The organism is Rhizobium sp. Root483D2, from assembly GCF_001426685.1.
GTDB lineage: Bacteria > Pseudomonadota > Alphaproteobacteria > Rhizobiales > Rhizobiaceae > Pararhizobium > Pararhizobium qamdonense.
This window is the reverse complement of the sequence record NZ_LMFB01000012.1, coordinates 167,829-281,344: the sequence shown is the minus strand read 5'-3', so window position 1 is coordinate 281,344 and position 113,516 is coordinate 167,829. Positions and strand designations below refer to the sequence as shown.

General features: G+C 61.2%; 110 protein-coding genes, 2 tRNA genes and 1 other RNA gene (2 of these 113 cut by a window edge). 57 read left to right on the top strand and 56 right to left on the bottom strand.

Annotation, left to right across the window (positions count from 1 at the left end; all coding sequences use genetic code 11):
- From ASD32_RS10865 to ASD32_RS29535, 7 genes are all read right to left on the bottom strand, one after another.
- Window positions 1–132, bottom strand: the 5' end (the start) of a protein-coding gene (locus tag ASD32_RS10865) for a GFA family protein (protein ID WP_060638030.1). Its footprint begins 273 nt before the window's first position; 132 of the gene's 405 nt are visible here — the first part of the coding sequence; the start codon lies at window positions 130–132; its stop codon lies off the left edge, out of view.
- Window positions 133–168: 36 nt separating this feature from the next.
- Complete coding sequence (gene iolB, locus ASD32_RS10860; RefSeq protein WP_060638029.1) at window positions 169–969, bottom strand: 5-deoxy-glucuronate isomerase; 801 nt, start codon at window positions 967–969, stop codon at window positions 169–171.
- A gap of 266 nt (window positions 970–1,235) precedes the next feature.
- The gene (iolE, locus tag ASD32_RS10855) at window positions 1,236–2,153 is read right to left on the bottom strand and encodes a myo-inosose-2 dehydratase (protein WP_060638028.1); all 918 of its coding nucleotides are present in this window, start codon (window positions 2,151–2,153) and stop codon (window positions 1,236–1,238) included.
- A 129-nt stretch (window positions 2,154–2,282) separates the two neighbouring features.
- Window positions 2,283–4,133 carry a 3D-(3,5/4)-trihydroxycyclohexane-1,2-dione acylhydrolase (decyclizing) gene (gene iolD / locus ASD32_RS10850; protein WP_060638169.1) on the bottom strand — a complete coding sequence of 617 codons (1,851 nt, stop codon included), beginning with the start codon at window positions 4,131–4,133 and terminating at the stop codon, window positions 2,283–2,285.
- Window positions 4,134–4,314: 181 nt separating this feature from the next.
- Window positions 4,315–6,246 carry a 5-dehydro-2-deoxygluconokinase gene (iolC, locus tag ASD32_RS10845; RefSeq protein ID WP_060638027.1) on the bottom strand — a complete coding sequence of 644 codons (1,932 nt, stop codon included), beginning with the start codon at window positions 6,244–6,246 and terminating at the stop codon, window positions 4,315–4,317.
- A 104-nt stretch (window positions 6,247–6,350) separates the two neighbouring features.
- Window positions 6,351–7,214 (bottom strand): MurR/RpiR family transcriptional regulator, encoded by an 864-nt coding sequence (locus tag ASD32_RS10840; protein WP_060638026.1) that lies wholly within the window; start codon window positions 7,212–7,214, stop codon window positions 6,351–6,353.
- A 41-nt stretch (window positions 7,215–7,255) separates the two neighbouring features.
- Window positions 7,256–7,531 carry a hypothetical protein gene (locus ASD32_RS29535; RefSeq protein WP_156383140.1) on the bottom strand — a complete coding sequence of 92 codons (276 nt, stop codon included), beginning with the start codon at window positions 7,529–7,531 and terminating at the stop codon, window positions 7,256–7,258.
- Between the two features lie 23 nt (window positions 7,532–7,554).
- Between ASD32_RS29535 and ASD32_RS10835 the strand changes: the two genes are divergently transcribed.
- Window positions 7,555–8,382 (top strand): class II glutamine amidotransferase, encoded by an 828-nt coding sequence (locus ASD32_RS10835; RefSeq protein ID WP_060638025.1) that lies wholly within the window; start codon window positions 7,555–7,557, stop codon window positions 8,380–8,382.
- Here ASD32_RS10835 and coaBC read toward each other — a convergent pair.
- The 4 genes from coaBC to ASD32_RS10815 all read right to left on the bottom strand — a co-directional run bounded on the left by coaBC (window position 8,368) and on the right by ASD32_RS10815 (window position 13,330).
- Window positions 8,368–9,573: a bifunctional phosphopantothenoylcysteine decarboxylase/phosphopantothenate--cysteine ligase CoaBC gene (coaBC, locus tag ASD32_RS10830; protein WP_060638024.1), complete on the bottom strand. Its 1,206-nt coding sequence runs from the start codon at window positions 9,571–9,573 to the stop codon at window positions 8,368–8,370. The two genes, ASD32_RS10835 and coaBC, sit on opposite strands and share 15 nt — an antisense overlap.
- Before the next feature lie 81 nt (window positions 9,574–9,654).
- The gene (locus ASD32_RS10825) at window positions 9,655–12,213 is read right to left on the bottom strand and encodes an HWE histidine kinase domain-containing protein (protein ID WP_060638023.1); all 2,559 of its coding nucleotides are present in this window, start codon (window positions 12,211–12,213) and stop codon (window positions 9,655–9,657) included.
- Window positions 12,200–12,760, bottom strand: a complete 561-nt coding sequence (locus ASD32_RS10820; protein ID WP_082546734.1) for a biliverdin-producing heme oxygenase — start codon at window positions 12,758–12,760, stop codon at window positions 12,200–12,202. The genes ASD32_RS10825 and ASD32_RS10820 overlap by 14 nt, the downstream gene beginning before the upstream one ends.
- A 147-nt stretch (window positions 12,761–12,907) precedes the next feature.
- Window positions 12,908–13,330, bottom strand: coding sequence for a helix-turn-helix domain-containing protein (locus tag ASD32_RS10815; RefSeq protein ID WP_060638021.1), 423 nt, complete (start codon window positions 13,328–13,330; stop codon window positions 12,908–12,910).
- An 83-nt stretch (window positions 13,331–13,413) separates the two neighbouring features.
- On the opposite strand from ASD32_RS10815, the gene ASD32_RS10810 reads away from it, so the two are divergent.
- A complete protein-coding gene (locus tag ASD32_RS10810; protein WP_060638020.1) occupies window positions 13,414–15,720 on the top strand; it encodes a heavy metal translocating P-type ATPase in 2,307 nt (768 codons plus the stop codon).
- Between the two features lie 36 nt (window positions 15,721–15,756).
- Here ASD32_RS10810 and ASD32_RS10805 read toward each other — a convergent pair whose 3' ends face one another.
- From ASD32_RS10805 to ASD32_RS10790, 4 genes are all read right to left on the bottom strand, one after another.
- A complete protein-coding gene (locus ASD32_RS10805; protein ID WP_060638019.1) occupies window positions 15,757–17,403 on the bottom strand; it encodes an alpha/beta-hydrolase family protein in 1,647 nt (548 codons plus the stop codon).
- A gap of 44 nt (window positions 17,404–17,447) precedes the next feature.
- A complete protein-coding gene (locus ASD32_RS10800) occupies window positions 17,448–17,915 on the bottom strand; it encodes a nucleoside deaminase (RefSeq protein WP_060638018.1) in 468 nt (155 codons plus the stop codon).
- 76 nt (window positions 17,916–17,991) lie between these two features.
- Window positions 17,992–19,938, bottom strand: a complete 1,947-nt coding sequence (locus tag ASD32_RS10795; RefSeq protein ID WP_060638017.1) for a MacB family efflux pump subunit — start codon at window positions 19,936–19,938, stop codon at window positions 17,992–17,994.
- Window positions 19,939–19,950: 12 nt separating this feature from the next.
- Complete coding sequence (locus tag ASD32_RS10790) at window positions 19,951–21,213, bottom strand: efflux RND transporter periplasmic adaptor subunit (RefSeq protein WP_060638016.1); 1,263 nt, start codon at window positions 21,211–21,213, stop codon at window positions 19,951–19,953.
- A 259-nt stretch (window positions 21,214–21,472) separates the two neighbouring features.
- Here ASD32_RS10790 and ASD32_RS10785 point away from each other — a divergent pair, with 259 nt between their 5' ends.
- On the top strand, window positions 21,473–22,027 hold the full coding sequence (locus ASD32_RS10785) for an iron transporter (protein WP_060638015.1): 555 nt from the start codon (window positions 21,473–21,475) through the stop codon (window positions 22,025–22,027).
- A gap of 4 nt (window positions 22,028–22,031) precedes the next feature.
- On the opposite strand, the gene ubiB is transcribed toward ASD32_RS10785, so the two are convergent.
- Window positions 22,032–23,606, bottom strand: a complete 1,575-nt coding sequence (gene ubiB / locus ASD32_RS10780) for a 2-polyprenylphenol 6-hydroxylase (protein WP_060638014.1) — start codon at window positions 23,604–23,606, stop codon at window positions 22,032–22,034.
- A 62-nt stretch (window positions 23,607–23,668) separates the two neighbouring features.
- Complete coding sequence (ubiE, locus tag ASD32_RS10775; protein WP_060638013.1) at window positions 23,669–24,445, bottom strand: bifunctional demethylmenaquinone methyltransferase/2-methoxy-6-polyprenyl-1,4-benzoquinol methylase UbiE; 777 nt, start codon at window positions 24,443–24,445, stop codon at window positions 23,669–23,671.
- Window positions 24,446–24,633: 188 nt separating this feature from the next.
- Here ubiE and mutM point away from each other — a divergent pair, with 188 nt between their 5' ends.
- From mutM to dnaA, 3 genes are all read left to right on the top strand, one after another.
- A complete protein-coding gene (gene mutM, locus ASD32_RS10770) occupies window positions 24,634–25,524 on the top strand; it encodes a bifunctional DNA-formamidopyrimidine glycosylase/DNA-(apurinic or apyrimidinic site) lyase (protein ID WP_060638012.1) in 891 nt (296 codons plus the stop codon).
- 203 nt (window positions 25,525–25,727) lie between these two features.
- The gene (gene rpsT / locus ASD32_RS10765) at window positions 25,728–25,994 is read left to right on the top strand and encodes a 30S ribosomal protein S20 (protein ID WP_060638011.1); all 267 of its coding nucleotides are present in this window, start codon (window positions 25,728–25,730) and stop codon (window positions 25,992–25,994) included.
- A gap of 1,089 nt (window positions 25,995–27,083) precedes the next feature.
- Entirely contained in the window at window positions 27,084–28,535 is a 1,452-nt protein-coding gene (gene dnaA, locus ASD32_RS10760; protein ID WP_060638168.1) for a chromosomal replication initiator protein DnaA, read from the top strand.
- Window positions 28,536–28,614: 79 nt separating this feature from the next.
- Here the strand turns inward: dnaA and ASD32_RS10755 are convergent, their stop codons facing one another.
- Window positions 28,615–30,006 (bottom strand): M17 family metallopeptidase, encoded by a 1,392-nt coding sequence (locus tag ASD32_RS10755; protein ID WP_060638010.1) that lies wholly within the window; start codon window positions 30,004–30,006, stop codon window positions 28,615–28,617.
- 140 nt (window positions 30,007–30,146) lie between these two features.
- Here ASD32_RS10755 and ASD32_RS10750 point away from each other — a divergent pair, with 140 nt between their 5' ends.
- On the top strand, window positions 30,147–30,968 hold the full coding sequence (locus ASD32_RS10750; RefSeq protein ID WP_060638009.1) for a tetratricopeptide repeat protein: 822 nt from the start codon (window positions 30,147–30,149) through the stop codon (window positions 30,966–30,968).
- 188 nt (window positions 30,969–31,156) lie between these two features.
- Here the strand turns inward: ASD32_RS10750 and ASD32_RS10745 are convergent, their stop codons facing one another.
- The 9 genes from ASD32_RS10745 to ASD32_RS10705 all read right to left on the bottom strand — a co-directional run bounded on the left by ASD32_RS10745 (window position 31,157) and on the right by ASD32_RS10705 (window position 40,118).
- The gene (locus ASD32_RS10745) at window positions 31,157–32,131 is read right to left on the bottom strand and encodes a type II secretion system F family protein (protein ID WP_060638008.1); all 975 of its coding nucleotides are present in this window, start codon (window positions 32,129–32,131) and stop codon (window positions 31,157–31,159) included.
- Between the two features lie 12 nt (window positions 32,132–32,143).
- Entirely contained in the window at window positions 32,144–33,154 is a 1,011-nt protein-coding gene (locus ASD32_RS10740; protein ID WP_060638007.1) for a type II secretion system F family protein, read from the bottom strand.
- A gap of 8 nt (window positions 33,155–33,162) precedes the next feature.
- Complete coding sequence (locus ASD32_RS10735) at window positions 33,163–34,638, bottom strand: CpaF family protein (RefSeq protein ID WP_060638006.1); 1,476 nt, start codon at window positions 34,636–34,638, stop codon at window positions 33,163–33,165.
- 31 nt (window positions 34,639–34,669) lie between these two features.
- A complete protein-coding gene (locus tag ASD32_RS10730; RefSeq protein ID WP_060638005.1) occupies window positions 34,670–35,959 on the bottom strand; it encodes a CpaE family protein in 1,290 nt (429 codons plus the stop codon).
- Between the two features lie 29 nt (window positions 35,960–35,988).
- Window positions 35,989–36,693, bottom strand: a complete 705-nt coding sequence (locus tag ASD32_RS10725) for a CpaD family pilus assembly protein (protein ID WP_060638004.1) — start codon at window positions 36,691–36,693, stop codon at window positions 35,989–35,991.
- A 60-nt stretch (window positions 36,694–36,753) separates the two neighbouring features.
- Complete coding sequence (locus ASD32_RS10720; protein WP_156383139.1) at window positions 36,754–38,274, bottom strand: type II and III secretion system protein family protein; 1,521 nt, start codon at window positions 38,272–38,274, stop codon at window positions 36,754–36,756.
- A 20-nt stretch (window positions 38,275–38,294) separates the two neighbouring features.
- Entirely contained in the window at window positions 38,295–39,104 is an 810-nt protein-coding gene (gene cpaB / locus ASD32_RS10715) for a Flp pilus assembly protein CpaB (protein ID WP_060638002.1), read from the bottom strand.
- Window positions 39,105–39,281: 177 nt separating this feature from the next.
- Complete coding sequence (locus ASD32_RS10710) at window positions 39,282–39,794, bottom strand: prepilin peptidase (RefSeq protein ID WP_060638001.1); 513 nt, start codon at window positions 39,792–39,794, stop codon at window positions 39,282–39,284.
- Window positions 39,795–39,941: 147 nt separating this feature from the next.
- Window positions 39,942–40,118, bottom strand: coding sequence for a Flp family type IVb pilin (locus ASD32_RS10705; RefSeq protein WP_060638000.1), 177 nt, complete (start codon window positions 40,116–40,118; stop codon window positions 39,942–39,944).
- Window positions 40,119–40,424: 306 nt separating this feature from the next.
- Between ASD32_RS10705 and ASD32_RS10700 the strand changes: the two genes are divergently transcribed.
- The 7 genes from ASD32_RS10700 (at window position 40,425) to ASD32_RS10670 (ending at window position 46,081) form a co-directional block, all read left to right on the top strand.
- The gene (locus ASD32_RS10700; protein WP_082546731.1) at window positions 40,425–40,850 is read left to right on the top strand and encodes a pilus assembly protein N-terminal domain-containing protein; all 426 of its coding nucleotides are present in this window, start codon (window positions 40,425–40,427) and stop codon (window positions 40,848–40,850) included.
- Between the two features lie 182 nt (window positions 40,851–41,032).
- Entirely contained in the window at window positions 41,033–41,653 is a 621-nt protein-coding gene (locus ASD32_RS10695) for a TadE/TadG family type IV pilus assembly protein (RefSeq protein ID WP_082546730.1), read from the top strand.
- 10 nt (window positions 41,654–41,663) lie between these two features.
- Window positions 41,664–42,272, top strand: a complete 609-nt coding sequence (locus ASD32_RS10690; RefSeq protein ID WP_082546729.1) for a TadE/TadG family type IV pilus assembly protein — start codon at window positions 41,664–41,666, stop codon at window positions 42,270–42,272.
- Between the two features lie 178 nt (window positions 42,273–42,450).
- Entirely contained in the window at window positions 42,451–43,671 is a 1,221-nt protein-coding gene (locus ASD32_RS10685; RefSeq protein ID WP_060637999.1) for a phosphopentomutase, read from the top strand.
- Window positions 43,668–44,636 (top strand): adenosine deaminase, encoded by a 969-nt coding sequence (locus tag ASD32_RS10680; protein WP_060637998.1) that lies wholly within the window; start codon window positions 43,668–43,670, stop codon window positions 44,634–44,636. Before ASD32_RS10685 ends, ASD32_RS10680 begins: the two co-directional genes overlap by 4 nt.
- 131 nt (window positions 44,637–44,767) lie before the next feature.
- On the top strand, window positions 44,768–45,397 hold the full coding sequence (upp, locus tag ASD32_RS10675; RefSeq protein ID WP_060638164.1) for a uracil phosphoribosyltransferase: 630 nt from the start codon (window positions 44,768–44,770) through the stop codon (window positions 45,395–45,397).
- 168 nt (window positions 45,398–45,565) lie between these two features.
- The gene (locus ASD32_RS10670; RefSeq protein WP_060637997.1) at window positions 45,566–46,081 is read left to right on the top strand and encodes a TIGR02281 family clan AA aspartic protease; all 516 of its coding nucleotides are present in this window, start codon (window positions 45,566–45,568) and stop codon (window positions 46,079–46,081) included.
- Here ASD32_RS10670 and deoA read toward each other — a convergent pair.
- From deoA to ASD32_RS10635, 7 genes are all read right to left on the bottom strand, one after another.
- Complete coding sequence (gene deoA, locus ASD32_RS10665) at window positions 46,071–47,390, bottom strand: thymidine phosphorylase (RefSeq protein WP_060637996.1); 1,320 nt, start codon at window positions 47,388–47,390, stop codon at window positions 46,071–46,073. The two genes, ASD32_RS10670 and deoA, sit on opposite strands and share 11 nt — an antisense overlap.
- Window positions 47,387–48,160: a deoxyribose-phosphate aldolase gene (gene deoC, locus ASD32_RS10660; protein ID WP_060638163.1), complete on the bottom strand. Its 774-nt coding sequence runs from the start codon at window positions 48,158–48,160 to the stop codon at window positions 47,387–47,389. Before deoC ends, deoA begins: the two co-directional genes overlap by 4 nt.
- A gap of 165 nt (window positions 48,161–48,325) precedes the next feature.
- On the bottom strand, window positions 48,326–49,117 hold the full coding sequence (locus ASD32_RS10655; protein WP_060637995.1) for a purine-nucleoside phosphorylase: 792 nt from the start codon (window positions 49,115–49,117) through the stop codon (window positions 48,326–48,328).
- Entirely contained in the window at window positions 49,114–49,506 is a 393-nt protein-coding gene (locus tag ASD32_RS10650; protein WP_162252658.1) for a cytidine deaminase, read from the bottom strand. Before ASD32_RS10650 ends, ASD32_RS10655 begins: the two co-directional genes overlap by 4 nt.
- Before the next feature lie 2 nt (window positions 49,507–49,508).
- Complete coding sequence (locus ASD32_RS10645) at window positions 49,509–50,480, bottom strand: ABC transporter permease (RefSeq protein WP_060637994.1); 972 nt, start codon at window positions 50,478–50,480, stop codon at window positions 49,509–49,511.
- Window positions 50,481–50,483: 3 nt separating this feature from the next.
- Window positions 50,484–51,617 (bottom strand): ABC transporter permease, encoded by a 1,134-nt coding sequence (locus tag ASD32_RS10640; protein WP_060637993.1) that lies wholly within the window; start codon window positions 51,615–51,617, stop codon window positions 50,484–50,486.
- The gene (locus tag ASD32_RS10635) at window positions 51,614–53,149 is read right to left on the bottom strand and encodes an ABC transporter ATP-binding protein (protein ID WP_060637992.1); all 1,536 of its coding nucleotides are present in this window, start codon (window positions 53,147–53,149) and stop codon (window positions 51,614–51,616) included. The genes ASD32_RS10640 and ASD32_RS10635 overlap by 4 nt, the downstream gene beginning before the upstream one ends.
- Before the next feature lie 291 nt (window positions 53,150–53,440).
- Between ASD32_RS10635 and ASD32_RS10630 the strand changes: the two genes are divergently transcribed.
- On the top strand, window positions 53,441–53,650 hold the full coding sequence (locus ASD32_RS10630; protein ID WP_060637991.1) for a SlyX family protein: 210 nt from the start codon (window positions 53,441–53,443) through the stop codon (window positions 53,648–53,650).
- A 129-nt stretch (window positions 53,651–53,779) separates the two neighbouring features.
- Here ASD32_RS10630 and ASD32_RS10625 read toward each other — a convergent pair whose 3' ends face one another.
- From ASD32_RS10625 to ASD32_RS10610, 4 genes are all read right to left on the bottom strand, one after another.
- Window positions 53,780–54,772: a BMP family ABC transporter substrate-binding protein gene (locus ASD32_RS10625; RefSeq protein WP_060637990.1), complete on the bottom strand. Its 993-nt coding sequence runs from the start codon at window positions 54,770–54,772 to the stop codon at window positions 53,780–53,782.
- 298 nt (window positions 54,773–55,070) lie between these two features.
- On the bottom strand, window positions 55,071–57,248 hold the full coding sequence (locus tag ASD32_RS10620; protein ID WP_060637989.1) for a TonB-dependent siderophore receptor: 2,178 nt from the start codon (window positions 57,246–57,248) through the stop codon (window positions 55,071–55,073).
- A gap of 181 nt (window positions 57,249–57,429) precedes the next feature.
- Window positions 57,430–58,314: an AraC family transcriptional regulator gene (locus ASD32_RS10615; protein WP_060638161.1), complete on the bottom strand. Its 885-nt coding sequence runs from the start codon at window positions 58,312–58,314 to the stop codon at window positions 57,430–57,432.
- A 204-nt stretch (window positions 58,315–58,518) separates the two neighbouring features.
- Window positions 58,519–58,836, bottom strand: a complete 318-nt coding sequence (locus tag ASD32_RS10610) for a hypothetical protein (protein ID WP_060637988.1) — start codon at window positions 58,834–58,836, stop codon at window positions 58,519–58,521.
- 276 nt (window positions 58,837–59,112) lie between these two features.
- Here ASD32_RS10610 and ASD32_RS10605 point away from each other — a divergent pair.
- The 5 genes from ASD32_RS10605 to ASD32_RS10585 all read left to right on the top strand — a co-directional run bounded on the left by ASD32_RS10605 (window position 59,113) and on the right by ASD32_RS10585 (window position 61,625).
- Window positions 59,113–59,202, top strand: a tRNA-Ser gene (locus ASD32_RS10605).
- Between the two features lie 203 nt (window positions 59,203–59,405).
- Window positions 59,406–59,648, top strand: coding sequence for a hypothetical protein (locus ASD32_RS10600; RefSeq protein ID WP_060637987.1), 243 nt, complete (start codon window positions 59,406–59,408; stop codon window positions 59,646–59,648).
- A gap of 226 nt (window positions 59,649–59,874) precedes the next feature.
- Entirely contained in the window at window positions 59,875–61,149 is a 1,275-nt protein-coding gene (locus ASD32_RS10595; protein ID WP_060637986.1) for an alpha/beta hydrolase, read from the top strand.
- A gap of 91 nt (window positions 61,150–61,240) precedes the next feature.
- Window positions 61,241–61,432, top strand: coding sequence for a hypothetical protein (locus ASD32_RS10590; protein WP_060637985.1), 192 nt, complete (start codon window positions 61,241–61,243; stop codon window positions 61,430–61,432).
- A gap of 10 nt (window positions 61,433–61,442) precedes the next feature.
- Window positions 61,443–61,625, top strand: a complete 183-nt coding sequence (locus tag ASD32_RS10585; RefSeq protein ID WP_060637984.1) for a hypothetical protein — start codon at window positions 61,443–61,445, stop codon at window positions 61,623–61,625.
- Window positions 61,626–61,711: 86 nt separating this feature from the next.
- Here the strand turns inward: ASD32_RS10585 and ASD32_RS10580 are convergent, their stop codons facing one another.
- Complete coding sequence (locus ASD32_RS10580) at window positions 61,712–61,969, bottom strand: BON domain-containing protein (protein ID WP_060637983.1); 258 nt, start codon at window positions 61,967–61,969, stop codon at window positions 61,712–61,714.
- 80 nt (window positions 61,970–62,049) lie between these two features.
- Window positions 62,050–62,334, bottom strand: a complete 285-nt coding sequence (locus tag ASD32_RS10575; protein ID WP_060637982.1) for a DUF982 domain-containing protein — start codon at window positions 62,332–62,334, stop codon at window positions 62,050–62,052.
- Between the two features lie 140 nt (window positions 62,335–62,474).
- Here ASD32_RS10575 and ASD32_RS10570 point away from each other — a divergent pair, with 140 nt between their 5' ends.
- Window positions 62,475–63,419, top strand: a complete 945-nt coding sequence (locus tag ASD32_RS10570; RefSeq protein WP_060637981.1) for an AEC family transporter — start codon at window positions 62,475–62,477, stop codon at window positions 63,417–63,419.
- Window positions 63,420–63,498: 79 nt separating this feature from the next.
- Here the strand turns inward: ASD32_RS10570 and ASD32_RS10565 are convergent, their stop codons facing one another.
- On the bottom strand, window positions 63,499–64,224 hold the full coding sequence (locus ASD32_RS10565; RefSeq protein WP_060637980.1) for a cytochrome c family protein: 726 nt from the start codon (window positions 64,222–64,224) through the stop codon (window positions 63,499–63,501).
- A 156-nt stretch (window positions 64,225–64,380) separates the two neighbouring features.
- Here ASD32_RS10565 and ASD32_RS10560 point away from each other — a divergent pair, with 156 nt between their 5' ends.
- The 3 genes from ASD32_RS10560 (at window position 64,381) to ASD32_RS10550 (ending at window position 67,245) form a co-directional block, all read left to right on the top strand.
- On the top strand, window positions 64,381–65,133 hold the full coding sequence (locus ASD32_RS10560) for a 3-deoxy-manno-octulosonate cytidylyltransferase (RefSeq protein ID WP_060637979.1): 753 nt from the start codon (window positions 64,381–64,383) through the stop codon (window positions 65,131–65,133).
- 12 nt (window positions 65,134–65,145) lie between these two features.
- Window positions 65,146–66,000, top strand: coding sequence for a prephenate dehydratase (locus ASD32_RS10555; RefSeq protein ID WP_060637978.1), 855 nt, complete (start codon window positions 65,146–65,148; stop codon window positions 65,998–66,000).
- Window positions 66,001–66,168: 168 nt separating this feature from the next.
- A complete protein-coding gene (locus tag ASD32_RS10550) occupies window positions 66,169–67,245 on the top strand; it encodes a porin (protein WP_060637977.1) in 1,077 nt (358 codons plus the stop codon).
- Window positions 67,246–67,303: 58 nt separating this feature from the next.
- On the opposite strand, the gene nudC is transcribed toward ASD32_RS10550, so the two are convergent.
- Together nudC and ASD32_RS10540 are read right to left on the bottom strand one after the other, a co-directional pair.
- On the bottom strand, window positions 67,304–68,278 hold the full coding sequence (gene nudC, locus ASD32_RS10545; RefSeq protein ID WP_060637976.1) for an NAD(+) diphosphatase: 975 nt from the start codon (window positions 68,276–68,278) through the stop codon (window positions 67,304–67,306).
- A gap of 2 nt (window positions 68,279–68,280) precedes the next feature.
- The gene (locus ASD32_RS10540; RefSeq protein WP_156383138.1) at window positions 68,281–68,685 is read right to left on the bottom strand and encodes an HIT family protein; all 405 of its coding nucleotides are present in this window, start codon (window positions 68,683–68,685) and stop codon (window positions 68,281–68,283) included.
- A gap of 103 nt (window positions 68,686–68,788) precedes the next feature.
- Between ASD32_RS10540 and ffs the strand changes: the two genes are divergently transcribed.
- The 3 genes from ffs to ASD32_RS10525 all read left to right on the top strand — a co-directional run bounded on the left by ffs (window position 68,789) and on the right by ASD32_RS10525 (window position 71,196).
- An RNA gene (gene ffs / locus ASD32_RS10535) (signal recognition particle sRNA small type) lies at window positions 68,789–68,885 on the top strand.
- 68 nt (window positions 68,886–68,953) lie between these two features.
- Complete coding sequence (locus ASD32_RS10530) at window positions 68,954–70,834, top strand: DNA polymerase III subunit gamma/tau (protein WP_060637974.1); 1,881 nt, start codon at window positions 68,954–68,956, stop codon at window positions 70,832–70,834.
- 38 nt (window positions 70,835–70,872) lie between these two features.
- Window positions 70,873–71,196: a YbaB/EbfC family nucleoid-associated protein gene (locus ASD32_RS10525; protein ID WP_060638160.1), complete on the top strand. Its 324-nt coding sequence runs from the start codon at window positions 70,873–70,875 to the stop codon at window positions 71,194–71,196.
- A 42-nt stretch (window positions 71,197–71,238) separates the two neighbouring features.
- On the opposite strand, the gene ASD32_RS10520 is transcribed toward ASD32_RS10525, so the two are convergent.
- The gene (locus ASD32_RS10520) at window positions 71,239–72,084 is read right to left on the bottom strand and encodes a DUF2865 domain-containing protein (RefSeq protein WP_060637973.1); all 846 of its coding nucleotides are present in this window, start codon (window positions 72,082–72,084) and stop codon (window positions 71,239–71,241) included.
- A 224-nt stretch (window positions 72,085–72,308) separates the two neighbouring features.
- Window positions 72,309–72,920, bottom strand: a complete 612-nt coding sequence (locus tag ASD32_RS10515) for an MOSC domain-containing protein (RefSeq protein WP_060637972.1) — start codon at window positions 72,918–72,920, stop codon at window positions 72,309–72,311.
- 58 nt (window positions 72,921–72,978) lie between these two features.
- On the opposite strand from ASD32_RS10515, the gene recR reads away from it, so the two are divergent.
- Entirely contained in the window at window positions 72,979–73,584 is a 606-nt protein-coding gene (gene recR / locus ASD32_RS10510) for a recombination mediator RecR (protein WP_060501108.1), read from the top strand.
- Window positions 73,585–73,865: 281 nt separating this feature from the next.
- Window positions 73,866–75,059 carry a lytic murein transglycosylase gene (locus ASD32_RS10505; protein ID WP_162252657.1) on the top strand — a complete coding sequence of 398 codons (1,194 nt, stop codon included), beginning with the start codon at window positions 73,866–73,868 and terminating at the stop codon, window positions 75,057–75,059.
- Window positions 75,060–75,121: 62 nt separating this feature from the next.
- On the opposite strand, the gene ASD32_RS10500 is transcribed toward ASD32_RS10505, so the two are convergent.
- The 3 genes from ASD32_RS10500 to ASD32_RS10490 all read right to left on the bottom strand — a co-directional run bounded on the left by ASD32_RS10500 (window position 75,122) and on the right by ASD32_RS10490 (window position 77,693).
- On the bottom strand, window positions 75,122–75,556 hold the full coding sequence (locus ASD32_RS10500; protein WP_060637970.1) for an SRPBCC domain-containing protein: 435 nt from the start codon (window positions 75,554–75,556) through the stop codon (window positions 75,122–75,124).
- Window positions 75,549–75,884, bottom strand: a complete 336-nt coding sequence (locus ASD32_RS10495) for a metalloregulator ArsR/SmtB family transcription factor (RefSeq protein WP_060637969.1) — start codon at window positions 75,882–75,884, stop codon at window positions 75,549–75,551. Before ASD32_RS10495 ends, ASD32_RS10500 begins: the two co-directional genes overlap by 8 nt.
- A 180-nt stretch (window positions 75,885–76,064) precedes the next feature.
- Window positions 76,065–77,693: an MFS transporter gene (locus ASD32_RS10490; RefSeq protein WP_060637968.1), complete on the bottom strand. Its 1,629-nt coding sequence runs from the start codon at window positions 77,691–77,693 to the stop codon at window positions 76,065–76,067.
- A 285-nt stretch (window positions 77,694–77,978) separates the two neighbouring features.
- On the opposite strand from ASD32_RS10490, the gene rimP reads away from it, so the two are divergent.
- From rimP to ASD32_RS10460, 6 genes are all read left to right on the top strand, one after another.
- A complete protein-coding gene (gene rimP, locus ASD32_RS10485) occupies window positions 77,979–78,596 on the top strand; it encodes a ribosome maturation factor RimP (protein ID WP_060637967.1) in 618 nt (205 codons plus the stop codon).
- 58 nt (window positions 78,597–78,654) lie between these two features.
- Window positions 78,655–80,262, top strand: a complete 1,608-nt coding sequence (nusA, locus tag ASD32_RS10480) for a transcription termination factor NusA (RefSeq protein WP_060637966.1) — start codon at window positions 78,655–78,657, stop codon at window positions 80,260–80,262.
- Between the two features lie 48 nt (window positions 80,263–80,310).
- Complete coding sequence (locus tag ASD32_RS10475; RefSeq protein WP_060637965.1) at window positions 80,311–80,997, top strand: RNA-binding protein; 687 nt, start codon at window positions 80,311–80,313, stop codon at window positions 80,995–80,997.
- 104 nt (window positions 80,998–81,101) lie between these two features.
- Window positions 81,102–83,810, top strand: coding sequence for a translation initiation factor IF-2 (gene infB, locus ASD32_RS10470; RefSeq protein WP_060637964.1), 2,709 nt, complete (start codon window positions 81,102–81,104; stop codon window positions 83,808–83,810).
- Window positions 83,811–83,955: 145 nt separating this feature from the next.
- A partial coding sequence (locus ASD32_RS10465) for a hypothetical protein (RefSeq protein ID WP_210171104.1) occupies window positions 83,956–84,162 on the top strand: 207 nt, incomplete at its 5' end.
- A gap of 33 nt (window positions 84,163–84,195) precedes the next feature.
- Window positions 84,196–84,579: a hypothetical protein gene (locus ASD32_RS10460; protein WP_060637962.1), complete on the top strand. Its 384-nt coding sequence runs from the start codon at window positions 84,196–84,198 to the stop codon at window positions 84,577–84,579.
- Window positions 84,580–84,610: 31 nt separating this feature from the next.
- On the opposite strand, the gene ASD32_RS10455 is transcribed toward ASD32_RS10460, so the two are convergent.
- Window positions 84,611–85,060, bottom strand: a complete 450-nt coding sequence (locus ASD32_RS10455; protein WP_082546727.1) for a DoxX family protein — start codon at window positions 85,058–85,060, stop codon at window positions 84,611–84,613.
- A gap of 205 nt (window positions 85,061–85,265) precedes the next feature.
- Here ASD32_RS10455 and ASD32_RS10450 point away from each other — a divergent pair, with 205 nt between their 5' ends.
- Window positions 85,266–85,547, top strand: coding sequence for a SelT/SelW/SelH family protein (locus ASD32_RS10450; RefSeq protein WP_060637960.1), 282 nt, complete (start codon window positions 85,266–85,268; stop codon window positions 85,545–85,547).
- 85 nt (window positions 85,548–85,632) lie between these two features.
- Entirely contained in the window at window positions 85,633–85,989 is a 357-nt protein-coding gene (locus ASD32_RS10445; RefSeq protein WP_244490151.1) for a VTT domain-containing protein, read from the top strand.
- Window positions 85,990–86,051: 62 nt separating this feature from the next.
- On the opposite strand, the gene ASD32_RS10440 is transcribed toward ASD32_RS10445, so the two are convergent.
- The gene (locus tag ASD32_RS10440) at window positions 86,052–86,477 is read right to left on the bottom strand and encodes a BA14K family protein (protein WP_060637959.1); all 426 of its coding nucleotides are present in this window, start codon (window positions 86,475–86,477) and stop codon (window positions 86,052–86,054) included.
- 216 nt (window positions 86,478–86,693) lie between these two features.
- On the opposite strand from ASD32_RS10440, the gene ASD32_RS10435 reads away from it, so the two are divergent.
- The 9 genes from ASD32_RS10435 to ASD32_RS10395 all read left to right on the top strand — a co-directional run bounded on the left by ASD32_RS10435 (window position 86,694) and on the right by ASD32_RS10395 (window position 96,719).
- Window positions 86,694–88,133 carry a phosphomannomutase gene (locus ASD32_RS10435; RefSeq protein WP_060637958.1) on the top strand — a complete coding sequence of 480 codons (1,440 nt, stop codon included), beginning with the start codon at window positions 86,694–86,696 and terminating at the stop codon, window positions 88,131–88,133.
- Between the two features lie 139 nt (window positions 88,134–88,272).
- Window positions 88,273–88,359, top strand: a tRNA-Leu gene (locus tag ASD32_RS10430).
- 302 nt (window positions 88,360–88,661) lie between these two features.
- A complete protein-coding gene (locus ASD32_RS10425) occupies window positions 88,662–89,798 on the top strand; it encodes a transporter substrate-binding protein (RefSeq protein ID WP_060638158.1) in 1,137 nt (378 codons plus the stop codon).
- Complete coding sequence (locus tag ASD32_RS10420) at window positions 89,795–90,376, top strand: ANTAR domain-containing protein (protein ID WP_060637957.1); 582 nt, start codon at window positions 89,795–89,797, stop codon at window positions 90,374–90,376. The genes ASD32_RS10425 and ASD32_RS10420 overlap by 4 nt, the downstream gene beginning before the upstream one ends.
- Window positions 90,376–91,224, top strand: a complete 849-nt coding sequence (locus ASD32_RS10415; RefSeq protein WP_060637956.1) for an ABC transporter permease — start codon at window positions 90,376–90,378, stop codon at window positions 91,222–91,224. Before ASD32_RS10420 ends, ASD32_RS10415 begins: the two co-directional genes overlap by 1 nt.
- Window position 91,225: 1 nt before the next feature.
- On the top strand, window positions 91,226–92,146 hold the full coding sequence (locus tag ASD32_RS10410; RefSeq protein WP_060637955.1) for an ABC transporter permease: 921 nt from the start codon (window positions 91,226–91,228) through the stop codon (window positions 92,144–92,146).
- Window positions 92,147–92,177: 31 nt separating this feature from the next.
- Window positions 92,178–93,797, top strand: a complete 1,620-nt coding sequence (locus tag ASD32_RS10405) for an ABC transporter substrate-binding protein (RefSeq protein ID WP_060637954.1) — start codon at window positions 92,178–92,180, stop codon at window positions 93,795–93,797.
- Between the two features lie 298 nt (window positions 93,798–94,095).
- Window positions 94,096–95,040, top strand: a complete 945-nt coding sequence (locus ASD32_RS10400) for an acetamidase/formamidase family protein (RefSeq protein ID WP_060637953.1) — start codon at window positions 94,096–94,098, stop codon at window positions 95,038–95,040.
- The gene (locus tag ASD32_RS10395) at window positions 95,037–96,719 is read left to right on the top strand and encodes an ABC transporter ATP-binding protein (RefSeq protein WP_060637952.1); all 1,683 of its coding nucleotides are present in this window, start codon (window positions 95,037–95,039) and stop codon (window positions 96,717–96,719) included. The genes ASD32_RS10400 and ASD32_RS10395 overlap by 4 nt, the downstream gene beginning before the upstream one ends.
- A gap of 43 nt (window positions 96,720–96,762) precedes the next feature.
- Here the strand turns inward: ASD32_RS10395 and ASD32_RS10390 are convergent, their stop codons facing one another.
- Entirely contained in the window at window positions 96,763–97,809 is a 1,047-nt protein-coding gene (locus tag ASD32_RS10390; protein WP_348270737.1) for a LacI family DNA-binding transcriptional regulator, read from the bottom strand.
- 108 nt (window positions 97,810–97,917) lie between these two features.
- Between ASD32_RS10390 and ASD32_RS10385 the strand changes: the two genes are divergently transcribed.
- Window positions 97,918–98,748, top strand: a complete 831-nt coding sequence (locus ASD32_RS10385) for a phytanoyl-CoA dioxygenase family protein (RefSeq protein WP_060637951.1) — start codon at window positions 97,918–97,920, stop codon at window positions 98,746–98,748.
- Between the two features lie 21 nt (window positions 98,749–98,769).
- Here ASD32_RS10385 and ASD32_RS10380 read toward each other — a convergent pair whose 3' ends face one another.
- Window positions 98,770–99,387: an NAD(P)H-dependent oxidoreductase gene (locus tag ASD32_RS10380; RefSeq protein WP_060637950.1), complete on the bottom strand. Its 618-nt coding sequence runs from the start codon at window positions 99,385–99,387 to the stop codon at window positions 98,770–98,772.
- 163 nt (window positions 99,388–99,550) lie between these two features.
- Between ASD32_RS10380 and ASD32_RS10375 the strand changes: the two genes are divergently transcribed.
- From ASD32_RS10375 to ASD32_RS10340, 8 genes are all read left to right on the top strand, one after another.
- The gene (locus ASD32_RS10375; RefSeq protein WP_060637949.1) at window positions 99,551–101,083 is read left to right on the top strand and encodes an acyl-CoA carboxylase subunit beta; all 1,533 of its coding nucleotides are present in this window, start codon (window positions 99,551–99,553) and stop codon (window positions 101,081–101,083) included.
- 239 nt (window positions 101,084–101,322) lie between these two features.
- The gene (yghU, locus tag ASD32_RS10370; RefSeq protein ID WP_060637948.1) at window positions 101,323–102,243 is read left to right on the top strand and encodes a glutathione-dependent disulfide-bond oxidoreductase; all 921 of its coding nucleotides are present in this window, start codon (window positions 101,323–101,325) and stop codon (window positions 102,241–102,243) included.
- 10 nt (window positions 102,244–102,253) lie between these two features.
- On the top strand, window positions 102,254–102,631 hold the full coding sequence (locus ASD32_RS10365; protein ID WP_060637947.1) for a hypothetical protein: 378 nt from the start codon (window positions 102,254–102,256) through the stop codon (window positions 102,629–102,631).
- 4 nt (window positions 102,632–102,635) lie between these two features.
- A complete protein-coding gene (locus tag ASD32_RS10360) occupies window positions 102,636–103,046 on the top strand; it encodes a hypothetical protein (RefSeq protein ID WP_060637946.1) in 411 nt (136 codons plus the stop codon).
- A gap of 16 nt (window positions 103,047–103,062) precedes the next feature.
- On the top strand, window positions 103,063–105,066 hold the full coding sequence (locus tag ASD32_RS10355) for an acetyl/propionyl/methylcrotonyl-CoA carboxylase subunit alpha (protein WP_060637945.1): 2,004 nt from the start codon (window positions 103,063–103,065) through the stop codon (window positions 105,064–105,066).
- A gap of 287 nt (window positions 105,067–105,353) precedes the next feature.
- Window positions 105,354–107,495 (top strand): methylmalonyl-CoA mutase, encoded by a 2,142-nt coding sequence (gene scpA / locus ASD32_RS10350; protein ID WP_060638156.1) that lies wholly within the window; start codon window positions 105,354–105,356, stop codon window positions 107,493–107,495.
- Between the two features lie 166 nt (window positions 107,496–107,661).
- Window positions 107,662–107,850, top strand: coding sequence for a hypothetical protein (locus ASD32_RS10345; protein WP_060637944.1), 189 nt, complete (start codon window positions 107,662–107,664; stop codon window positions 107,848–107,850).
- A 173-nt stretch (window positions 107,851–108,023) separates the two neighbouring features.
- Entirely contained in the window at window positions 108,024–108,206 is a 183-nt protein-coding gene (locus tag ASD32_RS10340; protein ID WP_156383136.1) for a hypothetical protein, read from the top strand.
- Window positions 108,207–108,475: 269 nt separating this feature from the next.
- Here ASD32_RS10340 and ASD32_RS10335 read toward each other — a convergent pair whose 3' ends face one another.
- Together ASD32_RS10335 and ASD32_RS10330 are read right to left on the bottom strand one after the other, a co-directional pair.
- Entirely contained in the window at window positions 108,476–109,507 is a 1,032-nt protein-coding gene (locus ASD32_RS10335; RefSeq protein ID WP_060637942.1) for a hydroxyacid dehydrogenase, read from the bottom strand.
- 126 nt (window positions 109,508–109,633) lie between these two features.
- Entirely contained in the window at window positions 109,634–109,948 is a 315-nt protein-coding gene (locus tag ASD32_RS10330; protein WP_060637941.1) for a hypothetical protein, read from the bottom strand.
- 140 nt (window positions 109,949–110,088) lie between these two features.
- On the opposite strand from ASD32_RS10330, the gene ASD32_RS10325 reads away from it, so the two are divergent.
- Together ASD32_RS10325 and ASD32_RS10320 are read left to right on the top strand one after the other, a co-directional pair.
- Window positions 110,089–110,715: a ribonuclease D gene (locus ASD32_RS10325; protein ID WP_060637940.1), complete on the top strand. Its 627-nt coding sequence runs from the start codon at window positions 110,089–110,091 to the stop codon at window positions 110,713–110,715.
- 100 nt (window positions 110,716–110,815) lie between these two features.
- On the top strand, window positions 110,816–112,180 hold the full coding sequence (locus ASD32_RS10320; protein WP_060637939.1) for a hypothetical protein: 1,365 nt from the start codon (window positions 110,816–110,818) through the stop codon (window positions 112,178–112,180).
- Here the strand turns inward: ASD32_RS10320 and ASD32_RS10315 are convergent, their stop codons facing one another.
- Both ASD32_RS10315 and ASD32_RS10310 read right to left on the bottom strand, forming a co-directional pair.
- Window positions 112,181–112,516, bottom strand: a complete 336-nt coding sequence (locus ASD32_RS10315; RefSeq protein ID WP_060637938.1) for a DUF6665 family protein — start codon at window positions 112,514–112,516, stop codon at window positions 112,181–112,183.
- A 72-nt stretch (window positions 112,517–112,588) separates the two neighbouring features.
- On the bottom strand, window positions 112,589–113,516 hold the 3' portion of the coding sequence (locus ASD32_RS10310) for a nicotinate phosphoribosyltransferase (protein WP_060637937.1). The gene runs 455 nt beyond the window's last position; 928 of the gene's 1,383 nt are visible here — the last part of the coding sequence; its start codon lies off the right edge, out of view; its stop codon occupies window positions 112,589–112,591.

Sequence of the window (113,516 nt, the reverse complement as noted above, 5' to 3'; positions counted from 1 at the left end):
GGAGACCGTCACCCGGTAGGGCGAGCCAGTCAGATGCTGGCAATCGGTACAATGGCAGATGCCGACCTTGTCCGGATCGATCTCAGCCTCATACCGGATCGCGCCGCAGTGACAATGTCCATCGATATGCATGATGCTGTCCTCCTCGTTCAGAAGGAAACTAGCGCATCAGACGCCGGTGAACAGCCAGGCATGTTCCTTCGCGTTGTTGAATTTCCAGACGCGGGACGGGCCGGCCATCACATTGAGATAATAGAGGTCGTAGCCATGGATCGCGGCCACCGGATGATATCCCTTCGGCACCAGCGTCACGTCACCATCCTCCACCGCCATCGTCTCGTCCAGCGAGCGGTCGTCGGTGTAGACCCGCTGCATGGCAAAGCCCTGGGATGGGTTCAGCCGGTGATAATAGGTTTCTTCCAGAAAGCTCTCGGCCGGCAGATTGTCCTCGTCATGCTTGTGCGGCGGATAGGACGAGGTATGGCCGCCGGGGGTGATGACCTCGACCACCAGCAGGGAATGGGCGGCATTGTCGTCTTCCGGCATGATGTTGGTGACATAGCGGGTGTTGGTATTCTTGCCGCGTGTCATTTGCGGGTGAGTGCCTGCAGGGATGGGTTTGGTCTTGAAGCCGCCACCACCCGGCGCGGAGCAGACGGCGAGTTCGAGATCGGTAACGGCCGTGACCTGCCATGCTGCGCCCGGCGCGACATAGAACGCATGCGGCGCGCCTTCGAACGGCGTCATGCGCTCGCCCACCACGCCAAAATCCTGACCGTCGACGCTGGTCTCGCCCTTGCCACTGACCCACACCAGGCAGACCTCGCGATCCCCGGTCTCGCCCGAGACCGTCTCGCCTGCCTTCACCCTGTTGAGATCGAAGCCGACATAGGTCCAGCCGGCGTTTTGCGGCGTGACATACGTCACGCGGCCTTTGTCGCCCTTGGGTTTTACGAGCAGGTTCGGCATGATGTTCTCCTCATGTGTTCGAGGAGCGTTTCTACCCCTCACCAAGTGCGCCCATGCGTTCGACTGCGTCTCACGCGGGCTTACTATCCTCTCCCGCAAGGGGAGAGGAAATCCGCTGCACCGTCCTACCACAAGTGCGGGACAGAAATCGTGGCACCCTACCTCTCCCCTTGCGGGAGAGGATACGCAGGCCGGGTGAGCATTTGCGAACCCTTTGGCCGAAGTTGGTGAGGGGTAAACCACCCCACCAAAGATGCCCGAAGAGATCACCCCTTCGGAAACCCTTCCGTTTCCACCGTATAGCCTGCGGCGGTCATGACCCGCATCAGTTCGGCATAGCCGACCTCTGCCATCCTTTGCGGCGGCGACGTGCGGGGGTCCTGTTCGGCTTCGACGACGAACCAGCCTTCATAGCCGTAATCGGCAAAACGCTGAACGATGGCGCCAAAATCGAGCGAGCCGTCGCCGGGCACGGTGAATGCGCCGAGCGCCACCGCGTCCAGGAAGGACTGGCGGCTGCGATCCAGGCCGTCGATGACGGATTGGCGGATGTCCTTCACATGCACGTGGTTGATGCGGGCATGGTGATTGTCGATGGCGCGCAGCACGTCGCCGCCGGCAAAGGCCAGATGGCCGGCATCCAGAAGCAGCGGGATGCCCTCGCCCGAATTCTTCATGAAGGCGTCGAGTTCCGGCTCGGTTTCGACGACAGCCGCCATATGGTGGTGGTAGGAGAGCGGCATGCCCTGGTCTGCGCACCATTCGCCGAATTCGGTAACGCGGCGGGCATAGGCTTTCATCTCGTCATCGCCGAGGCGCGGCTTGGTGGCGAGTGGTTTGGACCGGTCGCCCTGGATCGAACGGCCGACTTCGCCATAGACGATGCAAGGCGCATTGACGGCCTTGAACAGCTCGATCATCGGTGCGATGCGGTCCTTGTTGGCTGAGAGATCCTCATCGACCAGCGTGCCGGAAAACCAGCCGCCGCAGAGCGTCACGTCGGCCGCGCGCAGGATTGGCAGCATCTCGTTGGGATTGTTGGGAAAGCGGCGCCCCTGCTCCATGCCGGTAAAGCCGGCGCTGCGCGACTGGCGCAGGCATTCTTCCAGCGACACGTCGTCGCTCAGTTCCGGAAGGTCGTCGTTCCACCAGGCGATGGGCGACATGCCGAGTTTGGCTTTCATGAACATTCTCCTTGGAAAGAAGGCGGCCGGCCTTCCCCTATCATTTTGTATTGCCGTCATCCCCGGGCTTTCCGATGGCGCCTTGCAGCTGGATCATCGGGGCGAGCCCGAAGATGACGGAGTGTGGGATTAACCGATCCGCTGCGACGCGAGCGCCTTTTCATAGCCCTTGCGGGCCGCATTGACCTCGGAGCGGACGGAGACTTCCGGGACCGCCACATCCCACCAGTTGCCACCCTCGTCGGTGGTGATCAGCGGGTCGGTATCGATGACGATGACGGTGGTGCGGTTTTCGCCGGCGGTTTCCTTCAGCGCGATTTCCAGCTCGCTGATCGAGGCGACCTTGCGGGTGAGCGCTCCCATGGCAGCGGCATGGCCGGCAAAATCGATCGCCGGCAGCGTGACGTGATGGGTGTCGCGAAGCAGGTTGTTGAAGTTGGCACCGCCGGTCGCCATCTGCAGCCGGTTAATGCAGCCGTAACCGGCATTGTCGAGCAGCACGATGGTGATCTTGGCGCCGAGCATGATCGACGAGGCAATTTCCGCATTCAGCATCATGTAGCTGCCGTCGCCGACCATGACGATGACATCACTTTCGGGCTTGGCGAGCTTGACGCCGAGGCCGCCGGCGACTTCATAGCCCATGGTCGAGAAGCCGTATTCCATGTGATAGCTGCCGGGCGCATCCGCCTGCCAGAGCTTGTGCAATTCGCCGGGCAGACCACCGGCAGCGCAGACCAGCGTGGTATTTTCCGTGCGGGCCCGCTGCACGGCACCGATCACCTGCGCGTCGGAGGGCAGCGCTGCGTTGGTCGCTGCAGTCGCCTTGTCTGCGGCCCTCAGCCATTCGGCCTTGCCGTCCGTTGCCTTCTGCGTCCAGCTGGCATCCACCTTGTGCGAGCCCAGACCGGCGCTCAGCGCATCCAAGCCGACGCGGGCGTCGGAGACCAGCGGCAGGGCTTCATGCTTGGCGGCGTCGAAGGCTTGCGTGTTGAGGCCGATGATCTTCAGGCTGTCGTTCTTGAACAGCGACCAGGAGCCGGTGGTGAAATCCTGCAGGCGCGAGCCGACGGCGAGAACGACATCGGCATCCTCGGCCATCTGGTTGGAGGCCGATGTGCCGGTGACGCCGACCGAGCCCATGTTGAGGGGATGGCTGTGCGGCAGCGACGATTTTCCGGCCTGTGTTTCGACGACCGGAATGCCATGCCGTTCCGCAAAGGCCGCAAGCGTCTTGCTGGCCTCGGAATACAGCACGCCGCCGCCGGAGATGATGACCGGCTTTTTCGCCGCTTTGAGAACCGTGATCGCATGGGCCAGTTCGTCCGCATCCGGATGCAGGCGGCGCGAGGTCCAGACTTTTTCGTCAAAGAAGCTTTCGGGGTAATCATAGGCTTCCGCCTGTACATCCTGGCAGAGCGACAGCGTGACCGGGCCGCAATCGGCGGGATCGGTCAGCACCTGCATGGCGCGGCGCAGCGCCGGGATGATCTGTTCGGGGCGGGTGATGCGGTCGAAATAGCGCGAAACCGGGCGGAAGCAGTCGTTGACGGTCATCGTGCCGTCGCCGAAATCCTCGATCTGCTGGAGGACCGGGTCCGGGCGGCGATTGGCAAAGACATCGCCGGGGAGAAGCAGGACCGGCAGGCGGTTGACATGGGCAAGGGCTGCCGATGTCACCATGTTGAGTGCGCCGGGGCCGATGGACGTGGTGCAGGCCATGAAGCGGCGGCGGAAGCTCGCCTTGGCAAAGGCGATTGCCGCATTTGCCATGCCCTGCTCGTTCTGGGCGCGGTAGGTCGGCAGCGTGTCCTTGATGCCATGCAGCGCCTCGCCGATACCGGCGACATTGCCATGGCCGAAAATGGCAAAGACGCCGCCAAAGATCGGGGTCTTCTCACCATCGATCACGGTCATCTGCTTGGTCAGAAACCGCGCGACGGCTTGCGCCATGGTCAGGCGAACGGTCTTGTGGCTCATTGTTTCCTCCTCGAACGAGGACATTGCCTCGATTTTCCACTTCACACCCTCCCCTTGAGGGGGAGGGTCGGACCGCAGGTCCGGGGTGGGGTGACGCCCGCAGTACCCAACGGATCACCCCCACCCGCAGCTCCGCTGCGACCTCCCCCCTCAAGGGGGAGGTAAATTCACCACCATCCCATCAAGCCGCCTTCGTTTCCGCCAGCCCGAGCCAAAGATTGACCAGCGCCTCGAACCTGCCCGCCATATCAGCGATCGCCTGTTCGTCATCGATCTCGCCCGCCAGCCAGGCCTTGCTGGCCTCGGCGAAGATCGTGCGGCCGACGGCGAAACCCTTGACGGTTTTTGACGTGCGGGCGGCGGCAAAGCCGTCCTTCAGCGCCTCATAGGGTGCTTCCAGCCCGAGCAGAACGACGCCCCGGCAAAGGGGATCGCGCGCTTCGATCACGGCATCGACCGCAGCCCAGGCGGCACGGCTTGCCTGCGGCTCCAGTTTCCACCAGTCCGGTTTCAGGCCGGCGTCGTAGAGTTCGGTGAGTGCCCTCGGGATCGTGGTGTCATCGAGCGTACCATGTTTGCCGGCGATGATCTCGATGAGGATTTCGCGGCCGACCTTGCGGGCCGCCTCGAAGGCGGAGCGCAGCTTGGCAATCTGGGTGGCCTTCATCTCCGTAGGATCATCCGGATGGAAGAAGCTCAGGACCTTGATGCAGTGATCGACCGGCCATTCGATCAGCCGGCTGCCGAGATCCTGGCTGAACTCGAACTGCAGCGGACGCGAGCCGGGAAGCTCGATCGGCTTGCCGATCCAGAAGTTCTTGTTGACGGCATAGAGCGCATCGCGGCCATATTTGTCGTCGATCAGCATGCCGAAGCCGGGACGGCCATTGGCGATGCGCTCGGCCGCCTTGACGGCGAGGACCTTGAAGGCCGGGATGCGGGCCAAAAGCGCGGCATTGTCCCCGGCGAGATCTTCCAGCTGGCTGCGGTGATCGATAGCGAGCGCCATCAGCTGCGGAATTTCGCGGCGCCGCGTGGTTGCCCAATGAATGTGGTTGATCGCCTCGTCCTTGCGCAGCGCCTTCTCCTTGCTGCCCTTCTCGAGGAAGAACTGCAGCTCGGTCCAGGTCGGGATTTCCGGCGCGCAGAGCAGACGCGACACGGCAAAGGCGCCGCAGGCATTGGCCCAGGTGGCCGAGGTCGCATGCGGCTCGTCCTTCAGCCAGCCGCGCAGGAAACCGGACATGAACGCGTCGCCGGCGCCAAGCACGTTGTAGACCTCGATCGGAAAACCCTTGCCGACAATGCCGTCTTCCAGATTATCGGAGATGGCGCCATCATAGACGATGCAGCCCATCGGGCCGCGCTTCAAGACGATCGTCGCCTTCGAATTGGCGCGTATGGTCTTTAGCGCTGCCAGAAGGTCGCTGTCGCCGGATGCGATCAGCACTTCCTCTTCGGTGCCGACGATCAGGTCGCAATCGGCAAGCACAGTTTTCAGATGCGCCGACACCTCTTCCGAGGCGATGTAGCGATTGTCACCGGCATCATGGCCGGCAAGGCCCCACAGGTTCGGGCGGTAGTCGATATCGAACACCACCTTGGCGCCGCTTTCCTTGGCGATGCGGATCGCCTTGCGCTGGGCGGCATCGGTATGGGGCTTGGCAAAATGCGTGCCGGTAACGAGGATGGCGCGGGCCGAACGGATGAAGTCCTCGGAAATATCGTCTTCGCAGAGCGCGCTATCGGCGCAATGGTCGCGGTAGAACAGCAACGGGAACGAATGGTCGCTTTCGACAGCCAGGATGGCAAGGGCCGTCAGCCGCTCGGGATCGGTGACGATACCTTTCGTCTCGACACCCTCGCGCTCCAGCTGCTCGCGGATGAAGCGGCCCATCTGCTCCTTGCCGACACGGGTCAGAAGCGCCGATTTCAGGCCGAGACGGGCGGTGCCGACGGAGATATTGGTCGGGCAGCCGCCGACGGATTTGGCGAAGCTGGCGACATCTTCAAGCCGGGTTCCGATCTGCTGGCCGTAAAGATCGACCGAGGCGCGGCCGATGGTGATAAGATCAAGCGGCTTGTCCGCCTGCGTACCGTTGCTCTGGCTCACTGCTTCCTCCCGGCGGGCGCTTGCGTCGCGCCGACATTTTTATTGGCTGGTGGGGTATCGCCGTTATGAAACATAAATTCCGTCGTTTAGTCAATGTGGAATTTTCATTCTATTAAATCATCTTCGCCGATCCGCCGCCTTTTTTCCGCAACGGCAACCGTCAGCGCCATGGCGAAGGCCATGCTGGCGGAGAGTGAGCGAAACCCGGCATGATCGGCCTCGACCAGCTCGAACCAGACTTTCGAGGATTCCGCCAGCGGCGAGAAGGCCGAATCGGTCAGGGACACGACGGGGACCCTGCGATTGGCGAGCAGCTTGGCCTGATTGACACTTTCGGACGCATAGGGCGAGAAACTGACGGCGAAGGCCGCATCCTTCGGGCCGGCCATGGCCAGAATATCGTCATCGATCCCGGCCGCCGTGCCGACCAGCTGATATTTGACCTTCAGCTTTCCAAACGCATAGGCCATGTAACCGGAGATCGGATAGGACCGCCGCTTGGCGACGAGATAGATGGTTTCGGCCGCAGCCAGGATATTGACGGCGCGCTCGAAGGCTTCAGGCTCGACGGAACTGGCGATGTTGTCGAGGGAACGATGGGCGGCGGCCACGAAGCCGTTGAAGATCGAGCCGCTTTCCAGCTTGCTGTGATCATTGCCGCTCAGTGCCTTCAGGCGCTCATCATAGCCGGGCGTGCGCTCGCGCAAGCGTGCCCGGAAAATCTGCTGCAGGCTGGAAAACCCTTCAAAGCCGAAATGCTGGGCAAAGCGCACCAGGGTCGAGGGCTGGACATCGGCTGACGTTGCGATGCTGGCCGCCGTGCCGAAGGCGATCTCGTCGGGATTGTCGAGCGCATAGGCTGCCACCTGGCGCAGCCGCTTCGGCAGCTGCGCCTTGCGCTCCAGGATGATCGTCTTGAGCCCGTCGAAATCCTGCGGAATGGCGATGCTGTTTTCGGTTTCGGCCATGGATCCGGGTCTCTTCCTGCTCTCTGCTGTCGCGTAGGACCTTATGCAAAACATCGCTGCAAGAATAGAACATACATTCCACATCTGCATTTTTTCGGCGGTTTAGAGAGTGTTCCAAGGATGATGCCTACCAGTGGTTGCCGGACTGGATGGGCCGGTTTCTCGTCCGGCATTCCCCCAGCAAACAGGCCGGACGTCCCAAAATGGCCAATTAAACGGGAAGATGCGGAAATGATTGAGTTCGTTAACGCATTTTTACCATGTTCGGCCGGATGATCGGCCAATATCATGGTTAACGAACCATCAAGGCGGGCCATCCCCGCAATCCGGAGTATCCTGCATGTGCCGCTGGGCAGCCTATCGCGGAGAGCCGCTTTATCTGGAAGAACTGGTGTCCTCGCCGGCCCATTCGCTGATCGAGCAATCCCATTGCGCCACCCGCGCCAAGACGGCGACCAACGGTGACGGCTTCGGCATCGCCTGGTACGGCGATCATCCCGAACCCGGCCGCTACCGCGATATCCTGCCTGCCTGGTCGGACTGCAACCTGAAAAGCATTGCCCGGCAGATCCGCTCGCCGCTATTTCTCGCCCATGTGCGGGCTGCGACCGGCGGCGGCACGCGGCGCGACAATTGCCACCCCTTCGTGCATGGCCGCTGGTCCTTCATGCACAATGGCCAGATCGGCGATTTCGAGCATTTGCGCCGGCCGATGGAGGCGATGCTCGACAACGATCTCTACACCGCCCGCACCGGCTCGACCGATAGTGAACTTCTCTTCTTGCTGGCGCTGCAGTTCGGCCTCGATCAGGATCCGCTGGGCGCAATCGCCGAGACGCTCGCCTTTGTCGAACGGCTGGCCGAGCACCTGGAGCGCAAGGTTCTGGTGCGTTTCACGGCGGCACTTTCCGACGGACATGATCTCTATGCCGTGCGCTATGCATCCGACTGGAAGGCGCCGACGCTTTATGCATCGCCGATGGGGCCTAGCGGCGGCTATTGCCTGGTCTCCGAGCCGCTGAACGACGACGACAATACCTGGGTGGAAATTCCGGATGGAACCGCCGTCATCGTCGGCGAAAACGGCGTCGATGTGCGCCTGTTCGGTACGGCGGGTACAGCGCCCGGCACGTCGCGGATAGACCGGATGGTATCAGCGAAAATGTGAGGCGATCAGCGCGCCGAGCCGCTCGGCTACGGCCTGCTTGTCCATTTCCGGCCAGTCCTCGTCACCTGACTTGCCGATCACCTTCACCGTATTGCGATCACCGCCCATGATGCCGGTATGGGGCGAGACGTCATTGGCAAGGATGTAATCGGCACCCTTGCGCTCCAGCTTCGAGCGGCCGTTTTCCGCGACATTCTGCGTCTCTGCGGCAAAGCCGATCACAAGGTCCGGCCGTTTGGCATGATGGCCGATGGTTTTCAGAATATCCGGATTTTCGGTCAGCAGCAGCGGCGGCGGCGCTTCGCCGGGCTGTTTCTTGATCTTGTTGCCGGACGCGCTTGCCACCCGCCAATCGGCGACGGCGGCGACCATGACGGCAATATCGGCCGGCAATGCCGCAAGGACCGCGTCGCGCATTTCTTCGGCCCGCTCCACATGCACGACCGTGACCCCCTTCGGATCGGCGATCGTGACCGGTCCGGAGACCAGCGTCACATCGGCGCCGAGCCGGGCGAGTTCGGCGGCTATGGCATGGCCCTGCTTGCCGGACGAGCGGTTGGCGATATAGCGCACGGGATCGATCGGCTCATGCGTCGGTCCGGATGTGACGATGGCTTTTTTACCGGTGAGAGGTTTGGGGCTTATATCGAGCAGCGCCTCTGCGGCAGCGGCGATATCAAGCGGTTCTGCCATCCGCCCCTCGCCTTTTTCGCCGCTTTCGGCCATTTCGCCGGAGGCTGGACCGATGAAATGGATGCCATCGGCGACAAGCGCTGCATGATTGCGGCGGGTGGCCGGATGCGACCACATTTTCGGGTTCATGGCAGGGGCGGCAAGCACTGGCTTGTCGGTTGCCAGAAGGATGGTGGAGGCGAGATCATCGGCAAGGCCATGCGCCATTTTCGCCATCAGGCCGGCGGTCGCGGGTGCGATCACGATCAGATCGCAATCGCGGGCGAGACGGATATGGCCGACATCCTGTTCGTCCTCGCGGGAAAACAGCTCGGTGAAGACCTTATCGGCAGCCAGTGCGCCGACGGCAAGCGGGGTGACGAAGGCCTGCGCGCCAGCCGTCATCACCGGGCGCACGGACGCTCCGCGCTCGCGCAGGCGCCGGATCAGATCGAGGCTCTTATAGGCTGCGATCCCACCGGAAATGATGAGGAGGATACGTTTTCCCTGAAGCGTCATGACGAATTCCGTTGCCGGGCGGCGGTTGCGCCTGCCCTTCCGGCTGGACCCTACTCGACGCACCGCCGCGAGGCAATCAGATCACCGGGTGCCTCTGTTTTCCAAAAGCCCGGCAATCGTCGTGATCAGCGATGCCGCGTCATACGGTTTGCGAATGACCGGTACCCAGGAGAAATCGGGCGGGATCATTTCGTTGTTGCCGTAGCCGGTGGCAAACAGGAAGGGAATGTTTCGTCCCACCAGTTCGCGCGCCACAGCAAGCGAGGTGCCAGCGCCCAGATTGACATCGAGGATCGCCACATCGGGCGTGTATTGCGCAAGCCTGCTCAAGGCATCGGCAGCGGAGGCCGACGTCATCACATCGAGCACCCCGTGATCGCCGAGCATGCCTTCGACATCGAGCGCGATCAGCATCTGGTCTTCGACCAGCATGACCTTCAGATCTTCTGGCAGAGACGCCTTGCGCGGTTCTTCGCCGGTTATCTGGCCCGAGGGCGAATAAACCGCCTGTTCCGTCAGCGAAATATGTTTTCCAGGCAGCCGGAACCGGGCCGTAACCCCCTCGCTGGCATAGGTCACTTCGCTCTGGCCATCGAGATCATAAGGCACGCTGCGATCGATCAGCGCCGTGCCGAAACCGGTGCGCGACGGCGGCGAGACGAGAGGGCCACCGGATTCACACCAGACGATATCGCAATCGCCATGCGCGGTGAGCGACCAGGATATATCGAGACGGCCGCCCGGCCGCGACAGGGCACCATATTTGGCGGCATTGGTGGAGAGTTCATGCAGGACCAGAGCCATGACCGAGAAGGCACGCGAGTTGAGAAGGACCGGTGGCCCATGAACCGTGATCGATATGGCCGGCTGCCGGTAGGGCGTCAGTTCCGCATTCAAGAGATCGAGCAGCAGCCCGCCGCCATCGCCGCGCACCACCTGATCATGCGCGAAGGACAGCGCCTGGATGCGGCCCTTCAGCGACGTGACATAATCGGTCAGCGTCCGGCCGTCCTGCAGCGGCTGGCCGACCAGCGACTTGATCAGCGCCAGGATATTCTTGACGCGATGGTTCAGTTCTTCATTGAGCATGCGCTGGCGCACTTCGGCGCGGCTGCGCTCTTCCGCCATCAGCTCGCTGTGGCGCAATCCGATTTCGACCAAAGCTGCGCGCGTCACATCGGCAATCTCGCGGTCGGCTTCCGTCCAGGGTTGCGCCTGCTGATGCACCGTCTGTTTCCAGATGGCAAAGCTCTGGCGCGGCGTCAGCCGGTCACCCAGGGGACCTGTCTCATAGGTCTTGTCGGGATTTCCAGCCCAATTCAGGGTCTGGATCAATTCCTTGCGAAAGAACAGCAGGTAATCCCGCTTGGTCTGCGTCAAGGGGATGGCGAGGACACCTGCGGCCTGCGCGCAGAAAGCCTCCGCCTCCGGCATGCGCTGCGACAGGGCGTGCGTTGCCCAGACCCGGCCTTCGGCCAGCGTGCCCACCAGCCGCGCAAGCTCGGGAATGGCGGCGGCAGGCGGAACAGTCCCATAGGCACTCCACACCCCGTTCATCCACAAACCAATCCCGTCGCAGGGCATCAGCGCATCGAAATCCGGCAGGTGTTCCGTCAGCAAATGGGCGATATCGGCGTGATGAGAGGCCAGGCGCAGGAACCGATCAAGCGAGGCGCGGGCGCGGTTGGCGGCTGCCAGCTTGGATTTCTGCCGCAGCGACGTCAGGTGCAGCGAGAAGAATTCGCCGAACATTTCGGCCGCCACCCGTTCCGCCATCGACAAAATCCGCGGCTGGTAATGGTGACAGGCAATCAGGCCCCAGAGAGCGCCATCGACAATGATCGAAATCGACATCGATGCCGCGACACCCATGTTGCGCAGATATTCGCAATGGATGGGCGAAACGCTGCGTAGATGCGCCAGCGACAGGTCCAGCGCCTCGCCCGAGGCGTCGAAAACCGGCACAAGGCCGATCCGCTCGCCGCTGGCATTGCCGATAATGCGAATGGTGTTTTTCAAATAGAGGATGCGGGCCTGCTGCGGAATATCGCTGGCGGGAAAATACTGGCCGAGAAAGCTTTCGAGATCACCGCGCTTGGCCTCGGCGGCCACCTTGCCGGAGCCGTCCTGCTCGAAGCGATAGATCATCACGCGATCATATTCCAGCATGCCACGGATCAGCCGGGCGGACTGGCGCACCAAGCCATCGATATCGCCGATATCGCTGATGCGGCCGATCAGGCTGCGCGCAAGCTGCAGCGGCTGGCCGGCGGACGCAGGCTCGAACTCGATAATGACGGTCGAGCGGAAAATGTGCACCGAGACATCGAAAATACCGGCCGTAACATGCAGCCCCGGCAGCAGCGCCGGACGGCCGCCTTCTGCGAGCGTCGATAGCGCGTTGCGCAACGTATGCGTCGCCTCTGACCCGACAAGCGTTTCGAGCGGCAAGCCGTTGAGATCCGCAGAAACACCCAGCATGGTTCCGGCATTGGCGGAATGCCGCAGAACCGTTGCCGCCCGGGCATCGCAGGCGATCAGGCAACCATGCGGCTGGATGCTGCCGGGAAGATGGATCGGCTCGCGGTCACAATTGGTGAGATCTACCTGCCCGGTAGGATTGATGTCATGCTGGCTCATGGGATGCCTGACGGAATGCCTGTTCGGCAGCCTTGAATGTTGCCCGCGAGGCATCGGCCACCCGGTCCATATCGATATCATCGGCATTTTCAAGCAAGGCCAGAAACGCGGGCCAGCGATCGCTGCGGCGCGACTGAACAGCCAGATGCCGGGCGCCAAAATCCGCATCAAAGCCAAGCGTCTGCGCCCGTTTGTAAAGAACGCGGGCGCCAAGTGCGGAGCCTTCCAGCACATAGAGCATGCCCAGCAAAGCCTCGGGGCTCTGCTCCACGTCCGGCTCCTCCACCATCGGCTGCGGGTTGACGCCCAGGTTTTGAAGGTCCTGCGCGATCAGATCTGAAAACAGCTCGGGGCTCCACCCATCACAATGCGGCGGCCAGCCTGTTGATGTGAGCTTTCGCTCGACAGCCTCGCGGAATGCGCAGATGCCCCGCAGATAGCTTTTGTATGAATCCGCGCTATCAAAGGATCCGACCATCCGGTCGAGCGAGGCGTGGGCTTGCGACGTCGTTTCGCGCAACTGGGCTCGGCGGGACCGATCTGGCATTAAATTTTTCCGGGCATATAAAATTGACGGGTAGGATTATCGACTGGCGATTAACGCAGGAATATTTAAAAGGTTCCAGGCGGCTGTAAATATTTTTCAGCGAAAATTTGCTCTATTCTAGCCGTCAATCACACTTTGCTTCCATCCTCAATGGCCGTGATGCGTGCACTGGGCGTGATCGGCGAGAACCTCGATCACCCGGCACTGATCGACCCGGCCGTGGCCGCACCCCTCCACCATCATTTCCAGCTCGGCCTTCAGCGCCATCAGGCTGCGGATACGTTGCTTCACTTCGATGAGTCTTGCTTTGGCGATGGCATCGGCAGACGCGCAGGATTGCAGGGGATTGTCCTGCAGGCTGAGAAGAGTGCGGATGGCCTCCACCTCGAAACCGAGTTCGCGGGCATGGCGGATGAAGGTCAGGCGATTGAGGTCGGATTGCTCGTAGGAGCGCTGATTGCCCTCGCTGCGGCTTGGCTCACGCAAGAGGCCGATGCCTTCGTAATAGCGGATGGTCGGTACCTTGACGCCGCTTTTTCGCGCCGCCTCGCCAATACTGATATTTTTCATCGTTTTTCCTCTTGCACCTCTAGTCACTAGAGGATGTAGGAAAGGTGCCAGAGTTTGACAAGCACGCATATAGGAAGCGGACGATGGCAGAGGCAACACAGACACGATACCGGGTTGAGGGCATGGATTGCGCTTCCTGCGCATCCAAGATCGATACGGCAGTCCGGCGCATGCCGGGTGTCACCGACGTTTCGGTTTCGGTGACGGCGGGCACGATGACCGTGAAGCATGACGATGCCAGCGACCTTACGGCGATCGCCAAAAAAGTGACCGGCCTCGGCTACTCCGTCTCGCAGATCGCCGGCAAAACTGCGCCGGTTGCGGAGACCAAGCAAGCCTGCTGCGGCCATGATCACGGTGATCACAGCCATGACGGCCACGATCATTCCAAGCACGATCATGCCAAGCACGATCAAGCGGATAACGATCACGGCGGCCACGATCATGCGGGTCACGATCATGCCAAGCCTGCTGCCAAAGACGCCGTCGAAGGCCTGCATGGGCATGACCATGGACCAACGAATGGCCCGTGGTGGGCGAGCAAAAAGGGCAGGCTGACGATCCTTTCGGGTGCGGCGCTGGTCATCGCCTATGGCGTCGGCCATCTCGTGCCATCGATCGCGTCCTATGCCTTCATCGTTGCCATGCTGATCGGGCTTATCCCGATTGCCCGGCGCGCCATCATGGCTGCGATGGCCGGAACACCGTTTTCGATTGAGATGCTGATGACGATTGCGGCTATTGGTGCTGTCATCATCAATGCCGGCGAAGAGGCGGCAGCCGTCGTCTTCCTGTTCCTTGTCGGCGAGCTTCTGGAAGGCGTTGCCGCCGGAAAGGCACGCCAGAGCATTCAGTCGCTGGCGGCCCTGGTGCCGAAGGAGGCGGTGCTGGAGGAAAATGGCCAGACGCGGGCGGTTCCTGCTGAAAGCCTGGCCGTTGGCGCCACCATTCTGATTCGTCCCGGCGACCGTATCTCCGCCGATGGGGTGATCCTGTCGGGCGAAAGCGCCATCGACGAGGCGCCGGTGACCGGCGAAAGCACGCCGGTGCGCAAGGGCGTCGATGAAAAGGTCTTTGCCGGCACAATCAACGGCGATGCAGCCCTGCGCGTCCGGGTGACGGCGACGGCCGCCGACAATACCATTGCCCGCGTCGTCAAGCTGGTCGAGGAAGCGCAGGAATCCAAGGCGCCGACCGAGCGTTTTATCGACCGTTTCTCGCGCTATTACACGCCGGGCGTGGTCATCGTCGCAGCATTGGTTGCGATCATTCCGCCGTTGTTCCTGGGCGCCCAATGGGGTGAATGGGTCTACAAGGGCCTTGCTATCCTGCTTATCGGTTGCCCCTGCGCCCTGGTGATCTCGACGCCGGCCGCCATCGCTGCCTCTTTGTCGGCCGGTGCCCGCCGGGGCCTGTTGCTGAAGGGGGGTGCCGTCCTTGAAACACTGGGTACCATTACCGCCGTTGCACTGGACAAGACCGGTACGCTGACGGAAGGCAAGCCCAAGGTCACGGATATCCTCGCCTTCGGCCATTCCGAAGCCGACGTGCTGATCTTTGCTGCCGCGCTTGAAACCGGCTCCAGCCATCCGCTCGCCAAGGCGATCCTGGACCGGGCCGCAGCGGACAAGGTCGCGGTTCCCGCTGTTTCCGATGCGAAGGCGCTGGGCGGCAAGGGTGTGACGGCGACGGTGGATGGCAAGGCGGTCTTTCTTGGCTCGCCGCAATCTGCCGGCGACCGCATTGCGCTGTCTGCCGAACAAACGGCCGCAATCACCGCGCTCAACGATGAGGGCAAGACCGTCTCGGTGCTGATCATCGGCGAGACCCTGGCCGGTGCGATCGCCATGCGCGACGAGCCGCGTGCCGACGCCAAATCCGGGCTGAAAGCGCTGACGGATGCGGGTGTGAAGATCGTCATGCTGACCGGCGACAACACTCGCACGGCGACCGCCATCGGCAAGCAGCTCGGCATCGAGGTGCGCGCCGAGCTGATGCCGGAAGACAAGCAGCGGATTGTCGGCGAATTGAAGCAGCAGGGATTTACTGTTGCCAAGGTCGGCGACGGGATCAACGACGCGCCGGCGCTGGCGGCAGCCGATATCGGCATTGCCATGGGCGGAGGCACCGATGTGGCGCTCGAAACCGCCGATGCCGCCGTTCTGCACGGCCGGGTCGGCGATGTCGCCGAGATGATCGACCTGTCTAAACGCACGATGTCCAACATCCGTCAGAACATCATCATCGCGTTGGGTCTAAAGGCGGTCTTCCTGGTGACCACCATTGCCGGCATTACCGGGCTGTGGCCGGCGATCCTCGCCGATACCGGCGCCACCGTGCTGGTGACGATCAACGCGCTGAGGCTGCTCGCACCCGTCAGCCGCGCCTGACATCCAAGGTTCCGGCTGCATACCGCCGCCGGAACCTCAATCCCGTTTCGACACCATCGCCTTCAGGCGCTCGACATCGCCGGGCGCCAGGCCTTGCGGATCGGTGACCGCCATCCAGGCATCGATGTAATGTTCGGGCGCATAAACGTGGCCGTAGCCCATCGGCGAGGTCGTCGCCATCGCCATATCCAGCGCCAGCTGCAGCATGGTGACGACCGGATACCAGCGCAGATAGGGCGAGACATCGGGGCCGCGCGGCTGCTTCATCCAGTCCGGCTCCCGGTAGAAGGAATGGGGATCGAAGAAGGTGACGGGGTCGCTGGCATATTGCAGATAGACGATCCGCATCGGCCCCCATGACGAACCCGGAATATCCAGCGCATTCTTCTGGGCGGTGAAGCGGATGACGGAACTGTCGCGGAAGCGCGGCAACCAGGCCGGAGATCCCGGCTCTCGTCCTGCCGTCGCCGATTTCCAGCCGGCGCTTGCAAAGGGCGGGCCGCTCCATAGGGCACCCTGGAAGGGATCGCCGATCACATCGAAGAGATCGGCCGAGCGCTCTGAATTCAGCGCTCCGAGGCTGAGACCGTGCAGATAGAGTTTCGGGCGCCTGTCCTTCGGCAGCGTCGTCCAATAGCCGTAGACCGTCTTGAACAGCGCCTCGCCCGCCTCCGCGCCGTAGCTCGGCTCGACCAGCAGCGACAGCCAGCTGGTGAGATAGGAATATTGCAGGGCGACGCTCGCCACATCACCGTGGTGCAGATATTCGACCGTATCCATCGCTGCCGGATCGACCCAGCCGGTGCCGGTCGGGACCACGACGATCAGCGTGGAGCGCTCGAAGGCGCTGGTGCGCTTCAGTTCGGCAAGCGCCAGCGCCGCCCGGTCCTTAGCGGTTTCGGCCGCATTCAGGCCGACATAGACCCGGATCGGCTCCAGTGCCGGCTGATGAAGGAAAGCGCCGATCTTTTCCGCCGTCGGGCCGGAGGTGACGAATTCGCGGCCGCGAAATCCAAGATCCTGCCAGGGAATGAGCGATCCGGTGCTGCCGGTCTTCAAGGGATTTGCAGGCGGCGCCAGATCGCTGTCGATCAGAGCATCCAGCTCGCGGAAGGAGGAATCCGCCAGCCGCAGGCCGGCTTTCAGAAGCAGGCCGTCGGCCACCGACCAGAACAGCGCGAGCGCCAGAAAGATGCCGAGCAGGCGGGCGACCGGCTTTGGGGTGACATGCTCGAATTTGCGCGACAGAAAGGCGAAGGTGATCCTGAAAAGACGGGCGAGCGTGATCAGAACGATGAAGACCAGAAGGGCGATCAGCGCCAGTTTCAGCGGCTCGGCCGTCTCCACCGGATCAAGCCCCATCAGGCTGCGCACGGAGTTTTGCCAGCGGGCGGCCTGCCAGAGGAAAACGATGGCGACGCCTGCACATCCGGCAACAGCCAGGACCCGGATGACACGCCCGATCCTTGGCGCAAGGGCAGGAAGCTCGAGATAGTGCCAGAGCCAGCGGCCGAACACGCCGAGCCCATATCCGGCCGCCAGCGAACAGCCGGACAACACCCCCTGCAGCATATAGGGGCGCGGAATGAGGCTTGGCGTTAGCGACACGGCAAAGAACAGGACGCCGATCACCAGGCCCGGCAGCGATAGGGATGACCATACGCGCAACAGATAGTTCTGCATCTCACCCCTCTGCCTGCCGCAAAGTGCCGGCCGATCCCAACGGCTTAGCCCTGCTGCATGTCCCGCCAGAAGTCGTAGATATCCATCTCTCCCTCCGGCCGCACCGGACGATAGGCAAACGTCATCTGCTGATCGGCAAAAGGCTTGCTCAGATCGGCATAGAGCGGCGCCGAGGTCAGCCCATAGGGGGCGCCGTCTTCGTTGGAATAGGCATAGGAAATGTCGGTAATGCCGGCCAGCCGCATGGCGGCGAGGCACATCGGGCAAGGATGGCCGCTGGCATAGACTGAAGCCCCCTTGAGCGTCGCCGTGCCGCGCTTGATCGCTGCCGCGCGCACCGCAACGAGTTCGGCATGGGCGGTCGGATCATGTGTCTCGATCACGCCGTTGACGCCGGTTGCCACCACCTCTCCATCGATCACCAGCACGGCGCCGAACGGCCGCCCGCCCTTGCGGACATTGTCGCGGGCGAGCGTTATGGCCTGCGCCAGGAAGCGGTCAGCGTCGGGCATGGTTTCCTCCTTGATCCTTTGCCTCAGTGGAAACGATCAGGCAGGCTGCGTCAACCGGAACGATGTGCCGAACCGGTCAGGTGGAGGCCAGCGCCACGGCCGGCTGCAGGCGCGAGGCGTTGTAGGCCGGCAGATAGCCGAAGATCAGCCCGGTGAGAAAGGCGCTGCCAAAGGCAAGGATGACGGGCCCCGGCGCAAAGCTGACGGCGATGCCGAAGGCCTGCGCCACTGCACCGATGCTGAGGCCGAGCCCGACGCCGATCAGGCCGCCGAGCGCGGACACGACCAGAGCCTCGACGATGAACTGGGTGAGGATATCGCGGCTGCGCGCACCCGTTGCCATGCGGATGCCGATCTCGCGGGTGCGCTCGGTGACGGAAACCAGCATGATGTTCATCACCCCGATGCCCCCGACCAAGAGCGAGATGGCGGCGATCGACCCGAGGAAGACCTTGAGGATATTCGAGGTCTCGGTAAAGGTTTCGCGGATCGCGGCCATGTTGATGATCTGCGTGTCCTGGCGCTTGTGACGTTCATCCAGAAGCGCCTGGATCTGGTCCTGCGTCACGTTGATGGCGTCGCCATCCTTCACCTGCACGGTGATGGAGCGAACGTTTCTCGCCCCGAACAGGCGCAGGTTGCCGGTCGACAGCGGCACCAGAACGGTATCGTCCTGGTCATTACCACCGGCGCTGGCGCCCTTTTTCGACATCACGCCGATGACCTGGAAGGGGATGTTCTTGATCAGAATATATTGGCCGAGCGGATCGGCGCCATCGGGAAACAGCGCATCGGCGACGGTGCGGCCGAGCACGGCGACTGACGCATAGGCGTCCATGTCGGTCTTTTCGAGAAATGCGCCATCCTCGACGGTCCAAGATTTGGCCTGCGGGAATTGCGGCACCGTGCCGTTGACCGTCGTCTGCGTATCGAGATTGCCGGCGCGGACCGTGAGCGTGCTCGACATTTCCGGCACCGCGAAGCTGATATTGGGCAGTTCCAGAATGGCATCGGCATCGGAGGGAATGAGCGAGACGATGCTGCCGCCTTCGCCGCCGCGGAAATTCGACATGTTCGGCCGCACGACCAGAAGGTCGGAACCCATGGCGGCAATGCGGCTGAGCACGGAATCCTGCGCGCCGGTGCCGATGGCGAGCATCGCCACGACCGAGCTGACACCGATGACGATGCCCAGCAATGTCAGGATGGTTCGAAACAGATTGGCCCGAAGCGCGCGGAACGACATGCGCACGGCGGCGGCCACATCGGTGATAATCGCGGCTTTTCCGGGCTTGCGGGCCGCCAGAACCGGCTTGGCGCGGCCGATCCGCCTGACATTGCCAGGTATCCGGTCCGCGACGATAAGGCCGTCGCTGATTTCGATGACGCGATCGGCGGATTCGGCCAGTTCCGGGGCGTGGGTGATGATGATGACGGTATGGCCGTCTTCATTCATCTGCCGCAGCGTCGCCATCACTTCCTTGCCGCTCTGGCTGTCGAGCGCGCCGGTGGGCTCGTCGGCGAGGATGATCTGGCCGCCATTCATCAGCGCGCGTGCGATCGAGACACGCTGCTGCTGACCGCCGGACAGCTGGTTTGGCAGGTGATCGAGCCGGTCGCCGAGCCGCAGCGAGCGCAAAAGCATGCTCGCACGCTCCTCCCGCTCGCGCGCCGGCATGCCGGCATAGATGGCGGGGATCTCGACATTTTCCTGCGCTGTGGCGGTTGGCACGAGATTATAGCTCTGGAAGACGAAGCCGAACAATTGGCGCCGTCTTGCCGCAAGCTCGTCGGCATTCAGACCAGAGACGTCCTCGCCTTCGAGCAGATAGCGGCCGCCGGTCGGCGTATCGAGACAGCCGAGGATGTTCATCAAAGTCGACTTGCCGGAACCGGACGCGCCGACGATGGCGACGAATTCGCCCGGCTGGATATCGAGCGAAACGCCGCGCAGGACCTCGACGGCCACGTCGCCGTTGACGAAGGTCTTGCGGATATCCTTGAGCGAGATGATCGGGGTCATCGAGGTGCGTCCTTAGAACATCGGCGGCATGCCGCGCCGCGAATTACCCCGGCTGGATGTAGCTCTGTCACCGGACCCGCCATCCCCGGAGCCTTGGCTAACGACGATCGTGTCCTTCTCGTCAAGACCTTGCTTGATCTCGACCCGCACCCGGTTGCGGATGCCGGTTTCGACCTTGCGGGTTTCACGGGCGCCGGAGGCGGTGACGACCGTGACCTCCCCGGAGGCGCGGTCGCGGCCGAAATGAACGGCCGCAACCGGCACGGTCAGCACGTCCTTTGCCGAGGATTCGACGAAGAAGACCTGCGCCGTCATGTTCATCATCAGCGTCCCATCGGGATTGGGCACGTCGAACAGGGCGTAATAGAGCACGACATTGTTTTCGGTCGCAGGCGTCGGCTTGATCTGGCGCAAGGTGCCGGGATAGCGCTTGCCCGGCTGGCCGAGCAGGGTGAAATAGGCGTTCATGCCCAGTTTCAGCTTGCCGACATCGGCCTCAGACACTTGCGCTTCGACCGTCATGGTCGAGAGATTGCCGATGGTGACGATGGTCGGCGCCGTCTGGTTGGAATTCAGCGTCTGGCCTTCCTTAGCCGAGGTATTGATGATCGTTCCCGTCAGCGGCGCATAGATCTTGGTATAGCCAAGGCTGATGCGGGCATCCTTGAGCGTTGCCTCCTGCTTGCGGACCTGGGCTTTCAGCGAATCCACATTGGCTTCCGCTGCAGCAAGGGCCGCCACCGCCTCGTCGAGCGCCGACTGGGCGGCGCTGTTGCCTGCCACAAGCGCGCGCTGGCGCGTCAGGTTGGCACTGGCCAGAACCACCTGCGCCGATTTGTCGATCATCTGCGCTTCGAGATTGGCAAGCTCGGCCTCGGCTATTTCGATCTGCGTTTCGATGGAGGCGCTGTCGATCTCGGCGATCAGCTGGCCTTCCTTGACGCTATCGCCGATCTCGACCTTGAGGCTTTTCAGCTGGCCTGAAACCTGGGCGCCGACATCGACATCCTTGATGGGGCTCAAAAGTCCGGATGCGGTGACGCTGTTTTCGATATCGCCGCGCACCGGCATTTCCGTGACGGCGGCGGTGGCTGCTTCCTGCTTGCCATAGACAGACCAGCCATACCAGGCAGCCGCTCCGAGAACCAGAACCGGAAGAATCAGCCAGCGCTTGCGCATCCGGCGGCGCCTGCTGCGGGCAGGCACCGGCTGAGGCGCGGCAGCAGCGGTCTGCTCTTCAACCGCAGGGGCAATTTTCCGGGTGGCATCCGCCATTCACATCTCTTTCGGCTTCAATCGGGGGTCGCGGTCTTCGTATCCGCGACAGGTAGATTGAAACTACGCCATAATGAAGTCCAACATCATGAAATCTCTGTAATCTTTCCCGTTTTTCGTTTCACAATGTTTCCACTTAAACTGAAAACAACGCGGCAGTTGACGTGCACCCCTCACTTGACAGCGATGCCCCTGGTTTTGGAACCTCAGCGGCAAGTTCGACGTTTCCGTGCATCCAACAAACGCCGGAGCCCTATCCATGCGCACGCGAACCCCACCGACCAAACCCAGCGACGAAGCCGACCGCAAGCAACTCGACATGGCGCGCGCCGAGGGCGACGCCTACCAGGCATCCCTGCGCTACATGGCCGAAGAGGTGGCCGACAGCGGCGGCACGCAGCGGGCCGGCGACTATATCGTCGGCTATGCCCAGGAGCGGGCCGAGGGCATGTATATGCTCAAAAGCGAAGGCGAACTCGAATGGACGGAGCCGGACACGGAGAATTGCCATATCGAGATTTCGGTCAGCGATGCCGGCGATCACCGCTTCATCCCCTATTTGAAGATCAAGGCGAGCCTGAAACCTGCAGATGGTGGCCGCAAGATCGGGCCTTTCGAGGTGCCGTTTCTCTGGCACCCGGGGCTTTACCATTATGGCCGCAACATCAAGGTTCCCGGCGACGGCAAATATACGCTGACCGTGACCATCAAGCCGCCCGCCTTCATGCGCCACGACAAGACCAACGGGCTGCGCTACGCCGACACCGTGGAGGTGGAATTCCGCGACATCATGATCAAATCGGGCAAGGAATAGCCGCTTAAAACATCCGCCAGGCAATCACGATCAGCGTCACCGCGATCACCCAAAGCGCTGCACGGCCGGAGCGGCTGTGACGCGCCTCGGCCCGGCCGATGGCTTCGGCAGTCTGGGCATCGAAGCGCATGCCGTTTTCGGCCATGGCGGTGATTTCACGCGAAAACTTCTCGGTCTTGGCGGCAATCTCCGGTGCTGCTTCTGCCAGCCTGACGGCGGCATGAAGGGCCTCCTTGACGTCTCCGAGAATACGTTTGGGACCGAGATTATCGCGGATCCAGGCGCCGACCACTGGCTCGGACGCCTTCCACATGTTGAAGCGCGGATTGAGCGTGCGGGCAACACCTTCGACAACGACCATGGTCTTTTGCAGCATCACCAGTTCGGGCCTTGTCTCCATGTCAAAGAGTTCGGTGACCTCGAACAGCAGCGTCAAAAGCTTGGCCATGGAGATGGTTTCGGCCGGCTGGCCGTGGATCGGCTCGCCGATGGCGCGGATCGCCTGGGCAAAGCTTGCGACATCGTGGTGGGAGGGCACATAGCCCGCCTCGAAATGTACATCGGCGACGCGGCGGTAATCACGGGTGATGAAGCCATAGAGGATTTCGGCAAGGAAGCGGCGCTCCTTCTTGCCGAGACGGCCGACAATGCCGAAATCGACGGCGACGATCATACCGTTTTGATCGACGAACAGATTGCCCTGGTGCATGTCGGCATGGAAGAAGCCGTCGCGAAGGGTGTGGCGCAGGAACGACTGGATCAGCGTATCGGCCAGCGCATCGAGATCGTGGCCGGCGGCGCGCAGGCCCTCGACATCCGACATCTTGGTGCCGTCGATCCACTCCATGGTCACCACATCGCGGCCGGTGCGTTCCCAATCGACCTTCGGCACCCGGAAGCCCGGATCATCTGCGGCGTTCTCGCCGAGCTCGGACAAAGCTGCGGCCTCAAGCCTCAGATCCATCTCGATCTTGGTGGTCTGCTCCAGTGTCTTCGTCACCTCGACCGGCCGCAGGCGGCGGCTATGGGGCAGGAAACGCTCCTGCAGCCTGGCAACGAGGAACATGGCCTCCAGATCATGGGCAAAACGCTGGCGAACGCCGGGGCGGATGACCTTCACGGCAACCTTCTGCTCGACGCCGTCCTTCAGCACCATTGCGGGATGGACCTGCGCAATCGAAGCAGCGGCGATCGGGTCGCCGAAATGGGTGTAGAGTTCGGCAACCGGACGGCCGAGCGAGGCCTCGACGGCGGCGCGTGCTTCGGCAACCGGAAACGTCGCCATGCGATCCTGCAGGAAGGACAGATCCTCGGCAAATTCGGCGCCGACCACATCCGGGCGGGTGGCCAGGAACTGGCCGATCTTTACGTAGGAGGGGCCGAGCCGCTCGATCGCGCGGGCCAGCCGGTCGCTGCGGTCTTCTTGCCTGGCGCGACGGCGCGCAAAAAGACCCGCGACGGATTGCGCGGCTTTGGGAAGCGGCGGCAGGTCTTCCGATGGCAGCGCCGACACGACGCCCTCGCGCACCAGAACCCAGCCGATCCGGATGAGGCGAAGATAGGCTCCAGGCGTGCTCATAGCGGCTTGCCGCCGCACCGATGCAGCCCCTTAGAGCGCTTCACGAAAATGGATATCATGCGTCAGATCTTCCAGCCGGAATGCAGCGCGGCAATGCCGGCGGTGTAATTGGTATAGGTGACGCGCGAAAAGCCGGCCTTGGTGATCATGGCGGCGAAATCGCGCTGGTTGGGGAACTTGCGGATCGATTCCACCAGATACTGGTAGGGCTCGGCATCGCCGGTCACCATCTGGCCGAATTTCGGGATCGCATTGAACGACCAGGCATCATAGACCTTGTCGAGCAGCGGCATTTCGACCTCGGAGAATTCCAGGACAAGCAGGCGGCCGCCGCGCTTTAAAACGCGGTAGGCTTCACCAAGCGCCACGTCGATGCGCGGCACATTGCGGATGCCGAAGGCGATCGTATAGGCGTCGAAGGAATTGGCCTCGAACGGCAGCTCCTCGGCATTGGCCTCGACGAAGGTGAGATTTTGCGACAGGCCCTTCTTTCCGGCGCGCTCGGCACCGACGCCGAGCATCGAACCGTTGATATCGAGCACGGTCGCATGCGCCTTGCGGTCCGATGCCTCGACAATGCGAAAGGCGATATCACCGGTGCCGCCGGCCACGTCGAGAACCTTGTAATCCTCGGATCGGCGCGGATTGAGCGAAGCGATCATCGCATCCTTCCAGGCGCGGTGCAGCCCCATGGACATGACGTCATTCATGATGTCGTAGCGCTTGGCGACCTTGTGGAAGACGTCGTTGACGAGCGCCTGTTTCTCGCCCTGGCCAACCTGGCGAAACCCGTAGGAGGTTTCCATGCCGCCATCGGCAGAAGTGCGCTCACCCGTCATCAAGATCTACTCCGTTCAATCGCTGTTGCGCCGACCATAGCGAATTCGCTTCATCCACGCTATCTCTGCCGCAGGCTGCGGCCTGCGGCATTCGCGCCGGTCCAGGACCGGCTTGCTATAGGATATGTGGGCTGCGAATGGAATTGCCAAATGGCCCCGGCCCTTTGGCTGACGATGAGGAGACAGGAATGCCGGAACTTCCCGAGGTGGAAACGGTCAGGCGCGGCCTTGCGCCCGCCATGGAAGGTGCGCTTCTGGTGAAAGCCGAACTGCGCCGCCCGGACCTGCGCTTCCCTTTCCCCGACGGCTTTGCAGCGCTGGTGTCGGGACAGCGGATCACTTCGCTCGGCCGGCGGGCGAAATATCTCCTGATCGATCTTGAAGGCGGCGACGTGATCATCGCCCATCTCGGCATGTCCGGATCGTTCCGGGTGGAGGACGGCACTGCATCCGCAACACCCGGCGATTTTCACCATCCGCGCGGTAAGAGCGAAAAGCATGATCATGTGGTCTTCCACCTGGAAGGCGCAAACGGCCCTGTCCGCGTCATCTATAACGACCCGCGCCGTTTCGGTTTCATGGACCTTGCCCGGCGTGAAACGCTCTCCGGCAATGTCTTCCTGCGCGGGCTTGGGGAGGAGCCGACCGGCAATGTGCTCGATGCCGCCTATCTGGCCGCCCGTTTTTCAGGCAAGGCGCAGCCTTTGAAATCGGCGCTGCTCGACCAGAAGACCATTGCCGGCCTTGGCAATATCTATGTCTGCGAGGCGCTGTGGCGGTCCGGCCTGTCGCCGCTGCGCGCCGCCGGCACGCTGGTGGATGCCAAGGGTAGGCCAAAACCAATGCTCGTGCTCTTGACCGAGGCGATCCGGGCCGTCATTGCCGATGCCATTGCTGCCGGCGGGTCGTCGCTGCGCGACCATATCCAGACGGATGGCACGCTCGGCTATTTCCAGCATTCGTTCTCCGTCTATGATCGCGAAGGCGAGCCTTGCCGCACGCCTGGCTGCGGCGGGACGGTCGCGCGCGTCGTGCAGGCGGGCCGTTCCACCTTCTATTGCCCGAAATGCCAGAAATAGCCGATACTGCCGGGCATGCCCGCAAGCCGCGTTTTCGAAAATAGCGCGTTGACGGGAGGGTTGTTTAAGGCTATATGCCGCCCACAGTTTGGAAAGCCGCTCCAAGGTTTTCCGATATTGCTCCCTACTTGCTTGGACGACAGGTCGCAGTGACCCGGCACGGCGGTAGAGAGTTTTTGTCAGATTTCGAAGAGAGACACCAAATGGCCAATACAACTTCGGCGAAAAAAGCGACCCGCAAGATCGCCCGCCGCACGGAAGTCAACAAGTCCCGCCGTTCGCGCGTTCGCGGCTTCATCCGCAAGGTCGAGGAAGCCATCGCTTCCGGCGACCAGGTTCTCGCTCAGGCAGCCCTGAAGGCAGCCCAGCCGGAGCTGATGCGCGCAGCCACCAAGGGCGTGCTGCATGCCAACACGGCATCGCGCAAGGTTTCGCGTCTCGCAAGCCGCGTCAACTCGCTTTCGGCTTAAGCCGGCTTATTAAAATATCATCAATGAATTAGCCCGGTCCATGACCGGGCTTTTCAGATTCGGACTTCCGGCAGACTGAAGCCCCTTCCTTTAAAAAAATTAATATGTCTCCGCAATGACAATAATTTTCTAATAAATTCAAATGGTTGCGGGAGGAGGCATAGACTCAACCGCCTCCTGGCAAGGCCCATCCGGGCTCTAAACGAGTCAAGAAATTTTTTATTTTTTTTGTTTTTCGCCAGCTAACATCCGGGTCAAAATTCAAAGCCCTTGATTCAAAAGCGATTCTCTTGCGAAGGGCTCCCGTCCATGCAGGACACGCTATGAGAGTCAACGGCCGGGCCTTCCGGACTGCTAAAATTCGCGATTGATCTTGTGCCACGATCCTGCCTAAATGCCCCTCACAGAAGGCGCAGGACAGACCTGTGAACAAGATGAAAAGGCAGCCCTTCAACAGGCGGCACAAATTTCACCTAAGCCTTTTGTAACGGGGTGGTTCCACAACGTTCCATCAATCAGAACTGGCGGTTTTCAGCTGTGCAATATCTTTGCCCGGAATGACACTCTGCGACTTCTGGTTGTGAACAGTGAGAATTGCCGGGTGCGCTCGACAATGCACATTGCGCCATTGCTCACGCGTTGCGTGGACATGGCGGATATGCGGGCAAGGCCGCACTATCGACAAACTGGCCTGCCCTTCTTGTCACGAGGGTTGGGACGGCCGGTTTGACATGAACGGCTGGAAAGGACGCGAGGCCTGACTGGACGATGGAATGAAATGTGCAAGCGGGACATGCGTTTGGCTTTGCTGAATGGATTTTGCACGAAACCGGACCACGAGAGGAAGATGAGGGTTCCACTTGACGGTCAGGAGAGCGTTTGAATTGGGCGGCATGCCTTTGAAAAAGGGCCGCACGAGACAGACATAAAGGCTGACGCCGGCAGCAATGGCGGCGTCGCGGAATGATATTGGAAGGCGGCAATATGCTTGGTAATTCGGTGACGGCGGCGATCGTATTCGAGAATGGGGAGAATGCACGTCAGATTTCGGTAAAACAGTCTGACGCAACGGCAGGGGAAAAGGGCGACATGATACAGAGCGCCCTTTTCGAGCGGGTCAGTGCGCGTTTGAAGGTTCAGGTCGGTCCTGATGTGTTTGCCAGCTGGTTTGGCCGGCTGAAGCTGCAATCCGTCTCCAAGAGTGTCGTCAGGCTGTCAGTGCCCACGACCTTTTTGAAGTCGTGGATCAACAACCGTTATCTCGACCTGATCACCAGCATCTTTCAGCAGGAAGACGCTGAGATCCTGAAGGTTGAGATCGTGGTGCGCAGCGCAACGCGCAGCACCCGGCCCGGCCTTCATGAAGATACCCCCCAGGCAAGCCAGAGCGATGCGGCTGCACCGGCGTCGTCACGCCGCTCAGCGCCCCAGACGCTCGGCCAGCATGCGGCCGTGACGGTCGGCAATCTGCAGAAGTCGCAGCCGGTCGCAGGGCCTTTGTTCGGTTCGCCGCTGGATTCACGCTATACATTCGAAAGCTTTGTCGAGGGCTCTTCCAACCGCGTCGCCCTTGCCGCAGCCAAGACGATTGCCGAAGCCGGTGCCGGCGCGGTGCGGTTCAACCCGCTTTTCATTCATTCGACGGTCGGTCTCGGCAAGACCCATCTTTTGCAGGCGATTGCCACCGCCGCGATCCAGAGTGCACGCGCACCGCGCGTCGTCTATCTGACGGCGGAATATTTCATGTGGCGTTTCGCAACCGCCATCCGTGACAATGACGCGCTATCCTTGAAGGAAACCCTGCGCAATATCGATCTCCTGGTGATCGACGACATGCAGTTCCTGCAGGGGAAATCGATCCAGCACGAATTCTGCCATCTGCTCAACATGTTGCTCGATAGCGCCAAGCAGGTCGTCGTGGCTGCCGACCGCGCGCCGTGGGAACTGGAATCGCTCGATCCCCGTGTCCGCTCGCGGCTGCAGGGTGGCGTCGCCATCGAGATGGAAGGCCCCGATTACGAGATGCGTCTTGAAATCCTCAAGCGCCGCCTCGAAGTTGCGCGTCTTGACGATGCCTCGCTCGACATTCCCGCCAATATCCTCAGCCATGTCGCCCGCAACATCACGGCCAGCGGCCGCGAGCTCGAAGGCGCCTTCAACCAGCTGCTCTTCCGTCTCTCGTTTGAGCCGACATTGTCGATCGAACGCGTCGATGAGCTGCTCGGCCATCTTGTCAACGCCGGCGAGCCGCGCCGGGTGCGTATCGAAGACATTCAGCGCGTGGTTGCCAAGCACTATAACGTGTCGCGCCAGGAACTGGTGTCGAACCGCCGCACCCGCGTCATCGTCAAGCCGCGCCAGATCGCCATGTATCTGGCGAAGACCCTGACCCCGCGCTCCTTCCCGGAAATCGGCCGCCGTTTTGGCGGGCGCGATCACACCACGGTCTTGCACGCGGTGCGCAAGATCGAGGACCTGATCACCGGCGACACCAAGCTGTCGCATGAAATCGAGCTGTTGAAGCGGCTGATCAACGAGTAGGCTCCACTGTCTTTCGATGATGTTGAAACATGCCCCTGTTCGAACGAACGGGGGCACGTCCACTTCAGGAGCGCCCGGCCTATTTCTTGCCGTTTGCAATCAGATGATAGAGCGCCCGGATGGCCTGCGCTTCGCCACCCAGCGGCGAATGCGGCCGCTCCGTCGGCGCCCAGCCGAAAATGTCGAAATGCGCCCAGCTCTTGGCGTTGGTGACAAAGCGCTTCAGGAACAGAGCCGCCGTGATCGACCCGGCCATACCGCCCGAGGGGGCATTGGTGAGGTCGGCGATCCGTGCTGCGATATCCTTCTCATACCCCTTGTAGAGCGGCATGCGCCACATCGGATCATCGACCGTCAGGCTCGATTCCGTCAGATCATGCGCTAGATCATCGTCGTCGGTATAGAATGGCGGCAGGTCGGGGCCGAGCGCGACGCGGGCAGCCCCGGTCAGCGTCGCCATGTCGATCAGCAGATCCGTCTCTTCCTCATCTGCGAAAGCCAGGGCGTCCGCAAGGATCAGCCTGCCCTCGGCATCGGTGTTGTCGATCTGAACCGTCAGGCCCTTGCGGCTGCGGTAGATATCGCCTGGGCGAAAGGCATTGGCCGAGATCGAGTTTTCGACCACCGGCACCAGCACGCGCAGATCCACTTTCAGTTTGGCGTCCATGATCATCAGGGCCAGCCCCATAACATTGGCAGCGCCGCCCATATCCTTCTTCATCAACAGCATGGACGCAGCAGGCTTGATGTCGAGACCGCCGGTATCGAAGCAGACGCCCTTGCCGACAAGCGTAACCTTGCGGTGACCTTTCTTGCCCCAGCGCAGTTCGAGCAGGCGCGGCGCCTCGGCGCTGGCGCGGCCAACGGTATGGATCAACGGGAAATTCTGCTTGAGCAGATCATCGCCGGAAACGGTGGAAACCTTGGCCTTGTAGTGATCTCCGAAGGCACGGAAGGCTTCCTCCAGCGCGTTTGGCCCCATGTCGTTGGTCGGCATGTTGATCAGGTCACGGGCAAGAAAGACGCCAGCCAGCTGCCGCTTGATATCGGCGGCATCGGCATCGGCCGGGATCATCAATGTCGGCGCTTCCTTACCCGAAGTTTTGTAACGGCCAAAGCTGTAGGAGCCGAGGCCATACCCCAGCGCCAGCCGGTTTGCCGTCAGCGGTGCGGTCTCGATATGCCATTTGCCGGCCGGCAATGTGCGCGCCAGCTTACCCGTCAGGAACGGTGATTCCGAGGGATTGGCGCCAAGCCCGAACAGCGCGCCGCCGAGATGACCATCTGCAGAGGGGATCAGGAGGACGGCGCCCGCCTCCGCCTTGAAGCCTGCCTTGCGGGCCCAGTCGAGTGCGATCGGATCGATGGCACCGATATCGATATGGGCCGGGGTGACCGCAAAGATCGGCAGGGTCTTGCCGCCGCTGGTATTGAAGGGCGACGGACGGTCGATGAATTGATAGGGGGCCATGGAAAACTTTCGCAGGGACTGGTGCAGAATCAGGTGATTAACGCTCTGTTAGGGTTAACAGATTATTGCTGGAATGGAGATTGCGCCGATTTGTTGTGGATTTTGTCCGGTGCTTGGTAAAATGCTGAGGGGCATTGGCGATGAAGTCACACGGACAACGGTCTTTTTCCAGCAACCGGTTCCTGCAGGGGACCGCCATCGTGATCCTTGCGGTGACGCTGTCCAGCTGCGGCACGCAGAAGAAGGAGCTGACGACAGGCTCCATTCCCTCCGCCAGTTTTTCCAAGCCCGTACAGGCGATGAACGCGAACGAACTCTCGGCAGCGGCCGAAAGCATCGGCAAGGCCTATGAGCGCAATCCGAAGGATCGCGCCGCCGGTCTGAACTATGCCAACATGCTGCGCATGACCGGCCGCAACGAACAGGCGCTCGCCGTCATGCAGCAGGTCGCAATCAGTTTCCCGACCGACCGCGAAGTTCTTGCGGCCTATGGAAAATCACAGGCGGCAGCCGGTCAGCTGGAGCAGGCTCTCAACACGATTACCCGCGCCCAGACCCCCGACCGCCCAGACTGGAAACTGAAATCGGCGGAAGGCGCGATCCTCGATCAGCTCGGCCGCGCTGGCGAAGCCCGGCAGCGCTATCGCGAGGCGCTCGATATTCAACCGAACGAACCGACGGTGCTGTCCAATCTCGGCATGTCCTATCTTTTGAACAAGGATTTGAAGACGGCGGAAACCTATCTTCGCTCGGCCGTCGGTCAGCCCGGCGCCGACAGCAGCGTGCGCCAGAACCTGGCGCTTGCCATCGGCCTGCAGGGACGCTTCCCCGAGGCCGAACAGATCGCCCGCCAGGAGCTTTCCCAGGATCAGGCCGAGGCCAATGTCAAATATCTGCGCTCGATCATGTCGCAGCAGAACGCCTGGCAGAAACTTGCCAAGGACGACAAGGGCACGAACTGAGCCCTGCCGGCTGCCAAAAGGCAGAAGACCGGTGTGCGTCACCGCTGTGGCATGACGCAGCCTCTGGTCTCAAATCGCAACCCGGCGTGATGGCGCAACTGTGCGCATCTTTCCCACTCAGCTGAAACAAACAGCACGGACGCTGCGCGTGGCACCTCTCGTTGCCGTGCTTTTCAACGATAACCGGATCAGAACTTGTCGGAGACCTGGATACCGGCCGGGCCGAGGATGACGGCGATCAGCACCGGCAGGAAGAACAGGATCATCGGCACGGTGAGCTTGGGCGGCAGGGCCGCAGCCTTCTTTTCCGCCTCGTTCATGCGCTGGTCGCGGCTTTCTTGGGCAAGCACCCTGAGCGCCTGTGCGACCGGCGTGCCATAGCGGTCGGCCTGGATCAGCGCCTGCATGACCGATTTGACATCGTCGAGCCCGGTGCGGGTGCCGAGATTTTCCAATGCGACGCGCCGGTCGGGCAGAAACGACAGTTCCGCCGTGGTAAGCACCAGCTCTTCCGCAAGCGGCGCCGACTGTTCGGCAATTTCATCGGCCACGCGGCGCATGCCGAGTTCCATCGAAACACCCGATTCCACGCAGATCAGCAGCAAATCCAATGCGTTCGGCCACGCCCTGCGAATCGATTGTTGGCGTTTGGTGACGGCATTGGAAATGAAGATGTTGGGCGCGTAAAAACCGAGATAGGCGCTGCAGATGACCGCCAGAATCCGGACGAAGAATGGTTTGTCACCGAGATAGCCCAGACCGAAAATATAGAATGCGCCAACGGCCAGAAACAGGAAGGGAAGCGAAAAGCGGGCCGCGAGAAACATGTTCAATGCGTTTTGCGACCGGTATCCGGCCGACTTCAGCCGATTGACGGTATTCTCATCGACCAGCGCCTTGCGCAGGTTCAGCTTGTCGACGAGCTGGCGGACCGACGTGTTGTTCTGCGCTCGCAGCGACCCCTTGCCGCCGCTGACCTCGGCGTTGAGACGCACGCGCTCGCGCGCCCGGATCATCTCCCGCTCCGTCGCTACGGATTTCATCCGTTTTTCCAGATTGCCCCGCTCCAAAAAGGGCGCGGCGAGCGAATAGAATGTCGCCAGGACCGCCACTGCCACGAGGAAGGCGACGATAATATTCGGATCTGTCAGGGTATTGATCATGCCGGACCCTTTTTAAATGTCGAAAGTGATCATGTTGCGCATGACCCAGATGCCGATCGACATCCAGACCAACGAACAACCCATGATCAGATGGCCACGCGGATCCGTGAACAGGATCATCATGTAATCCGGCGAGGTCATGTAGACCAGGAACGCGACAATGAACGGCAGCGCCCCGATGATGCAGGCCGAAGCCTTGGCTTCCATGGAGAGCGCTTGAACCTTGGCCTTCATCTTCTTGCGTTCACGCAGCACCTTGGAAAGATTGCCAAGGGCTTCCGAAAGATTGCCGCCGGCCTGCGCCTGGATGGCGATGACGATGGCGAAGAAATTAACCTCCGGCAGCGGCATGGTGTTGATCATGCGCGCACAGGCTTCCGGAATATTCAGGCCAACCTGCTGTGCTTCGATAATGCGCTTGAACTCCGTCTTGACCGGCTCCATGCCATCCCCGGCAATCAGCCGGATCGCGTCGTTCAGCGGCAGGCCCGACTTGATCGAACGGACCATGATGTCGAGCGCATTGGGAAATTCGCTTAGAAACGCTGCAGCGCGCCGCTTGATCATGAAATTGATGAACCAGCGCGGAAATCCGGCACTGCCGATCAGAAAGATCCCGGCAATAACAGGCAAACCCATCCCGGCGATCAGGGCGAGGAAGCTGGCCACTGCGCCGAAAACCACACTGGCGATATAAAACTGCGACATCGAGATCTTGAAGCCGGCCTGGATCAGGCGGATTTTCATGCTCGGCTTCGCCTTGGCCGATTTTTCCTGTTGTTTCTTCTCGAGATCCTTCAGCGAATCCTGCACGGATTTGCGGCGTTTGGACATTTCATTGACGCGGTCGCGGGCGGCCTTGACCTGCACCCTGTCGGTTTCGGCGGATTTGACCTTGCGGACGCGGCTTTCCGCTTTCTTTTCAGTTTCGATGCGCGTGAACAGAATGCCATAGGCAAGGCCCGCCGTCGAAAGCGCGACAAGACCAACGATCGCCAGAATGGTGATATCTATTCCGAACATGATGGCCCTCAGTCCTTTTCCATCGCATCCAGCGTCGCGGCCAGCCGTTTGTCCTCGTTGAAATAGCGGGCGCGATCCCAGAAATGCGGGCGGCCGATCCCCGTTGACTTGTGCCGGCCGATGATCTTGCCGTTGGCGTCTTCACCTTCCATCTCGTAGCGCATCAGGTCCTGCGTGATGATCACGTCGCCTTCCATGCCGATCACCTCGGTAATATGGGTGATGCGGCGCGAGCCATCGCGCAGGCGCGCCGCCTGGATGATCACATCGATGGAGCCGGCAATGATTTCGCGCACTGTCTTGGCCGGAAGCGTGAAACCGCCCATGGCGATCATCGATTCCATACGGCTCAGGCATTCGCGCGGCGTATTGGCATGGATGGTGCCCATGGACCCATCGTGACCGGTGTTCATCGCCTGTAGCAGGTCGAAGACTTCCGGTCCGCGGACTTCGCCGACGATGATGCGTTCAGGCCGCATACGCAGGCAGTTCTTGATGAGATCGCGCATGGTGATCTCGCCCTCGCCTTCGATATTTGGCGGGCGGGTTTCCAGGCGCACCACATGCGGCTGCTGCAGCTGCAGTTCGGCCGTGTCTTCGCAGGTAATGACCCGTTCTTCCAGATCGATATAGCCGGTCAGGCAATTCAACAGGGTCGTCTTGCCGGAGCCGGTACCGCCGGAGATGACGATGTTGCAGCGGACGCGGCCGATGATCTGCAGAAGGACCGCACCTTCCGGCGTGATCGCGCCGAACTTGACCAGCTGGTCAAGCTTCAGCTTGTCCTTCTTGAACTTACGGATGGTAAGTGCGGTGCCGTCGATAGCAAGCGGCGGGGCGATGACGTTGACACGGGAACCATCGGGAAGACGGGCATCGCAGATCGGCGAGGATTCGTCCACACGGCGGCCGACCTGGGAGACGATACGCTGGCAGATCGACAGAAGCTGCGCATTGTCGCGGAACCGCACTTCGGATTCGATGGTCTTGCCGTTGACTTCGATAAAGGTCTGGCCGGCGCCATTGACCATGATATCGGCGATATCGTCGCGTGCCAGGAGCGGTTCCAGCGGCCCATAACCGAGGACGTCGTTGCAAATATCCTCAAGCAGTTCCTCCTGCTCGGAGATCGACATCGCGAAATTCTTGATCGTGATGATGTCGTTGACGATATCGCGGATTTCCTCGCGCGCGCTCTCATTGTCGAGCTTGGCGAGCTGCGACAGGTCGATCGTATCGATCAGTGCCGAGAAGACCTGCGATTTGGTATCGTAATAATCCTCGGTGCGGGCAGCTTTCTTGCGCACCGGCGGCGGAGATGGCTGTGTCCTGGAAACCGTCATCGTTTCGCGCACGGGTTCGGCGAGCACCGGCGCACTGGTGCGCTCGGCAACGGCTACGCCGGCGCCGGATATCGCCGGTTGCAAAACGGGACTGATGGACCCACCCTTCCCGAAGCCGTCATTTCCTCGTTTACCAAACATGCGCTCAATCCGGTTTCCGTTTGACTGTCAGTTACTTGCGTCCGAGCATCCCGAGAACCTTGCCAAGCCCGCCTTTTTTGGCTTTCTTGGCTGTTGCCCGGCCGGTCAGCAGATGGGCAAGCTGCGAAAAGGTTTCGGCGGTTGGGGCTTTCTTGTCGATCTCGGCGATCATCCGGCCGCTATTGGCGGCATTGCCAAACAGCACGCCATCGAACGGAATGATTGCCACCGGCTCGATCTCGAGGGAATCGCAGAAATCGCTGGGCGATATTTCAGGCCGTTTCGGCAAGCCGACCTGGTTGAGCACCAGATGCGGGACCTTGTCGTTCGGCCGGATCTTCTTCAGCGAATCAAACAGGTTCTTGGCGTTGCGCAGATTGGCGAGATCCGGCACCGCGGTGATCACGACCTCATCCGCTTCTGCCAGAACGGTGCGGGTCCAGTCAGACCATTGATGCGGCACATCGAGCACAGAGACCGGGGCATTGCGCAACAGGATTTCCATCAACGGCTGGAAGGCTGTCGCATCGAAGTCGTAGGGACGGTCGAGCATCGACGGTGCTGCGAGCAACGACAGACGCTCGGAACATTTGGTCAAAAGCCGGTCGAGAAACATTTCGTCCAGCCGCTCGGGCGAAAAGACCGCCTCGGAAATGCCCTGCGGCGGATCCTGATCAAAATTGATATTGGCGGTGCCATAGGGCAGGTCGAGATCGGCCAGCACCACTTCGGTGGAAAACAGGTTGGAGATACCCCAGGCGCAATTATGCGCAAGCGTCGATGAACCGACGCCGCCCTTGGCGCCGATGAAGGCAATGCTGCGGCCCAACGGTTCGGCATCGGGATCAACGAAGATCTGCGCGATCGCGCTGAGCACATCGGACATGGCGACCGGCGATACGATATATTCAGAAATGCCATTGCGGATGAGGTCGCGATAGAGCGGGATATCGTTGTAAAGGCCAATGATGATGACCTTGGTTGAGGGGTCACAGACGGCAGCCAGTGGCGACAGTTCCTGCATCAGCAAACGCGGTTCCGTCGATGTTTCGATGATGATCAGGTTGGGCGTCGGTGTCGTGGAGAACATGTTGGCGGCAGCGGCGATCGAGCCGCTGTTGACCCTGAAAGTCACCTTGCTCATCCGGCGGTCCTGACCGCACCGCTCCATAACCCGCTGCAGCGCTTCCGTTTCGCAGAAGGCATGCACGGAAATCCGCGGCAGCGGCCGCAAATGATCGACTTCGCTCGGGCGGCTGGCATCCGCGACGCCATCCGGTTCACGCGATGCGGCCTCAATCTTGTAGTCAATCGTGCTCATGGTGCTATCCCGTCAAAACGCCCGAATGGTCAATTGCCACCAATGATGATCGTGCCGCCGCCGTCATCGATGCCGCGATAATCCTTGATCACCTGACCGCGCTGGACGGCGTCGATCGGCGACATGGCGCGCGGACCAAGCAGATCCATTGGATTGGAAACCTGTGCCGCAAGGTTTGACTGGCTGGCGCAGCCGAAGTTCTGGTAATTCTTGTTCTCGATGGTGTTGGAGACAAGATCCTTCGGCCAGTTCCCGCACGGGGCGGTCTTGGCGGTGATCGCCGTATAGCTCAGCCGGACCGGCGCTGCATCGCCATCGGCATCGGCCTGATAGCTAACCTCGACCAGGCGGTTGGCCGGGATCCCGGCTCCGACCAGAACGCCGCGGATGTCCTTGCGCAATGACGATGCGGCCTGGGAGTTGGCCGAGCCGCGCGGCAAAAGAATCTGAACCGTGCCGGTTGCGGAATTGGTATAGCTTTGCGCAAAGCCGCGGATGACGTCGCGCGCACCCTTTGTCAGGCGTCTGTCGCTGGATGCCACCGGCACATCGATTGCGTGTTCGGATTCAGCGATCACGATCGGGTGGCGCGTCCGGTAGTCGTCTGGCAGAGCGCCCGTGGACATGCCGTCCCGGTTGGCGCAGCCGGCAAGGCTGGTGCCTGCAACCAGCAATGCGCCGATTGTCAGCAGGCGTGCGAGGCGCACCGGGCCTGCAAAAATATGTGGGCGCATGATCGAGTGCCTTTTCCTATCGCGGTTCTGGATGATCGTCGCTGTCATGTCCGTTCCCGCCTATTTGTAAATGAAGCCGACATTGCCGTGATACTGCCCGGTAGGGGCCGCCTGACGGGTGCCGTAGATACGATTGACTTCACCGAGAAACGCGCCCGACAAATCGTCGGTCGGATTGAAATTGTCATCCGGACGCGACAGGTCGCCGCGCGCCACCGGCTGAACCAGATAGGGCGTTGCGATGATGACCAGTTCGGTCTCGTTGCGAACGAAATCCTTGGAACGGAACAAAGTGCCGAAAATCGGGATTTTCGATACGCCGGGAAGACCGGACATGGCCTGGCGGATATCGTCCTGGACAAGACCACCGATCACGATGGATCCCCCGGAGGGAAGCTCGACGCTGGTCGATGCCTTTCTGCGGCGGATCGACATATAGGTCTGGCCGGGAACATCGACCGCGTTGCCATTGACGACCGAGCCCTGGAACGTGGGCTCCGAAACTTCCGTGGCGATTTCCAGGCTGATGCGGCCAGGCCCCAGAACCACCGGCGTGAAATCCAGCCCGATCCCGTATTCAACGGTTTCGACAGTCCGGCTCAAGACGCCCTTTTCGTCGATTTCCTGCTCGGACGGCAGACGATATTCGCCGCCGACGGAAAAGCTCGCCTTCTTACCGGAAATAGCGGTCAAGCTCGGCTCGGCCAGCGTGCGCATCACGCCCGCCTGCTCCATTGCATTGAAATAACTGGCAAAACCCATGGACCCGGAACCGATCGATCCACCGATCTTGGAGGCAAATGCGTTGACCGCATTGCCAAGATTGGCCGGGTTGCGGAAGGTGATGCCGTTGCCGCTGGTCGAACTCTTGATCGACCCGCTGAAGCCCAGCTGCTTGAGGACCTGACGCGACACCTCGGCCACGGTCACCTTGAGCATGACCTGGTCTTCACCGTCGATCTTCAGAAGATTGACGATTTGGGAGACCTGGCGGCGCTCGGCGAAAATATCCGCGTCGCCATTGTTGCCCTGCGCGGTGATATTGCGCGTGGTTGCCTCGCCGCCCTTGATGAAGGCTTGGGCAAGTTCCTCGACGCGGGTCGAATCCAGCGGTGTACGAACCGTGCCGGTCAGCACGATATTGTCTGAGATGATTTCGACCTTGATATCGGAATCCGGCAGGAAGCGTCTGAAATTGGCTTCCAGGCCGGAAATATCGCGTTCGATCTCCAGGTTGAGACTGACGATTTCCTCGCCGCCTGGACCAAAGACGAAAATGTTGGTTTGGCCGACGGTCTTTCCGAACAGATAGATGCGGCGCGAGCTTCGTGTTACGGCGTCTGCCAGCGTTGGGTCGGCGACCAGAATATCATGTGCATCCCGCGGCAGATCGATCACCACCGCCTTGTTCAGACCCAGCTTGATGGTCTTCGTCACGCCGGGTCCACTATCGACGATGCGCACCAGCGACTGCGACGCCGCTTCGGCGACGAAGGTTCCGGCAGGCAGGCCGGAAAAGGCCATGCAAAAGACCAAACCACCTGTGACAGAGTTCCGAAATCTGTTTCCGATCCGCTTCACGTTCCCCACATGCCCCCGCATCACTTCTGCCCCATGGATGAATTGCCATCGCCCTTGACGATCGAGCCCGATTTGATCACCTGGATCGAGGGCCGCCCGTCGCCGCTCAAGAGATGATCGGCGGCGATCGTGTCCGGCTCCTGGGCATCCGCGACGCTGCGCAGCACCAGCGACAGGCGCTCCGCCATCTGCTGGGCAACCGTCATGACCTTGGATTGATCCGGTGTCAGTTCCAGCGTGGCGGTCGTTCCAACCACGGACTTGGTTCCGTCTTCCTTCTCCTCGACCTGCTGGTCGATGGCGAGAACGCGAACATTGCTGAGAACGGTTTCGGTCAGGAAGTTTTCGTCATTCTTGCGGACCATGATCACGTCCACCCGGTCGTTCGGCAAGATGAACCCGCCAGCGCCGGTCGCCACGGTAATTTCGGTCGCAACAGCGCGTTTTCCGGCTGGCAACAGCGACGACATGATCCGGCTGGACGAATCCGCAATCTTTTCCTGGCGCACCGGTTCGCCGTTGAACATCGGCAGGCGGACGACAACGCCCTGAAGATCGGTCACCGCGTTGGGACGAAGCTCTTCGGTGATCAATCCCTCGACAACACCATCCTTGGGCCAGGAAAGCCAGTGTACGGCATCCGGGCTGAGCCTCGACCCCACGGGGAGACCCTTGCTGGCCACGAGAACATTGACGGTCGGCTCGCGCTCGATCACCGGCTCGGCCGTGCTGATCACGGTTTTGCCGCTGGTCAGCTTGAGTGCCAGCAATCCGGCCAGTCCCGCCGATGCGACAGCCACTGCCAGAATAATAACGCGCACCGGTTTCATGATCTGTCCCTGCAGCCCGAGAATATGTCCGCTGCAGATTGATCAGCAATTGGTGTAATTATAGTTAACGAGACGCTTACATTCGTGGTTAACAAATGATTTGCACCAGAAATGGACATCTGTCCCGCCGCTTGTAGCTGACGGCCGGCGACAATGCCTCAAGATGGTGCAGAAAAATTAACGCAGCTGGGAAAGTGCCGTCAACATCAGCGGCGAGGACGGATAGGCGAGGAACCCGCCAACGCAGATTGCGATACCGTAGGGGATTTTCTTGGCTGTGAACAGCAGATGCGGAACCGGAATTCCGGCGGCAAGGATGGTGTCTTCGCGGCTTCGCAACATCAGGATCATAATGGTCAGCAGACCACCCAGGAATGAGACATAGATGAGAAACTCTATCAGGGACGTGTTGAGGCCGAACCACACGGCGGTAGCCGTCAAAAGCTTGGCATCGCCGCCGCCCATGATGTTCATCGCAAACAGCGTAAAACAAACGGCAAAAACGATCAGACCGGCCGCTAGATGCAGTCCGATCATCGTGACGTCAAAGCCCGTGAAAGGTGCCACCAAGATGAACGCGCCCAACAATATCAGGGGTATCCGATTCGGAATGGTCATGGTGAGCAGATCGGAGATAGCCGCGATGGCCAGGCAAAGCGGCAGGATTACAAAGATAATAGCCTGTGTCATCCTGCTCTCCAAATTGCTGATTTCAATCTACGCAACCGCACTTAAAAAATGGTGAAACACGCTGCGGAAGTACATTCAAGCAGTCGCAATGAAAAAGCCGCTTCCACTGGGAGCGGCTTTCTCAAAATCAAACGGCTTCAAGCATTATTACGGCTGGTTGTTATTAAGCTCGCCGGACAGGTTGGTGAACGTCGTGTTCAACGAGGAACCGAGTGCTGTGGCGCCGCCGATGAGGGCGACAGAGATGAGGGCGGCGATCAGGCCGTATTCGATCGCGGTTGCGCCGGACTCATCCTTCATGAAACGTGCAAAAATCTTGGTCATTGTATCTCTCCTACTTCACTTGTTTGTTCAGCACTGCCGCCAACTGTTTCCGTTGATCGGATGAGCACAACCTACAGAGGGTGAATTGCAATTCGCTTAAGGAAAAGAGTTACCGGAAGATTAACGGTTGGCACCCGTTTTCATGGTAAAAAGGCTGATAATGAGACCTATAAAATGCAATCTTTCTGTTTCCTCTTCATTGTTTGAGAGTGTTTCTCACTTTAAAACGAGCCAAAGGCAGTGATTTAACGCTTCATTCACCAAACCATAGGATGCTGGTTCTATCCGCATCATCAGGACATAGCCATGACATTGCACAATACAGCCATCGGCACGCGATTGCTGACAACGGCCTTCGCAATTCTGGCTTTTACCGCTTCGTTTTCGGCTTTCCCGGCCGCCGCTGAAGACGAGATGCTAACCGTTTTCATGAACCAGGCGCGGGTGCTCAAGCTCGACCGGCCGGTCAGCAAGGTCATCGTCGGCAATTCCGACGTTGCCGATGCCACTGTCGCCGATGCCAAGACCATCGTTCTGACGGGCCGCTCTTTCGGAACGACGAACCTTGTCATCCTCGATACGGATGGAAACGCCATCGTCGATGAGCGCATTCTGGTATCGATCGATGAAGGAAACACCGTGCGGGTGTTTCGCCAGACAGTCCGTTCGGTGCTGTCGTGCACGCCAAATTGCGAAGAGCACGCGACACAAAAGACAACCGCTGCAAATTAGACAGCCGTTTTCCGTGCATTCATGCTGGCATATCAGCAGGGGCTCATGCCGCAGCAAGCGAAGCAGCCAATCCTTATGATTGGGTAATGGTTTCCATTCAAATTATCGCCGTTCCTACATACGAAATATCAACAGTCGCTTCCTAATATGCCTCACCATGGGGCGCATTGCGGAATGGCGAAATGTTGAACGACCAAATTGAAAATACCGTGGCCGTTGAAAGTCACGGTCCTAGCAGAGACCGGCGCAGCCGTGGATTGTTGCGGCGCCTGTGCAAGGACAAAGCCGGCGCATCGGCAATCGAATTTGCCCTTCTCGCCTTGCCTTTCATGCTGGTCATCTTTGCCTCGCTTGAAACATTTACCGCGTTCACCGCTGAGCAGCTTTTCGCCAATGCGACGGAGACGATGGCACGCAAGGTGAGGACCGGCGAGATCAACGCCACCAACACGAGCAAGGAACAGTTCAGAAAAGCCTTCTGCAACGAGATTTCCATCATCATGACCTGCTCGGCGACCGAGGCGAAGACACCATCGAAACTTTTCATCGATGTGCGGAGCTTTGCCACCTTTGCGCAAATCCCGAATGCCATACCCCGGAAAGACGGCAATCTTGATACCAGAGCTTTCGATTTCAACCCCGGCGGTCCGACGACGGTGACCATGGTGCGCGCTTACTATCGCTGGGAAGTCGTCACCGACCTCGTGCGCCCGTTTATCACCAACCTGCGCCCGGCCGGCACCAGCATGCCGAGAGACTATCTGATGGTATCGACGTCCGCCTTCCGCGCCGAAAACTATTGAGGAGCATTCCATGAAGACCATGCGCTATCACAGGGCATTGCTCTCCTGGAAACTGGAGGCTTTCAGTGCCTTCTGGCGTGATCGGAAGGGAACGGGGGCCATCGAATTCGCGATTATCGCTCCCCTGTTGATCATGGCCTATATCGGTTGTTTTGAAATCTCGGTCGGCTTTAACGTCGCCCGGAAAGTCTCGCGCGCCTCCAGCACCGTGGCTGACGTGCTGACACAGATGCAGGCCGTCGATACGACAACGCTTAACGGCATGAAGGACGTCGCCAAGGCCGTCATGTCGCCTTTCCAGATGACGGATCAACAATACACGTTGAAGATGACCGGCATCAAAATGACGGCGCCGGGGCGCGGCGAAGTGGCATGGTCCTATGATCAGGCTGGCAATGCAGCCTACCCCGTCGGCACAGTCGTCAATTTACCCAGCGATATTCCCTCGACCAATACGTTCCTCGTCCGGTCGGAACTGGACGTTCCCCACAAAATCCTGCTCTTTGCACCGGGTCTCTCCTCAAGCACGCTGAACAGCGTCAAGATTTCCCGCACCACCTTCATGCGCCAGCGCCTCGGCACCGAGATAAAATGCAGCAATTGCCCGGCCTTCAAGTAGGATTTTCCTGCTGCGCGGATAATATTGCGGATTCAGGAAAGGAACCACCATCCGGCATATTGCGTATTTGCAATATGCACCGCCCCGGCGTATTTCTGCGCGCTTTCACCTGCGCTGTAGCTGCGTCAGTTGAAAATCATATTCGTACTGCCGCTGCGGCAGCATTTCTGGGTGGTTTATGGCGCGTGCCTTTCTCTTTGTTCTTGATTCCTTCGGCATAGGCGGGGCGCCGGATGCGGCCGAATTCGGTGATGATGGCGCCGATACGCTTGGCCATATCGCCGAATTCTGTGCAGCGGGTGCCGGCGACCGGCAAGGGCTACGAGAAGGACCGCTGACGCTGCCCAATATGGCGGCGCTCGGGCTCTTGCATGCCGCCAAACTCGCCAACAAACGCCTCCCCGCCGGCATGCCGCTGCCGGAGCGGGTGTTCGGGCTCTACGGTGCGGCCAGCGAAGTGTCGCGCGGCAAGGACACGCCATCCGGCCATTGGGAGATCGCCGGAACGCCCGTTGCCTTCGAGTGGGGCTATTTCCCGGCGCAAGGCGACGCTTTCCCGGCGGACCTGGTCGAAGCGATCTGCCGCGAGGGCGGCGTGCCGGGCATTCTCGGCAATTGCCATGCCTCGGGCACCGATATCATTGCCCAATACGGCCAGGAGCATATGCGCACAGGCAAGCCGATCTGTTACACGTCCTCGGATTCCGTGTTCCAGATCGCCGCGCACGAGCAGTCCTTCGGGCTTGAGCGGTTGCTTGAATTCTGCCAAACCGTGCGGCGCCTGCTCGACGACTACAATATCGGCCGCGTCATCGCCCGGCCCTTCGTTGGGACCACGCCCAAGGACTTCGTGCGCACCGGCAACCGCCGCGACTATTCGGTTCTGCCGCCGGAACCGACGCTGCTCGACCGGTTGAAAGAGGCTGGCCGTACGGTGCATGCCGTCGGCAAGATCGCCGATATCTTCGCCCATCAGGGTATCACCCGGATGATCAAGGCGAACGGCAATATGGAACTGTTCGAGGCGACGCTGAAAACAATGGACGAAGCCGAAGACGGTGATCTGGTTTTCACCAATTTCGTCGATTTCGACATGCTCTACGGTCATCGCCGCGATGTGCCGGGTTATGCCGCAGCGCTTGAGGCTTTCGACCAGCGGCTTCCGGATCTCGACCGCAAGCTGAAACCCGGCGACATCGTCATCCTGACGGCTGACCATGGTTGCGATCCAACCTGGCGCGGCACTGACCATACGCGCGAGCGCGTGCCGATCCTGGTCTTCGGGCCGGGTATCCGCACCCGCTCGATCGGCGTCCTGCCGAGCTTTGCCGGGATTGGCGAGACGATTGCCAAACATCTGGGCCTTGCGCCAGGCCTTCATGGGAGAAGTTTTCTGTGACCGCATATTTGAAAAAAGCCGAACTGCACTGCCATATCGAGGGCGCCGCCCAACCGGCGCTCGCCCAGATCATGGCGCAAAAATACAATGTCGATATCAGCGGCATCATCAAGGACGGCGCCTATGTCTGGGCAGACTTTACCCAGTTCTTGAAATGTTATGATGCCGTCGCCGAGCTTTTCCGCACGGAGGAAGACTATGCGCTTCTGGCCGAGACCTATCTGAGCGAACTTGCCGCGGCAGGCACGATCTACAGCGAGATCATCGTGTCCCCCGATCACGGCAATACGATCGGCATCGGCAGCGATGCTTATATTCGCGGGCTGGCCGCAGGCATCGAGGCGGCCAAAGAAAAGACCGGCATCGAAGGCCGGATGATCATCACCATCATCCGGCATATGGGGCCAGACGCTGCCGAGCGTACCGCGCTTTATGCGGCCAGGCGCGACCATCCGCTGGTCACCGGTTTCAACCTTGCCGGCGACGAGCGCATGCACACGGTTGCGGATTTTTCCCGCGCCTTCGATATCGCCCGCGATTGCGGGCTGGGCCTTACCATCCACGCCGGCGAGATGGCCGGTGCTTCGAGCGTGCGCGATGCGCTCGATCACGTTCGCCCGGCGCGCATCAGCCACGGCGTGCGGGCGATCGAGGATGCGGATCTCGTCAGGCGCATTGCGAGCGAGGGTATCGTGCTGGAAACATGCCCCGGGTCCAACGTTTCGCTGCAGGTCTTTGCGGACTTCGCCGCGCATCCCTTGCACGCACTTCATGCGGCCGGATGCCGGGTGACGCTGAATTCGGACGATCCGCCGTTCTTCCATACGTCGCTGAAACAGGAATATGAGATCGCCTCGCAGGTGATGGGCTTTTCCGATGACGAGATCAACGGCATGACCCGCACGGCGATCGAGGCGGCCTTCGTCGATGAACCCACGCGTGCACGCCTTCTCGCCTCTCTCTGAGACGAAGCTGCGTGCCTCTCATGAAACCGCTCGGCTGGGGATGACGCCGGAAAGCGCCGCTCAGGCCTTGCGGCGTCTCGCCTTTCCATGAAAAAAGAATTTAAATCCAAATTCCGCAGGAGGGCTTGGCCATGGACGGCGTTACAGTCATCAATCACCCGCTTGTTCAGCACAAGCTGACCATCATGCGCAAGAAGGAGACCTCGACAGCAGGCTTCCGCCGCTTGCTGCGCGAAATCTCCACGCTGCTCTGCTACGAGGTCACCCGCGATCTCGAACTGACAATGGAAACCATCGAAACGCCGATGGAGACCATCCAGGCACCGGTGCTCGAGGGCAAGAAGCTGGTGTTCGCCTCGATCCTGCGCGCCGGAAACGGTCTTCTGGAGGGCATGCTGGAACTGGTGCCTTCCGCGCGCGTCTCGCATGTCGGCGTCTACCGCGATCATGAAACGCTGGAAGCGGTCGAATATTATTTCAAGGCACCGGAAGCCATGTCCGAGCGGCTGGTCATCGTCGTCGATCCGATGCTGGCGACCGGCAATTCCTCGATTGCCGCCATCGACAAACTGAAGGAGCGCGGCGCGAAGAACCTGCGTTTTCTCTGCCTGCTGGCAGCGCCCGAAGGCATCAAAAATTTCCAGGCGGCACATCCGGACGTGCCGATCTTTACCGCGTCAATCGACAGCCACCTCAACGAACAGGGCTATATCGTGCCGGGTCTCGGCGATGCCGGCGACCGGATGTACGGCACCAAGTAAAGTCAAACAGCGGGCCATACTTGGCGGGACACGGACCGGAAATGTCTTGCCGGTTCTTTAACCAGTTTCACAACTCGGCACATGGCCGCCGGAAAATCCGGCGGCTTTTTGCATCCTGTTAGCAGGCGTCATGCTTAGCTCTTGCGAGGTTACGCGTGGAGTTGATCAATGCTGGGTCGCATGGCTGTGTTTGCGGGAGGCATCGTTGCCGCTGCCTTGGTGCTGCCAGGGCTTGCGACCTCCTATCTTGAGCGGCCGCAGGCCGCAACCGTTGCCCAACCGGTAAATGCAAGCCCGGCGGCATATACCGGCGGCCGGAGCGTGGTGCTGCCGCCAGGCCCCGGCGGGCATTTCCTCGCCACCTTCACCATCAACGGCCGCAAGGCGGATGGCATGGTCGATACCGGCGCCAGCATGATCGCCATCAACATATCCACCGCGCGACGGCTGGGAATCTCGACGGGATCCTTGTCCTTCACCGCCAGGGCCAATACGGCAAACGGCATCGTCAAGGGCGCTGCCGTCATGCTCGATCGCGTCGAGATCGGGACGATCGCGGTCAAGGATGTCCAGGCGATGGTGCTGCCCGACAAATCGCTGTCGGGCATGCTGGTCGGCATGAGTTTTCTGAACAAGCTCTCGTCCTATAAGGTCGAGAACGGTGCCTTGCACCTTACACGCTGATCTTTGAAACGATCACTGGCCGCTCCGGCACGGCGTCATCGCCGATCGCGTAGATTTCCTGTAGCCGCGCCCGCGCTTTAAACGCCGCATCGTCGCTGGCGGCATGAATCAGCGCAAACGGCTCGCCCTTTTCGACCTTTGTTCCCAACGGCTTCAGGCCGCTGAAGCCGACACGGTGATCGATCGCCTCGTCCGGCCGTGTGCGGCCGCCCCCGAGTGCAATCACCTCCATCCCGATATCGCGGGCATTGCAGGTGTGCAGATAGCCGTCACACGGCGCCTCGACGGGGAGAAGGACCGGCGCCTTGACCAAATATGCCTGCGGACGCTCGATGAAATCGGCAGGGCCGCCCAGCATATGAACCATGCGGCCAAACCGCTCCAGGGCAGCGCCGCTTCTCAGCGCGCGGCCGGCAAGGTCTGCACCCTCCGTGGGGCTGGCTGCAACGCCGGAGGTCATCAGCATTTCGGCGGCGAAGGTCATGACCACGGCTTCCAGGCGGGTGCCGGATTTTTCGCCCCGCAGGAAGGCAACGCAGTTTTCGATTTCGACGGCGTTGCCGGCCGCATCGGCGAGCGGTTCGTTCATGTCCGTGATCAGCGCCGTCGTCTTGACGCCCGCACCATTGGCGACACCGACCAGCGAGCGCGCCAGCGTTTCGGCCTCCTCAAGCCCTACCATGAAGGCGCCATTGCCGATCTTGACGTCGAGCACCAGCGATTGCAGCCCGGCGGCGAGCTTCTTCGACAGGATCGAGGCGGTGATCAGCGGCACGGAATCGACCGTCGCGGTCACGTCGCGAATGGCGTATAGGCGCCGGTCGGCGGGTGCAAGATCGGCGGTCTGGCCGATGATGGCGCAGCCGGCGTCCTTAACTGTCCGGCGAAACACCGCTTCGGAGGGCTTGATATCGTAGCCGGGGATCGATTCCAGCTTGTCGAGCGTGCCGCCGGTATGGCCAAGGCCACGGCCGGAAATCATCGGCACGGCGAGGCCGCATGCCGCCACGATTGGCGCCAGCATCAGGGAAACGTTATCGCCGACACCGCCAGTCGAATGCTTGTCGGCAACGGGGCGGCCGATATCCGCGAAGGACAGCACATCGCCGCTATCGCGCATGGCAAGCGTCAGCGCCACCGTTTCCTCAAGGCTCATGCCGGAGAACCACACGGCCATGGCGAAGGCCGCCACCTGCCCCTCGGAGATCGATCCGTCCGTGAGACCACGGATGAAAGCGGCAATGTCGGCTCCCTCAAGCGATTCGCCGTTGCGCTTGCGCCGGATGACCTCCTGCGGGATCATGATCAATAGGCCGTCGCGCCGGCCACCGGCTCGCGGCCTTCCAGCACCGAGAGGATGTCGGTGAGCAGGCCGGAAGCGCCGAAGCGGAAGGTCGAGGGCATCGGCCAGTCGGGGCTGTGGATCGTTGCGGCAAGAGTGAGATAGAGGCGGGCGTCGCCGACGGTGCGAACGCCACCGGCCGGCTTGAAGCCAACCTTGCGGCCGCTTTCGCGGATGCAGGTCAGCATGATATCCGCCGCCTCGAGCGTTGCGTTCACAGCGACCTTGCCGGTCGATGTCTTGATGAAATCGGCGCCTTCCTGAATGGCGATATGGGAGGCGTTGCGGATCAGGCCGCGATCCTTCAATTCTCCGGTCTCCAGAATGGTCTTGAGCAGCACTGGCGAAGGGCATTCCTTGCGCACCTCGGAAATCATGGTGCGCACCGCCTGTTCATCGCCGGCCATGAAGGCGCGATAGGGAATGACCAGATCGATTTCATCGGCGCCATCTTCAATCGCCTGCCGCGTTTCGGCCAGCACCGTTTCGACCGGCAGGTCGCCGGAGGGGAAATTGACGACGGTGGCGATCTTGACTGCGCTGCCCGCCCCCAGAATGCTGCGGGCCTGGGCCACGAAACGCGGCCAGATGCAGATCGCCGCCGTATGGCCATGCGACGTGCGGGCCATGGCGCAGAGCTTGTCGATCGCCGCCGGCGTGCAGTCGTCGGAGAGGTCGGTGAGATCGAGCAGTGACAGCGCGAGCGCGGCTATCTGGCGATTGGAGGCTTCGAGCATCATGGTGTCCGTCCATTTCTAGATCGCGATCAATCGTGAGCGGGCCTGCGGCTGATCACGAACGGTTGTTCTAGAGCGCTTCATCTGCAAACGGAAGCACTTCTGTTGGCTTGAGAGGAGCGCGCAACCGGTCCAGCGCGGCCAAAGGTGGAGAACCCCGTCGTGCTACGCCGAGATCATTTCAGTGAGGATGGACGCCAGACGGGCGCCGCCGATGGGGGCCATGTCCTTTGTTTCGTGGTGGCTGAGCTCGCCACCGGTCATGCCTGCGCCGAAATTGGTGATGACCGAGGCGGCAGCGACCTTCAGGCCGAAGAACCGGGCGAGGATGACTTCCGGCACGGTCGACATGCCGACCGCATCGGCGCCGAGAATGCGGGCCATGCGGATTTCCGCCGGCGTTTCGAAATTCGGCCCGGAAAACCACATATAGACGCCGGAACCGAGCGGAATATCCAGCTTGATGGCCGCAGCGCGCATGCGCTCAGCCAGTTCGGTATCATAGGCGGAGGTCAGCCCGACGAAGCGATCGTCGCTATCGACGCCGATCAGCGGGCTGGTGCCGGAAAAATTGATGTGATCGGTGATCTGCATCACCGAGCCCGGCGGCAGGTCTTCGCGCAGCGACCCCGCCGAATTGGTGAGGATCAGCGTTTCGACGCCCAGCGCCTTCAATGTCTCGATCGGCGTGCGCATCGCATTGGCATCACCACGCTCATAGAAATGCACCCGGCCGGACAGGACGATGACGGGGACGCCGCCGATCGTGCCAGCGACCAGTTCGCCGGCATGCCCCGATACCGCACTGACAGGAAAACCAGGAATATCCGCATAGGATATCCGCATGGGATCGGCGACCGCCGCAACCAGCGATCCGAGCCCGGAGCCGAGCACGATGCCGTAACGCGGCGAAAGGCCGGAAAGCCTGGCCTTTAGCAGCTCTGCGGCCGCCGTCATCCGAAGACCTCGGTCTCGAACGAATGCGGCAGGAGATCAGCCATGGAGAGCGTCTTTTTCACACCCGTCTCATCGCAGAGGAAAATGCGGGTGCTGGCACCGGAAAATTCCGCCAGCCGCTGGCGGCAGCCGCCGCAGGGCGGGCAAAGCGCCAGCTTTTCGGCAATCACCGCGACCTCGACGATCTTGCGCTGACCGGCCATGACCATATGGCTGATCGCCGTCGTCTCCGCACACCAGCCCTCGGGAAAGGACAGGTTCTCGATATTGGCGCCAGTATAGATCCGGCCGTCCTCGGCGCGGATCGCGGCGCCGACGGGGAATTTCGAATAGGGCGCATGGGCTTTCGCCATGGCCTCGCGGGCTGCCTCGAAAAGTTCGTTTTCCACGGTCAGCGCTCCTTCACATAGGGTACACCCCCTGCCTTGGGCGGGATCGCCTTGCCGATGAAGCCGGCAAGCAGGATGACCGTGAGGATATAGGGCAGCGCCTGCATCAATTGTACCGGCACCTGGCCGATCAGCGGCAACGGGTTGCCCTGCAGGCGAATAGCGAGCGCATCGAGGAAGCCGAAGAGAAGGCAGGCCAGCATGATGTTGACCGGACGCCATTTGGCAAAGATCAAGGCGGCCAGCGCGATATAACCCTTGCCGGCCGTCATGCCCTTGACGAAGCCGGCACTCATGGCCAGCGACAGATAGGCCCCGGCAAAGCCACAGAGAATGCCGCAGCAGATGACGGCGCGGTACCGCAGCCAGATCACCGAAATGCCGGCCGTATCCACCGCGCTCGGATTTTCGCCGACGGCGCGAAGGCGCAGGCCAAAGCGGGTGCGGTAGAGAATCCACCAGCTGAACGGCACCAGCGCGAAGGCGACATAGGTGAGGATGAAATGGCCCGACAAAAGCTCGGAATAGATCGGCCCGAGAAACGGCACGTCGCGCACCGCATCGGCAAAGGGCAGCGTGACCGTCTGGAAGCGGGCATCGCCCGATAGTGCCGGCGTGCGGCCGCCCTGGCGGAACCAGGCTTCGCCGAGAATGACGGTAGAGCCTGCGACGATGAAATTGATCGCAACGCCGGACACGATCTGGCTGCCGCGCTGGGTGATCGAGGCATAGCCGTGGACCAGAGATAACAGCACGGAAATCAGGATGGCGGCCAGAAGCCCCATCATCACATTGCCGGTTACGGCGGCGACGGCACCGGCGGCAAAGGCGGCGCCGAGCATCTTGCCCTCAAGGCCGATGTCGAACACCCCTGCCCGCTCGGTAAACAGGCCGGCCAGCGCTGCAAAGATCAGCGGAACGGAAACCCGGATGGTCGATTCGAGGATCGCGATGATCGTGTGGAAAAGATCCATGGCTCAGGCTCCCCTTGTCTGCGCGGCAACGGCGGAACGGCGGCCGATGCCGGCAAAGGCGCGGCCGATCGCCGGGCGGAACATGTTTTCCAGCGCTCCGGCAAAGAGAATGACCAGGCCCTGGATGATGACGATCATGTCGCGCGAGATGGCCGGCATTTCGAAGGCGATTTCGGCGCCGCCCTGATAGAGCATGCCGAACAGGACCGCAGCCGGGATGATGCCGGCCGGATGCGAGCGGCCCATCAGCGCCACCGCGATGCCGACGAAACCGGCCCCCTGCACGAAATCCAGCTGCATGCGGTATTGCTCGCCCATGATCGGGTTGAGCGCCATCATGCCTGCGAGACCGCCCGAGATCATCATGACGATGACGATAATGCGCGCCTCCCCGATCCCGGCATAGCGCGCCGCCGATGGACTGTGGCCCATGGTGCGCATTTCGTAGCCGAGCTTGGTGCGCCAGATCAGCACCCAGACGCCGAAGGCGGCGAGAAGAGCCAGCAGAAAGGAGACATTGAACGGCGAATTGCCGAGATTGAGCCCGAAGATCGACATCAGCCAGTCCAGCTTCGGCAACTGCCCGCCCGCCTCGAAGGTGCGGGTCTGCGGCGCCATCTGGCCAAGCGGCTTCAGCACCCGGGTCAGGAGATAGACCATCAGGCTGGAGGCGATGAAATTGAACATGATGGTGGTGATGACCACGTGGCTGCCGCGCTTGGCCTGCAGCCAGCCGGGCAGGAAGGCCCAGAGTGCGCCAAATGCGGCCGACCCGATGATCGCCAGCGGAAACACCACGAACCAGGGCATGGTCTTGTCGAGCCAGAGACAGGCGAGCGCCACGCCGATGCCGCCAATATAGGCCTGCCCCTCACTGCCGATATTGAACAGGCCGGCATGGAAGGCGACAGCGACCGAGAGGCCTGTGAAGATGAAGGTCGTGGCATAATACAGCGTGAAGCCGATATATTCGCCGCGGCCAAAGGCGCCGGTGATCATGTAATAGGCGGCATCCAGCGGATTTTCGCCCACAAGCAGCACGACGAGCCCGGCGACCAGGAAGGCAACGGCCAGATTGAGCACCGGGATCAGGATATATTCGGCCCAGGCCGGCAGTTTTGCATAGGGATTGCTCATTCGGCGGCCTCCTTGCGGCCTTCGACACCGGCCATCAACAGGCCGAGTTCCCCTTCGGTCGCATCCGGATCGCGCTCGCCGACGACACGGCCGGCAAACATGACGATGATACGGTCGGACAGGGCGCGGATTTCATCGAGTTCGACGGAGACGAGCAGGACAGCCTTGCCCTGGTCCCGCATCTCGATGATCCGTTTGTGGATGAATTCGATGGCGCCGACATCGACGCCGCGCGTCGGCTGGCCGATGATCAGGACGTCGGGCCCACGCTCCATCTCGCGCGCCAGAACGATCTTCTGCTGGTTGCCGCCGGAAAAATTGGCGGTCTTTAGCCGGGGATTGGGCGGCCTGATATCGTATTTTTTGATCTTTTCCTCGGCATCCGCCTGGATCGCCTTGGTATTGAGGAAGACGCCGTTGAGGTAACGCTTGTCGTGGTGGTAGCCGAGGATACCGTTTTCGGCCTCCTCGAATTTCAACACGAGCCCGACATGGTGGCGGTCTTCCGGCACATGGGCGAGCCCCCTGTCGCGCAAGTCGCGCGGATCGACATGGGCGGTGACGTCGATCGGCTCGCCGTTGAGCAGAACCCTGCCGCCGACAGCCTTGCGGATGCCCGAGATCGCTTCCAGCAGTTCGGACTGACCATTGCCCGCCACCCCGGCAATGCCGACGATTTCGCCGGCGCGCAGGTTGAACGAGACATTATCGACCATGGTGACGCCGCGGCCATCGCGCACCGTCAGGTTTTCGACCGCAAGCTTGACCTCACCGGGATTGGCCTCGCCCTTTTCGACCCGCAACAGCACGCGGCGTCCAACCATCAGCTCGGCCAGTTCCTCGACTGAGGTTTCCCTGGTTTTGCGCGTCGCCACCATCTCGCCGCGGCGCATGACGGACACCTCGTCGGTGATCGCCATGATCTCGCGCAGCTTGTGGGTGATGAAGATGATGGTCTTGCCCTGATCCTTCAACTGACCAAGAATGCGGAACAGGTGATCGGCCTCGGGCGGCGTCAAAACCCCCGTCGGCTCGTCGAGAATGAGGATATCGGCCCGGCGGTAGAGCGCCTTCAGGATTTCGACGCGCTGCTGCAGCCCGACCGGCAATTCCTCGATCAGGGCGTCCGGATTGACCTCCAGCGCATATTCCTTTTCCAGCCGCTTCAGCTCGACGCGGGCCTTGGAAATGCTGGTATTGAGGATCTGGCTTTCCTCGGCGCCGAGCATGACATTCTCGAGCACGGTGAAATTCTCGACCAGCATGAAATGCTGGTGCACCATGCCGATGCCGCTGGCGATCGCCGCGTTCGGATCCTTGATCGTCACGGTCTTGCCGTCGATGACGATATCGCCCCTGTCGGCCTGGTAGAAGCCGTAGAGGATCGACATCAGGGTCGATTTGCCGGCGCCGTTTTCACCGATAATGCCGTGAATGGTGCCCTTGCGAACGGTCAGGTTGATATTCTTATTGGCATGGACAAGGCCAAAGCTCTTGTCGATGCCACGCAACTCGATGGCAATATCGCTCATATTGACCCATGTTCCCCAAGCCGGCCCGGTTTTCTCCGAATTGACAGCGGAATCCCGGGCATCGATTTTTTTACCAATTGGTTAAGTTTAGCATCGAAATCCGGGCGCGTAAGTCAAAAAATCAAAAGCCCATCCGCTCTTCCCAGATCATTCCAGATCATTGCGGAGAGTCCAGCGCGATTTACGCACTTTCCGGCGAAACGCAATATCCCTGTGCGCGAGACTGTATCGATGATGTGGATATGATAGGGGATGGCATACGCATGTACGGCTGCCGTGAAGGAAAAAACCATGAGCAATGACAGCGAGCGCCTCATCCAGCTCGAGGAAACGATCGCGCATCAGGCAAAGACGATCGAGGAATTGTCCGACCAGTTGACGCAGCAATGGACCGTGGTCGAGCAAGTCCGGGCCAAGCTCGACCGCCTGACCGAGCGCTTCCTCAGCCTTGAGGAACAAAGCATCGAGGCGCCCGCCAATACACGTCCGCCGCATTATTGAGCGGGCATGCGAACCCACCTCAACCCCCTTGTGGGGAGAGGTTGGGGAGCGTCTTTTAAAGACTTCCAAACAATAAAAAAGCCGCCAGTCCCAGAGACCGGCGGCGCCTTCATTCAATCCGTTTGCGGATCAATAGGGGCAGGCTTCATCCGACATGTAGTCGTGAACCGCAACCGTACCGGCAACGATGTCGGCCTTGACCTTATCGACGGCGGTCAGCATTTCAGGCGTGATCAGCGCCTTGTTGTTGTCGTCGAGCGCAAAGCCGACGCCATCTTCCTTGAGGCCGAGGTTGGAGGCGCCGAATTCGAACTTGTCATCCTTTGCGGCCTTGAAGGCTTCGTAGACGGCAACATCGACGCGCTTGAGCATCGAGGTCAGGACCTTGCCAGGCTGGAGCGCGTTCTGGTTTGAGTCAACGCCGATGCCGAGCTTGCCTGCATCCGCAGCCGCCTGGAGCACACCGACACCGGTGCCGCCGGCAGCGTGATAGACGACGTCGGAGCCCTGATCGATCTGCGACTTGGCGATTTCGCCGCCCTTGACCGGGTCGTTCCAGGCATCCGGTGTCGTGCCCGTATAGGCTTCGAGTACCTTGACGTCAGCACCGGTGGACTTTGCGCCACCGATGTAACCACAGGCGAACTTGTGGATCAGCGGGATATCCATGCCGCCGACGAAGCTGACGGTCTTCGACTTGGATGCAAGACCGGCGAGAACGCCGACGAGATACGAGCCTTCCTGTTCCTTGAAGACGATTGACTTGACGTTCGGCTTGTCGACGACCGTGTCGATGATGGCGAATTTCGTGTCGGGATATTCGGCGGCCAGCTTTTCGAGCGGCGGCGCCCAGTTGAAACCGACGATCACGATCGGGTTGTTGCCGTCGCCGGCGAAGCGGCGCAGTGCCTGCTCGCGCTGGGCATCGTTGCTGATTTCGAACTCGCGATATTCAATGCCGGTTTCGGTCTTGAATTTTTCCGCGCCGTTGAAGGCTGCTTCGTTGAAGGATTTGTCGAACTTGCCGCCGAGATCGAAGATCAGCGCCGGCTTGATGTCTGCGGCAAGCGCCGTGGCCGACATCATCGAAAAAGCAAGGAGACCGAGGAGGGTTTTTTTCATTGTGCAGCCCTGTTGTTGCTATTGATCTTGTTGGGTCCTCCCGCAAGCTCCTCTACGGGAGCATGTCTGCGGAACCACCACTCCCGTGAAGGGATGTCTGGCTGGCGCGCATCCTTACATGCCTCAAATCAAAATTCACCCGAAATTTTTCAATTGGTAAAAAAAGGTAAATAGCCCAAAAACCTGGCAAAATTATCGTTTTGCGGTGATTTTTTGTGCACGGGCCATCGGCCCTATCAACGCAAAAGGGCGCGGCATCGATGTGCCGCGCCCTCAAAATCGCTCGATCCGTTACGGCTTACCAGGCCTTGCTGAGCTTCAGCGTCACGGTGCGCTGGTCGCCGTAACCGCAGGTAAACAGGCCCTGGCAACCCTTGACATACTCTTTGTCGAACAGGTTGGTGACGTTGAGGGCAGCGCCCCAGCCGTTCTTCTCGTACCGGATCGCCGCATCCGCGATCACGGCATCGGGAACCTTGGCGGTATTGGCCATATCGGCGAAGGATTCGCCTTGGTAGCGCAGGCCACCGCCCAGGCTGACGCCTTCCAGCGCGCCTTCCGTCACCAGATATTCGACCCAAACGGCCGCCTCATGTTCCGGGATCAGATAGGGGCGGTTGCCGATCACCGAGGGGTCGCCGTCTTCCGTGACTTCCAGGTCGTTATAGGTGTAGCTCGCCAGCATCTTCCAGTTCTGGGTGAGGTTGACCTTGCCTTCCAGCTCGAAGCCGGTGGATGTGACCTCGCCGATCTGCTCCTGGAAGGGTGGCGGACCTGCGATCGTCGTCGTGACGTTCTGCTTGACGATCTGGTAGACCGAGGCGGTCAGCGAGCCGTCGATGAAGGTGGGTTCGTATTTGATGCCGCCTTCGACCTGATGGCCTTCTTCCGGTTCCAGCGCGCCGCCGCTGCCCGAGAGCGTGCCGATCTGCGGATTGAAGAAGGTTGCGACGGAGACATAGGGCGTGATGCCATTGTCGAATTCATAGGCAAGGCCGGCGCGGCCGCTGAGTGCGCTGTCATTGGTGGCATAGGACCCCGTGGCCAGACGCGAGCGGTTTTCGATATCGACATAATCATATCGGCCATTCAGCGTCAGCAGCCAGCCATCGCCGAACCGGATCTGGTCCTGCGCGTAGACACCGGTCTGCTTCAGGCGGGTGACGCCATCGAGATAGGTGAAATAGGCTGGCAGCCCGCCGCCATAGACCGGATCGGTCGGATCCAGGTCCGTCGCCGGGAATGCGGAAGCCTGGGTCTGATCGATCTTGAAATTCTTGTAGTCGAGGCCGAGCAGCAGCGAATGTTCGAGCGGCCCGGTCGAAAATTCCTTTTCCGCCCGGTTATCGACACTGAAACTATCGACGGATGTATCGTGCTTGAAGCCGAGACGGGCGAGATCATAGGTGGGCGTATAGGCATAGGGGTAGACAAGCTCTTCAGCCTTGTCGAGATGGCTGTAGCGCAGGTTCTGCGAGACCTTCCAGCCATTGTCGAATTCGTGCGAGACCTCGTAGCCGAGCATCTGCTGGTCGTAGCGGCCGAAATCATGATCCGGCTCGCCAAAGAAAAGGTCGCGGTCGATCTTGCCGAACGGGGCGTTGGTGACTGTGCCTTCATAAGGAAGGAAGCCGTTGCCGACATGGGTCTGGTCGAAGGCCGAAACGATCGCATAGACGGTCAGCGATGTCGCATCATCCGGCGCATAGGTGATCTGCGGCATGACGAAGCCGCGCAAATCCTCGGAATAATCCGAATAATTGTCGCCGCCGGCGATCTTGCCAGTGACGCGGTAGGTGATCGTGCCATCGTCATTCAGCTTGTCATTGGCATCGAAGCCGAAAAAGGCATTGCCGAAATTGTTGATGCCGATCTCTGTGGAATAGGCGGGCTCTGCCTGCGGGCGCTTGCGCACGAGATCGACGATGCCGCCGGGGCTCGAGCCGCCATAGAGGACGGAAGCCGGGCCCTTCAGCACCTCGATCCGTTCCATCATATAGGCATCGGTCTGGAAACCGCCGAAGCCGAAGGAATAGAGATTGAGGCCGTCCAGGAAGACGCCGGTTTGCGTCGCGTCGAAGCCACGGATGTAGAACCAGTCCGTATCGGGATCACTGCCGAAGGGTTCGGTCGAAACACCGGCGGTATAGCGCAGCGCCTCGTCGATCTTGGTGACGACGCCGCGATCGTCCAGTTCCTTGCGGCCGATCACAGAAACGGATTGCGGTATTTCCGAAACCGGCGTTGCGGTCTTCGAGCCCGTGCCCGTCGCCTTTGCCACATAGCCATCGACCGGACCGGTGGCTTCGCCCTCTGCGGGCTTGCCGCCCTTGCCGCCTTCGACTGTCAGGCGTTCCAACGCCGTGGCGCCGCCTGTTGCGGCGTCCTGCGCATAGGCAGACTGCGCAACAGTGATTGCCGCAACGGCAGCACTCGCCATCAATACCCGGTAGAGACCAGTCCCCTTGATCTGCATGATTTCGTCACCCCAGCTTGAACCGGGCGCCTTCGCCCCCGTCGGCGGTACGCAATCCGGCATTTCATGAATATAAGCGGAGTCTTTAGCTCAACTATGATGGAGCGGGATTGTCTCTGGCTGCGGTTCTTGAACGTTTCTGGTCCATATTCCGCTTTCTGCCCAGACAAAGCGCAAATGCTCAAAAGCGTTGGCTCTTCGCCCAGGTGGCCGGCGTTGCGCCGACAGACTTGCGGAACACACGGGTAAAGTGCGCCTGATCGGCAAAGCCCGTTTCGGCCGCGATAACGCTCATCGGCAATTCGTCCGTGAGCATCAGCTGCTTGGCCCGCTCGATGCGCGCCTTCATCTGCCACTGGTGCGGCGGCAGGCCGGTCGAGGCCTTGAAGGCATGGCTGAAATAGGATTGCGACAGACCGGTGAGCGTTGCCAGTTCTTCAAGACGAATGCCGCGCAGGCAGTTTTCCTCGATATAATCAATCGAGCGGCGCAACTGCCATGCGGCCAGCTCGCTGCGCTTGCGCGCACGCACCGGCGCAAGCTTCATCACATCCACAAACAGCGCTACAGACAGTCCATCGCCATAGAGATCGTGCAATGGCTGCGGATTTTCGCATTCGGCAGCGATCAGTTCGGCGAGCGCCAGGAAGCGCGGCTCGGAAAACAGGAGGCGCGGCATATCCAGCTTGCGCCTGTCGAGATCCTCCATCAGCCTGCGGCTGAGTACATCCGCGTTGAAATGCAGATCGAGATGGCGGACATAATTCACATCGACCATTTCGGCCCACAATTCCATGCCTGCCGGAATATAGGAGATCACCTGGCGGCGGCTGTCCTCCGCCGGCGCCTGATGCGCCGGCCGCAGCCGGATGTTGCGCCGCCCGCCGCCCTTGGCGTCCAGCACGATGAAGAGCCTGGGATCATCCGCCACATAGAACCCGCCAGCGGCTGGCGCGCATTCGACATCCCAGAGATCGGCAACGATGCCGTTCCATTCGCGGCGGTTCAGCCCGCCAATGACGGAAAACCCGGAAATCCTGTTGTTCATGCGCGGTTGAAAGGTCATGACGCCTCGGCGGAACCGGTCCATGCGGACGGAATAAAACCTGCTTTTAATAATCAAGTTTTAATATGGGAAGTCCCGCACTTTGGCAATTGCTGAAATGCCCGCAAAACCCGTGTTTATCGGGCATTGTGTCCTTTTCGCCATGCCTTGCCCGTCAAATCGGCTTGCCGGGGTTCGCACTCATCAGAGTTCGGGCCGGTTGAGTCAGGCCGAAAACCGGCCAGCGGCGGGCGGGCGCTTATAGCCGATCATCCAAAGAATGAGCGCGATCAGCAGGAAGAAGGCGAACGCCGGCTGCTGCAGCAACCAGCGGATCATTGGATCGAGAAAGGCGCCATTGGCATGCGGCCGTTCCAGGCCCTGCACGAAAGACAGGGCCGAAGGGCCGGCGGCGGCAAGCGCTGCTGCAAGCGGCGTCAGCACCGGCTGCGATGCCGAGACCGACTGGATGGCATCGACGGATGCGACGAGCACGCCTGAGACCAGCACCAGAAAACTCGCAAACCGCAGCAAGAACCGCATTCCGCCTCCCCTATCCGGCCCTACCCGCCGGGTCCAGCAAGCAATAAGCACAGGCTCGAAGAAGTGCAATCCCGCCTTTTCACAGGGCCGGATCGCAAGAAGTCAAAAAACTGTCAGAAATCAGTTGATCCCACCGAGTTCCTCGGTATATATCGCGCCGTCCGCAGGTTTTCGTCTGCGGCTTACCCGGTTTGGCGCAGCCGAACGGGTTTTCAGGAGAAAGCAAGCGCTTGTCTCTAATCCACCGGCCCCAACCGCCGGTGCGATTGACAAAACGGACAGGTGGCCGAGTGGTTGAAGGCGCACGCCTGGAAAGTGTGTATACGTGAGAGCGTATCGCGGGTTCGAATCCCGCTCTGTCCGCCATTTTCTCATCCAACGTTTATCCAATTTTCCGAGCGGCCCATCCTCGACTGATCACCCTTTCGAACCCGGCTGCGAACCAAATTTCCGCCCGCTTCAAGTACACCTTTGCGCAAGCGCCTGCCTGCGCTACATCATTCATGCAATCGACAGTCTGCTTTCAGCCAATTTCCAGTCCGGCCCTGTGCCACCAAGGAGACATGAGCATGACGTATATCGCATCCCCCAAACGCCCCATCGGTCATCCGGAACGCGCGCTCGACTGTGAGGAAGTGTTGCAGGTGGCGCTGGCGCATCTGTCGAACGAGACGTCCCTGACGGAGGATGATGTCGAGGCACAGCTTGTTCAGGGCGGCCTCAAGGCCGGATGGGAAGAGGCGGAACTGAGGATTGCGATTGCGGATCTGCGCCGCAATGCGGCCTTGGGATTGCAAGGCCTGCCGGAATAGAAAGGCAGGCAAAAGGCCGTTCGGTGCCGTTTTCGTCACGCGCAGGCTAAGCGGAGATCAGTGCCGCCGCCTGTGTCAAAAATACAATATCAACCTGTGTCATGGATCGACGGGCCCCGCCAAGTTGCCCGGTTGAGGCTTGACGGCGGCAGCTGACTGTGGACTTTGTCCGGCACACAATTCCAGGCTGTCCTGTCAAATCTTGTGTTTTGTTGGAAGCGTATCCATGACCTCAGCATCGATCGGCAAGGCTGCCACGTCATCATCCGGGCGCTTCCTGCGGCAGCTGGTGGTCACTCTGTCGCTCGTGGCAACGCTGAGCGCCTGTGGGGGGCATGCCAAGGGCGTCATGCAGCCGCTCAACATTGCCGCCGAGCCGAAGGGCAATGCCGTCGTCGATATGCTGGTGGCAACCAGCCGGCTGCCCTCGGGCGATCCGGCAACGCTGTTTTCCGGCGAGCGCAGCGTCCAGGCCTCCTTGACCGATGTGGCGGTGTCCATTCCATCCAGCAAGATACGCGCATCGGGCACCGTGCAATGGCCAAAGAAGCTGCCGCCCAATCCGGACACCGATTTTGCGGTTGTCCGCGTCCAGCCGGTGCCGGACGTTCAACAGGCGCGGGAATGGGTGCGCAAGCACTCTTCCGGCGGCCATGCGATGGTCTTCATTCACGGCTTCAACAATACGTATGAGGATTCGATCTTCCGTTTTGCCCAGATCGTTCACGATTCCGGCGCCGACGTGACACCCGTCCTTTTCACCTGGCCGTCTCGCGCCAAGGTGTTCGACTATAATTACGACAAGGAAAGCACCAACTATTCGCGCACCTCGCTGGAGAACACGCTGAAGGCGCTGGTCGAGGACAAGAATATCAAGGATATCACCATCCTTGCCCACTCGATGGGAACGTGGCTGGCGATGGAATCGATCCGCCAGATGGCGATCCGCAATGGCGGACTTCCAAAAAAGATCGAAAACGTCATCCTTGCCTCCCCCGATATCGATGTCGATGTGTTTTCCCGGCAATGGAACGAGCTGGGCAAGCACAAGCCGAATTTCACGATTTTCGTCTCGCAGGACGACCGGGCGCTGGCACTGTCGCGTTATATTTCGGGCGATGTCCAGCGGCTTGGACAGATCAACCCTGCCGAAGAGCCCTATAAGTCCAAGCTCGAGAAAGCCGGCATCACCGTCGTCGATCTGACCAAGGTGAAATCCACCGATCGCCTCAACCATGGCAAATTTGCCGAAAGCCCTGAGATCGTACAGCTGATCGGTCAGCGGCTTGTGACCGGCCAGACCTTGACGGATTCCGACGTCACTCTCGGTGATGGCATCACAGCTCTGGTGGCCGGCACGGTCAATACGGTGGGCCAGGTCACGGCAACCACGGTTGCGACCCCTGTCGATCTTCTTTCCGGAAATCTGAAACTGCCGAAGAAGAAAAAACCGGCAGAGGTCGAAGGCGCCTTCCAGCCGCAGGATGCCCCGTCGCAGTAGGCGGCGGATCGAGACACGCGGCGGTCTATAGTGGACCACTGCGGAACCATCGCCCCGGATGATCGTTTTACTCCCACAAAGGAGAACGATCATGCCGACCACAATCCCGACACCACAGGACGACAGCCCGCGCGGCCCGCAATCCACGCCCGGGATCCCTGATCGTACGCAGGAAAAACCGGCGACGCCGCCTGTGATCGACAAGGGCGACACGAAGAACCCCAACGACCCTATTCTGGAACCGGCTCTGCTTCCGATTGGCGATCCCGCTGGCGCGGCATAAGGAGGACGTTATGGCCACCGACGATACCAACGCCACACCGGAACAGAGAAAGCCACGCGATGTGCATCGGCCACCAGGCGAGCCTTCTCATGCCGACGAGCGATCGAAAGCTTCACCGATGGTTCAGCCGGCAGGCGGCAAGGACGAGAGCGAAAAGCCCATCGTCAACCCTGTGACCGGCGGTTTGATTTGATACAGACATTGAAAGAAAAATACCGGATCGCATTTTGCAAGCCGGTATTTTTATAAGTGACCACAGGAATAGCTGCAGCGTGCCGCTTAGTGTGGCAGCACCTCGACCTTATTCTCAACGAGATGAACACCGATCACCGAGGCGGCAGCCTGCTCAATGCAGCCTATTTCTGTCTCGCAGGACACGTAGCCGCTGAGAATAACGGTACGCCCCACAGCCATGACAGACAGCCTGGATGTATCGATCAGCGCCGAATATTGAATGTAACGCATGACCTTGTTGGCCAGTTCGTCATCGGTGAGGTCCGAGTGATCATCCTGGTGAATATAAATCTGATTGTGCATGGCGATTGTCCTTCCGGAGGGACAACGCAAGTTTTTCCCGAATGTTCCAGACTTCTGAAATGAGTTTGCAGTGCGGGATATCAGACGCCCGGATGCACATTCCCGGGTTGCAGGCTTACCGGCTGCACGTGGATGAAGGCCTCGACGGCTGCGGCAATGAAGTCCTGGCGGGCATAGTCCATCGGCTGTTCGCCGCGCAACACACCGCGGCATGTCCGGATCGCCGCCTGGTAGGCGGTCCCCTCGTGAACCGGCCATTTTTCCAAGAGGCATTGTGCCGCTTCGCGGGTGTTGCGCACCACCCGGTATGTTCCTATTCCGTCGAGTTCGAGGACGACGGGTTCAAGCCACCATTTTTCAATCATCTGGCAACCTCCTGCCGCACCTTGGCATATGAGCCTTGCGTGAAATGTACGCGGCGCGGGTTACTTGCGTAGCATCGGGTTGCGGCCGCCGGGCGAATGGGGCTATGGCGGAGAGACCTTCCGCCAAGAGGCCGTGCCTGATGTCTGATGTCTTCCTGAATGTCGTGCCGATTTTCGTTTTGATCCTCTTGGGCTGGCTGATCGTGCGGATGAACTATCTGAAGGCATCGGTGGGAGAGGCGCTTGGAGATTTCGTTTTCCGTGTCGCCGTGCCGGTTCTCCTGTTCCGCACCATTGCCGAGGCCGATTTCCGGGAGGGCTCGCCCTGGCCGCTCTGGGTCGCCTATTTCTCCGGCGTCTGCGTGACCTGGACGCTGGGGCATCTCGCGGCGACAGTGTTTTTCAAGAAGGATGCGCGCATCGGGGTTTTGGCCGGGGTGTCGTCCGCCTTTGCCAATACGGTCTTCATCGGCCTGCCGCTGGTGTCCAGCAGTGTCGGCCAGGAGGGTGTCGTGGCCCTGTCCATTCTTCTGTCGGTGCATCTGCCGGTGATGATGATCGCCGGAACCGTCCTGATGGAGCGGGCGGAGCGCAAGACCAGCGGCAGGCCAGGCCAAAGCCCGCTTGCGCTCTTGAAGGGTATCCTGCGCAATCTGGTGCGCAATCCACTGGTCATCGGGCTGGCGCTGGGGGCCCTGGTGCATCTCACCGGCATGCCGCTTGGCGGCCCGGTCAAGATCGTCATCGATCAGCTGGCCGGCGTCGCTGCGCCTGCGGCGCTGATCTCGATCGGCATGGCTGTCGAAAAATACGGGCTGACCGGCAATACCGGCCTTGCCTCGATCACCAGCGCGTTGAAATTGATCGTGCTGCCGGCGACGGTCTACGGCGCCTGCCAGTTGCTTGGCCTCAACAGCCACTGGACGGCGGCGCTGGTCTTGACGTCATCGGTTCCCACCGGCGTCAATGCCTGGCTGATCGCCAACCATTTCAACGTCGGCCACGGACTGGCCTCATCGACGATTACCATCACCACCGCGCTCGGCGTCATCTCGGTTTCGGCCTGGGCCTATTTTCTGCTGTAACGGAACCCGGACGTGAAAAAGCCCGGCACATGATGGGCCGGGCTCTGTTCAATCTGCATCTTGGCTTTGGATAAAGCGCTTATTGTGCCGGCGCCGTCTCGGTGGCGGGCTTCGTTGCTTCGCCTTCCGTCGCCGGCTTCGTTGCTTCGCCTTCTGTCGCAGGCTTTGCGGCCTCGCCTTCTGTCGCGGGCGTCGCAGCGCCAGCTTCGGCAGCCGGCTTTGCGGCTTCACCTTCCGCGGCAGGTGCAGCAGCGGCGGTTGCCTCCGGCAGAGCGGCCGGCGTATCGGCCTGTTCGCGCAGCCAGGCAATCAGGTTGGCGCGTTCGTCCGGCTTCTTGACGCCGGCAAAGCCCATGGCGGTGCCGGGAACGTGCTTCTTCGGTGCTTCGACGAAGAAGCTCAGGTGATCGTAGGTCCAGGTCTTGTTGGCTTCGGCGAATGTCTTCATGCCGGCCGAATAGGCAAAACCTTCATGCGAAGCGATCGGACGATCGACAACGCCCCACAGGTTAGGACCAACCTTGTTGGCCCCTCCCTTATCGGCGGTGTGACAGCTCGCGCATTTCTTGAAAACGGTTGCGCCTGCAGCGGCATCGGCCGAAGCCAGGAGCGGCTTGATATCGACTTCGACTTCCGCCGTGGCGCCAGCGCCGGCATCAGACGCGCCCTCTTCGGCGATGATGGCAAAGCCTTCCTTTTCAGGAGCTTCCGAATGGAAGATGCCTTCCGATGCGATCGATACGGACATCAAAACAAAGACCGTACCGAGGAAGGCACCCACGCCCATGTTTACATATGAGTTCATCCGCAAATGCTCCCCTTGCAACCGGCGCGAACAAAACGCCAGCCTATCTTGAAATCGCGCGGAACCTATGTCTTTTGGCTTTGTGTTGCAACAGACATTATAAGCCCGGGTCTGAGACCTTTTGACACTTTTCCGGCGCGTTTTGAAGGCCTAAGCATGAATAGCGACAATTTGGACAAAACCCTCATTCTGATCCCCGCGCGCATGGCCTCGACACGGCTGCCCGGCAAGCCGCTCGCAGACATCTGTGGCCTGCCGATGATTGTCCAGGTTGCCCTGCGGGCACGCGATGCAAACGCCGGCCGGATCGTGGTGGCGGTCGATCATCAGGACGTGTTCGATACCGTCATCGCCGCCGGTTTCGAGGCTGTGATGACGCGCGTGGACCATCAATCCGGCTCGGACCGTATCCATGAAGCGCTTTTAAAGAGCGATCCGCAGGGAAAAGCCGACATCATCATCAATGTTCAGGGCGATCTGCCGACCATCGAGCCGGACACCATCCGCGCCGCGCTGAGACCACTCGAGAACCCTCTGGTCGATATCGGCACCCTGACGGTCGAGATCGAAGACGAAGAGGAAAAGCGCAATCCGAACGTCGTCAAGGTGGTCGGTTCGCCGCTGTCGGACAGCCGGCTGAGGGCGCTCTACTTCACCCGCACCACCGCGCCGCATGGCAACGGGCCGCTCTATCATCACATCGGTCTTTATGCCTACCGGCGGGCAGCCCTCGAAAAATTCGTCTCGCTGCCGCCGTCCGCGCTGGAAAAGCGCGAATCGCTCGAGCAATTGCGGGCGCTGGAAGCCGGCATGCGGATCGATGTGGAAATCGTCAAATCGGTGCCGCTCGGCGTCGATACCCCTGCGGACCTTGAAAAAGCCCGGCGCCTGCTTGCCGCCAAAGCCTGATCGGACACCAGCATGATCACCAAAACCAACCGGATTTCCTTTCAGGGCGAATACGGCGCCAATTCCGACATGGCCTGCCGCGACATGTTCCCGGACATGGAACCGCTGCCCTGCCAGACATTCGAAGATGCCTTTCTCGCCGTCGAAAACGGCGAGGCGGATCTGGCGATGATCCCGATCGAGAACACCATTGCCGGCCGCGTTGCCGATATTCACCATCTGCTGCCCGAATCGCGGCTGCACATTATCGGCGAGTATTTCATGCCGATCCGCTTCCAGCTGATGGTGCTTCCGGGCGTCTCGCGCGACGAGATCCGCACCGTGCACAGTCATATCCACGCGCTCGGCCAATGCCGCAAGATCGTGCGCGCCAATGGCTGGAAGCCGGTGGTCGCGGGCGACACGGCTGGCGCCGCCAAGCTGGTGGCCGAGATGGGCGACCGCTCGATGGCAGCCCTTGCTCCAAGATTGGCCGCCGATCTCTACAATCTCGAGATTGTCGCTGAAAATGTCGAGGATACGGAAAACAACGTGACGCGTTTCGTCATCCTGTCGCGGGATCCGAAGACCATCAAACGGCAAGCCGAAAACGATGTCATCGTCACCACCTTCGTCTTCAATGTCCGCAATATTCCAGCCGCCCTCTACAAGGCGCTTGGCGGCTTTGCCACCAACAGCATCAACATGACCAAGCTGGAAAGCTACCAGCTCGGCGGCAAGTTCATTGCCACGCAGTTTTATGCCGATATCGAAGGCCATCCCGACGATGCCAATGTCCGCCAGGCCCTGGACGAGCTGCGCTATTTCTCCGAAAAGGTCCGCATCCTCGGCTCCTATGCGGCGCATCCGATGCGGCTGGTTTTGTAGCTTAGAGCCTCTAACGGCCAGAATTCGCCGCTGGATATCATGGCGAAAACGTGATTGTTTTGCGGCGAACCCGTTTGTTCGCCGCATTGCGCGCTATCTGATTCGCGCCGTGCCCTCCCCGGTAATGACAGGCGCCCGCGAGGTTATGGGGGCGGCAAAGGTCGATACATGACAATCAAAACTCTTCTTTTTTCCTCGTGCGCCGCACTGGTGATTTCCACCGGCGCGCACGCCGCCGACGCGATCGTGGCTGCCGAGCCGGAACCGATGGAATATGTCCGCGTCTGCGATGCGTTCGGGAAAGGCTTTTTCTACATTCCCGGAACCGAAACCTGCCTGAAAATCGGCGGCTATGTGCGCTTTGATTCCAATGTCGGCGAAAATCCCTATTCGGGCGAAAGCCAGGGATGGGATGCCTTTACCCGCGGCACCATCGTGCTCGATGCGCGTTCGGAAACCGAATATGGCGCGTTGCGCAGTTTCATCGAATTGCGCAGCGATGTGGATGGCATCGACGAAACCACCCCCTATCTCAACGCCGCCTATATAGAGATCGCCGGCTTTCGCGCCGGATACGCGGATTCGCGCTATGACACCTGGCTGAATTCGGCCGGTAACATCATCAACGACGATGTGATCGACTATACCGGCGACCGGACCAATCAGGCCAGCTATGTCTACGGCGAGGATGTCGGCTTTTCAGCCTTGGCCGGCTTTGAAGAAGGTGACGGCAGCTACGATACCGGTTTTGCACCGGCGCCGACCCGCACCTTTAAAAGCGATAATTTTCCGCATGTGATCGGCGGCTTGCGATACTATGCGGAAGACGGCACCGGCATCGCCTTCATTGGCGGCTATGACACGAGGGCCGAGGCATTCGGCGGCAAGCTGCGCGTCGATGTCAAGCTGAACGATATATTCTCTGTCTTCCTGATGGGCGGCTACCAGTCGGATTGGGACAATGATGACGGCCCGGGCGGCACGCGGCAGCGCAACTATTACGGTCCGTGGTTGGGCGATTGGGCGGCCTGGGGCGGATTTTCCGCCAAGTTGAACGAGAAGGCCTCGCTGAACGGTCAGGCGGCCTATGAAGACGACGGAACCTTCGCAGCTGCCCTCAATGTAGATTACATGCTGACCGAAGGGCTGAAGGTCCAGCCGGAAATCAACTACACCGAGTTTGACGGCGAACGCGGAACCGGCAGCGCCATCGGCGGCACCATTCGCTTTCAGCGCGATTTCTAATCGCCACAACGCCTGAAAAATCTAACGGCGCCCGCCATCGCGGACGCCGTTTTCGTTTTTACTTCGGCCAGTCCAGCCAATCGCGCATCAACTGGTGCGCAATCGCACCTTTCGGCGGCGGCCCGAGTTCGCCGGCAGCCAGCGTCACGCCGGTATTGCGCGCCAGCATTGCTGCAGTTTCCTCGCGGGTGAACCAGCGGCAATCCTCCAGTTCCTGATCGTCGCGGTGAATGTCGCGTGATTTTGCTTCAGCGTAACAGCCGATCATCAGCGTGTGCGGCATCGGCCAGGGCTGCGAGGCATGATAGCGGACGCGGCCGATGCGGATTCCCGATTCCTCAAGCGTTTCCCGCCGCACCGCATTTTCCATCGTTTCGCCCGGCTCTACAAAGCCGGCCAGGCACGAATACATGCCCTCCGGAAAATGCGGGCTGCGGCCGAGCAGGCAGAGATCGCGCTCCAGATCGATTGTCAGCATGATGACTACGGGATCGGTGCGTGGAAAGACCATGTGGCTGCAGGCCGTGCAGACGCGCCGGTAGCCGCCGGCCTTGCCCTCCATGACTGAACCGCATTTGCCGCAGAAGCGATTGGCCGCATTCCAGGAGATCAGGCTGGAAGCCTGCGCGAACTGGCCGAGCAGCTCGTCAGTCAGCATCTGCTGGCGATAAAGCGTGCGGCCATCGGCAAGCTTGAACGGTTCCGGCAATGCCTCTTCAGTGAGGCCGACCGGCACCGCCAGCCGCGGCTCGCCATTCGGCAGAAAGCCCAGCAGGATGGCATCGTCGAGCACCGGCTCCAGGCCCGCCAGTTCATAGGGCGCAAACAGCGGATCGATGATCTTCTCGTCATGCTTGACCACCAGCTTGCCGCTGGAGAACGCAAAGACATGGGCGCCGGGCGTGCGGAAGGCGGTTTCCAGGCAATCATCGGGACGATGTTCCGATTGCCGGTCCAGGTGATTCTCGGCAAAGGCGACGAGCGTGCTCGGCTCGGGATGCGGGCTATGCAGGTCGAAGATCGATTTCGTCATGGTCAGAGATTTTCCACTATCCGTGCTGCGAATGCCTTGCGCGCCTCATCCTCGAAGGGCTCGGGCGAACCGAAGCCCCAGACCGGCCCCGGCCAGTTGGCGTCCCCCTCGTTGCGGGCGATGACGTGAACATGAAGCTGGCGGACGATATTGCCAAGCGCGCCGACATTGATTTTCGTTGCCCCCGTCGCCTTTTTCAAGGCGGCCGCGACCATATTGGTTTCGAATGTCAGCATGGCCTGGTCGAGCGGCGTCAGATCGAAAATCTCCGACACGCCGTCGCGCTGCGGGATCAGAACCAGCCAGGGCCAGCGGCGGTCATTGTTGATGCGAAGCTGGCAAAGGCCGAGCGTGGTGATCAGCAATCCATCGCGTTGAAGGCGTTCATCAATCTCGAAGGCAGGCACGTGTCTCTCCCGGAACGGTGATTTTGTCTTTGTTTGCACAATGCTAGCAGTTTTTTGAAGGCGTGGCTTGCATTTGGTTTCGATATTGCCGATATGAGAACCGGGAGGTTGGTGGTGGACGAGCCACTCGCCAACCGGGTCAGGTCCGGAAGGAAGCAGCCCCAACGAGCCAGGCACGGGTCATCGTGCCAGCCTCCCACCCTTTTCCTTCTGTCCTTTGCGGACATGATTTGCAGCCAAGCGGCCCCGTCTTGGGGAAAAAAGGGCGATGAGCGAAGATAGTCTGATCCCGACATCCGAAAAACCCGCCGCCTACCGCGTGCTTGCGCGCAAGTACCGGCCGAAGGATTTTTCCGATCTGATGGTCGGCCAGGAACCGATGGTGCGCACGCTCACCAACGCGTTCGAGACCGGCCGGATCGCGCAGGCCTATATGCTGACCGGCGTTCGCGGCGTCGGCAAGACCACCACCGCCCGCATCCTCGCCCGCGCCCTGAACTACAAGACGGCCGAAATCGACACGCCGACGATCGACCTTCGCATTCCCGGCGAACATTGCCAGGCGATCATGGAAGGCCGCCATGTCGATGTCATCGAGATGGATGCCGCCTCCCATACCGGTATCGACGATATCCGCGAAATCATCGAGCAGGTGCGCTACCGGCCGGTTTCCGCCCGCTACAAAGTCTACATTATCGACGAAGTGCACATGCTCTCGACCCAGGCCTTCAACGGCCTGCTGAAGACGCTCGAGGAGCCGCCGGAGCATGTGAAGTTCATCTTCGCTACGACCGAAATCCGCAAGGTTCCGATCACGGTTCTGTCGCGCTGCCAGCGCTTTGACCTGCGCCGCATCGGCGCGTCGGATCTTGTTGGCCTGTTTACCACCATTCTGGGCAAGGAAGGCATCTCGGCCGATCCGGATGCGATGGCGATGATTGCGCGCGCCGCCGAAGGCTCGGCCCGCGACGGCCTGTCGTTGCTCGACCAGGCGATCGCCCATGGCGGCGGCGTGGTCGAGGTCGAGGCCGTGCGCTCCATGCTCGGTCTTGCCGATCGCGCCCGCATCGTCGATCTGTTCGAGCATATCGTCAAAGGCGACGTGGCTGCCGCCCTCAACGAATTTTCCGGGCAATACGAGGCCGGCGCCAGCCCCTCGGTGGTGCTCACCGATCTTGCCGACTTCACCCATCTGGTCACAAGGTTGAAATATGTGCCGGATGCGGTCAACGATCAGTCGCTGAGCGAGATCGAACGCACCCGTGGTGCCGAGTTCTCCTCCAGCATTGCCGTGACGACATTGTCGCGCATCTGGCAAATGTTGCTCAAGGGCATTCCGGAAACCGAAAGTTCGTCGCGCCCGGCCGGTGCCGCCGAAATGGTGCTGATCCGGCTTGCCCATGCTGCCCACCTGCCCTCGCCGGAAGATGCCGCACGGCGCTTGCTGGAGTTGTCGAGCGGCGATGCGCCGCGCCAGCCCTCTGCCCAGAGCGGCGGCAATGGCGGCGGCGCTCAAGGCTCCATGGGCAACTCTATCCAGGCGCGCGGCAACGCTATGCCGCCGGCGCAGCGGGCGACCGGAAATGGCGCGACCATGCTGCGCGCCGTGCCGGACGTTGCGCCGCCAGAAGCCATGCCCGTCGGCAAGATCGAGGAACGGCCGGTGGAGGCACCCGCTGCCAAGGCCGAGCCGAAAGTTCCGGTCCGATCCGTCAGCGACATCGCCGAGCTTTGCGGCACCAACCGCGATATCAAGCTGAAGACCCTGGTGCGCGGTTTCGTGCGGCTGGTCAACCTTGAGCCCGGACGGCTGGAAATCAACCTGCCGGAGGACGCACCAAAGACGCTGGTCGCCGAATTGCAGAAGAAGCTCGAGGACTGGACCGGCATCCGCTGGATGGTCATTCTCAGCCGTGAACCCGGTGCACCGACGCTGCTGGAGGCCGAGACGCAGGCGCAGGAAAAACGCGTCAGCGACGCGCGCCAGGACCCCGACGTTGCCGCCATTCTGTCCAAGTTTCCCGGCGCCAAGATCACCGACGTGCGGATCAAGGGACCGGAGCCGGAAGAGGAAATCGAGCCGGTGGCCGTGGCCGCCGCCGAATCCGAAGAGGGTGACATCCTTCCCGGCGACGATATCGAGCACTAGTTGAAGATTTATCGAGATATTCAGAAGAGGACATGACGATGCGCGACATCATGGGCATGATGGGCAAGGTCAAGGAAATGCAGGCCAAGATGGAAAAGATGCAGGAAGAGATTTCTGCGCTTGAAGTCGACGGCTCCTCCGGCGGCGGTCTCGTCACCGTGCGCATGGACGGCAAGGGCAACCTGAAGAGCCTGAAGATCGACCCGTCGCTGTTCAAGGAAGACGATGTCGAAATCCTTGAGGACCTGATCGTCGCCGCCCACAAGGACGGCAAGGACAAGGCGGAGGCCATCACCGCTGAAAAGACCCGCGAGCTGACCGCAGGCCTGCCGATCCCGCCCGGCATGAAGCTGCCTTTCTAGGTTCAGCAGATATTGGCGGGACTATGAATAGGCCCGCCCGGATCAATTTTCCGGCAAATAGGCGGCGCCGACCATGCGGACCTTGCGCGCCTGCGGCGTGACGAAACTCGTGCTGCCGCGCAGACCGACATCCCCCAGCAGCACCAGATTGATCGCCTCGACCGGCTGGACGTCTTCCTCATCCGGAACCGGCGCCGCAGCAGCTTGCGGCATTTTCGCGAGCACCGTCTTGTAGAACCGGTTGATATCACAGGTCTTCAGCGACGCCGCCCGCCAATAGGCTCCGGCCTTGGGCAGTTGCGCATAGCGCGCACCTGTGGTCACCGAGATCATCTCGTCGGTATTGCGGTCTTCACTCGTCATCCGGTAGACATCCATGCCTGGATCATCGCAGATGAACTTGCACTGCGCCGAAATCGCTTCGACATCATCTACGGTGTTGTAGCCAGAATTCGGCGTGGGGAAGGAATAGCCGTCCGAGAGGCGGACGCAACGTGTTTCCATGCGGGCGCTGACCCGTGGCGCGGCATCGCCGGCGGCAAGACTGCGTGCTGCTAGGACAGTGCGACGGCTCGGCGCACGATCGGCGACGGCCGGTCTGCAGCTTGGCGCTAGCGTCAGACTGGCCAGCCGGGTGCTGGCCTGCGCGATCCGCCCGGCAATCTCGCGGCAGGCGAAGCTTGACGCAGCAGAACAGCCATATTTGGTTTCGAACGTCCGGTTGGCTGCGATCTGGCGCTGCAGGCGGGCAATTTCGGGATTGCCCCGCGACACCGCGCAGTCCCCCGCCACTGCAACAGCGCCCTGTGCCGCCAGCATCACGACCATGATGCCCAACACGGCGCTCATCTGCCGGAAACCGGCCGCAACCTTGAAAAATCGGGACATGACCACAGCCCTTGCCGCTCTTTTTGCGCGCAGACGCAGGCATCCTCGCGCGCGTGCCTTGGCATGTGCGTTCCGGTTTGCAGTTGTCGGCACAATCATCGATTTATCGCATCGACCCTTTGCAATACCGGGCCTTGCGACAGCATCTCCATAGGTTGAGACGCGATGGAAAGAAAGCGGAACCTCGGCAGATGGTTAAAGCCGTCGAGGCTGAGAAACCCGGTTCAGCCGCTGAGCTGGGCTCTCAGCTTGTGGTGGATGGGCGCTGCGATATAGCGAGCGCGGTCGGCGTCGGAGAGGTTCTTACCGTATGTTTCCAAAAGTTCCGGCATCAGCACCGGAGCGCCGGAATAGGCGTGATAGGTGACGGCATCTCCGGCCTGAACGACGCCATCTTTCAGCACGCGGCAATAAAAGCCCGGCCTCCCGGCCTTGGCGAAGCGCTTTGCAAAACCGGGATCGCCCATCCGGGCGGACAGCGTCGCGCAGGGGATGCGGGCAGAGGTAACCTCAAGTTCCACCGTCTCCGTCTCGAACCGGTCGCCGACTGAAATCTTGCGGCTGTCGGCGCCTTCGATCACCAGGTTTTCGCCGAAAATACCCGGCTCCAGATCGCGGCCGAGCTCCCTTGCCCACCAGTCGAGATCGGCCGAACCCAGCGCATAGACGGCCTGGTCGACGCCGCCATGATGCTTGCGGTTGCAGATCTTGTCGCCGATCAGCCCCTCGCGATCGATCATCACGCCGGCATCGACCGGATGCTTGAAGATGCCGGTCCTGTAGGATTTGCCGGGCAGGATTTCGGCACTGCCGGTGCAGACGGCGAGGATTTTCATGGGCGGCACTTTCTTTTCAGCGATTCCGTTCCGTGGAGATATGGGGTAGAAACCCCGCATGGCAAAGCGAGTCACCGGCCCCGAAATTGAAAAACTCATCCAGCTCCTGGCAAAGGTGCCCGGTCTCGGGCCGCGCTCGGCCCGGCGCGCTGCCCTTCACCTGGTCAAGAAGAAGGACCAGCTGCTCGGTCCGCTGGCCGATGCCATGGGCGAGGCGCACCGCAAGGTCCGCATCTGCTCGTGCTGCGGCAATGTCGATACGATCGATCCCTGCAGCGTCTGCTCCGACGACCGGCGCGACAACTCCGTCATCATCGTCGTCGAGGACGTCTCCGACCTTTGGGCGCTGGAGCGGGCAAGCGCCATGAACACTGCCTATCACGTGCTTGGCGGCACCCTGTCGCCGCTCGACGGCGTCGGCCCGGACGATCTGAACATCAAGGGCCTGGTCGAGCGGGTGAGCAAGGGCGGCGTGCGCGAACTGATTATTGCCGTCAACGCCACCGTCGAGGGCCAGACAACAGCCCATTACATCACCGACCAGCTCGACGGCCTCGGCGTCAAGATCACCCGGCTCGCACATGGCGTACCGGTGGGCGGCGAACTGGATTACCTGGACGAAGGCACGCTGACAGCAGCATTGAGGGCGAGGACGGCGATTTGAGGATGCGTTTGAATATGCCGAAACCTACCCCCCTCTGTCACGGAGCCGGTCCTCGGGCTTGCCAAAGGCAAGACCCGGGGGTGACATCTCCCCCTCAGGGGGGGAGATCATTCTTTTCCCGCATCTTGATAGCAGCCCGATCATGTCTGTCTTTTTCAGTAAGGGGCGCTGAAAACCTGCGGTCAATCTCCCCCCTTGAGGGGGAGATGTCGGCGTCGCCGACTGAGGGGGGTAAACTTCGCCAAACTCTGACGATAATAATCGCGGCAGTCGTGTCACTGATGCCCCTGCCCACCCTCGCCGCCTCCAAAGCCGACACCGAAGCCCAGTTCCGCCAATGGCTGCAAACCGATCTTTGGCCGCAGGCGCAGAAATCCGGCATTACCGCTTCAGCCTTCAAGGCGGCCTTTGCCGATGTCAAACTCAATTGGGACCTGCCGGACCTCGTTCCCCCCGGCACCAGGCCGCCGGGCGAGCAGAAGCAGAGCCAGGCGGAATTTTCCTCGCCCGGCGCCTATTTCTCAGAGCAGCGCCTGCAGGGGCTGGCGGCGACCGGGCGCAGCCTGGCCAAGGAACATGCCGCAACGCTCAGGCGGATCGAAAAAACCTACGGCGTGCCGGGTCCTGTGATCATTGCCATCTGGGGCCGTGAATCCGGCTTCGGGCGGGCGAAAATCCCGCATCCGATCATGGATGTTCTGGCCACCAAGGCCTTCATGTCAACGCGCGGCGATCTCTTCCGCCGCGAGCTGATCGCAGCGCTTCATATTCTCGACAGCGGCGATGTGAAGGAGGCCGATATGCGCGGCTCCTGGGCCGGCGCCATGGGCCAGCCGCAGTTCCTGCCGACGAGCTTCCTCAAATATGCTGTCGATTTCGATGGCGACGGGCGCCGCGATATCTGGAAATCGACGCCGGACACGCTGGCCTCGATCGCCAACTATCTGTCGAAAAAAGGCTGGCAGCGTGGCCGCGACTGGGGCTTCGAGGTCTATATTCCTGCCAATGTCACCTGCGCGCAGGAAGGCCCCGATCTCGCCAAGCCGATCTCGCAATGGGCGTCCGACGGAATCGAGCGCGCCTCCGGCAAGGCGTTTCCGACAAGCGAAGCCAAGGCAGACGGCATGATGCTGGTGCCTGCCGGCCGCAACGGCCCCGAATTCATCGTCACCCCGAATTTCTACGTCATCAAGGAATATAACAATTCCGACCTCTATGCGCTTTTCATCGGCAACCTTGCCGACCGGATCGCAACGGGCAGCGGCGCATTCCGGCGCGAGTTCGGCGATGTCGGCAAGATGCTGCGCTCGGACGTCTTGAAGATGCAGAAAGCTCTGGAAAAACAGGGCTACGATATCGGCAAGGCCGATGGTCTGGCCGGGTACAAGACCCGCCGCTCGATTGGCGCCTGGCAGGCAAAGAACGGGCTCGAGCCAACCTGTTTCCCGCAGAAAAGCCTTTTGGGCAAACTCTAGACATGGGCCCATTCTAGAACCAGACCGGGCGGAACCGCATTCGATCCCGCCCGGTCAAGGCATCAGGCAGTCGCGAGGCTGGTTTCGAGCCGGTTGATGATCGCGGTCCAGCCCTGTTCGTGACCGTTTCGCGCTTCCTCGGACTTGAACTTCACCTGTTTCAGGGTGATTTCCGTCGTACCGGCATCGACTTCGGCCAGATCGATGGTGACGACGCTGTCGTCGAGCGAGTAGGGCGATTCCCAGGTGAAGGACAGATGGGAATGCGGGTCGATCGCCAGATAGGTGCCCGCATGCGGAATTTCCTTTTCAAGCGTCACCATGACGATCGAAAACCGTCCGCCCTTGACCGGATCGTTCTTGACCTTGCTTGGCTGCGAACTGCCAGAGGGCGGTACCATGAATTTTGCCAGCATCACTGGTGAAAGCCAGGCGTTGAACACGTTTTCGCGCGATGCCGCGATGGTGCGGCTGACTGTCAGTTCAAGCTCATTCATTGTCCTCATCCTTTGCAACGAGTAAGTTTTCCAGCGCCGCAAGGCGCAAGTCCCAGATCGACTTCAATTGCGCGAACCAGGCCTCGGTCAGCTTCAGCGGCTCGAGTTCGGCTGCGATGAAATGCTCGCGGCCCATGGTCCGGCGGGTGACAAGTCCGGCCTCCTCCAGCACCTTGATATGCTTGGAGACGGAATTCAGCGACATGTCGAAATGGGCGGCCAGCGCCGTCACTCTCAATGCACCCTCCTGAACAAGCAGCGTCAGGATGCGTCGCCGGGTCGTATCGCCGGCGGCCTTGAGAACCCGTGACAGATCATCTTCGTCCATTTATTCACCCTAACAGTTGAATATACTAAGCCCTCCCAATAGTCAACCATATGGGTGAATATTTTGAAACCGGTTAAACACCGCCCTCCCCGGTTATTTTGAAACCACCCTTGCGCCGGCAAAAGAAAGGCCGGCATTGCGAAGCGCAAAACCGGCCGGTTGGAGATGATCGATGCGATATCAGTGCATGTCCATCTGCTGCTTGTAGCGCTCGTACTCGTAGGGAAGGATGGTCTGGCGTTCGATCATCCGGTGCACGCGGGGCGCCGCATCGCCGCGATGCAGAGCCAGGAGCCGGTCGCCAATCTCGGCGTCGGCCTGGGTGCGGCGCTGGTTGTGGCGGACATATTCCACCCAGGTCGGCACGTGATAGGTCTCGGTCCAGGTGGTCGGGTTTTCCAGATCGCGCATCAGACCCCATTGCCCGGCACCATCCCGGATCCGGATCCGGCGGCGCTCGGCCATGGCGGTCAGGAATTCCGGCACGTCGTCATCGGCGATCTCGTAATCGATCATGACAACGATCGGGCCGCTGCGGGGCTTGAGATCGAGCTTCAGCAGCGGTTCGGAAAAGCGGTTGAGGGGATCGAGATTGAGCGACTGGAATTCCGGCAGCGGCAAGCGGAGCCCGATGGCCGCTCCCACCACCATCAGCAGGGCCGACGCGATAAGGGCATTGGACGGGCCATAATTTTCCGCCGCCTGCCCCCACATCCAGCTGCCCGCCGCGATGCCGCCAAAGGTCGTGGTCTGGTAGAGCGACAGCGCCCGGCCAACCACCCAGCGCGGCGTCGAGAGCTGCACCGTCGTATTGAACAAGGACAGTGCGAGCACCCAGCCGGCACCCGACAGGAGCAGCGCAAGGCTGGTGAGCCAGCCATAGGGGCTTAACGCGGTGACCAGGCTGCTTAACGCAAAGCCGGCAAAGGCGATGCGCACCACCCATTCGCTGGACATATGTTCGCGCAGCCGGGCGCTCAAGAGCGCGCCGCCGATGGCGCCGAGCCCGAAAGCGCCGAGCATGATACCGTAGGTGAGCGGCCCGCCGGCAACCAGATCGCGCGCGACCAGCGGCAACAGCGCGAGAATGGCGCTGGCGGAAAGACCGAAGAAAAAGCCGCGCACCAGCACCTTGCCGATATTCGGCGACATCGCGACGTAACGCAGTCCGGCGGAAATCGCCCGGCCCATCGATTCGCGCGGCAGCGTCGATAGCGTCTCTTCCCGGCGCCAGCGCAGCAGCGCATAGATGATGGCGAAATAGCTGAGCGTGTTGGCGGCAAACGCTGCGGCAGCGCCTGCGGCCGCAACGATCACGCCGCCGATGGCGGGGCCAACCGAGCGGGTGATGTTGAACCCCATACTGTTCAGCGCGACGGCCGCCGGCAGCACGTCGCGCGGCACCATATCCCCGACAGAGGCTTGCCAGGACGGATTGTTGAGCGCCGTGCCGCAGCCGATCAGGAAGGTGAACAGGAGGAGCAGCCAGGGCGTGATGAAGCCGAAATAGGCGCAGATCGTCAGGAGCGCCGAGACACCCAGCATGAAGCACTGGCCGATCAGCATGATACGGCGGCGGTCGAAATTATCGGCCAGCGCCCCGGAAATCAGCGAAAACAGCATGATCGGCAGCGAGGTCGAGGCCTGCACCAGTGCCACCATATTTACCGAGTCGGTGATCGACGTCATCATCCAGGCGGCGCCGACGGCCTGGATCAACCCGCCGAAATTGGAGGCGAGGCTTGCCACCCAGATGACCCGGAACGTATCGTGCTTGAACGGCGCCAATGGCGATAATCGATGCGGCAACGCGCTTTCCCACCCTTTCAGTGTTTGAATAGTCTTTGTGAAGCCCAATCTAGGCGAGATGATTGCCCGGGCAAGCAAAAGCGCGGTGCCCGGCAGGATTTCACCACTTCACCCTCTGCATGAAGGTTTTGCGCGGCCAAGGGGTTTTGCGGGGCGAGATGCAGCATATCTTGCATTTGCCGATAATCGAGCGTATATGACCCTCAAATTCTTGATCGGTTGATGAAGAGTGGGCCCGTCAGGACCCGCTCTTTTTTATTACCCGATGGTTTGGGAGAACATCGTTTGTCCGATACGGCAACGGCAGAAAACACACAGGAACCGCGCCTCGTCACCGAGACCGGCATCGACCGGCGCATCGCCGATATCATCGAGCCCGTTTTGGTTCCGATGGGCTACCAGCTGGTGCGCGTGCGCCTGTCCTCGCAGAATGGCGCGACATTGCAGATCATGGCCGAGCGGCTTGACGGCACGATGACCGTGGAAGATTGCGAAGCGATCTCGACCGCGATCTCGCCAGTGCTTGACGTGGAAGATCCCGTCGATCGGGAGTATCATCTGGAAGTATCGTCACCGGGCATTGACCGGCCGATGGTGCGCAAATCGGATTTTACCCGCTGGTCCGGACATCTGATCAAGTTCGAAACGTCCGTTCTGGTCGATAGCCGCAAGCGTTTCCGCGGCAAGATCGTTGCGGCCGACGACGAGGCCTTCACGATCGAGCGCGATCAACCGGCTGAGGGCGAAGACCCGCAGGTGGTCGTTCCCTATACGGCGTTTGCCGAAGGCAGGCTCATCCTCACGGATGACCTGATCCGCGATGCGCTGACAGCAGACAAGAAGGCGAAGGCAGCCCAGGCCGCCAACGAAAACTTCGAAGACGAAGATTCGCCGATCAATTGAGTTCATGGGCGCGGGACGCCTTCGAGTAAGGCCCCGGCAATCAGACGGAGACTTTAATATGGCAGTGAGTGCTAACAGGCTCGAACTTCTGCAGATCGCGGATGCCGTCGCGCGCGAAAAAGTGATCGACCGCGAAATCGTTCTGGCCGCCATGGCCGACGCGATCCAGAAGGCCGCCCGCTCGCGCTACGGTTCGGAAAGCAATATCCGCGCCGATATCAATTCCAAGACTGGCGAAATCCGGCTTCAGCGCCTGCTCGAAGTCGTCGAGGTTGCGGAGGACTATTCCACGCAGATCCCGCTGGAACTGGCGCGCGACCGCAATCCGGACGCCATTCTCGGCGACTTCATCGCCGATCCGCTGCCGCCGATGGATTTCGGCCGCATCGCTGCCCAGTCGGCCAAGCAGGTCATCGTCCAGAAGGTGCGCGAAGCCGAGCGTGACCGCCAGTTCGACGAGTTCAAGGATCGCATCGGCGAAATCGTCAACGGCACGGTCAAGCGCGTCGAATATGGTAATGTCATCGTCGATCTCGGCCGTGGCGAAGGCATCATCCGCCGCGACGAAATGATCCCGCGCGAAAACATGCGCTACGGCGACCGCGTCCGCTCCTATGTCTACGACGTGCGCCGCGAACAGCGCGGTCCGCAGATCTTCCTGTCGCGCACGCATCCGCAATTCATGGTGAAGCTGTTCACCATGGAAGTTCCGGAAATCTACGACGGCATCATCCAGATCCGTTCGGTTGCCCGTGACCCCGGCTCGCGCGCCAAGATCGCCGTTATCTCCAACGATTCCTCGATCGATCCGGTCGGCGCCTGCGTCGGTATGCGCGGTTCGCGCGTCCAGGCCGTTGTCGGCGAGTTGCAGGGCGAAAAGATCGATATCATTCCGTGGTCACAGGATCCGGCATCGTTCATCGTCAACGCGCTGCAGCCGGCCGAAGTCTCCAAGGTTGTTCTCGACGAGGATGCCGAGCGCATCGAAGTGGTGGTTCCGGATGAACAGCTGTCGCTGGCCATCGGCCGCCGCGGCCAGAACGTCCGCCTCGCATCGCAGCTGACCGGCTGGGATATCGACATCATGACGGAAGCGGAGGAATCCGAGCGCCGCCAGAAGGAATTCAACGAACGTACCGCGCTGTTCATGGAAGCCCTCGACGTCGATGAAATGGTCGGCCAGGTTCTGGCATCCGAAGGCTTTGCCGCCGTCGAGGAGCTTGCCTATGTCGAGCTCGACGAAATCGCGTCGATCGAAGGTTTCGACGAGGATACGGCGAGCGAACTGCAGACCCGCGCCCGCGAATATCTCGAGCGTCTGGAAGGCGAGATGGACGCCAAGCGCGTTGCCCTCGGCGTTTCCGACGAGCTGCGCACGATCAACGGCATGACCGGCCAGATGCTGGTTGCGCTGGGTGAGGACGGCATCAAGACAATGGAAGACTTTGCAGGCTGCGCCGCTGACGATCTCGTCGGCTGGTCGGAACGCAAGGATGGCGAGACCAAGAAGTTTGAAGGCCTGTTCTCCAAGCTCGAAATCTCGCGCGTCGATGCCGAACGCATGATCCTGCAGGCGCGCCTGACTGCCGGCTGGATCACCCAGGAAGATCTGGCACGCGAAGAAGAAGCGCTCGAAGTCGTGGAAGGCGCGGAACAGGACGCCTGACAGGGCGTTGCTGACCGTGATCCAAGCTGATGCTGCTTGAAGACCGCCATGTTGATTGAAGACAAGGACCCTGCGGGGGACATTGATGGTGAAGCAGTGAACGGCCGCATGTGCATCGTCACGCGGGCGAGCGGAACACCGGAAACGTTGATCCGCTTTGTCGCCGGGCCCGATGGCAAGGTGGTGCCCGATCTGAAGAAACAGCTGCCGGGCCGCGGCTGCTGGGTGAGCGCTGAACGGGCGATCGTCGAGAAGGCGATTGCCAAGAAGCTGTTTGCCCGTGGCCTGAAGCGGGCGGACGTGACGGCCGGACCGGAGCTTGCCGACGAGGTGGACCGGCTGTTGTCGATGCAGCTCGGCGGCATGATGAACATGGCGCGCAAGGCGGCACAGTTCATTAGCGGCGCCTCGAAAGTGGAGCAGGCCGTGCGTGGAATGGCGGCGCTTGCCACCTTTCATGCGGTGGATGCCGCACCGGACGGTGTGCGCAAGATTGACCAGGCACGCAAGGCCATGAGCTTTGTCGCCGATGACGGAGAGGAAATTCCCTCCTATCGCTTCTTCACCGAAGCGGAAATGGGAGGGCTTTTAGGCCAGAATGCTTTTATCCATGCCGCAGCGCTTGCAGGGCAGGCGGGTGAGGGTGTAGTGAAGCGCGCAAACATGCTCGAAAGATATCGGGGAACCGTCCCCGCTCGAGCCGTTGGCGCCGAATCTGGCTTGCCGACACAATGACGCGGGTCACCGGCGCAGGCCGGCACAACCGCGATTGCAAAACAGAAATTGAACGGCGGGGTCTGGTGATACGCATCCGGCCCTGATCTTAGGAACGGAACGGAATGACCGACAACAACGACGACAAGACATTCGGCGGAGCCAAGAAGACGCTGACCCTGAAGCCTTCCGGGGTGAGCCAGGGAACTGTTCGCCAGGACATGGGTCGCGGCCGGACGAAGGCAGTCGTGGTCGAGACGCGCAAGCGGCGGCCCATGCGGCCGGAAGACGAAAAGCCGGTCGTTCCGATCGCAACACCGGCAGCCCCCGTGGCACGCGTGGTCGAGCCTGTGCGCCCGGCGCCTGCGCCACAGCAGCAACAGCCTGCGCGCCCGGCCCAGCAACAGCCGCAGCCGCGCCAGCAGGACAACCGCCAGGACAACAGCAATCGCCCGCGCGTCGGTGTGGTTCTCAACCAGCTTTCGGCTGGTGAGATCGACGCCCGCCGCCGTGCGCTTGCCGAAGCCCAGATCCGCGATGCCGAAGACGCCAAGCGCCGCGCTGCCGAAGAGGCACGCCGCGCCGCCGAAGAGGCAGAGCGCCTGAAGGCCGAGCAGGCCGAAGCCGCCCGTCTGGCTGCCGAAGAAGCAGCCCGCACGCCGGCCGAACGCGCCGCCGAAAAGGCTGCAGCCGAGGCAGCCGCCGCCGCTGAAGCCGAAGCAACCGCTGTCGCCGCCCGCAAGGCGGAAGACCAGGCGCGCGCTCAGGCCGCAAAGCCCGCAACGGCGCCCTCGAACATTACCCCCACCATCGGCGCCCGCCGCAAGGCGGAAGGCGAAGAGGAAGAGGCCCGTCCGAACCGTGGCGCGACCGCACCGGTGCGTGGCAAGGTCGTTCGCCCCGAGCCTGCCAAGGCCCCTGCCCGTCCGAAGACGGAAGAGGAACGCCGCAAGGGCAAGCTGACGCTGACCGCTGCTCTCGACGACGACGGCAATCCGCGCGGCCGCTCCATGGCTGCCATGCGCCGCCGTCAGGAGAAGTTCCGCCGCAGCCAGATGCAGGAAACCCGCGAAAAGGTCATGCGTGAAGTGATCCTTCCGGAAACCATCACCATTCAGGAATTGTCGCAGCGTATGGCCGAACGGGCCGTCGATGTGATCAAGTACCTGATGAAGGAAGGCCAGATGATGAAGCCGGGCGACGTCATCGACGCCGACCTTGCAGAACTCATCGCCGGCGAATTCGGCCACACGGTCAAGCGCGTTTCGGAATCCGACGTCGAAGAAGGCCTGTTCAACGGCAAGGACGACGGCGACATGCTGCCGCGTCCGCCGATCGTGACCATCATGGGCCACGTCGACCACGGCAAGACATCGCTGCTCGACGCCATCCGCAAGACCCATGTTGTTTCGGGCGAAGCCGGTGGCATCACCCAGCATATCGGCGCCTACCAGGTCGAGCAGAACGGTCACAAGATCACCTTCATCGACACCCCCGGCCACGCCGCCTTTACGGCCATGCGTGCCCGCGGCGCCCAGGCGACCGACATCGCGATCCTTGTGGTTGCGGCCGACGACAGCGTCATGCCGCAGACGATCGAATCCATCAGCCACGCCAAGGCTGCCGGCGTTCCGATCATCGTCGCCATCAACAAGGTCGACAAGCACGAAGCCGATCCGCAGAAGGTGCGCAACCAGCTGCTGCAGCACGAAGTGTTCGTGGAAACCATGGGCGGTGAAGTGCTCGACGTCGAAGTCTCGGCCAAGACCGGCCTCGGCCTCGACAAGCTGCTCGAAGCCATCCTGCTGCAGGCCGAAATTCTCGACCTGCGCGCCGATGCGGACCGCACGGCAGAAGGTACCGTCGTCGAAGCCCAGCTCGATCGCGGCCGCGGTGCGGTTGCCACCGTCCTGGTCCAGAAGGGCACCTTGAAGCCGGGTCAGATTATCGTCGCCGGCGACCAGTGGGGCCGTGTGCGTGCCCTCGTCAACGACCAGGGCGAACACGTCAAGGAAGCGCCTCCGTCGATGCCGGTCGAGATTCTCGGTCTGTCCGGTACGCCGCTGGCGGGTGACAAGTTCGCCGTCGTCGAAAACGAAAGCCGCGCCCGCGAAATCTCGGAATATCGTCAGCGCCTGACCCGCGACAAGGCCGTTGCCCGTGCATCGGGCCAGCGCGGTTCGCTGGAACAGATGATGATGACGCTGCAGAATACCGGCCTCAAGGAATTCCCGCTGGTCATCAAGGGCGACGTGCAGGGCTCGATCGAAGCCATTGCCGGCGCACTCGACAAGCTGGGAACCGACGAGGTTCGTGCCCGCATCGTGCATTCGGGTGCCGGTGGCATCACCGAGTCCGACATCTCGCTGGCGGAAGCCTCGAACGCGGCCATCATCGGCTTCAACGTTCGTGCCAACGCCCAGGCCCGGACTGCTGCGGAACGCGCCGGTATCGAAATCCGCTACTACAACATCATCTACGATCTGGTGGATGACGTTAAGGCCGCGATGTCCGGTCTTCTTTCCCCGGAAAGACGCGAAACCTTCCTCGGCAATGCCGAAATCCTGGAAGTGTTCAACATCACCAAGACCGGCAAGGTCGCGGGTTGCCGCGTCATCGAAGGCAAGGTGGAACGTGGTGCAGGTGTGCGTCTGGTTCGCGACAACGTCGTTATCCACGAAGGCAAGCTCAAGACCCTCAAGCGCTTCAAGGACGAAGTCTCCGAAGTGCCGATGGGCCAGGAATGCGGCATGGCCTTCGAGAATTACGAAGACATCCGCGCCGGCGACACGATCGAGTGCTTCCGCGTCGAGCACATCACCCGCACGCTGTAAGCGTTTCGCTGGTGACACAGACAGAATTGAAAATGGCGGCTCCGGCCGCCATTTTGCTTAGACTGCTGACTGAATAAACTTGTTTGACGAGAGCGATGCCCCACTCTCCGTCATCCTTGCCCTTGTGGCGGGGATCCAGTGGNNNTTTCAGCTCAAGGACTTGAGCTGGCTGGATCCCCGCCACAAGGGCGAGGATGACGGAGAGTTTGGCAACCGGCTCAATTTCCCAAGGCCTCCAGCCTCATTAGATCATACCTTTGCCAGCAATCTATTCAAAAAGGCGGCTCAGGTATCCGGCAGGACCGGCTTTTACGTGAAAATTGCATTGGCGGCGGCGGCCGGCTCAGCTTAGGTTGAGGACATTCACCAGTCTTGAAGGTTCCAGATGCTCGCGCAATTCCTCGCCATCACCCTGATCAACACATTCACCTGGTTCGGCGGGCAGGGCTATTGCGCCTATGACTTTGCCATTCTGGAAAGCGGCGAGGAACTGACGGATATTGCGATGACGCTGCGCCCGCAATTTGATCCGGCCTCGACCGCGACCGGCAAGGCGGAATTGCCGGATGAAACCATCACCTTCGATAGTCTCGGCGGCTCGGCGGTCAATTCGGGAACGACGGCGAAGATCGAAACCGACTGCAATGTCGAAGGCTTCGATATTGTCGCCGCCACAGGGAAGGCTGAAGGGAAAACTCTGGACCTGATTGCAGCGGGGCGTGTCGAAATCGACACCTACAAGCCGCTCACCCTGACTATCGGAAAATAGCGCCACGGCATTTGCCGCAGCGCTATCGACGTTAAACCTGTTTGCCGATCTTTGCGTCCACAGACTGCGCATTCGAGCCACGAATGGCGAAGAACAAGAATATCGCCGCCCAGAGGATCGATTTCTCGGCGCCGGCAAGGCCCTCGCTTTTCACGATGCCGTGGAAATAGACCGTGACCAGCAGAACGATCATCGCGGCGAAGGAGGCCGGGCGGGTGAACAGGCCGATCGCAATCAGGATACCGCCGAAAAATTCCGTGGCGGCGAGAAGCGGCGACCAGAAGACGCCGGGATAGAAGCCAAGGCTTTCGACCATGCCGACGGCGCCGAACGGATTGCTGATCTTGCCAAAGCCATGGGTGACGAGCAGAACGCCCGCCACCACGCGCAGCAATGTTTCGGCCGAGGTATCGAGCGGCAGATAGAACCGCTGCAGGGCGGGCAGCATGGCTGGCGGCCGGGTCGATGGTAGGTCAGTCATGTTGGCTCCTCTTGATATTAGCAACGCAGCATTCTCTTGCTGCGAAAACTTCAGCGATCAAGGGCGGCTCCTCATAAAACCTGATTATTTCAGTTAACAATTTCGTGAGCCATACTTGATCTCGCCCTGTTGCGGTCCCATGCACCGATCGGTAACGTCCGCCAAACCAAAGCTTTCCCCAACCAAGCTCTCTGCGGAAGCCGCCATGACAGAAAAACCACGCATCGCCATTCTCTACTGCACCCAGTGCAACTGGCTCTTGCGGTCTGCCTGGATGGCGCAGGAACTGCTGTCCACATTCGGCGACAGCCTTGGCGAAGTGGCGCTTATTCCCGGCACCGGCGGCAATTTTGAAATCCATGTGGGCGACACCCTGATCTGGGAGCGCAAGCGCGATGGCGGCTTTCCGGGGCCGAAGGAATTGAAGCAGCGTGTGCGTGACGTGATCGAGCCCGGGCGCGATCTCGGCCATACCGACCGGACGTGAGCCTTTGACCGCAGGCCTGCTTTTCGGCGTGTTCAGCGCCGCCTTGTTATCCGCAACATTGCTGGTTGGCGTTTCCGAAGCCGCGCTGATCCTTGCTGCCCGGCAGCCGGATGCGCATCTCATCGCCCTTTTCCTGGCCGCGACGGCCGGCAACGTGCTGGGCGCGGTAGTCAATTTCGTGCTCGGCCGCTTTCTCCTGCGCTTTGAAAATCGCCGCTGGTTTCCGGTGAGCCCGCTGAACCGCAAGCGGGCGGAGGCGCTGTTCGGCCGCTATGGCCGGCCCATCCTGCTGTTGTCCTGGCTCCCCGTGGTCGGCGACCCGTTGACGCTGGTGGCGGGGCTGTTGCGCACCCCGCTGCCGGTATTTCTTCTCTATGTCACGATCGGCAAGGCCGCACGTTACGCCGTGCTGTTATGGGCCTGGGACACATTTGCCGGCTGACACCCTCTTAAAGACGGAAACGGCGGGGAATATCCCCGCCGCCTAATGCAATTCCGTGTCCCTTACCGGTAGGGCGAGCGGCAAACCCTGTAGGCGCCGCTGTTCGACAGGAAACGGTTCGTTGCCGGATTGTAGGAGCGGTAGCGCGACAGGCACCAGCGCACATGACGATTGTAGCCATTGTAAATCACCGGCGGCGCCACATAGACCGGCGGCCGGTAGTAGGGCCGGTACGGCCGGTAGTGATATCCGGGCCGGTAATAGGGACGGTAATGCGGGCGATGATGGGGGCGGTAGCCGGGCCGGTAACCGGGGCGATGATGCGGCCGGTAGTGGCCGTGACCGCGGCGGTGCGCCACCGTCTGGACGTCTGTCTTTTGCGACGCTCCGATATCCGGTGTCGGCATCGCCTGTGCGCCGGCAACCGGCATCATGATGGAGGCTGCGCTCAGCACGCAGCCAATAACGAAATTGCGAAATCCCGCCATTTGTTTCCTCATTTCTCCCAAAGGGGTTTACTTGGTTGGTGTCCCTTTTTTATATAACGGCCAGTCTTTTTGTTTTATTTCGTATTTCCGTAGTCATCCGACTGCAATTTGGCGCCATTCGGCGTCCAAACCTTTCACAAGCGGCAGAATGCCCCAATATTGACTGCAAGTCACCCGCCGGATTATCGCAATCCCGCCGGCGCGACGGAGGATAGATTGAGTTTGAAATTCGGTACCAGCGGCCTGCGCGGCCTTTCCATCGACCTGAACGGCCCCCCTGCCGCCCTCTATGCAACGGCCTTCGCCCGTCATCTGATCTCGTCCGGACAGGCCAAGCAAGGTGATCCGATCCTGCTTGGCCGCGATTTTAGGGCCTCCAGCCCGGAGATTTCTGCGATCTGCGCCGGTGCCTTGACCCGCGCCGGACTGAGCGTTTTCGATTGCGGCACTGTGCCGACGCCGGCCTTGGCGCTCTACGGATTGGAACTCGGCGCCGCCGCATTGATGGTTACCGGCTCGCACATTCCAGCCGATCGCAACGGTATCAAGTTCTACCGCCCGGACGGCGAAATCTCCAAGATCGACGAGGAAGCCATCGGCCGGCAGGCGGAGGCGATCATGGCGGAGCCCGTCGCGATCGATGCAACACCCGGTGAGGCCGCCGATCACGCCCGCCACGCCGAAGCGCTCTTCCTCACCCGCAATGCTTCGATCCTTCCCGCAGGCGCCCTGTCCGGCCTCAAGGTCGGCGTTTACCAGCACAGCACGGTGGCGCGCGACCTGTTTGTCGAGGTCCTGTCCGGCTATGGCGCTGAGGTCGTGGCGCTCGGCCGCTCCGCCGATTTCATTCCGGTGGATACCGAGGCAGTGTCGCCCGCAACCATTGACCTGCTCCAGGCCTGGGCGCGCGAACACAGGCTCGACGCGATCGTCTCGGCCGATGGCGACGGCGACCGTCCTCTGGTCAGCGACGAAACCGGCCTGCCGCTGCGCGGCGACCTTCTCGGCCTGATCGCAGCGCAATTCACCGGCGCCACGGTGGCCGTGACCCCCGTCACCTCCAATTCCGGCCTGGAGCGCCAGCCGGACCTGACCATCCTGCGCACCCGTGTCGGCTCGCCCTTCGTCATCGAAGGCATGCTGGAGGCGGTCCGCAGCGGCAAGACCGGCGTCGCCGGCTTCGAGGCCAACGGCGGCACCCTGACCGCCACGGACTTCACCTTGAACGGCGCCACGTTGAAAGCTCTGCCGACGCGTGACAGCTTCCTGCCGGCGCTGGCCGTGCTGTCGCTGGCCGCACAGCGCAAGAAGCCGCTTTCGGCGATTGCGGCAGACTTTGCGCTCCCGGTGGCGCTGAGCGACCGGATCGAGAATTTTCCGCTGGAAACCAGTGCCGCGCTGATGCGCCACCTCCGTTCCGGAATGGACAATCTGGCCGCGTTTCTCGCCCCGATCGGCAAGCCCGAAACGGTGAGCGATATCGACGGATTGCGCGTCATGCTGACCGATCGCAGCATCGTTCACTTCCGTCCATCCGGCAATGCGCCGGAAATGCGCTGCTATGCCGAAGCGGAAACGGCGGATCAGGCAAAGCGCGTTCTGGACCAGGGGCTCGCCGCCATCCGCGCCTTTGGCGAGGCGCACGCAAAAGCCTGACGACGGGAGAATGCAACGAAATTGTTTCGGGGAAAATCTTTGCCGTTCAACGGTTTGCTCAACTTTTCCCGACAATTTCAAGAAAACTTCAAAAACCCTGTTGACACAAAAGCGTGGGGCCCGTACACCCCCGCTCGTCGCCCAGATGGCGGAATTGGTAGACGCGCCAGCTTCAGGTGCTGGTACTCGAAAGGGTGTGGAGGTTCGAGTCCTCTTCTGGGCACCAATTTCATATTCACAACTGCTCCGGCAGTTCTGAACATCCAAAAAAGCCCGGTTCGCCGGGCTTTTTTTGTTTCAGGATTTGCGCTCAGCATCCTCGAATCCCGGTTTCGCGCTTGGTTGCTTTTCATCGCGCCCGCCCACGCGAATCCTGCTTGACATGAACGCAATGCCCGTATTTTAATCCTGCCAACGAATTAAGCACATTCATTCACATGACCTCTTGGTCGATGGGCAGTTTGGCCCCACGATGCTCCCATCTCAGATGGGCACGGCGTCGTGGGGTTTTTGGTTTTTGGCGGGCTGATGAAAAACACGGTACGAATTGGCATTCTGTATTCGACGACCGGCCCCTATGCCGAGATCGGGCGCGACGCGCGTGACGGCGCTGATTTTGCCATCGAGGAAATCCGTGCCCTCCATGGCAATGCCATCGAGCCGGTGACCATCGACCCGCATGCCGATATCGCCGCCTATCTTGAAGGTGCGCGCGCCATGCTGCGCGACCATGGCTGCCGGCATATCATCGGCACCATCACCTCGCTTGCCCGCAAGGAAGTCATCCCGCTTGTCGAAAAACATGATGGCCTGCTCTGGTATATGTGCCCTTATGAGGGTTTCGAGGCCAATGACAATGTCATCTATACCGGCGGCTGCCCCAACCAGCACCTGTTGCCGCTGTTTAGCTACTTAATCCCGCGCTTTGGCCGCCGTCCCTATCTGGTCGGCGCCAACTATGTCTGGGGCTGGGAAATGAACCGGCTGGCCCGCGAGCTGATCGAGGAAGCCGGTGGCGAGGTGCTTGGAGAGCGCTATTTGCCGCTGGAGGAAACCGCCGTCGAGCGCATTGTTCTGGATATCGAACGGCAACGGCCAAGCTTCATCCTCAACAATTTCATCGGCCCGTCCAGCTATGCCTTTCTCGCCGCCATTCGGGCGCTCGGCGCCCGCAATCCAGCCTTCCTTCCGGAAAACTGCCCGGTGGTGAGCTGCGACCTGCAGGAAGGCGAACTGCCCCATATCGGCCTTGGTGTCGCCACCGGCCAGCTGAGCGCGGCCGCCTATTTCGATACGCTGGAAACGCCGGAAAATGCCGCCTTCAAGGCGCGGGTCTCCGCCAAGTTCGGCATTGAGCGGCGTATTTCCTGTGTGTTTGCCAGCGCCTATGCCTCCGTCAAACTCTGCACCGACGCGATCATGGCAGCTGGAACGGATGAACCTGTCGCCGTTGCGCGCCAGCTTTCAGCAGCACCCCTGCCGACCGTCCTCGGGCCGATCGTGATCAACCCCGATACCCGCCACGCAGCACTCCCCTTCCATCTCGGGCGGATCAACGATGAGGGCGGTTTCGATATCATCGCCTCGCAGCCGGCCATCCCCGCCGACCCCTATCTGACCGGCCGCCGTACCCGGAAGCCAGTGCAGCTGAGGATCGTGTCATGAGGGAAACACCGAATTTCACCGGCTGGCGCGCCACGGTCCTGCACCGGGAAGACAACACCACCGAACGCCTGCCACGCCAGCTGAAGCTGATCGGCTTTGAGGTGACGGTTCAATGGCAACCGCTCGATGCCGCCGACCTGCCGGATTTCGTTCTTGTTGATGCCGATCAGGGTTGGGACGGCCTTTTGCCCTGGAGCGGTAAAAATGCACCGCGGCCGCTCGTCGCACTACTCGGGTCCGAGGCGCCAGGACGCATTGCCTGGGCGATGCAGCAGGGTGTCGGCGCCATCATCGCCAAGCCGCTGGCCTCCTCGGCCGTCTATCCCGCCCTGGTCATGGCGCTCGGCATCCACCGCGAACGCAAGGCCGTGATCGACAAGCTGAACCATCTGGAAGAGCGCGTCCGGCTGCGGCCGCTGGTGCATGCCGCCGTCGAGCGCATCATTGCCGAGCGCCATGTCGACGAGGAACTCGCCTATACGATCCTGCGCAATTGCGCGATGCGCCGCCGCATGCCGATGGAGCAGATCGCAGCCTCCATTCTCGGCGGCGCCGAGCCCATGCCGGAGGCCGGTTGATGCGCATTCTGAAAAGCATGATCCGCCAGCCGTCGGCGCTGTTCGGCCTGGCGATCGTCGCCCTCGTCATTTTCATGGCGGTCGCCGCACCACTCATTGCGCCCTATAATCCCGATGAACAGATGTTTGACGGGCTGACGCTCGAAGGTGCGCCAATGCCGCCAAGCGCCCAGTTCCTGCTCGGCACCGATACGCTCGGCCGCGACCTGTTCTCCCGCCTGCTCTACGGCGCCCGCACGTCGCTGGTCATCGGCCTTGTCGCCAATGGCATCGCGGTTGCGATCGGGCTTTTGATTGGCATTCTGTCCGGCTATATGCGCGGCCTCGTCGGCAATGCGCTGATGCGCTTTACCGATCTGATGATGGCCTTTCCGGCACTGCTTCTGGCCATCGTGCTGGCAGCGCTCCTGCGCCCGAGCCTGTGGATCGTCGCCATGGTGATTGCACTGGTCAATTGGGTACAGGTCGCGCGCATCGTCTATACCGAGACCCGCGGTCTGGTGGAGCGTGACTTCATCCTGGCCGAACGGTCGCTGGGGGCTGGTCATGTCCGCATCCTGTTTCATCACATCCTGCCGCATCTGATGCCGACGGCGATCGTCTGGGGCACGCTCGGCATCGCCACCACGGTGCTTCTGGAAGCGACGCTGTCGTTCCTTGGCATTGGCGTGCAGCCGCCGACGCCCTCCTGGGGCAATATCATCTTCGAAAGCCAGAGCTATTTCCAGGCAGCCCCCTGGCTGGTGTTCATTCCCGGCGCCGTCATCCTTCTGACCGCGCTCTCCTTCAATCTGGTCGGCGATGCGCTGCGCGATATTCTCGACCCGACCCAGCGCGGGAGGGGTTGAGATGATCTTTCTGATCCTGCGGCGGCTCGTGCAGACGGCGCTCATCCTGTTCGGCGTTGCGGCCATCACTTTCCTGCTGCTCTATGCCCTGCCCGCCGATCCTGCCCGGATGATCGCCGGCCGCAGCGCAACGGCCCAGACGGTCGCCAATATCCGCCATGAACTCGGTCTCGACCAGCCGCTGCTCTCGCAATTCTGGACCTATCTGAAGGGCTTGTCCGAAGGCAATCTCGGCCGCTCCTATGCGCAGAAAACCGATGTCGGCGCGCTGATCGCGGCCCGTCTTCCGGCAACCTTGATTCTGATGGCGGCCGGTATCGCCGTCGAGGTGGTGCTCGGCCTTTTGCTCGGCGTCCTCGCCGCCGTGCGCCGTGGCGGGCCGGTCGACCGGTTCGTGATGATGGCATCGTTCGTCGGCGTGTCCGCCCCGCAATTCGTGGCAGCGCTTCTGCTTCTCTATGTCTTTGCGGTCACGCTGGCCTGGTTTCCGATGAGCGGCTTTGGCACCTTTGCCCATGTCGTGCTTCCCGCCACCACGCTCGGCATTCTGGGGGCCGGCTGGTATGCGCGCATGGTCCGCTCCGCAATGATCGACGTGCTCAACCAGGATTATGTCCGCACCGCCCGTGCCAAGGGCCTGTCGTCCGCCCGCATCGTCTTTCGCCATGCGCTGCCGAATGCGCTCCTTCCGATCATTGCCATGATCGGCATCGATATCGGCCAGTTCATGAGCGGCGTTGTGGTGGTTGAGGCCGTCTATGGCTGGCCCGGCATCGGCCAACTTGCCTGGCAGGCGATCCAGCAGGTCGATATCCCGATCATCATGGGCGTGACGCTGGTGTCCGCACTTGCAATCGTGATCGGCAATCTCGTCGCCGATCTGATCGCGCCACTCATCGATCCGCGCATCCGTGCGCGGTAATTTAAATCAGCAACCAAAAAGGGGAACTCAAATGTTCAAACGCTGGCTTCGAAATTCCACGATCGCAATGGCGCTCGCCTTCACCCCGCTGCCTGCCTTCGCGCAGGATACGATCAAGCAGGGCGGCGATATCGTCATCACCTATAAGGACGACATTGCCACGCTCGATCCGGCCATCGGCTATGACTGGGTCAACTGGTCGATGATCAAGAGCCTCTATTCGCGGCTGATGGACTATACGCCGGGCACGCCGGACCTGATCCCGTCGCTGGCCGAAAGCTTCACCGTGTCGCCCGATGGCCTCACCTACACCTTCAAGCTGCGCAAGGGCGTGAAGTTCACCAATGGCCGCGAGGTCGCCGCCTCCGACGTCAAATATTCGATCGAGCGCGCCGTCGATCCGAAGACGCAAGGCCCCGGTGCCGGCTTCTTCGGTGCCATCAAGGGGTTTGACGCGGTCAGCGGCGGCACATCGCCGACGATGGAGGGCATCACGACGCCGGACGATTCCACCGTCGTTTTCACGCTGTCGCGCCCCGACGCCACCTTCCTGCATGTTCTCGCCATCAACTTCGCCTCCGTCGTGCCGAAGGAAGCCGTCGAGGCGGCAGGCGGCGATTTCGGCAAGAACCCCGTGGGTTCGGGCACGTTCGTGCTGAAAGAATGGACCGTCGGCCAGCGCCTCGTGTTCGAGCGCAACCCGGATTATTTCGTCAAGGACATGCCACATATCGACAAGTTCACTGTCGAAGTCGGCCAGGAGCCGCTGGTGGCACTCCTGCGGCTGCAAAAGGGCGAAGTCGATATTGCCGGCGACGGCGTGCCGCCTGCCAAGTTCCTCGAGATCAAGAACTCGCCTGAGGGCGCCGATATCATCGTCGATGGCGCGCAGCTGCACACCGGCTATATCACGCTCAACACCAAGGTGGCGCCCTTCGACAATGTGAAGGTTCGACAGGCCCTGAACATGGCCATCAACAAGGAGCGTATCACCCGCATCCTGAACGGCCGCGCGACGGCTGCCAACCAGCCGCTGCCGCCGCTTATGCCGGGCTACGACAAGGCCTTCACCGGCTATGCCTTCGATGTCGAGAAGGCCAAGGCGCTGCTCGCAGAAGCCGGTTTCCCGGATGGTTTTGAAACGGTCCTTTATTCCACCAACACCGATCCGCAGCCGCGCATCGCCCAGGCGATCCAGCAGGACCTGGCTGCTGTCGGCGTCAAGGCCGAGGTTCGCGCGCTGGCGCAGGCCAACGTGATCGCCGCCGGCGGTACCGAAGGCGAAGCGCCGATGATCTGGTCGGGCGGCATGGCCTGGATCGCCGACTTTCCGGATCCGTCCAACTTCTACGGCCCGATTCTTGGTTGCTCGGGTGCGGTTCAGGGCGGTTGGAACTGGTCCTGGTATTGCAACAAGGATCTCGACGCCCGCGCGATCGCCGCCGATTCAATGTCGGATCCAGCCAAGGCTGCCGAGCGTCAGGCCGAATGGGGCAAGATCTTCACCGACATCATGGCGGACGCGCCGTGGATCCCGCTCACCAACGAACGCCGCGTCGTCGCCAAGTCGCCGCGCATGGGCGGCGCTGGCGACATCTATGTCGACCCGACCCGCGTCATCAATTACGACGCGATCTTTGTGAAGGAGTAAGCCAATCGTCACGGCTCCGGCGAATTGCCCGGAGCCGTGATCGTCGGAGCCATGATCGTGAGTGGCGCACGCAAGCTGCAGCCTCTTCTCCCCAGCGGGGAGAAGTGCCGAGCTAAGGCGAGGCGATGAGGGGGCGGCGCGGCACATTAAGAGTGCTTGGCTCCCCCTCATCCGGCCCTTCGGGCCACCTTCTCCCCGGTGGGGAGAAGAGGGAGCGCGCCGCTCCTGCCAACCAAGAATAACGATATGCGCGCACGTCAGTGATCCGATGGGCCGCGCTTCCAAGGGAGAACAACCAATGTGCGTCGCCTGCACCCATACCATCCATCGTGCCCAGCATAATTTCGGCTGGAACAAGGATTTCGAGCCCGCGCTCATTGCCAAGCCCGGTGAGACCATCCATTTCGAATGCCTGGATTCCTCCGGTGGCCAGCTTGGTGCTGGATCGACGCTGGAAACACTCGCCGCGCTCGATTTCAACAAGATCAATCCGGTCACCGGCCCCGTCTATGTCGAGGGCGCGAAGCCCGGCGATGCGCTGAAGGTGACGATCCGCCGCTTCATCCCCTCCGGCATCGGCTGGACAGCGAATATTCCAGGTTTCGGGCTTCTGGCCGACCAGTTCAAGGAACCGGCCCTGCACATGTGGTCCTACGATCCGAACAGCATGGCGCCGTCGCTCTACGGTCCCGGCGGCAAGGTGCCGCTGAAACCCTTTGCCGGAACGATCGGCGTTGCTCCGGCCGAACCCGGGCTGCATTCCGTCGTGCCGCCGCGCCGCGTCGGCGGCAATCTCGATATTCGCGACCTGACATCGGGCGTGACACTCTATCTGCCCGTCGAGGTCGAGGGCGCGCTGTTTTCGATCGGCGACACCCACGCCGCCCAGGGCGACGGCGAAGTCTGCGGCACTGCGATCGAAAGCCAGATGGAGGTCGAGGCGACGATCGAGCTGGTCAAGGACGCGCGCCTGCAGAGCCCGCGCTTCACCACCACCGAACCGGTTACCCGCCATCTCGACGGCATGGGCTACGAGGTCACGACCGGCATCGGCCCGGACCTGATGACCGGTGCGCGCGAAGCGCTGATGCGGATGATCGACCTGCTCGGCTCCGAACATGGCATGAACCCCGTCGATGCCTACCTGCTCTGCTCGGTCTGCGGCGATCTCAGAATCAGCGAGATCGTCGATATGCCCAATTGGGTCGTTTCCTTCTATTTCCCAAGGATCGTGTTCGCGTGACATCTGCTTTTCCCGTTTCCCCACCGGTCCTCACCATCGACAGGCTCTGCGTCGATGCCCGCACGCCGGAAGGCCGCAGGCGCGTTCTCGACGATGTCAGTTTCGATTTGAGACTTGGGGAAACGCTCTGCATTGCCGGTGAAAGCGGGTCGGGCAAATCGGTGACCTCGCTTGCCATCATGGGGCTTTTGCCCAAGGCTTCCCTGCAGATCGCCTCCGGCAGCATTTCGCTTGAGGGCCGCAAGCTGTCGCGGCTGTCCAACAGCGCGATGCGCAGCGTGCGCGGCGGCGATGTCGCGATGGTCTTTCAAGAGCCGATGACCTCGCTCAACCCGGTCATGTCGATCGGCGCGCAGCTGACCGAGGCCATTCGCGAGCATCAGGGATCGGAAGGCGGCAGCGCCGAGGCTGTCGCGCTGCGCATGCTCGATGCCGTGCATATGACGGAGCCGGCCAAACGGCTGAAACAATATCCGCACGAACTGTCCGGCGGCATGCGCCAGCGCGTGATGATCGCCATGGCGCTCTCCTGCCGGCCGAAAGTGCTGATCGCCGACGAGCCAACAACGGCGCTCGATGTCACCGTGCAGGCGCAGATCCTCAAGCTGATGGACGAGCTGAAGCGCGAATTCGGCGCTTCGATCATCCTGATCACCCATGACATGGGCGTCGTCGCCCAGATGGCCGACCGCGTCGTCATCATGCAGGCCGGCCGCATCATCGAGCAGGGCGATGCCCTGCCGATCTTCAATGCCCCGGCGCAGCGCTACACCCAGGATCTGCTGGCCGCCGTTCCCCGGCTCGGCGCCCATGCTGGCACCGATGGCCCGCCGCGCATCAGCCCGATCACGGCGGATGCGACGCCGCTTGAGCGCACGCCGGTGCTGACCGTGCGCGCACTCGACGTCACTTACGGCAAGGCGGCAGGCTGGCTTTCCGGCAAAAAGCCGCCAGCTTTAGCGGTCAGCGGTGTCTCCTTCGAGATCCTTCCCGGCCAGACGCTCGGCCTTGTCGGCGAAAGCGGCTCGGGCAAATCCACCACCGGCAAGGCTGTGCTCGGCCTCATTCCCTTTACCGGCGACGTCGTGATCGACGGCCAGAACATTGGCGGCCTCAGCCAGCGCCAGATGCGGCCGGTGCGGCGCAGCGCGCAGATGATATTTCAGGATCCCTACGCCTCGCTCGATCCGCGCATGGCGGTCGGTGCTGCCATTGCCGAGCCGCTGATCATCCATGGCCTTGCCAACAAGGGCGAGCGAGACGACCGTGTGGCCGAACTCCTGCGCCGCGTCGGCCTGCAGCCGGATGCGGCCAGCCGCTATCCGCACGAATTCTCCGGCGGCCAGCGCCAGCGCATCTGTATCGCCAGAGCACTGACGCTCGGGCCCAAGCTGATCGTCGCCGATGAAAGCGTCGCAGCGCTCGATGTCTCGGTGCGCGCCCGCGTGCTCGACCTCATGCTGGAGCTGCAGGAAACCATGGGGCTCGCCTATCTGCTGATTTCGCACGATATGGCCGTGATCGAGCGCATGTCTCACCATGTCGCCGTCATGCGCTCCGGCCGTATCGTTGAAATGGGATCGCGCCGCGCCGTCTTCGAAAACCCGGCGGATGCCTATACCCAGGCCCTGATGGCAGCCGTACCGATCCCAGACCCGGCCCTGCGCAACGTAGCGTAAGGACGGCGAGTGATCTCCTTAGCCGGCTTATCTTCCAGCAGGCTTACGCGGGAGCTGCCAGCGAATCGCGTTCGATCAGGTTGCAGTCCATCTTGGTGAGCGGATAGGCGTCCTTGCCGGATCTGCGTCCCTTGCTGAGCTGTGAGACCGCCCAGGCGCCCATCGCCCGGTGCGGCAGGATCAGCGTGGTGAGCTGCGGGCGCAGGTGGCGGCAGAGCTCGTCGTCGTCATAGCCGATGACGGAGACATCCTGCGGGATCTTCAGCCCGGCGTCGCGCAAGGCGTTGTAGCAGCCGGATGCCATCTTGTCGTTCTGGCAGAAGAACGCGGTCGGCCGGTCCTTCAGCGCCAGAAAACGCTGCGTCGCTTCGAAACCCGAGGTCGGCGACCAGTTGCCTTCGCCCACCAGCCCGGCATCATAGGCAATCCCGGCCTTGGCCAGCGCCCTTTTGTAGCCTTTCAGCCGGTCCTGCGCGGCCTCCATGAAGGGTTCGCCGACAATGGTCGCGATGCGGCGATGTCCAAGCCGGATCAGCGTTTCGGTGGCCGCAAAGCCACCGGCGGCCTCATCGGGAACCACGGCGGGAAAGCCGCTGTCCGGCGCATAGCAATTCAACAGCACGACCGGGACCGGGAGCCCTTGGAGAAAGGCCGGCGGCGTCACCTGCCGGGTAAAGACCGTCATGTAGATCAGCCCCTCGATGCCGCTGCGCAGCATCGCCTCGACGGCCTTTTCCTCGCGCTCCGGCTTGCCCATCGTCTGGGCAACGAGGATGGTGGCGCCTTCGTCCCAGGAGGCCTGCCTTGCGCCCTCGATAGCATTGACCGATTCCGGCGTGGTCGCCAGCTGATCGCAGATGAAGCCGATCGTGCCGTGGCTGCCGAGCATTGGCCGGTGAATGAGCGAGGACGCGCCGTAGCCCAGCGTGCGGGCCGCCTCGATGACCTTGCCGCGCGTGTCTGCCGAGATCGTCACGCCCGTCGCATTGTTGAGGACGAACGACACTGTTGCCTGCGAACAGCCCGCAAGCCGTGCCACATCCGTCATCGTCACGCGGCGCGGCGGCTTTTCATGTTTCGTCTTGGTCAAGGATGGCCTCTCCGGGTGCAGAGGAAAACTTAACTTATTTATTCTCATAAGCATATTGACTAATAATTATTAGTTGCACTAGGCTGGGCATAACGGAGGAGACCGATTATGAACGCACCGGCACGATTTGACCTGCAGGCCAATCTCAAGACGCTTCAGGAGGACGGCATCACCGGCCTGAAGGGCGCCTTTGCGCCCGACTGGGCCGATGCGATGCGCGAGGATATGATGACGGCCTTCTGGTCGGCCATCCAGCGGGCGGGCGGCGCGGTTGGCCGGGGTCCGAGGCGCTGGTATGTGGAAATCCATCCGCAGAATTTCAGCGGCTTCGTCGATCTCATCATGCATCCGTGGGTGATCGCCATGTGCGAGAACGCGCTGGGACCAGACTACCAGATCGTTGAAATCGGCCTCGACGTACCCTTCGAAGGTGCGCGCTACCAGCCCTGGCACCGTGACTTCCCGTCGCCGGAGGATACCTATGTGGACCGCCGCATCACCTCGCTCGCCTTCAACCTGACCGGCGTCGATGTCACGCCGGATATGGGTCCGTTCGAGATCGCACCCGGCACTCAATATGATGACGGCCGCGACTGGAAGCATGAGATGTTTCCGGACAAGGCGCTCTGGGGTCGGTTCCAGGACCGCGCCACCCGCAAGTTCCCGCAGCGCGGCGATATTTCCTGCCGCTCGGCGCTGACAGTTCATCGCGGCACCGAGCATCTTTCGCCAATCGCAAGGCCGGTCATGGTGCTCGGCGTCGATGCGCCGGGTGCTGGCCATGCCGAACTGCACGACATGATGGTGACGCAGGACTATTTCGACGCCTTGCCGGACAAGGCCAAGAAGCACCTCGTCTGCCGCGTCGTCGATGAACTGGTGCCGATCAGCCAGAAGCATGACATCGAGGGGCTGGTGATGGGTGCCGATCCGGCATGATCGATCCTCCGGTGAAGGCAGTTACGCGTCTTCGCCGGGATATTGCGAGTGCTTGAGCAAGCCGGCAAGATGCGTGGTGTTGCGGGCCAGCATGGAGATCATTGTCTCCACGGCCTCCGGCACCGTGTCGAGATCGACGAAATTGACCGATCCCATCGCCTCGCCGACCCAATAGGCGACCGCATTGGCGGGAATCGTGAAGCCGACATCGTTCAGCGCCTGATAGACCTCGGCCGACACATGATGCGCGCCGTCCTCGTTGCCGGCCACCGCGACGGCTGCGACCTTGCCATAGGAGACCATCCGCCCGGCCTCGTCGGTTTCATCGAGGAATGCATCCATGCGCTCCAGCGCCCGCTTGCAGACGCTGCCCGGTTGACCCATCCAGATCGGCGTGCCCATGATCAAAATATCGGCCGCCAGAATTTGCCTGCGAATGTCAGGCCATGCGTCGCCGTCCCCCTCATCGGAGGTCACGCCCGGCTTGATATCGTGATCGGCAAGCCAGATCGTGTCGGTGCTGACATCGTATTTCCTGAACTCGGCTGCGATCAGGTCGAGCATATGGGCGGTCGATGATTTTTCAGTCGAGGACGAGGATTTGAGCGTGCCGTTCAGGGCAAGGGCTTTCAGGGGCATTGGCTTTTCTCCGTTTGCATATGCCGCTAACGCGCCTTGGCCGGAAAAGATGCGGCCGGGCTCGGATTCCCCTTTTGTCTAACAGGCGGCTTGCTTGCGCGATCGGTGATTTCCTTCGATCGTGTTTCCGGCTAAGCAGGAGACAAAGACGACGGGAGGAAGCATGCGCAATATCATCGAAACCGTGGAAGCGCGCCGCGCCGAGGCGCGTCTTGGCGGCGGGCAAAAGCGCATCGATGCCCAGCATGCCAAGGGCAAGCTGACGGCGCGCGAGCGCATCGAGGTGCTGCTCGATGAAGGTTCGTTCGAAGAATACGACATGTATGTCACCCACCGCGCTGTCGATTTCGGCATGGCCGAGCAGAAAGTGGCCGGCGATGGCGTTGTCACCGGCTGGGGCACGATCAACGGCCGCCAGGTCTATGTCTTCTCCCAGGATTTCACCGTTCTCGGCGGCTCTCTGTCTGAAACCCATGCGCAAAAGATCTGCAAGATCATGGACATGGCTGTGCGCAACGGCGCACCAGTGATCGGGCTGAACGATTCCGGCGGTGCCCGCATCCAGGAAGGCGTCGCTTCGCTTGCCGGCTATGCGGAAGTGTTCCGCCGCAATGCCGAGGCCTCCGGCGTCATCCCGCAGATTTCCGTCATCATGGGCCCCTGCGCCGGCGGTGCCGTCTATTCGCCGGCCATGACCGATTTCATCTTCATGGTGCGCGACACGTCCTACATGTTCGTCACCGGCCCCGACGTGGTGAAAACCGTCACCAACGAGATTGTCACGGCCGAGGAACTGGGTGGCGCCGGCACCCATACGAAGAGATCCTCGGTTGCCGACGCGGCCTATGAAAACGATATCGAGACCTTGGAACAGGTCCGGTTGCTGTTTGATTTTCTGCCGCTCAACAACCGCGAGAAACCGCCGGTCCGTCCGTTCCACGACGATCCCGCCCGCATCGAAAACCGGCTGGACACGCTGATCCCCGACAGTTCGGCGAAACCCTACGACATGAAGGAGCTGATCCACGCGGTCGCCGACGAAGGCGACTTTTTCGAGCTCCAGGAAGCCTTTGCCCGCAACATCATCACCGGCTTCATCCGGCTGGAGGGCCAGACCGTCGGCGTCGTCGCCAACCAGCCAATGGTGCTGGCCGGCTGCCTCGATATCGATTCGTCGCGCAAGGCCGCCCGTTTCGTGCGCTTTTGCGATGCCTTCTTGATCCCGATCCTAACGCTGGTCGATGTGCCCGGCTTCCTGCCTGGCGTGGCGCAGGAATATGGCGGCGTCATCAAGCACGGTGCCAAGCTTTTGTTCGCCTATAGCCAGGCGACGGTGCCGATGGTGACGCTGATCACCCGCAAGGCCTATGGCGGCGCCTATGACGTCATGGCCTCCAAACATATTGGCGCCGACGTCAACTATGCCTGGCCGACCGCCGAAATCGCCGTGATGGGCGCCAAGGGCGCCACCGAAATCCTCTACCGCTCCGAACTGGGCGACGCGGAAAAAATCGCCGCGCGCACGGCAGAATACGAGGTCAACTTCGCCAACCCGTTCAAGGCCGCCGAACGCGGCTTCATCGACGAAGTGATCATGCCCCACTCGTCACGCCGCCGCATCGCCCGCGCCTTTGCCTCGCTGCGCGGCAAGCGGCAGGAGCAGCTGTGGCGCAAGCACGATACGATCCCGTTGTGAGGTAGGATGCGCCACAACGCTCAGCCGTCATCCTCGGGCTTGACCCGAGGATCCACAGCCACACACTCCGCCGCAATGCCGGGCATGGATCCTCGGGTCAAGCCCGAAGATGACAGAGAAGAAAATGACGCCTTGGGAGAAAAGTGACGATCAGTGCTAGCGAAACCCCTGGCTGGCTTCCCATATCCCTTTTGTGCTCTCCTCTCGCGCACATCCCCGCTATCAAGGACCCAAAACCCATGACCGAAAAAAACCCCGCCGATAATTTTCCCGCCGGTTACGAAGTTCCCAAAGTCTGGACATGGGACAAGGGCAATGGCGGCGCATTCGCCAATATCAATCGGCCGATCGCCGGAGCAACGCAGGACAAGCCGCTGCCGACCGGCAAGCATCCGCTGCAGCTCTATTCGCTGGCGACGCCGAACGGCGTCAAGGTCACGATCATGCTGGAAGAGCTGTTGGAAGCGGGTCACACCGATGCCGAATACGACGCCTGGCCGATCCGGATCGGCGATGGCGACCAGTTCGGTTCAGGCTTTGTCGACGTCAACCCGAACTCGAAAATCCCGGCACTGATGGACCACGGCCCGAAGGGCGGCGGCGAGCCGGTGCGCGTGTTCGAATCCGCTTCGATCCTGCTCTATCTCGCTGAAAAGTTCGGCGCCTTCCTGCCGACGGAGCTTCGCGCCCGCACCGAGACATTCAACTGGCTGTTCTGGCAGATGGGCTCGGCGCCGTTCCTCGGCGGCGGTTTTGGCCATTTCTATGCCTATGCGCCGATCCATATCAAATATGCCATCGACCGTTATGCCATGGAGGTGAAGCGTCAGCTCGACGTGCTCGACCGGCATCTGGCAAACAATCAGTTCCTCGCGGGCTCTGACTATACCATCGCCGACATGGCGACCTGGCCCTGGTACGGCAATCTGGCGCTCGGCCAGGCCTATGGCGATGCCGGCACCTTCCTCGATGTGCAGAGCTACAAGCATGTGCAGCGCTGGACGGCCGAGATCGCGGCCCGCCCCGCAGTCAAGCGCGGCCGCATGGTCAACCGCCTGAACGGCGACCTCTCAGAACAGCTGCATGAGCGCCACGACGCCTCCGACTTCGAGACGAAGACGCAGGACAAGATCGCCCCGAACGGCGCGGCCAAGGCGTAAGGAGACCAAGATGGCCAAACGGCCCGAGATGACGAAACACAGGGGTTTTCCCTCCGGCTTGCCGGGCCATGGCCATCATTTCACCATCCGCCGGGCAAACGAGAAGGGCGTGACGCCGCTCAAGGTGCTGCAGCGCCTCGCCCGCCCGAACTCGATCGAACAAAAGGTCGATGCCGCCTTTTTGCATGCGCTCTGGCACCATTTCGGCGCAGAGCCTTTCGAGCGCGGCAATCTCGACGCCGGACGGCTCAACCTTCTGTTCGGCCGCGAGGTCGTGCCGGCGGCAGAGCCGTTCGATCCCACCTCCTATGAAGCCCTGCTGCGCATCAATGAAAAGGTGGCGCGCAAGAGTTTCCCGGAAGCCTTCGAAGACGTGATGGAAATCTGAGACCATGGCCAAGACCCCCGAAATGCCCAAGCATCGCGGCTTTCCCGCCGGCCTGCTCGGAACCCAGTGGCAGTTCACCCTGCGCCGGGCCAATTCCAAGGTCACGCCGCTGACGGCCTGGCCGCGGCACCGGACCATGGATCAATCGGTGGCACTTGCCGATATCGGCTTCGTGCAGGCGCTGTGGCAGTATTTCGGCACGGCGCCGTTCCAACGCGGCAATCTCGACGGCGAGCGGCTCTGCCGCCTGTTCGGCCGCGAATTGCTTCCGGCCGAACGCGGCTTCGATCCGGCCTCCTACGAGGCGCTCCTGAAGTTCAACGAGCCGCTCGCCCGCAAGAATTTCCCGCAGGCGTTCGAGGACGAGAAGACGGATGCAGGCGCTGCGCGCAGCACCCGGAAAACTGCGGAATGAGCGAGGGCAGCCACCCATGATCCAGAAAATCCTCATCGCCAATCGCGGCGAGATCGCCTGCCGGGTGATCAAGACCGCCCGGAAAATGGGCATCGCCACCGTCGCCGTCTATTCCGATGCCGATGCCGATGCGCTGCATGTGAGACAAGCCGACGAGGCCGTGCATATCGGGCCGGCGCCATCCAGCCAGTCCTATATCGTCATCGACAGGATCCTTGAGGCGATCCGCAAGACCGGGGCGGACGCCGTGCATCCTGGCTACGGTTTCCTGTCGGAGAATGCTGCGTTTGCGCAAGCCCTGGAGAAGGAAGGCATTGCCTTCATCGGCCCGCCTGTTGGCGCCATTCAGGCGATGGGCGACAAGATCACGTCGAAAAAGCTGGCGGCCGAAGCCGGCGTTTCCACCGTGCCCGGCCATATGGGCCTGATTGCCGATGCCGATGAGGCTGTGACGATTTCGGCGTCGATCGGCTATCCCGTGATGATCAAGGCCTCGGCCGGCGGCGGCGGCAAGGGCATGCGCATCGCCTGGAACGATGCGGAGGCCCGCGAGGGTTTCCAGTCCTCGAAGAACGAGGCGAAGAATTCCTTCGGCGACGACCGCATTTTCATCGAGAAATTCGTCACCCAGCCGCGCCATATCGAAATCCAGGTGCTCGGCGACACCCATGGCACCGTGCTCTATCTCGGCGAGCGCGAATGCTCGATCCAGCGGCGCAACCAGAAGGTCATCGAGGAGGCCCCCTCGCCGTTCCTCGACGAAAAGACCCGCCGCGCCATGGGCGAACAGGCCGTCGCCCTGTCGAAGGCCGTCGGCTATCATTCGGCCGGCACCGTCGAATTCATCGTCGATGGCAGCAGAAACTTCTATTTCCTCGAGATGAACACCCGCCTGCAGGTCGAACACCCCGTCACCGAGCTGATCACCGGCATCGATCTGGTCGAGCAGATGATCCGCGTCGCCTCGGGCGAAAAGCTGGCCTTTGGCCAAGACGATATAAAGCTCAACGGCTGGGCGATCGAAAGCCGGCTTTATGCGGAGGATCCCTATCGCAATTTCCTGCCCTCGATCGGCCGCCTCTCCCGCTACCGGCCGCCCGCCGAAGGCACGACCCCTGCCGGCACCATCGTGCGCAACGATACCGGCGTGTTCGAGGGCGGCGAGATCTCGATGTATTACGATCCGATGGTCGCCAAGCTCTGCACCTGGGCTCCGGACAGATTGACCGCCATCGATGCGATGAGTGCCGCACTTGACGATTTCGAGGTCGATGGCATCGGCCATAACCTGCCGTTCCTTTCGGCCGTCATGCAGCACGACCGGTTCCGCTCAGGGCATATCACCACCGCCTTCATCGCCGAGGAATTCCCCGATGGTTTCCACGGCGTCGAGCCCGATGCGGCCTCGGCGGCCAGGCTCGCAGCTGTCGCCGCGCTGGTGCATCAGGCGCTGCAGGACCGCGCCGTGCAGATTTCCGGCACGATCGGCAATCATCGCCGGGTGATCGGCAAGGATTGGGTCGTCACGTTTGCCGGCCAGGAACATGCGGTGTCGCTCGGCACGTCAGCGGACGGCCCCACGATCCGGCTGTCCGATGGCACCGTGATTGCGGCCTCCGGCGGCTGGACGCCCGGCCGCAGCCACGCCACCTTCCACATCGATGGGACCGCGATGGGCGTGAAGATCGATCGCGTCGGCACCGGCATCCGCCTGCGCTGGCGCGGCATCGATATCACCGCCCATGTGCGCAGCCCGCGCGTCGCCGAACTCGCCCGGCTGATGCCGGTCAAGCTGCCGCCGGATACGTCGAAGATGCTGCTCTGCCCCATGCCCGGCGTCATCACCGCCGTCACGGTTGTTTCGGGCGAAACCGTCGAAGCCGGCCAGGCGCTGGCGACGGTGGAAGCGATGAAAATGGAAAACATTCTGCGCGCCGAACGCCGTGGCATCGTCAAGCGCGTGGCGGTTTCCGCCGGCACCAGCCTTGCGGTGGATGAGCTGATCATGGAGTTCGAGTAAAAGTGAGCCCCTCACCTGCAATTTCTAACACTTAGCTGAAGCTAAGATGTTGAAATTGCTTCCTCTCCCGCAGGGGGAGAGGTACGATGTGGAAAGCTCGGGGTCCTACCTCTCCCCTTGCGGGAGAGGATACAAAATCAAGATCTTAGCTTTAGCTAAGTCTTAGATTTTGTTGGTGAGGGGAGAATGATGCTTACCGCCTCTGTCGGTTCACCGACATCTCCACCTCAAGGGGGAGATCAGACCGGGCCAACCGCCGCATGTTGACGAATAAAGGGATGCAGAGCATGTCCGATAAACACCCCCTCGCCGACTGGGCAAGCCTTGCCGAACGCGAGCTGAAATCCCCGCCCGAGACGCTCACCTGGCAGACGCCGGAGGGCATTGCCGTCAAGCCGCTCTATACCGAGGCCGATCTTGAAGCCGCTGGTCATCTCGGCTCGCTGCCGGGGCTGTCCCCCTTCACCCGCGGCCCGCGCGCCACCATGTATGCCGGGCGGCCCTGGACCATCCGGCAATATGCCGGCTTTTCCACCGCCGAAGCCTCGAATGCCTTTTACCGCAAGGCGCTGGCGGGCGGCCAGCAGGGCGTTTCCGTCGCCTTCGACCTGGCCACCCATCGCGGTTACGATTCGGATCATCCGCGCGTCGAGGGCGACGTCGGCAAGGCCGGTGTGGCGATCGATTCGGTCGAGGACATGAAGATCCTGTTCGACGGCATACCGCTGGAAAAAATATCCGTCTCGATGACCATGAACGGCGCCGTCGTCCCGATCCTGGCCTCCTTCATCGTGGCGGGTGAGGAGCAGGGCGTGCCGCGTGCGCACTTGTCGGGAACGATCCAGAACGACATTCTCAAGGAGTTCATGGTTCGCAACACCTATATCTATCCGCCCGAACCCTCGATGCGGATCGTTGCCGATATCATCGACTATACCGCCCGCGAAATGCCGAAGTTCAACTCAATCTCGATTTCCGGCTATCACATGCAGGAGGCCGGGGCGACGCTGGTGCAGGAACTGGCCTTTACGCTCGCCGATGGCCGCGAATATGTCCGTGCTGCCATCGCCAAGGGGTTGAGTGTCGATGAATTCGCCGGCCGCTTGTCGTTCTTCTTTGCCATCGGCATGAATTTCTTCATGGAAGCCGCCAAGCTGCGCGCCGCCCGGCTGCTCTGGACCCGCATCATGGAAGGCTTTCATCCCAAGAAACAGTCCTCGCTGATGCTGCGTACCCATTGCCAGACATCGGGTGTCTCCCTGCAGGAACAGGACCCTTACAACAACATTATCCGCACCGCATTCGAGGCGATGTCGGCGGTGCTCGGCGGCACCCAGTCTCTGCACACCAACTCCTTCGACGAAGCCATTGCGCTGCCTACCGAATTCTCCTCGCGCATTGCCCGCAACACCCAGTTGATCCTGCAGCACGAGACCGGCGTCACCAAGGTTGTCGATCCATTAGCCGGCTCATATTATGTCGAGAGCCTGACGGCCGAGCTTGCTGACAAGGCCTGGGCGCTGATGGAAGAGGTCGAGGCGCTCGGCGGCATGACCAAGGCGGTGGCCGACGGCCTGCCCAAGCGGTTGATCGAACAGGCGGCCACCCGCCGCCAGGCCGCCGTCGACAAGGGCGAAGAGGTCATCGTCGGCGTCAACAAATACCGGCTGGAGAGCGAGGACGATCTCGACATTCTGGATATCGACAATGCCGCGGTGCGCACCGCCCAGATCAGGCGCATCGAAGAGACGCGCAAACGCCGCGACAGCGCCGAGGTCCAGGCAGCGCTGGAAGCGTTGACGCAGATTGCCCGCACCGGTGATGGCAACATCCTAGAAGCGGCCGTCACCGCTGCCCGCGCCCGTGCCACCGTTGGCGAAATCTCCGATGCGCTGCGCATCGTCTTCGGCGATCACACCGCCGTTCCCGAAGTCGTCAGCGATATCTATGGCGATGCTTACAAGGACGAGCCGGAACTGGCAGTGCTGTCCGCCCGGCTGTCCGGCTTTTCGCAGACGACCGGCCGCAAGCCGAAGATCATGGTCGCCAAGCTTGGCCAGGACGGCCATGATCGCGGCGCCAAGATCATCGCCTCGGCTTTTGGCGATATAGGCTTCGATGTGCTGGCCGGCCCGCTGTTCCAGACGCCGGAAGAGGCGGCCGATATGGCTGTCAGCGCCCAGGTGCATGTCATCGGCATGTCGTCGCTTGCCGCGGGCCACAAGACGCTGGCGCCGCAGCTGATCGAGGCGCTGAAAGCCAAGGGTGCTGCGGATATTATCGTCGTGGTCGGCGGCGTCGTGCCGCGCCAGGATTACCAGTTCCTGCTCGACCATGGCGTTGCCGCCGTCTTCGGCCCCGGCACCAATGTCATGGAAGCCGGAAGGGCGGTTCTTGACCTCTTGGAAGGCCGGCTGCGCAACGCGTGAGGGGTGAATTCGCCATAATTTTTCATCGCTGAAAAGTTGTGCTTCCGATTTCGCGGAAATGCCGCATTCTGTCTGCGTGCTCGGGTGATTCGCCTCATGTGCCTGCGTTCAGGCCGGATTGAGAGCAGAACGACAACGCTAAATGATTTAGCCGGGGGGCAGCGCGATGCAGAAGCGTGACGACGTCGAAAACTGGGCAGTTTACAGGGCACAACAAATTCTGATGCGCGAGGGCATGGACCTTGCCTTGTCGGCGCGCGACTTTGACAGCGGCGCGGTAAGGGCCAAGGGCAAGCTCCTTGCCATGGCAATCGCCGCCTCGCTGGTCGAAGCCTCCGCCGCAAGGGCGGAATGACCGGAACGACGCTTGAGTCTGATCGGCAACGGCACTGTCCGGCCGGTCGTTCTCCGGCTTAGGACCCCTAGATCTGGCAATTGCCATCGTTTCTCAAAGCTATAAGCTACCGGTCGAAATGGGTGTGTTTCGAACGATAGGGTGGAGCGATGTCGTTTCTATCGGACATGGCCTTGAATCAGAGTGAAATCGAAGTGGTGTGCGGCGCGCTGGAAGAATGGTGCGAGCATACCCGCACGGAAGTGGACAGCGATGACGGCCGCGACGTCGCCACCGTCATGCTCGGCCTCTACAAGACCGGCCATGGCACCAAGGGCTCGATCCTGGCGGCGATGCGCCGGGTCAGCGGTGAGTAGACCAACGCGGTTTATCGCTCGGATGCTGCTGCCGGCTCATCCGGCAGGGGAATGGACCGCAAAGACTTTCCCTTAAAAGCAATCCGGCAAACGCGAATTTTCCCATCCGGCTGAAGGCGTTACACTGCCTTTGACCGGATATGTTCAAGGGAAGCCCGCCGACTTGGAGACAACGACAGACTGGATGGGGACGGCAACCGCTGACCCGTTCGTGCGTTGCGCAGGTCCAATCAGGTGAACATCTCTGTGGTGGCGGCTCGACGCCAGTGTCAGTTGACGCTGACGGGCTTGGAGCGCATGCGCGACACCGTCTCGCGTTCGGCCCGTTTGCAGCGCATCGGCGGCAGGTTGCGGTCCATGAGGTCCATGTCCTCCAGCACCATGTCGCCCATCTTCTTGAAGGCGCTGTCGAGCGCGCCGGCCCGGTGGGCGGAGCGCAGGAAACCCTTGAGGCTGCGGACGGGATGAGCAAGCGGCAGCGGCTCATCGGGATAGACATCGCTTGCCGCAACGATATGCCCGCTGGCGACCGCCGCCATCAGCGCGTCGAAATCGACGACATTGGCGCGGCTGAGCAGGATGAAGGCAGCGCCCGGCCGCATGCTGGCAAAGGCTTCGGCGCCGAGGAAATGCTGGTTCTCGCTGGTAACGGCCGCCACGACGAAGATGAAGTCGCTCTTTGTCAGCACATCCTTAAGGCTCGATGGCACGACGCCGTTATCGACGAGGATCGAGGCCGGCATCCAGGGATCGTAGACGCGGGTCTGGGTGCGGAAACCGGAGAGTACGCGGTTCAGCGCCTTGCCGAGATCGCCGAACCCGATGATGCCGACATCGGCGCCGGAGAGCAGCCGCGCCCTGGCATTGCCCTCGCCGCCCCAAAGCTCTCGGCCATCGCGAAAATCCACATCCGCATCGACGATGCCGCGGGCAATGTTCAACGCCATCGCAAGCCCCATCTCGGCCACCGGCTCGGCAAACACCTGTCCTGTCGTGACCACATGGATGCCGCGGGCAAACAGGATCTCATAGGGCATGTTGTTGATGAGATTGCTCTCGACATTGAGAATGCAGCGAAGGTTCGGCATGCGCGCCAGTGTTTCGGCTGTGAGCGGCGGCTGGCCGATAATGTAGCGCGCTTCGCCCAGGATCGCATCGCCAAGCCCGGCAATATCATCCGGATCCGCCTCGACGATCCGGTATCTTGCCTTCAAAAGCGCCAGCGCAGGCGGGGTGAAGATCAGATCCAGCGTGCGCGGTTCCGGTGCGCAGATGGCGAGCGGCCGTTGCGTTTCAGGCATGATGTCGTCTCCCGGGCCGGGCAGAAAGCCCGGCACTCCTCATGCCAAAACGTTGTATTGATCATATTGCGATTTGCAAGGCGCCCGGTTGCCCTATCCATAGTCAGCCCATCGATAGTCGGGCACTCAGTAATTGAAGCCGCGCAGCTGGCGTTCAATCGACGGGGGAAGGCGCATCGACCGGAAGGCAGGGCCGTCGCCGCGGCGGCAGGAATTGACGGTATCATAGACCGGGTCGAGGCTCGTGATGTGGCGCTTGACCAGCACCTGCTCGCATTTCAGGCGCTTGGCATCTTCAGCCTGCTCCTGCGTCGTCACGCCCGGAAGATCACTGAAAACCTGGGCAAACTGCAGGGGTTCGGGAGACACCGAGCCTGCTGCGGCAGGATGTACGGACACGATCAAAGCCATGGAAAAAAGAACAGCCTTCGGGATCAACATCTCAAGCTCCAAGCCTGCCCGACAGGGTCACCACTCTCCCCCGGGCGTCAAGGAGACGGTATCGTTTCCGGTGAACTTGCGCTATAGCCCAACGACTTGAACGAGAGCGCGGCATTTTGCCGGCTGATGTGGGGTTTTCCATGGCAAATACAATACGGCTTCACGAAGGCGACATTTCAGTTGAAGACGCCGCCCGCTACAAGGGGGCGATTGCCATCGACACCGAAACGCTCGGCCTTATTCCGCGCCGCGACCGGCTCTGCCTCGTGCAGCTTTCGCCGGGCGACGGCACCGCCGACGTAATCCGGATCGCCAAGGGCCAGACACAGGCACCCAACCTCACCGCCATGCTGGAAGACCCGGCCCGGCAGAAGATTTTCCATTTCGGCCGTTTCGACATTGCCGTGCTGTTTCAAACCTTTGGGGTCACGGCGGCGCCGGTGTTCTGCACCAAGATCGCCTCGCGGCTGACACGCACCTATACCGACCGGCATGGGCTCAAAGACAATCTGAAGGAAATGCTTGAGGTCGACATTTCCAAGCATCAGCAGTCGTCCGACTGGGCCGCCGATAAACTCTCGCAGGCGCAGCTCGAATATGCTGCGTCCGACGTGCTTTATCTGCATGCGCTGCGCGACAAGCTGACCGCGCGGCTGATCCGTGATGGCCGCGCCGAACATGCCGACGCCTGCTTTGCCTTCCTGCCGACCCGCTCCAAGCTCGACCTTCTGGGTTGGGACGAAACGGACATTTTCGCGCATAGCTGATGCCGCGGAATTGCGCGATCGCCAAACGAGGTTAATCAAGCATTAAAGGTTGCCCTTTACTGTCTGCGGTATCCCACGTTGCAGATCGCGCGGAGCAGCCATGATCACCCCCCTCCAGGCGAGTGCCGGAACCGTTTCCACCACGCTGATGCAGTCGATGATCGACCAGGCGGACGAAAAGCGTATCGAAGACGAAAAGAAAGCGCGCAAGGACACCAAAGAGGACGACATCCTCAAGGCGCGCATTTCCGCCAGCAAGAGCCATGCGGCGCTGAACGACAAGGTCAATGCCCATTTCTTCGGCGCCTTAAAGAGCGACGACAATCCGATGGCGCAGCTGATCTCGCGCTTTTTGAGCGTTTTGGGGGTGGAGCGCGGCAAGGATGAGACCGATCTGGATTTCGGCACCCGTGTCGAGGATTCGCTGACGCTGGTTCAGATGATCGGCAAGAAGGAAGCCAATCTTCCCATCGTTTCGCCCATTCCCGGCGGCGCACAGGAAATCACGCTTGCCCGTTTCCGCGTCTCCGTCGATGACATCGATGCCGTCCTGAACGGTACCGCCGATGAGGCGACCGACATGGCCAAGATGGCCGCGCGCTTCGTGACCCAATATGGCTTGACGCAGAACGAGGGCGAAGAGGACATAGTTTACAGCAAGCGCATCGGCGAGACGATGGCGAGTGCGCGTAAATCGATGCCTGCCAGCATCGAGGAGCTGGAAACCAAGACCGGCCTGCGCGATCTCGGCATCACGGCCGCCCAGATGGTGGATGCGATCAAGCGCCCCTCTGGAACCCAGGCGAAAATCATCCAGGAAGTTCTTGACGATGACGCCCGCTCAAACGGCACCTCGGCGCAGGATGCCCAGATCGCGATCCAGCGGCTGGAAGATATCGCCGATCCGAGATCCATCGAAGAATTGAAGCTGGCGCGAACGCAGCAGCCGGACCCGACCCGCGTCGAGACCGCAGAAACGCGGCAAGAGCGCGAAGAGGACATTCGCAAGCTGGAAGCCGGCGAAAAGCTGGAGGCCGTCAAGGACGTTCAAGAGACGATCGAAAAGGTCAACGACGCGCTCCTCAATGCTCCCGGAAACACCGGCACGCCGACCGTTGACGGCAAGCCAGTTGCAGACGTTGTCACATCCGGCGACCTGCTTTTGACTTTGGCCGCCGGCGCCGAAATGGCGGAAATTCAAGACGAGGCGGAAAGCGCCGCTGCCAGCAATAGCGCGGCTGGCAAGGCCGACGCGGCCAGCCCGGAGGCCGGATCGACGGAAACGTCCGACGAGGCCAAGGACGAGGCAGAAGCGGCCGTTACGCTCGCCCGCGCGGGGCCCGGAGATGCCGGGACGCCAGGGGGCGAGGACGGGCAGGCAAGCGGCATCCTGCCGGTCAGCCTGGACGAAAACGGCATTTACGAAATTCTGAAGCGCCAGGCCGAAGCGACGCGGGCTGCCTGATCAGGTTTTGCGCCTGACGATGCCAAGCCGCGCCATCACTTCTTTCGGGATACAATAGCGCTGGACGGCATCTCGGTTTGAGCGCAGGCCGCAGATTTCGCGCTGGATGAAGAAGGCCCAGACGACATCTGCGGCATCATCCAGCAATTGCTCGCGCCGCTCCGGCATGGTTGCGGGATCGCTCAGCACGCTCAAGGCGGTAATCGCTTTTTCCACCTTCAATTCATGGCGGCCAAGCGCATCGGCCCGTTCCGACATCAGCTCGTATTCGAGCAGGTTAAGGCCGGTATCCCGGCTCAAGGATGGCGACAGCGATTGCGGCGGACGAACCGTCATCTTGCAGGCTCCACGATAGACCAGAGCCAAAGATGGGGCGGGATCGCCGCCCAGGCAATATCCTATTTTATCCTATTTCGCGCGGGCGCGGATTTCCTCAAAATGCCAATCCCGCAGCAGATCGCCGTTCTTCCAGACCGTCTCAAGATGATTCTGGCGGTCCTTGAGCTCATCGAGCCGTACAGCCTCAAGTCCGCCAAGCCCTTTGACGACGGCTTGGCGTCCCGCCTTCGAGGCCTTGACGTTCATGGTGGCTGGGCGCTTGAAAACGTCATGCCATGTGCCGGTCTCGTCGAGCCGCGCATTGGTTTTCATGGCGAAGGAATAGGTATCGCGATTGACCTTCTGCAACAGCGCGCCGCCCATGCCGAAGGCGATATTTTCCGCCGAAAAGCCGAAGGCTTCCAGCCGGCCAAGAATCTGGCTGATATCGGCGGTGGAAATGCCGTCGCCCTGGATCACCCGGACGGATTTGTCGAGCACCTTGTAACCCTTGCCATTCAGCGACGAGCCGAAATGATAGTCGAGCTGCTTGATGACATGCACCGGCGTCTCGATGGGATCGCCGCTATCGGGCCGGATGACCACCGTACCGCCGCTTGCCCTCACCTTTTCGCGCAGCTGCTCGCCCCAGATTTCCGAGACGGCGTAATTGATGTCGTAGCTATCCGACACGACGGCGAACATGCCGCCGCCGGCAAAGCGATCGATCATGTTGGAATAGGCTTCCGCTTCCCGCTCCACGCCCCAGGCGGTCATGGTCGAATGTTCGGAGGCGGGGATCGAGAACCCGGCCATTTCGGCGCCATAGTAACGCCGCGCATAGAGAACGCCGGTGACGGTATCCGTGCCCATGAAATTGACGAGATGGGCTGCTCCGCCAAGACCGGCCTGTTCGAGAGCGCCGACGCCACGGGCGCCAAAATCGTGCAGGCGGAACGGCAGGGCTGCTTCCGGATCGTCGCAGGTTTTTTCCAGAACCGGCCGGATGATCTGCTTG

Excerpts from the sequence above, each read along its gene's own strand:
- iolB (WP_060638029.1), bottom strand. The coding sequence starts at position 969 with ATGCCGAACCTGCTCGTAAAACCCAAGGGCGACAAAGGCCGCGTGACG.
- iolE (WP_060638028.1), bottom strand. The coding sequence starts at position 2,153 with ATGAAAGCCAAACTCGGCATGTCGCCCATCGCCTGGTGGAACGACGAC.
- iolD (WP_060638169.1), bottom strand. The coding sequence starts at position 4,133 with ATGAGCCACAAGACCGTTCGCCTGACCATGGCGCAAGCCGTCGCGCGG.
- ASD32_RS10840 (WP_060638026.1), bottom strand. The coding sequence starts at position 7,214 with ATGGCCGAAACCGAAAACAGCATCGCCATTCCGCAGGATTTCGACGGG.
- ASD32_RS29535 (WP_156383140.1), bottom strand. The coding sequence starts at position 7,531 with ATGGCCCGCCTTGATGGTTCGTTAACCATGATATTGGCCGATCATCCG.
- ASD32_RS10835 (WP_060638025.1), top strand. The coding sequence starts at position 7,555 with ATGTGCCGCTGGGCAGCCTATCGCGGAGAGCCGCTTTATCTGGAAGAA.
- coaBC (WP_060638024.1), bottom strand. The coding sequence starts at position 9,573 with ATGACGCTTCAGGGAAAACGTATCCTCCTCATCATTTCCGGTGGGATC.
- ASD32_RS10825 (WP_060638023.1), bottom strand. The coding sequence starts at position 12,213 with ATGAGCCAGCATGACATCAATCCTACCGGGCAGGTAGATCTCACCAAT.
- ASD32_RS10820 (WP_082546734.1), bottom strand. The coding sequence starts at position 12,760 with ATGCCAGATCGGTCCCGCCGAGCCCAGTTGCGCGAAACGACGTCGCAA.
- ASD32_RS10815 (WP_060638021.1), bottom strand. The coding sequence starts at position 13,330 with ATGAAAAATATCAGTATTGGCGAGGCGGCGCGAAAAAGCGGCGTCAAG.
- ASD32_RS10810 (WP_060638020.1), top strand. The coding sequence starts at position 13,414 with ATGGCAGAGGCAACACAGACACGATACCGGGTTGAGGGCATGGATTGC.
- ASD32_RS10805 (WP_060638019.1), bottom strand. The coding sequence starts at position 17,403 with ATGCAGAACTATCTGTTGCGCGTATGGTCATCCCTATCGCTGCCGGGC.
- ASD32_RS10800 (WP_060638018.1), bottom strand. The coding sequence starts at position 17,915 with ATGCCCGACGCTGACCGCTTCCTGGCGCAGGCCATAACGCTCGCCCGC.
- ASD32_RS10795 (WP_060638017.1), bottom strand. The coding sequence starts at position 19,938 with ATGACCCCGATCATCTCGCTCAAGGATATCCGCAAGACCTTCGTCAAC.
- ASD32_RS10790 (WP_060638016.1), bottom strand. The coding sequence starts at position 21,213 with ATGGCGGATGCCACCCGGAAAATTGCCCCTGCGGTTGAAGAGCAGACC.
- ASD32_RS10785 (WP_060638015.1), top strand. The coding sequence starts at position 21,473 with ATGCGCACGCGAACCCCACCGACCAAACCCAGCGACGAAGCCGACCGC.
- ubiB (WP_060638014.1), bottom strand. The coding sequence starts at position 23,606 with ATGAGCACGCCTGGAGCCTATCTTCGCCTCATCCGGATCGGCTGGGTT.
- ubiE (WP_060638013.1), bottom strand. The coding sequence starts at position 24,445 with ATGACGGGTGAGCGCACTTCTGCCGATGGCGGCATGGAAACCTCCTAC.
- mutM (WP_060638012.1), top strand. The coding sequence starts at position 24,634 with ATGCCGGAACTTCCCGAGGTGGAAACGGTCAGGCGCGGCCTTGCGCCC.
- rpsT (WP_060638011.1), top strand. The coding sequence starts at position 25,728 with ATGGCCAATACAACTTCGGCGAAAAAAGCGACCCGCAAGATCGCCCGC.
- dnaA (WP_060638168.1), top strand. The coding sequence starts at position 27,084 with ATGATACAGAGCGCCCTTTTCGAGCGGGTCAGTGCGCGTTTGAAGGTT.
- ASD32_RS10755 (WP_060638010.1), bottom strand. The coding sequence starts at position 30,006 with ATGGCCCCCTATCAATTCATCGACCGTCCGTCGCCCTTCAATACCAGC.
- ASD32_RS10750 (WP_060638009.1), top strand. The coding sequence starts at position 30,147 with ATGAAGTCACACGGACAACGGTCTTTTTCCAGCAACCGGTTCCTGCAG.
- ASD32_RS10745 (WP_060638008.1), bottom strand. The coding sequence starts at position 32,131 with ATGATCAATACCCTGACAGATCCGAATATTATCGTCGCCTTCCTCGTG.
- ASD32_RS10740 (WP_060638007.1), bottom strand. The coding sequence starts at position 33,154 with ATGTTCGGAATAGATATCACCATTCTGGCGATCGTTGGTCTTGTCGCG.
- ASD32_RS10735 (WP_060638006.1), bottom strand. The coding sequence starts at position 34,638 with ATGTTTGGTAAACGAGGAAATGACGGCTTCGGGAAGGGTGGGTCCATC.
- ASD32_RS10730 (WP_060638005.1), bottom strand. The coding sequence starts at position 35,959 with ATGAGCACGATTGACTACAAGATTGAGGCCGCATCGCGTGAACCGGAT.
- ASD32_RS10725 (WP_060638004.1), bottom strand. The coding sequence starts at position 36,693 with ATGCGCCCACATATTTTTGCAGGCCCGGTGCGCCTCGCACGCCTGCTG.
- cpaB (WP_060638002.1), bottom strand. The coding sequence starts at position 39,104 with ATGAAACCGGTGCGCGTTATTATTCTGGCAGTGGCTGTCGCATCGGCG.
- ASD32_RS10710 (WP_060638001.1), bottom strand. The coding sequence starts at position 39,794 with ATGACACAGGCTATTATCTTTGTAATCCTGCCGCTTTGCCTGGCCATC.
- ASD32_RS10705 (WP_060638000.1), bottom strand. The coding sequence starts at position 40,118 with ATGACCAAGATTTTTGCACGTTTCATGAAGGATGAGTCCGGCGCAACC.
- ASD32_RS10700 (WP_082546731.1), top strand. The coding sequence starts at position 40,425 with ATGACATTGCACAATACAGCCATCGGCACGCGATTGCTGACAACGGCC.
- ASD32_RS10695 (WP_082546730.1), top strand. The coding sequence starts at position 41,033 with ATGTTGAACGACCAAATTGAAAATACCGTGGCCGTTGAAAGTCACGGT.
- ASD32_RS10690 (WP_082546729.1), top strand. The coding sequence starts at position 41,664 with ATGAAGACCATGCGCTATCACAGGGCATTGCTCTCCTGGAAACTGGAG.
- ASD32_RS10685 (WP_060637999.1), top strand. The coding sequence starts at position 42,451 with ATGGCGCGTGCCTTTCTCTTTGTTCTTGATTCCTTCGGCATAGGCGGG.
- upp (WP_060638164.1), top strand. The coding sequence starts at position 44,768 with ATGGACGGCGTTACAGTCATCAATCACCCGCTTGTTCAGCACAAGCTG.
- ASD32_RS10670 (WP_060637997.1), top strand. The coding sequence starts at position 45,566 with ATGCTGGGTCGCATGGCTGTGTTTGCGGGAGGCATCGTTGCCGCTGCC.
- deoC (WP_060638163.1), bottom strand. The coding sequence starts at position 48,160 with ATGCTCGAAGCCTCCAATCGCCAGATAGCCGCGCTCGCGCTGTCACTG.
- ASD32_RS10655 (WP_060637995.1), bottom strand. The coding sequence starts at position 49,117 with ATGACGGCGGCCGCAGAGCTGCTAAAGGCCAGGCTTTCCGGCCTTTCG.
- ASD32_RS10645 (WP_060637994.1), bottom strand. The coding sequence starts at position 50,480 with ATGGATCTTTTCCACACGATCATCGCGATCCTCGAATCGACCATCCGG.
- ASD32_RS10640 (WP_060637993.1), bottom strand. The coding sequence starts at position 51,617 with ATGAGCAATCCCTATGCAAAACTGCCGGCCTGGGCCGAATATATCCTG.
- ASD32_RS10635 (WP_060637992.1), bottom strand. The coding sequence starts at position 53,149 with ATGAGCGATATTGCCATCGAGTTGCGTGGCATCGACAAGAGCTTTGGC.
- ASD32_RS10630 (WP_060637991.1), top strand. The coding sequence starts at position 53,441 with ATGAGCAATGACAGCGAGCGCCTCATCCAGCTCGAGGAAACGATCGCG.
- ASD32_RS10625 (WP_060637990.1), bottom strand. The coding sequence starts at position 54,772 with ATGAAAAAAACCCTCCTCGGTCTCCTTGCTTTTTCGATGATGTCGGCC.
- ASD32_RS10620 (WP_060637989.1), bottom strand. The coding sequence starts at position 57,248 with ATGCAGATCAAGGGGACTGGTCTCTACCGGGTATTGATGGCGAGTGCT.
- ASD32_RS10615 (WP_060638161.1), bottom strand. The coding sequence starts at position 58,314 with ATGACCTTTCAACCGCGCATGAACAACAGGATTTCCGGGTTTTCCGTC.
- ASD32_RS10610 (WP_060637988.1), bottom strand. The coding sequence starts at position 58,836 with ATGCGGTTCTTGCTGCGGTTTGCGAGTTTTCTGGTGCTGGTCTCAGGC.
- ASD32_RS10600 (WP_060637987.1), top strand. The coding sequence starts at position 59,406 with ATGACGTATATCGCATCCCCCAAACGCCCCATCGGTCATCCGGAACGC.
- ASD32_RS10595 (WP_060637986.1), top strand. The coding sequence starts at position 59,875 with ATGACCTCAGCATCGATCGGCAAGGCTGCCACGTCATCATCCGGGCGC.
- ASD32_RS10590 (WP_060637985.1), top strand. The coding sequence starts at position 61,241 with ATGCCGACCACAATCCCGACACCACAGGACGACAGCCCGCGCGGCCCG.
- ASD32_RS10585 (WP_060637984.1), top strand. The coding sequence starts at position 61,443 with ATGGCCACCGACGATACCAACGCCACACCGGAACAGAGAAAGCCACGC.
- ASD32_RS10580 (WP_060637983.1), bottom strand. The coding sequence starts at position 61,969 with ATGCACAATCAGATTTATATTCACCAGGATGATCACTCGGACCTCACC.
- ASD32_RS10575 (WP_060637982.1), bottom strand. The coding sequence starts at position 62,334 with ATGATTGAAAAATGGTGGCTTGAACCCGTCGTCCTCGAACTCGACGGA.
- ASD32_RS10570 (WP_060637981.1), top strand. The coding sequence starts at position 62,475 with ATGTCTGATGTCTTCCTGAATGTCGTGCCGATTTTCGTTTTGATCCTC.
- ASD32_RS10565 (WP_060637980.1), bottom strand. The coding sequence starts at position 64,224 with ATGAACTCATATGTAAACATGGGCGTGGGTGCCTTCCTCGGTACGGTC.
- ASD32_RS10560 (WP_060637979.1), top strand. The coding sequence starts at position 64,381 with ATGAATAGCGACAATTTGGACAAAACCCTCATTCTGATCCCCGCGCGC.
- ASD32_RS10555 (WP_060637978.1), top strand. The coding sequence starts at position 65,146 with ATGATCACCAAAACCAACCGGATTTCCTTTCAGGGCGAATACGGCGCC.
- ASD32_RS10550 (WP_060637977.1), top strand. The coding sequence starts at position 66,169 with ATGACAATCAAAACTCTTCTTTTTTCCTCGTGCGCCGCACTGGTGATT.
- nudC (WP_060637976.1), bottom strand. The coding sequence starts at position 68,278 with ATGACGAAATCGATCTTCGACCTGCATAGCCCGCATCCCGAGCCGAGC.
- ASD32_RS10530 (WP_060637974.1), top strand. The coding sequence starts at position 68,954 with ATGAGCGAAGATAGTCTGATCCCGACATCCGAAAAACCCGCCGCCTAC.
- ASD32_RS10525 (WP_060638160.1), top strand. The coding sequence starts at position 70,873 with ATGCGCGACATCATGGGCATGATGGGCAAGGTCAAGGAAATGCAGGCC.
- ASD32_RS10520 (WP_060637973.1), bottom strand. The coding sequence starts at position 72,084 with ATGTCCCGATTTTTCAAGGTTGCGGCCGGTTTCCGGCAGATGAGCGCC.
- ASD32_RS10515 (WP_060637972.1), bottom strand. The coding sequence starts at position 72,920 with ATGAAAATCCTCGCCGTCTGCACCGGCAGTGCCGAAATCCTGCCCGGC.
- recR (WP_060501108.1), top strand. The coding sequence starts at position 72,979 with ATGGCAAAGCGAGTCACCGGCCCCGAAATTGAAAAACTCATCCAGCTC.
- ASD32_RS10505 (WP_162252657.1), top strand. The coding sequence starts at position 73,866 with ATGCCCCTGCCCACCCTCGCCGCCTCCAAAGCCGACACCGAAGCCCAG.
- ASD32_RS10500 (WP_060637970.1), bottom strand. The coding sequence starts at position 75,556 with ATGAATGAGCTTGAACTGACAGTCAGCCGCACCATCGCGGCATCGCGC.
- ASD32_RS10495 (WP_060637969.1), bottom strand. The coding sequence starts at position 75,884 with ATGGACGAAGATGATCTGTCACGGGTTCTCAAGGCCGCCGGCGATACG.
- nusA (WP_060637966.1), top strand. The coding sequence starts at position 78,655 with ATGGCAGTGAGTGCTAACAGGCTCGAACTTCTGCAGATCGCGGATGCC.
- ASD32_RS10475 (WP_060637965.1), top strand. The coding sequence starts at position 80,311 with ATGTTGATTGAAGACAAGGACCCTGCGGGGGACATTGATGGTGAAGCA.
- infB (WP_060637964.1), top strand. The coding sequence starts at position 81,102 with ATGACCGACAACAACGACGACAAGACATTCGGCGGAGCCAAGAAGACG.
- ASD32_RS10460 (WP_060637962.1), top strand. The coding sequence starts at position 84,196 with ATGCTCGCGCAATTCCTCGCCATCACCCTGATCAACACATTCACCTGG.
- ASD32_RS10455 (WP_082546727.1), bottom strand. The coding sequence starts at position 85,060 with ATGACTGACCTACCATCGACCCGGCCGCCAGCCATGCTGCCCGCCCTG.
- ASD32_RS10450 (WP_060637960.1), top strand. The coding sequence starts at position 85,266 with ATGACAGAAAAACCACGCATCGCCATTCTCTACTGCACCCAGTGCAAC.
- ASD32_RS10440 (WP_060637959.1), bottom strand. The coding sequence starts at position 86,477 with ATGGCGGGATTTCGCAATTTCGTTATTGGCTGCGTGCTGAGCGCAGCC.
- ASD32_RS10425 (WP_060638158.1), top strand. The coding sequence starts at position 88,662 with ATGAAAAACACGGTACGAATTGGCATTCTGTATTCGACGACCGGCCCC.
- ASD32_RS10420 (WP_060637957.1), top strand. The coding sequence starts at position 89,795 with ATGAGGGAAACACCGAATTTCACCGGCTGGCGCGCCACGGTCCTGCAC.
- ASD32_RS10415 (WP_060637956.1), top strand. The coding sequence starts at position 90,376 with ATGCGCATTCTGAAAAGCATGATCCGCCAGCCGTCGGCGCTGTTCGGC.
- ASD32_RS10410 (WP_060637955.1), top strand. The coding sequence starts at position 91,226 with ATGATCTTTCTGATCCTGCGGCGGCTCGTGCAGACGGCGCTCATCCTG.
- ASD32_RS10405 (WP_060637954.1), top strand. The coding sequence starts at position 92,178 with ATGTTCAAACGCTGGCTTCGAAATTCCACGATCGCAATGGCGCTCGCC.
- ASD32_RS10400 (WP_060637953.1), top strand. The coding sequence starts at position 94,096 with ATGTGCGTCGCCTGCACCCATACCATCCATCGTGCCCAGCATAATTTC.
- ASD32_RS10385 (WP_060637951.1), top strand. The coding sequence starts at position 97,918 with ATGAACGCACCGGCACGATTTGACCTGCAGGCCAATCTCAAGACGCTT.
- ASD32_RS10380 (WP_060637950.1), bottom strand. The coding sequence starts at position 99,387 with ATGCCCCTGAAAGCCCTTGCCCTGAACGGCACGCTCAAATCCTCGTCC.
- ASD32_RS10375 (WP_060637949.1), top strand. The coding sequence starts at position 99,551 with ATGCGCAATATCATCGAAACCGTGGAAGCGCGCCGCGCCGAGGCGCGT.
- yghU (WP_060637948.1), top strand. The coding sequence starts at position 101,323 with ATGACCGAAAAAAACCCCGCCGATAATTTTCCCGCCGGTTACGAAGTT.
- ASD32_RS10365 (WP_060637947.1), top strand. The coding sequence starts at position 102,254 with ATGGCCAAACGGCCCGAGATGACGAAACACAGGGGTTTTCCCTCCGGC.
- ASD32_RS10360 (WP_060637946.1), top strand. The coding sequence starts at position 102,636 with ATGGCCAAGACCCCCGAAATGCCCAAGCATCGCGGCTTTCCCGCCGGC.
- ASD32_RS10355 (WP_060637945.1), top strand. The coding sequence starts at position 103,063 with ATGATCCAGAAAATCCTCATCGCCAATCGCGGCGAGATCGCCTGCCGG.
- scpA (WP_060638156.1), top strand. The coding sequence starts at position 105,354 with ATGTCCGATAAACACCCCCTCGCCGACTGGGCAAGCCTTGCCGAACGC.
- ASD32_RS10345 (WP_060637944.1), top strand. The coding sequence starts at position 107,662 with ATGCAGAAGCGTGACGACGTCGAAAACTGGGCAGTTTACAGGGCACAA.
- ASD32_RS10335 (WP_060637942.1), bottom strand. The coding sequence starts at position 109,507 with ATGCCTGAAACGCAACGGCCGCTCGCCATCTGCGCACCGGAACCGCGC.
- ASD32_RS10330 (WP_060637941.1), bottom strand. The coding sequence starts at position 109,948 with ATGTTGATCCCGAAGGCTGTTCTTTTTTCCATGGCTTTGATCGTGTCC.
- ASD32_RS10325 (WP_060637940.1), top strand. The coding sequence starts at position 110,089 with ATGGCAAATACAATACGGCTTCACGAAGGCGACATTTCAGTTGAAGAC.
- ASD32_RS10320 (WP_060637939.1), top strand. The coding sequence starts at position 110,816 with ATGATCACCCCCCTCCAGGCGAGTGCCGGAACCGTTTCCACCACGCTG.
- ASD32_RS10315 (WP_060637938.1), bottom strand. The coding sequence starts at position 112,516 with ATGACGGTTCGTCCGCCGCAATCGCTGTCGCCATCCTTGAGCCGGGAT.